99 protein-coding genes, 2 tRNA genes, 1 other RNA gene and 1 pseudogene (2 of these 103 cut by a window edge) are annotated in these 115,343 nt (G+C 52.0%); 52 read left to right on the plus strand and 51 right to left on the minus strand.

Translation table 11 applies throughout. The features are described from left to right. From REH51_RS00335 to REH51_RS00350, 4 genes are all read right to left on the minus strand, one after another. Positions 1-873, minus strand: partial view of a type VI secretion system Vgr family protein gene (locus tag REH51_RS00335; RefSeq protein WP_498936590.1) — the 5' portion only. The gene continues 1,179 nt to the left of window position 1, outside the view; the window shows 873 of its 2,052 coding nt (coding positions 1-873); the start codon lies at positions 871-873; its stop codon lies off the left edge, out of view. 192 nt (positions 874-1,065) lie between these two features. Beyond that, positions 1,066-2,193, minus strand: a complete 1,128-nt coding sequence (locus tag REH51_RS00340; RefSeq protein ID WP_009724729.1) for a DUF294 nucleotidyltransferase-like domain-containing protein — start codon at positions 2,191-2,193, stop codon at positions 1,066-1,068. 35 nt (positions 2,194-2,228) lie between these two features. Continuing rightward, complete coding sequence (locus tag REH51_RS00345; protein WP_009724728.1) at positions 2,229-2,555, minus strand: HlyU family transcriptional regulator; 327 nt, start codon at positions 2,553-2,555, stop codon at positions 2,229-2,231. 53 nt (positions 2,556-2,608) lie between these two features. After that, positions 2,609-3,829: an argininosuccinate synthase gene (locus REH51_RS00350; RefSeq protein WP_009724727.1), complete on the minus strand. Its 1,221-nt coding sequence runs from the start codon at positions 3,827-3,829 to the stop codon at positions 2,609-2,611. Positions 3,830-4,038: 209 nt separating this feature from the next. On the opposite strand from REH51_RS00350, the gene rnt reads away from it, so the two are divergent. Then, positions 4,039-4,707, plus strand: a complete 669-nt coding sequence (gene rnt, locus REH51_RS00355) for a ribonuclease T (RefSeq protein WP_009724726.1) — start codon at positions 4,039-4,041, stop codon at positions 4,705-4,707. A 198-nt stretch (positions 4,708-4,905) separates the two neighbouring features. After that, positions 4,906-6,165 (plus strand): 6-phosphofructokinase, encoded by a 1,260-nt coding sequence (locus tag REH51_RS00360; protein ID WP_009724725.1) that lies wholly within the window; start codon positions 4,906-4,908, stop codon positions 6,163-6,165. 87 nt (positions 6,166-6,252) lie between these two features. Here the strand turns inward: REH51_RS00360 and REH51_RS00365 are convergent, their stop codons facing one another. Further along, positions 6,253-7,968: a bifunctional protein-serine/threonine kinase/phosphatase gene (locus REH51_RS00365; protein ID WP_009724724.1), complete on the minus strand. Its 1,716-nt coding sequence runs from the start codon at positions 7,966-7,968 to the stop codon at positions 6,253-6,255. Positions 7,969-8,225: 257 nt separating this feature from the next. Between REH51_RS00365 and ppa the strand changes: the two genes are divergently transcribed. The 8 genes from ppa to purH all read left to right on the plus strand — a co-directional run bounded on the left by ppa (position 8,226) and on the right by purH (position 17,109). Beyond that, positions 8,226-8,756: an inorganic diphosphatase gene (gene ppa, locus REH51_RS00370; RefSeq protein ID WP_009724723.1), complete on the plus strand. Its 531-nt coding sequence runs from the start codon at positions 8,226-8,228 to the stop codon at positions 8,754-8,756. Between the two features lie 217 nt (positions 8,757-8,973). Next, positions 8,974-10,854: a protein-disulfide reductase DsbD gene (dsbD, locus tag REH51_RS00375; RefSeq protein ID WP_039869771.1), complete on the plus strand. Its 1,881-nt coding sequence runs from the start codon at positions 8,974-8,976 to the stop codon at positions 10,852-10,854. 296 nt (positions 10,855-11,150) lie between these two features. Then, complete coding sequence (accB, locus tag REH51_RS00380) at positions 11,151-11,615, plus strand: acetyl-CoA carboxylase biotin carboxyl carrier protein (RefSeq protein ID WP_498936592.1); 465 nt, start codon at positions 11,151-11,153, stop codon at positions 11,613-11,615. 30 nt (positions 11,616-11,645) lie between these two features. Then, positions 11,646-12,986, plus strand: coding sequence for an acetyl-CoA carboxylase biotin carboxylase subunit (accC, locus tag REH51_RS00385; RefSeq protein ID WP_009724720.1), 1,341 nt, complete (start codon positions 11,646-11,648; stop codon positions 12,984-12,986). 110 nt (positions 12,987-13,096) lie between these two features. Further along, positions 13,097-14,008, plus strand: coding sequence for a 50S ribosomal protein L11 methyltransferase (gene prmA / locus REH51_RS00390; protein ID WP_009724719.1), 912 nt, complete (start codon positions 13,097-13,099; stop codon positions 14,006-14,008). A gap of 99 nt (positions 14,009-14,107) precedes the next feature. After that, on the plus strand, positions 14,108-15,148 hold the full coding sequence (gene dusB, locus REH51_RS00395) for a tRNA dihydrouridine synthase DusB (protein ID WP_009724718.1): 1,041 nt from the start codon (positions 14,108-14,110) through the stop codon (positions 15,146-15,148). After that, positions 15,145-15,468 (plus strand): DNA-binding transcriptional regulator Fis, encoded by a 324-nt coding sequence (gene fis, locus REH51_RS00400; RefSeq protein WP_009724717.1) that lies wholly within the window; start codon positions 15,145-15,147, stop codon positions 15,466-15,468. Before dusB ends, fis begins: the two co-directional genes overlap by 4 nt. 60 nt (positions 15,469-15,528) lie before the next feature. Beyond that, positions 15,529-17,109, plus strand: coding sequence for a bifunctional phosphoribosylaminoimidazolecarboxamide formyltransferase/IMP cyclohydrolase (purH, locus tag REH51_RS00405; RefSeq protein WP_498936594.1), 1,581 nt, complete (start codon positions 15,529-15,531; stop codon positions 17,107-17,109). 92 nt (positions 17,110-17,201) lie between these two features. On the opposite strand, the gene REH51_RS00410 is transcribed toward purH, so the two are convergent. Next, entirely contained in the window at positions 17,202-18,659 is a 1,458-nt protein-coding gene (locus REH51_RS00410) for an NAD-dependent succinate-semialdehyde dehydrogenase (RefSeq protein ID WP_009724715.1), read from the minus strand. A 119-nt stretch (positions 18,660-18,778) separates the two neighbouring features. Next, the gene (gene folE / locus REH51_RS00415) at positions 18,779-19,330 is read right to left on the minus strand and encodes a GTP cyclohydrolase I FolE (RefSeq protein WP_009724714.1); all 552 of its coding nucleotides are present in this window, start codon (positions 19,328-19,330) and stop codon (positions 18,779-18,781) included. Positions 19,331-19,628: 298 nt separating this feature from the next. Between folE and REH51_RS00420 the strand changes: the two genes are divergently transcribed. Continuing rightward, on the plus strand, positions 19,629-20,222 hold the full coding sequence (locus tag REH51_RS00420; RefSeq protein ID WP_009724713.1) for a hypothetical protein: 594 nt from the start codon (positions 19,629-19,631) through the stop codon (positions 20,220-20,222). Between the two features lie 28 nt (positions 20,223-20,250). On the opposite strand, the gene REH51_RS00425 is transcribed toward REH51_RS00420, so the two are convergent. Beyond that, positions 20,251-21,225 (minus strand): serine/threonine protein kinase, encoded by a 975-nt coding sequence (locus REH51_RS00425; protein ID WP_498936596.1) that lies wholly within the window; start codon positions 21,223-21,225, stop codon positions 20,251-20,253. Between the two features lie 33 nt (positions 21,226-21,258). Beyond that, on the minus strand, positions 21,259-21,978 hold the full coding sequence (locus REH51_RS00430) for a ComF family protein (protein ID WP_009724711.1): 720 nt from the start codon (positions 21,976-21,978) through the stop codon (positions 21,259-21,261). 86 nt (positions 21,979-22,064) lie between these two features. Between REH51_RS00430 and REH51_RS00435 the strand changes: the two genes are divergently transcribed. The 3 genes from REH51_RS00435 to REH51_RS00445 all read left to right on the plus strand — a co-directional run bounded on the left by REH51_RS00435 (position 22,065) and on the right by REH51_RS00445 (position 24,034). Beyond that, positions 22,065-22,149 (plus strand) — tRNA-Leu (locus tag REH51_RS00435). Positions 22,150-22,306: 157 nt separating this feature from the next. Next, positions 22,307-22,936 (plus strand): hypothetical protein, encoded by a 630-nt coding sequence (locus REH51_RS00440; RefSeq protein ID WP_009724710.1) that lies wholly within the window; start codon positions 22,307-22,309, stop codon positions 22,934-22,936. A gap of 39 nt (positions 22,937-22,975) precedes the next feature. Continuing rightward, positions 22,976-24,034 (plus strand): hypothetical protein, encoded by a 1,059-nt coding sequence (locus REH51_RS00445; protein WP_498936598.1) that lies wholly within the window; start codon positions 22,976-22,978, stop codon positions 24,032-24,034. Positions 24,035-24,127: 93 nt separating this feature from the next. Here REH51_RS00445 and REH51_RS00450 read toward each other — a convergent pair whose 3' ends face one another. Next, positions 24,128-24,889, minus strand: a complete 762-nt coding sequence (locus REH51_RS00450) for an SDR family oxidoreductase (protein WP_009724708.1) — start codon at positions 24,887-24,889, stop codon at positions 24,128-24,130. Between the two features lie 213 nt (positions 24,890-25,102). Between REH51_RS00450 and REH51_RS00455 the strand changes: the two genes are divergently transcribed. The 6 genes from REH51_RS00455 to REH51_RS00480 all read left to right on the plus strand — a co-directional run bounded on the left by REH51_RS00455 (position 25,103) and on the right by REH51_RS00480 (position 34,303). Further along, positions 25,103-25,573, plus strand: coding sequence for an FxsA family protein (locus REH51_RS00455; RefSeq protein WP_009724707.1), 471 nt, complete (start codon positions 25,103-25,105; stop codon positions 25,571-25,573). A gap of 230 nt (positions 25,574-25,803) precedes the next feature. Continuing rightward, on the plus strand, positions 25,804-26,097 hold the full coding sequence (locus REH51_RS00460) for a co-chaperone GroES (protein WP_009724706.1): 294 nt from the start codon (positions 25,804-25,806) through the stop codon (positions 26,095-26,097). 58 nt (positions 26,098-26,155) lie between these two features. Beyond that, the gene (gene groL / locus REH51_RS00465) at positions 26,156-27,799 is read left to right on the plus strand and encodes a chaperonin GroEL (protein WP_009724705.1); all 1,644 of its coding nucleotides are present in this window, start codon (positions 26,156-26,158) and stop codon (positions 27,797-27,799) included. A 1,030-nt stretch (positions 27,800-28,829) separates the two neighbouring features. After that, complete coding sequence (ltrA, locus tag REH51_RS00470) at positions 28,830-30,521, plus strand: group II intron reverse transcriptase/maturase (RefSeq protein WP_050801113.1); 1,692 nt, start codon at positions 28,830-28,832, stop codon at positions 30,519-30,521. A 1,114-nt stretch (positions 30,522-31,635) separates the two neighbouring features. After that, on the plus strand, positions 31,636-33,327 hold the full coding sequence (gene ltrA, locus REH51_RS00475) for a group II intron reverse transcriptase/maturase (RefSeq protein WP_050801113.1): 1,692 nt from the start codon (positions 31,636-31,638) through the stop codon (positions 33,325-33,327). Positions 33,328-33,568: 241 nt separating this feature from the next. Next, positions 33,569-34,303, plus strand: coding sequence for an RNA methyltransferase (locus REH51_RS00480; protein WP_009724702.1), 735 nt, complete (start codon positions 33,569-33,571; stop codon positions 34,301-34,303). A gap of 89 nt (positions 34,304-34,392) precedes the next feature. On the opposite strand, the gene REH51_RS00485 is transcribed toward REH51_RS00480, so the two are convergent. The 5 genes from REH51_RS00485 to fabI all read right to left on the minus strand — a co-directional run bounded on the left by REH51_RS00485 (position 34,393) and on the right by fabI (position 39,424). After that, on the minus strand, positions 34,393-35,739 hold the full coding sequence (locus REH51_RS00485) for a Na+/H+ antiporter family protein (protein WP_009724701.1): 1,347 nt from the start codon (positions 35,737-35,739) through the stop codon (positions 34,393-34,395). A 184-nt stretch (positions 35,740-35,923) separates the two neighbouring features. Further along, the gene (locus REH51_RS00490) at positions 35,924-36,856 is read right to left on the minus strand and encodes an acetate/propionate family kinase (RefSeq protein ID WP_498937773.1); all 933 of its coding nucleotides are present in this window, start codon (positions 36,854-36,856) and stop codon (positions 35,924-35,926) included. 21 nt (positions 36,857-36,877) lie between these two features. Beyond that, positions 36,878-37,159: a hypothetical protein gene (locus REH51_RS00495; RefSeq protein ID WP_498936600.1), complete on the minus strand. Its 282-nt coding sequence runs from the start codon at positions 37,157-37,159 to the stop codon at positions 36,878-36,880. 2 nt (positions 37,160-37,161) lie between these two features. Continuing rightward, entirely contained in the window at positions 37,162-38,592 is a 1,431-nt protein-coding gene (locus REH51_RS00500; protein WP_009724699.1) for a bifunctional enoyl-CoA hydratase/phosphate acetyltransferase, read from the minus strand. A gap of 58 nt (positions 38,593-38,650) precedes the next feature. Continuing rightward, positions 38,651-39,424, minus strand: coding sequence for an enoyl-ACP reductase FabI (gene fabI, locus REH51_RS00505; RefSeq protein ID WP_009724698.1), 774 nt, complete (start codon positions 39,422-39,424; stop codon positions 38,651-38,653). Between the two features lie 347 nt (positions 39,425-39,771). Here fabI and REH51_RS00510 point away from each other — a divergent pair, with 347 nt between their 5' ends. From REH51_RS00510 to REH51_RS00530, 5 genes are all read left to right on the plus strand, one after another. Then, positions 39,772-41,166 carry a GntP family permease gene (locus REH51_RS00510; RefSeq protein WP_009724697.1) on the plus strand — a complete coding sequence of 465 codons (1,395 nt, stop codon included), beginning with the start codon at positions 39,772-39,774 and terminating at the stop codon, positions 41,164-41,166. Positions 41,167-41,238: 72 nt separating this feature from the next. Further along, complete coding sequence (locus REH51_RS00515; protein ID WP_498936602.1) at positions 41,239-42,447, plus strand: MFS transporter; 1,209 nt, start codon at positions 41,239-41,241, stop codon at positions 42,445-42,447. Next, a complete protein-coding gene (locus tag REH51_RS00520; protein ID WP_009724695.1) occupies positions 42,444-42,575 on the plus strand; it encodes a hypothetical protein in 132 nt (43 codons plus the stop codon). Before REH51_RS00515 ends, REH51_RS00520 begins: the two co-directional genes overlap by 4 nt. Positions 42,576-42,605: 30 nt before the next feature. After that, complete coding sequence (locus tag REH51_RS00525; protein WP_498936604.1) at positions 42,606-43,055, plus strand: ion channel; 450 nt, start codon at positions 42,606-42,608, stop codon at positions 43,053-43,055. Between the two features lie 29 nt (positions 43,056-43,084). Continuing rightward, the gene (locus REH51_RS00530; RefSeq protein WP_498936606.1) at positions 43,085-44,623 is read left to right on the plus strand and encodes a cation:proton antiporter domain-containing protein; all 1,539 of its coding nucleotides are present in this window, start codon (positions 43,085-43,087) and stop codon (positions 44,621-44,623) included. Here the strand turns inward: REH51_RS00530 and REH51_RS00535 are convergent. The 3 genes from REH51_RS00535 to REH51_RS00545 are packed head-to-tail and all read right to left on the minus strand — an operon-like array spanning position 44,608 to position 47,315. Then, positions 44,608-45,570 (minus strand): metal ABC transporter permease, encoded by a 963-nt coding sequence (locus REH51_RS00535; protein WP_498936608.1) that lies wholly within the window; start codon positions 45,568-45,570, stop codon positions 44,608-44,610. The genes REH51_RS00530 and REH51_RS00535 overlap by 16 nt on opposite strands. Next, complete coding sequence (locus tag REH51_RS00540; RefSeq protein ID WP_009724691.1) at positions 45,570-46,388, minus strand: metal ABC transporter ATP-binding protein; 819 nt, start codon at positions 46,386-46,388, stop codon at positions 45,570-45,572. The genes REH51_RS00535 and REH51_RS00540 overlap by 1 nt, the downstream gene beginning before the upstream one ends. Positions 46,389-46,394: 6 nt before the next feature. Further along, complete coding sequence (locus REH51_RS00545; RefSeq protein WP_498936610.1) at positions 46,395-47,315, minus strand: metal ABC transporter substrate-binding protein; 921 nt, start codon at positions 47,313-47,315, stop codon at positions 46,395-46,397. Positions 47,316-47,467: 152 nt separating this feature from the next. Between REH51_RS00545 and mntR the strand changes: the two genes are divergently transcribed. After that, complete coding sequence (gene mntR / locus REH51_RS00550) at positions 47,468-47,944, plus strand: manganese-binding transcriptional regulator MntR (RefSeq protein WP_009724689.1); 477 nt, start codon at positions 47,468-47,470, stop codon at positions 47,942-47,944. A gap of 14 nt (positions 47,945-47,958) precedes the next feature. On the opposite strand, the gene REH51_RS00555 is transcribed toward mntR, so the two are convergent. The 3 genes from REH51_RS00555 to REH51_RS00565 form a co-directional block, all read right to left on the minus strand. Continuing rightward, positions 47,959-48,675, minus strand: coding sequence for an RES family NAD+ phosphorylase (locus REH51_RS00555; RefSeq protein WP_009724688.1), 717 nt, complete (start codon positions 48,673-48,675; stop codon positions 47,959-47,961). Then, positions 48,669-49,067, minus strand: a complete 399-nt coding sequence (locus tag REH51_RS00560) for an antitoxin Xre-like helix-turn-helix domain-containing protein (protein ID WP_009724687.1) — start codon at positions 49,065-49,067, stop codon at positions 48,669-48,671. The genes REH51_RS00555 and REH51_RS00560 overlap by 7 nt, the downstream gene beginning before the upstream one ends. 161 nt (positions 49,068-49,228) lie before the next feature. Beyond that, positions 49,229-50,008: a DUF3750 domain-containing protein gene (locus REH51_RS00565; RefSeq protein ID WP_009724686.1), complete on the minus strand. Its 780-nt coding sequence runs from the start codon at positions 50,006-50,008 to the stop codon at positions 49,229-49,231. A gap of 286 nt (positions 50,009-50,294) precedes the next feature. Here REH51_RS00565 and REH51_RS00570 point away from each other — a divergent pair, with 286 nt between their 5' ends. Together REH51_RS00570 and REH51_RS00575 are read left to right on the plus strand one after the other, a co-directional pair. Continuing rightward, positions 50,295-51,758, plus strand: coding sequence for a carbohydrate porin (locus REH51_RS00570; protein ID WP_009724685.1), 1,464 nt, complete (start codon positions 50,295-50,297; stop codon positions 51,756-51,758). 210 nt (positions 51,759-51,968) lie between these two features. After that, a complete protein-coding gene (locus REH51_RS00575; RefSeq protein WP_498936612.1) occupies positions 51,969-53,009 on the plus strand; it encodes a LacI family DNA-binding transcriptional regulator in 1,041 nt (346 codons plus the stop codon). Here REH51_RS00575 and REH51_RS00580 read toward each other — a convergent pair. The 8 genes from REH51_RS00580 to araD form a co-directional block, all read right to left on the minus strand. After that, positions 52,995-53,750, minus strand: a complete 756-nt coding sequence (locus REH51_RS00580) for a TSUP family transporter (RefSeq protein WP_498936614.1) — start codon at positions 53,748-53,750, stop codon at positions 52,995-52,997. The genes REH51_RS00575 and REH51_RS00580 overlap by 15 nt on opposite strands. Continuing rightward, positions 53,750-55,771, minus strand: coding sequence for an alpha-glucosidase (locus tag REH51_RS00585; RefSeq protein ID WP_009724682.1), 2,022 nt, complete (start codon positions 55,769-55,771; stop codon positions 53,750-53,752). The genes REH51_RS00580 and REH51_RS00585 overlap by 1 nt, the downstream gene beginning before the upstream one ends. A 41-nt stretch (positions 55,772-55,812) precedes the next feature. After that, positions 55,813-56,580 (minus strand): SDR family NAD(P)-dependent oxidoreductase, encoded by a 768-nt coding sequence (locus tag REH51_RS00590; RefSeq protein ID WP_009724681.1) that lies wholly within the window; start codon positions 56,578-56,580, stop codon positions 55,813-55,815. Between the two features lie 8 nt (positions 56,581-56,588). After that, the gene (locus REH51_RS00595) at positions 56,589-58,037 is read right to left on the minus strand and encodes an NAD-dependent succinate-semialdehyde dehydrogenase (RefSeq protein WP_009724680.1); all 1,449 of its coding nucleotides are present in this window, start codon (positions 58,035-58,037) and stop codon (positions 56,589-56,591) included. A gap of 72 nt (positions 58,038-58,109) precedes the next feature. Next, complete coding sequence (locus REH51_RS00600) at positions 58,110-58,991, minus strand: SMP-30/gluconolactonase/LRE family protein (protein ID WP_009724679.1); 882 nt, start codon at positions 58,989-58,991, stop codon at positions 58,110-58,112. After that, entirely contained in the window at positions 58,984-59,874 is an 891-nt protein-coding gene (locus REH51_RS00605) for an aldose 1-epimerase (RefSeq protein ID WP_009724678.1), read from the minus strand. The genes REH51_RS00600 and REH51_RS00605 overlap by 8 nt, the downstream gene beginning before the upstream one ends. Position 59,875: 1 nt before the next feature. Beyond that, positions 59,876-60,679, minus strand: a complete 804-nt coding sequence (locus REH51_RS00610; protein WP_498936615.1) for an HpcH/HpaI aldolase family protein — start codon at positions 60,677-60,679, stop codon at positions 59,876-59,878. A 13-nt stretch (positions 60,680-60,692) separates the two neighbouring features. Then, the gene (gene araD, locus REH51_RS00615; protein ID WP_009724676.1) at positions 60,693-62,423 is read right to left on the minus strand and encodes an L-arabinonate dehydratase; all 1,731 of its coding nucleotides are present in this window, start codon (positions 62,421-62,423) and stop codon (positions 60,693-60,695) included. A 352-nt stretch (positions 62,424-62,775) separates the two neighbouring features. On the opposite strand from araD, the gene REH51_RS00620 reads away from it, so the two are divergent. The 4 genes from REH51_RS00620 (at position 62,776) to REH51_RS00635 (ending at position 66,976) form a co-directional block, all read left to right on the plus strand. Further along, the gene (locus REH51_RS00620; RefSeq protein ID WP_009724675.1) at positions 62,776-63,327 is read left to right on the plus strand and encodes a TRAP transporter small permease; all 552 of its coding nucleotides are present in this window, start codon (positions 62,776-62,778) and stop codon (positions 63,325-63,327) included. A gap of 3 nt (positions 63,328-63,330) precedes the next feature. Beyond that, positions 63,331-64,620: a TRAP transporter large permease gene (locus REH51_RS00625; protein ID WP_009724674.1), complete on the plus strand. Its 1,290-nt coding sequence runs from the start codon at positions 63,331-63,333 to the stop codon at positions 64,618-64,620. A 26-nt stretch (positions 64,621-64,646) separates the two neighbouring features. Next, complete coding sequence (locus tag REH51_RS00630) at positions 64,647-65,714, plus strand: TRAP transporter substrate-binding protein (protein ID WP_009724673.1); 1,068 nt, start codon at positions 64,647-64,649, stop codon at positions 65,712-65,714. Between the two features lie 371 nt (positions 65,715-66,085). After that, on the plus strand, positions 66,086-66,976 hold the full coding sequence (locus REH51_RS00635; protein WP_009724672.1) for a bile acid:sodium symporter family protein: 891 nt from the start codon (positions 66,086-66,088) through the stop codon (positions 66,974-66,976). A 150-nt stretch (positions 66,977-67,126) separates the two neighbouring features. On the opposite strand, the gene frdD is transcribed toward REH51_RS00635, so the two are convergent. Genes frdD through frdA form a run of 4 tightly spaced genes read right to left on the minus strand, consistent with a single transcriptional unit; the run spans position 67,127 to position 70,516 of the window. Then, a complete protein-coding gene (frdD, locus tag REH51_RS00640) occupies positions 67,127-67,540 on the minus strand; it encodes a fumarate reductase subunit FrdD (protein ID WP_009724671.1) in 414 nt (137 codons plus the stop codon). After that, a complete protein-coding gene (locus REH51_RS00645; protein ID WP_009724670.1) occupies positions 67,540-67,935 on the minus strand; it encodes a succinate dehydrogenase/fumarate reductase transmembrane subunit in 396 nt (131 codons plus the stop codon). Before REH51_RS00645 ends, frdD begins: the two co-directional genes overlap by 1 nt. 14 nt (positions 67,936-67,949) lie before the next feature. Next, the gene (locus REH51_RS00650; RefSeq protein ID WP_009724669.1) at positions 67,950-68,732 is read right to left on the minus strand and encodes a succinate dehydrogenase/fumarate reductase iron-sulfur subunit; all 783 of its coding nucleotides are present in this window, start codon (positions 68,730-68,732) and stop codon (positions 67,950-67,952) included. Further along, complete coding sequence (gene frdA / locus REH51_RS00655) at positions 68,729-70,516, minus strand: fumarate reductase (quinol) flavoprotein subunit (protein WP_498936617.1); 1,788 nt, start codon at positions 70,514-70,516, stop codon at positions 68,729-68,731. Before frdA ends, REH51_RS00650 begins: the two co-directional genes overlap by 4 nt. A gap of 389 nt (positions 70,517-70,905) precedes the next feature. Here frdA and REH51_RS00660 point away from each other — a divergent pair, with 389 nt between their 5' ends. Both REH51_RS00660 and menA read left to right on the plus strand, forming a co-directional pair. Then, the gene (locus REH51_RS00660; RefSeq protein WP_009724666.1) at positions 70,906-71,967 is read left to right on the plus strand and encodes a DASS family sodium-coupled anion symporter; all 1,062 of its coding nucleotides are present in this window, start codon (positions 70,906-70,908) and stop codon (positions 71,965-71,967) included. Between the two features lie 15 nt (positions 71,968-71,982). Further along, a complete protein-coding gene (gene menA, locus REH51_RS00665; protein ID WP_009724665.1) occupies positions 71,983-72,909 on the plus strand; it encodes a 1,4-dihydroxy-2-naphthoate octaprenyltransferase in 927 nt (308 codons plus the stop codon). 31 nt (positions 72,910-72,940) lie between these two features. Here menA and moaA read toward each other — a convergent pair whose 3' ends face one another. The 8 genes from moaA to REH51_RS00705 form a co-directional block, all read right to left on the minus strand. Further along, positions 72,941-73,930: a GTP 3',8-cyclase MoaA gene (moaA, locus tag REH51_RS00670; RefSeq protein WP_009724664.1), complete on the minus strand. Its 990-nt coding sequence runs from the start codon at positions 73,928-73,930 to the stop codon at positions 72,941-72,943. 114 nt (positions 73,931-74,044) lie between these two features. After that, on the minus strand, positions 74,045-75,307 hold the full coding sequence (locus REH51_RS00675; RefSeq protein ID WP_009724663.1) for a molybdopterin molybdotransferase MoeA: 1,263 nt from the start codon (positions 75,305-75,307) through the stop codon (positions 74,045-74,047). Continuing rightward, positions 75,304-75,882: a molybdenum cofactor biosynthesis protein B gene (moaB, locus tag REH51_RS00680; protein ID WP_009724662.1), complete on the minus strand. Its 579-nt coding sequence runs from the start codon at positions 75,880-75,882 to the stop codon at positions 75,304-75,306. Before moaB ends, REH51_RS00675 begins: the two co-directional genes overlap by 4 nt. A gap of 22 nt (positions 75,883-75,904) precedes the next feature. Beyond that, positions 75,905-76,726, minus strand: coding sequence for a peptidylprolyl isomerase (locus REH51_RS00685; protein WP_009724661.1), 822 nt, complete (start codon positions 76,724-76,726; stop codon positions 75,905-75,907). Between the two features lie 41 nt (positions 76,727-76,767). Then, positions 76,768-77,460, minus strand: coding sequence for a respiratory nitrate reductase subunit gamma (gene narI, locus REH51_RS00690; protein WP_009724660.1), 693 nt, complete (start codon positions 77,458-77,460; stop codon positions 76,768-76,770). A gap of 13 nt (positions 77,461-77,473) precedes the next feature. After that, positions 77,474-78,286: a nitrate reductase molybdenum cofactor assembly chaperone gene (gene narJ / locus REH51_RS00695; protein WP_009724659.1), complete on the minus strand. Its 813-nt coding sequence runs from the start codon at positions 78,284-78,286 to the stop codon at positions 77,474-77,476. Beyond that, positions 78,279-79,841, minus strand: coding sequence for a nitrate reductase subunit beta (narH, locus tag REH51_RS00700; RefSeq protein WP_498936619.1), 1,563 nt, complete (start codon positions 79,839-79,841; stop codon positions 78,279-78,281). The genes narJ and narH overlap by 8 nt, the downstream gene beginning before the upstream one ends. Next, complete coding sequence (locus tag REH51_RS00705; protein ID WP_498936621.1) at positions 79,838-83,650, minus strand: nitrate reductase subunit alpha; 3,813 nt, start codon at positions 83,648-83,650, stop codon at positions 79,838-79,840. Before REH51_RS00705 ends, narH begins: the two co-directional genes overlap by 4 nt. A 311-nt stretch (positions 83,651-83,961) precedes the next feature. Between REH51_RS00705 and REH51_RS00710 the strand changes: the two genes are divergently transcribed. Next, entirely contained in the window at positions 83,962-84,408 is a 447-nt protein-coding gene (locus tag REH51_RS00710) for an Rrf2 family transcriptional regulator (protein ID WP_009724656.1), read from the plus strand. Positions 84,409-84,414: 6 nt separating this feature from the next. Here REH51_RS00710 and REH51_RS00715 read toward each other — a convergent pair whose 3' ends face one another. Continuing rightward, positions 84,415-85,626 (minus strand): NnrS family protein, encoded by a 1,212-nt coding sequence (locus tag REH51_RS00715; protein WP_009724655.1) that lies wholly within the window; start codon positions 85,624-85,626, stop codon positions 84,415-84,417. Positions 85,627-85,784: 158 nt separating this feature from the next. On the opposite strand from REH51_RS00715, the gene hmpA reads away from it, so the two are divergent. Then, positions 85,785-86,957, plus strand: a complete 1,173-nt coding sequence (hmpA, locus tag REH51_RS00720; protein ID WP_009724654.1) for an NO-inducible flavohemoprotein — start codon at positions 85,785-85,787, stop codon at positions 86,955-86,957. Between the two features lie 45 nt (positions 86,958-87,002). Here hmpA and REH51_RS00725 read toward each other — a convergent pair whose 3' ends face one another. The 3 genes from REH51_RS00725 to REH51_RS00735 form a co-directional block, all read right to left on the minus strand. Next, entirely contained in the window at positions 87,003-87,389 is a 387-nt protein-coding gene (locus tag REH51_RS00725) for a SirB2 family protein (protein ID WP_009724653.1), read from the minus strand. An 11-nt stretch (positions 87,390-87,400) separates the two neighbouring features. Beyond that, positions 87,401-87,823, minus strand: coding sequence for a hypothetical protein (locus REH51_RS00730; RefSeq protein WP_009724652.1), 423 nt, complete (start codon positions 87,821-87,823; stop codon positions 87,401-87,403). A gap of 77 nt (positions 87,824-87,900) precedes the next feature. Then, the gene (locus REH51_RS00735; RefSeq protein ID WP_234667763.1) at positions 87,901-88,650 is read right to left on the minus strand and encodes a hypothetical protein; all 750 of its coding nucleotides are present in this window, start codon (positions 88,648-88,650) and stop codon (positions 87,901-87,903) included. Between REH51_RS00735 and REH51_RS00740 the strand changes: the two genes are divergently transcribed. The 5 genes from REH51_RS00740 (at position 88,649) to REH51_RS00760 (ending at position 95,147) form a co-directional block, all read left to right on the plus strand. Then, on the plus strand, positions 88,649-90,547 hold the full coding sequence (locus REH51_RS00740) for a type IV pili methyl-accepting chemotaxis transducer N-terminal domain-containing protein (protein WP_498936623.1): 1,899 nt from the start codon (positions 88,649-88,651) through the stop codon (positions 90,545-90,547). The genes REH51_RS00735 and REH51_RS00740 overlap by 2 nt on opposite strands. Then, positions 90,547-91,215, plus strand: a complete 669-nt coding sequence (gene narL / locus REH51_RS00745) for a two-component system response regulator NarL (protein WP_498936625.1) — start codon at positions 90,547-90,549, stop codon at positions 91,213-91,215. The genes REH51_RS00740 and narL overlap by 1 nt, the downstream gene beginning before the upstream one ends. Positions 91,216-91,453: 238 nt before the next feature. Continuing rightward, positions 91,454-93,046, plus strand: a complete 1,593-nt coding sequence (locus REH51_RS00750; protein WP_009724648.1) for an MFS transporter — start codon at positions 91,454-91,456, stop codon at positions 93,044-93,046. A gap of 91 nt (positions 93,047-93,137) precedes the next feature. Next, entirely contained in the window at positions 93,138-93,596 is a 459-nt protein-coding gene (locus REH51_RS00755; RefSeq protein WP_009724647.1) for a universal stress protein, read from the plus strand. A 57-nt stretch (positions 93,597-93,653) separates the two neighbouring features. Then, a complete protein-coding gene (locus tag REH51_RS00760; RefSeq protein ID WP_498936627.1) occupies positions 93,654-95,147 on the plus strand; it encodes an MFS transporter in 1,494 nt (497 codons plus the stop codon). Between the two features lie 295 nt (positions 95,148-95,442). Here REH51_RS00760 and ffs read toward each other — a convergent pair. From ffs to REH51_RS00775, 3 genes are all read right to left on the minus strand, one after another. Continuing rightward, an RNA gene (ffs, locus tag REH51_RS00765) (signal recognition particle sRNA small type) lies at positions 95,443-95,539 on the minus strand. Between the two features lie 54 nt (positions 95,540-95,593). After that, positions 95,594-95,670: transfer RNA gene (locus REH51_RS00770), tRNA-Met, on the minus strand. Between the two features lie 103 nt (positions 95,671-95,773). After that, positions 95,774-96,706 (minus strand): choline ABC transporter substrate-binding protein, encoded by a 933-nt coding sequence (locus REH51_RS00775; protein WP_498936629.1) that lies wholly within the window; start codon positions 96,704-96,706, stop codon positions 95,774-95,776. Between the two features lie 191 nt (positions 96,707-96,897). On the opposite strand from REH51_RS00775, the gene betI reads away from it, so the two are divergent. The 11 genes and pseudogenes from betI (at position 96,898) to REH51_RS00830 (ending at position 111,796) form a co-directional block, all read left to right on the plus strand. Further along, positions 96,898-97,521, plus strand: coding sequence for a transcriptional regulator BetI (gene betI / locus REH51_RS00780; protein WP_186004662.1), 624 nt, complete (start codon positions 96,898-96,900; stop codon positions 97,519-97,521). A 10-nt stretch (positions 97,522-97,531) separates the two neighbouring features. Then, positions 97,532-99,001, plus strand: coding sequence for a betaine-aldehyde dehydrogenase (betB, locus tag REH51_RS00785; RefSeq protein ID WP_009724643.1), 1,470 nt, complete (start codon positions 97,532-97,534; stop codon positions 98,999-99,001). Between the two features lie 100 nt (positions 99,002-99,101). Then, positions 99,102-100,778 (plus strand): annotated as a pseudogene (betA, locus tag REH51_RS00790) (choline dehydrogenase). A gap of 203 nt (positions 100,779-100,981) precedes the next feature. Further along, positions 100,982-103,468 carry an acyl-CoA dehydrogenase gene (locus REH51_RS00795; RefSeq protein WP_009724641.1) on the plus strand — a complete coding sequence of 829 codons (2,487 nt, stop codon included), beginning with the start codon at positions 100,982-100,984 and terminating at the stop codon, positions 103,466-103,468. A gap of 445 nt (positions 103,469-103,913) precedes the next feature. After that, positions 103,914-105,011, plus strand: coding sequence for an ABC transporter ATP-binding protein (locus REH51_RS00800; protein ID WP_498936630.1), 1,098 nt, complete (start codon positions 103,914-103,916; stop codon positions 105,009-105,011). Then, on the plus strand, positions 105,004-106,101 hold the full coding sequence (locus REH51_RS00805) for an ABC transporter ATP-binding protein (RefSeq protein ID WP_498936632.1): 1,098 nt from the start codon (positions 105,004-105,006) through the stop codon (positions 106,099-106,101). The genes REH51_RS00800 and REH51_RS00805 overlap by 8 nt, the downstream gene beginning before the upstream one ends. Beyond that, a complete protein-coding gene (locus REH51_RS00810; RefSeq protein WP_009724638.1) occupies positions 106,098-106,985 on the plus strand; it encodes a carbohydrate ABC transporter permease in 888 nt (295 codons plus the stop codon). The genes REH51_RS00805 and REH51_RS00810 overlap by 4 nt, the downstream gene beginning before the upstream one ends. A 1-nt stretch (position 106,986) precedes the next feature. Then, positions 106,987-107,883, plus strand: a complete 897-nt coding sequence (locus REH51_RS00815; RefSeq protein WP_498936634.1) for a carbohydrate ABC transporter permease — start codon at positions 106,987-106,989, stop codon at positions 107,881-107,883. A gap of 15 nt (positions 107,884-107,898) precedes the next feature. Then, the gene (locus REH51_RS00820; RefSeq protein ID WP_009724636.1) at positions 107,899-108,171 is read left to right on the plus strand and encodes a DUF2160 domain-containing protein; all 273 of its coding nucleotides are present in this window, start codon (positions 107,899-107,901) and stop codon (positions 108,169-108,171) included. 72 nt (positions 108,172-108,243) lie between these two features. Continuing rightward, positions 108,244-109,983 carry an ABC transporter substrate-binding protein gene (locus REH51_RS00825; RefSeq protein ID WP_009724635.1) on the plus strand — a complete coding sequence of 580 codons (1,740 nt, stop codon included), beginning with the start codon at positions 108,244-108,246 and terminating at the stop codon, positions 109,981-109,983. A 157-nt stretch (positions 109,984-110,140) separates the two neighbouring features. Beyond that, the gene (locus REH51_RS00830) at positions 110,141-111,796 is read left to right on the plus strand and encodes a glycerol-3-phosphate dehydrogenase/oxidase (protein ID WP_009724634.1); all 1,656 of its coding nucleotides are present in this window, start codon (positions 110,141-110,143) and stop codon (positions 111,794-111,796) included. 79 nt (positions 111,797-111,875) lie between these two features. Here the strand turns inward: REH51_RS00830 and glpK are convergent, their stop codons facing one another. From glpK to REH51_RS00845, 3 genes are all read right to left on the minus strand, one after another. Then, entirely contained in the window at positions 111,876-113,360 is a 1,485-nt protein-coding gene (gene glpK / locus REH51_RS00835) for a glycerol kinase GlpK (protein ID WP_009724633.1), read from the minus strand. 163 nt (positions 113,361-113,523) lie between these two features. Then, entirely contained in the window at positions 113,524-114,282 is a 759-nt protein-coding gene (locus REH51_RS00840; RefSeq protein ID WP_009724632.1) for a DeoR/GlpR family transcriptional regulator, read from the minus strand. A 129-nt stretch (positions 114,283-114,411) separates the two neighbouring features. Further along, a protein-coding gene (locus REH51_RS00845; protein WP_498936636.1) for an SLC13 family permease crosses the window boundary here: on the minus strand, positions 114,412-115,343 show its 3' portion. The gene runs 919 nt beyond the window's last position; only the last 932 of its 1,851 coding nucleotides appear in the window; its start codon lies off the right edge, out of view — the gene reads right to left on this strand; its stop codon occupies positions 114,412-114,414.

The raw sequence follows: 115,343 nt of genomic DNA on the forward strand, positions 1-115,343 counted from the left end.
TTCGGCGGTGGTAGCATCAGCGCGCAGCGCTTCCAGGCGGTGGCGGGTAAACAGCTTGCCGGAGGCGTCTTTTTTATAGCGCCCTGGGTAATCGAAGTGTTCGTAATCCTCCCGCTGGGCATGTGCTTCCAGGTCGCGAGCCTCATGCTGGTGACGCTGTGCATAGGCGGGGTTCTTAAAGCTGTAATCCTTGAGCGTGGCCAAGGCAGGACGCACGCGGCTGACCTGACGCAGCTTGCGCAGGTGGCGCTGGGGCGGTGTACCGCCCGCACGGCCGTGGTAGGTGCGCTCGCCGATGTTGGGCAGCATGATCGAGGCATCAGCAAACACCAAACGGTGTTGACCGCCATCCGCATTCTCAAACTCGTGAAAGTAGAAATAACCCTCTTCGGCAGCTAAGCGCTCAATAAAGGCCAGATCCGTCTCGCGGTACTGAACCAGAAACTCACGCTCGGCGGGCTCGCGGGGGGCCGCCCCGCCCATGTCGATAAGACCGCGCTCATCGGCCAGGGTGGTGATGGCATCAAACGGCGCGATGTCTTGGAAGATACGTGCGTTGTGACGCAGCGAGAGCCGCCACAGGGCGGGGCGGATCTCGACACGATAAAAGCTGCGGCGGTGACCACGGTCACCGCGATGAAACTCACTGACGATGCCATGCACGCGGCGCAGCGGCTCGCCATCCTGCCAGATCGTCAGCGTGGCATTCTGATCCAAACAATCAGAGGGCGACAGGTCATGGGTACGGCTGGCAAATTCCACCGAGAGCAAAAACGGCTCTGACAGCGCCTCGCGGTGGATAGAACGCACCACCGCCGTGTCCTTCGCTCCGGGTAGCGAGAGGGTGAATTGTAGGCCCGTTCCCTGTGCCATCGTGCCGCTCCTTGGATCATTACTGAAAAAGTCAGAATCGTCCAACGTAGCGTGTTAAGCACAAACTGCAATCGCTAAAGGTGCTTTTAAACAATCGTTTACGGTCTTGTAGGCAATGGCTTACAAGGGGTAGGAGATCTCTTACAAAGTTTTGAGAACCAAACCATGCCCGAACACTAGCAGTCCAAAGCGTTATGCCTTATTTACCTGATTAACAAACGCTTTGATCTGCTGCAAATCAAACTTCAGCAGTAATCGCTCATCATCACGAAGACGTCGCAGGTCCACCCATCCGTCTGCTGTTTGCCCGTGAGACTTATTGTGGCGCTGCTGCTCTAGAAGCAAGTGCTGCATACGGTTAAAAGCGGCTAGCAGTAAGTTCGATTGCTCCTTCGTCAACGCACTAGTGAAATGAGCGAGCGCCGCTAACCGTTCACGAGTGCCTATCTCACTTCGCTGGTACCGCACACAGAGCAACCGGGCAGCGCTAATTAACGGCATCAAACCCTGATGCTTAAGATCGACCGCTTGGTCATGAGGAGCGGCTAATGCAGGATGTGAAGCGATGCGGCCAAATCGGTCAAGCGCCACCGGCAACTCATCCAGCAACATCGCCATTTCATTCATGAATAAAGGCGCGTTCGAGAGTGTGGAGCGCACCCATTGGCCTAACGTCTGTGCAAGCTCAGCGTTCCCTGCCACAGGATAAAAATCGAGCCATATATTGGTTTGCTGTACCCGCTTAACCTGACGGTCAGCACTCCAAATTTCAAATTGCTGCTGCCATTCACTCAGACGTTTGCGCCACATTGGCCAGCGCGCCATAACATGGCCACGGCAAAGCGGAATGCCTGCCTCATCTAAACGTTGTGTAAAACGTTCGCCTAGTGCCTGAAAATAGCCATCAATTTCAACGTGTCTAGCATCAGGGTAGTCGCCAATAATTAGTGCGTTGTCCTGATCAGGACCCAATAAGCTTTCAAAGCGAGCCGCCGAACCAAGCGTCAGAACACAGTAATCGACCGGCGGTTTCCCCCATCCTTGTGCCTGCATCTCATCCAGCGCCATTGCAATCGATTGACGATAAAGCCAAGCATTGTGGTCACTGATGAGTTCACTAATACGCCAAGCAGGCAGGTCATAACGCACCAATGTCTCAACAAAAGAGAGCTGTGCAGCATAGGCGTCAGATAAGGACGGTTTAAAGAGACAGGCATTCGCGTGAAAATCGCGTAATGGTGCGGTTAGCGTTGAGGTGTCCAACGAACCGCCAAGACTAACCAAGGAGCGCCAAGGTGAAGCACGGTATACGATGCGCATACGCCGCTCCTCAACTAAACGTAATAGAAAACTTGCTAGGCTTCGCTGGCATTGCGAGGATCAGGCGTAAACATATCCTCACCCACTTCATCAATAAAGCGCTGCGCTTTAGCGACCATCATTGCATCGCAGGCGTCACGACCCGGCAGCATGTCAGAGCGCTCAAAGCGATGCTCGTGAGTAACGCCTTCGCCATCTAACTTACGAATCCAGCCACTAACTCGAAATTGTCCGCTTTGGTTATCAGGCTGAGATACAATTAAATACTCTTTATATTCAACTGGCTCGGCCGCTTTGGTGCTTCCTTCCGCGTCTCCCGCACCCGCGCCACCCAACAGGCCAGAAAATAGTTTTTTAAACATTCGGACTCCCCTGCAATAAAAGCGGCCAGACACTGGCCGGCCGCTTAGCATGCTTAGCTCTGTTGACGACCTTTACCGGCAGCAATACGAAGACGTAATGCATTCAGCTTAATAAAGCCTTCTGCGTCTTTTTGATCGTACGCGCCTGCATCATCTTCAAATGTTGCAATAGACTCATCAAACAACGACTGGTCTGACTTACGCCCCACAACCGTTGCATTGCCTTTGTAGAGTTTCATGCGAACAACGCCCGCTACGTTTTTCTGCGTTTCGTCGATCGCCGCTTGCAGCATACGGCGCTCAGGGCTCCACCAATAACCGTTATAGATCACTTCTGCGTATTTAGGCATCAGTTGATCTTTCAAGTGTGCTTCTTCACGGTCAAGGGTCAGTGACTCGATAGCGCGGTGAGCGCGGAGCATGATCGTGCCCCCAGGCGTTTCGTAACAGCCACGGGACTTCATACCGACGTAGCGGTTTTCAACAATGTCTAGGCGGCCAATACCGTTATCGCCCCCTAGCTTGTTAAGCTTTTCAAGCACTTCATGAGGCTTAAGTGCTTCACCATCGATGGCCACAATATCGCCATTTTCAAAGGTCAGCTCTACATAAGTAGGCTGCTCAGGCGCGGCTTCGGGAGAAACGCTCCAACGCCACATGTCTTCTTCTGCTTCGGCCCATGGGTCTTCCAAAATGCCGCCTTCATAAGAAATATGCAGCAGGTTGGCATCCATGGAATACGGTGATTTTTTCTTTTTATTCGAAAAATCAACGGGAATTTTGTGCTCTTCGCAGTAGGCCATCAACTTCTCACGAGAAGTGAGATCCCACAGACGCCAAGGAGCAATAACCTTCACACCCGGTTTGAGTGCGTAGCCACCCAATTCAAAACGAACCTGATCGTTACCTTTACCCGTTGCACCGTGAGAAATGGCATCTGCCCCCGTCTCATTAGCAATTTCAATCAAGCGCTTAGCAATCAACGGACGAGCGATAGAGGTGCCGAGTAAATACTCGCCTTCATAGATGGTGTTTGCTCGGAACATTGGGAAGACATAGTCGCGAACAAACTCCTCGCGAAGGTCTTCGATGTAGATCTCTTTAACACCTAGTGCTTGAGCTTTAGCGCGTGCGGGCTCGACTTCTTCACCTTGACCGATGTCGGCTGTAAAGGTCACTACCTCGCAGTTGTAGGTCTCTTGCAACCACTTAACGATAACGGATGTGTCCAGGCCGCCTGAATACGCCAGCACAACCTTTTTGACATCGGACATTCTTTGCTCCTTGTTTATGAAAAGTAGTTCACCAAACTACACCGCGCCGTGCGCAGTGCAATAACACAAACTCCGAGTATAGCGCTCTCAATGCTCAGCGAATACCGTCAACGACGCCTTAGGGGTAAAGCTGCTAGAATCATAGCCAACAAAGGGGTTGCTTTAACCGCTTATTCTGACTAATTACTCGCTTTACTAAGGAGAGCTGCATGAGCGAGGCATTTGCCCGCGAATTGATGGCCGAACGTTTTCGCAGTTATCTGCCGGTTGTCATTGATTTAGAAACGGGTGGGTTTAACTCCCAAAGTGACGCAGTACTCGAAATTGCCGCCGTGACGCTCACCATGGATCCTGACGGTAACTTATTACCCGATGCCACTTATGCGTATCACATCCATCCGTTCGAAGGCGCAAACGTTGAACAGTCTGCCCTTGATTTCACAGGCATTAATCTTGACGACCCGCTACGTCGCCAAGTGGCGCTAAGCGAATCTGAAGCGCTAGGTGAAATTTTTCGTCCTATCCGAAAATCAATCAAGGCACACGGCTGCTCACGGGCAATACTCGTTGGTCACAATGCCGCCTTTGATCATGGTTTTCTCAATGCAGCGGCGAATCGCTGTAGCGTAAAGCGGAACCCGTTTCACCCCTTTTCCAGCTTTGATACAGCAACGTTAGCGGGCTTTGTGTACGGTCAAACAGTGCTTGCCCGTGCTTGCCGCGCGGCAGGTATCGAATTTGATAACAAATCTGCCCATTCGGCCCGCTATGATACCGAACGTACAGCAGAGCTCTTTTGTGCGATGGTCAATCGCTATAAAGACTTAGGGGGATGGCGGCTAGCTCAGCAGGAGCAGGAGCTGGACGACAGCGAGTAACAAGCCTGCAAGATGCACCTGCACTTGCTTTACGCTAAACTTCGCCGCGGTAAGCCTCACTATTGCACGATCAGTTGTCACAGCGTGCCATTGGCGCACGCTTTTAAACGAACGATTATTAACACAAGCAAAGGAACGTTATTTTCCTTTGCTTGAATACTGCTTTAACCACCCGTTTTCAGGAGATGAGACGTTTCCATGGCCCAGCATAATGCCTTTTACGCCCAGTCCGGTGGCGTTACCGCCGTCATCAATGCCAGCGCCTGCGGCGTTATCGAAGCTTGCAGACAAGCGCCCGACCAGATTGGCAAGGTATATGCCGGTCATAACGGCATTATCGGCGCCTTAACGGAAGACCTCATTGATGTGACTCAAGAGAGCGATGCGTCCATTGCTGCCTTGCGCCACACGCCTGGCGGTGCATTTGGCTCCTGCCGCTATAAGTTGAAAGATATTGATACTCACCGTGCTCAATATGAACGCTTAATCGAGGTCTTCAAAGCCCACGATATTCGTTACTTCTTCTACAATGGCGGCGGTGATAGCGCAGACACCTGCCTGAAGGTGTCTCAACTGTCTGAAAAGCTTGGCTACCCGTTGACAGCGATTCATGTACCGAAAACCGTTGATAACGACCTGCCGATTACTGATAACAGCCCAGGGTTTGGCAGCGTTGCCAAGTATATTGCCACTTCTACGCTTGAAGCCTCGCTGGATATTGCATCCATGTGCGCAACATCTACTAAGGTGTTCGTCCTGGAAGTCATGGGCCGTCATGCTGGCTGGATTGCAGCGGCGGGTGGTTTAGCGGGAGAAAGTGAAGGCGAACCGCCCCATTTGATTATCTTTCCTGAAATTTCATTTGACCGTAAAGCGGTCATGGCGCGCGTTGAAGAGTGCGTTCAGAAATACGGTTACTGTGTCATCGTTGTCTCTGAAGGCGCACGCTATGAAGATGGCACCTTTCTTGCCGATGCTGGCAATACAGATGCCTTTGGTCACCGTCAATTAGGTGGCGTAGCACCAACACTTGCAGGCATGGTGAAGCAAGACCTTGGCTACAAATATCACTGGGCAGTTGCTGATTATTTACAGCGTGCCGCGCGCCACTTGGCTTCTAAGACCGACGTTGAGCAAGCCTATGCCGTGGGCCGCGAGGCAGTAACATTAGCGCTCGCGGGCAAAAATGCCATGATGCCTGCCATACGCCGTATTTCACAGGAGCCCTATCAGTGGGATGTGATCTCGGCCCCACTGTCGCAAGTGGCCAACCAAGAAAAATTCATGCCCCGGGACTTTATCAGCGAAAACGGATTTGCGATTACGCCAGCCTGCCGAGCATATCTCTCTCCGCTCATCCAGGGCGAAGATTTTCCACCGTTTGAAAATGGCCTGCCAAAGGTAGCCAAGCTGAAACTTGCAAAAGTTGAGCAAAAACTGCCTAAATTTACACTGTAAGCGTTTTAACGCGCTAAAAAACGGGGCGATGAAATCATTCATCGCCCCGTTTTTATGGCTGTATTGTATTAATTGAGCGACGTTAATCTAGCGCAATAGCCAGGAAAGTACGAGGAGCAGCAACAGAATACCCGCCACGCCCTGCCAAAAACGCCGTGATTCTTGGCGCGGTTCCTCACGGCTAGATGCACGACCCAAAGGAACTCTTAACGCATGAAGAAATTCGGAGAGCCTTCTAAAGCGCAGCGCACGCTGAGGGTCTAGGGCGCGACGTAACGCATCATCAAGTTCAGGCGATATTTCTGGATTGGTCGCGCGAGCACTTCGGTAGCTGAGTTCTTCAAGATCCGTATGGCTGCGTAGTCGGTTAGGCGTCAACTTATAGGGTAACGCGCCTGTCAGCAGCCAATAAACCGTTGATGCCAATGAATACTGGTCACTACGCCGCCCAACACTATCACCCAGCGCATACTCAGGCGCTGTATGCTCATTGAAGCCAATTTGTCGCAGTAGCTCACCCGAGTGACGATGCCCATCCACCTCGCGCATATGGCAAGCGCTGAAATCCGCTAACACGAGTTTACCGTGGGAGTCGATCAGCACATTATCAGGGGTAATCTGCTGATGAATGATATCGCGATGATGTAACGCTTGAACCGCTTTACCCAGCTGATTGGCGATATCCAGGCGCTGCACTAAGCTGGCTTGCGGATGCCTCTCTGCCCACTGCCGAAGAGTTTCACCTTCAACGTGCTGCATTAAATAGTAGAGGTAACGGCGTGGCCGTGACGACTCCATCACTTTGACAACAAAGGGTGAATTAACGCGCTCCACCACCCACTGCTGCAGTAAAAAATGTTCTAGGTAAGCATTACGCAGAGAGAGCTCTGGGCTAGGTGCTTTCATCACCATTTCACGCTCTGAATACACATCACGGACGCGATAAACTCTAGACTGCGCATTGCGTGATAATACCGACAGCACCTCAAGCCCATCAAACCGCTCTCCTGGCGTCAGCTCAGGTGGTATAGGCAGGTCACCATAAATAAGCCCTGGGTGGTCTTCAGACTCTTCCGGCAGCTCATCGATACGTAGCAGTTGGAAGCAAAATTGATCACCTCCGTATCCTCTGTCTTGCGCGCGCTGCTTTGCTTCGCTTGCCAGACACTCACAGGCAGCGTCTAGGTCACTGGCATTTTGGCGGATAAGACGAACGTAATCTGATGGCATTAAGGTGCCACGCACGCCCTGGGTAGTAAAAACGAAAAAGTCGCCCTGCTTAAGCGGCAGATGGGTATAGTCAATATCGACGCTACCATCCATGCCCAAGGCGCGCGATGGGTAGCGATAGCCGCCGACATCGGTGACATGATCGCGGGTTAGCTGTTCGAACTCAGCGCCTCGCAACCGGAAAACTAACGTATCTCCCATATGAAAAAGGTGCGCTTCGCGTTCCCGAAAGACCATCGCTGATAGCGAAGAAACGAAACTTCCTTCTTTGACATGTTGGCTTTGGCTATAGCACCAGCTGTTAAGGGCACGCAGTACGCGGGTGGCCGACGTTTTCGTGTCCCAGTGATCAGGCGTTGAATAATAGTCAGCTAAAAAACCACGAACACTTAAATCACCTGCCTGCTTGGCCATGGTGTTACGAGAAATCGAGTCACTAATAACCGCACAGCCCCCTTTTACTTTCAACAGCGGCGCATCAGGCAACCGCACCGACATTGAGCTACGGTGTAGACGCCTATTGGGGGCCACAAAGGCTTGGCCATAACTAATTAGTAACTGGGCGTGCGCCAACTCATCCTCCTAGGCTTTAGGCTCTTCATGGGAACCACACAGCGGTTATGATACACGCTGATCAAGGGAAACGATGCCCGCCAAACGTCGCGAAGGTGAAAAACGAGGCTTATTTTAAGATTCATAGCCATTGTCAGCGACACACACCTATGTCGCATTGGTAATCCACTAGCCAACTTCGTATAATTCTTCGCCATTAATGCAATGCATCAACTGCTTAGCCTTCGCACTACATAAGCCAAGCCAAGGAATAAACGATGAACTTCGATAACATCCCCGCTGGAAAGGATCTGCCCAACGATATTTACGTGGCGATTGAAATTCCCGCTAATCACGCACCAATTAAGTATGAAATCGACAAAGACATGGGCGCCCTACTGGTTGACCGCTTCATGGCAACCCCCATGTTCTATCCGGCCAACTACGGCTTCATCCCCCACACCCTGGCCGATGATGGCGACCCGCTAGATGCTTTAGTAGTTACCCCTCATCCTGTGGCTCCGGGCAGCATTATCCGCGCTCGTCCTGTTGGCATTTTGAACATGACCGACGAAGCAGGCGAAGATGCAAAATTAGTATGCGTCCCGCACCCCAAGCTGAGCACTCTGTATGATGACGTTCAAGAAGTGACGGATCTTCCTGAACTGCTACGTCAGCAAATCGCTCACTTTTTCGAGAACTATAAAGACCTCGAAAAAGGTAAGTGGGTAAAAGTAGAATCTTGGGAAGGTGTTGAAGCGGCACGCAAAGCGATTGAAAAGTCAGTCGCGGCTTACCAAAAAGCTTAACCATCAAGTTAAGCAACAAAGCCAGACCGTTTTCGACATTAAAGGCTGCCCACGTGGCAGCCTTTTTCTATTATCGGCTGCTTAATGCTGACATCTTAGCTTCGACATTAACGGAGTATGAACAAGCGCGTCACGTCACCGCAGCATCTACGCTGACACCACAAGGTAGGATATGCTATTTCAAAATCTCCCTGATACGTCTGCGTAAGGATACTTCGTGTTGTCTCTTAAGCGTTTAAGCCTGTTACTTTTACTCTGCTGGCTTCCCCTGCTGGCCCAAGCCCAGTGGTTTTCTTCTTCCAGTAATCAAAGCGATTTTTTACCTGTTCTAGAAGCCTTTCAGCCTACCGCCTGGCATGATGGCAACGCCGTTTATATTGGTATCGATATTGCTGACGATTATTATTTATACCGCCACCAGTTTAGCATTAGTAGCAAAACGGATGCAGTGTCCCTTGATGAACCACTACTTCCCCAAGGAACATTCACAACTGATGAGTTCATGGGCGATGTCTATGTTTTTCGTGACACGTTAGTTTTTGAAACTCCATTCTCTTCGTCCTACAGTGGCCCAATCGATATTGAGCTGACGTTCCAAGGCTGTGCCGACGCAGGGCTTTGCTATCCGCCAGAAACTATTTCGCTTGAAGCCTTAGAGTCATCTCCCCCCACTGCCTTTGCTGACTGGGACGGTGCAGATCAAGCACTGTCAGGCACAGAGGGCAGCGATGACCAACAAATTAGCCAAACCGTGGGCACAAATAGCAACACTGAATTTTCAGCCCCTCAAAGTGAAGATAGCCGCTTTAGCGCATTGCTAGGCAGCGCCAGTCTACCTCTAGCATTAGGATTATTTTTTATCGCTGGATTGGGCCTGACTTTCACGCCCTGCGTACTACCGATGGTACCTATTTTGTCTTCAATCATCGTAGGACAAAAGCCAACCCGGCCCCGAGCGTTTGTACTCTCGGCTAGCTACGTTTTAGGCATGGCGTCCACCTACGCGTTAGTCGGTGTGTTGATGGGACTTTTTGGTGCAGGCCTAAATCTTCAAGCCCACCTGCAATCAGCGCCGGTTCTGATTACCTTTGCTGTTCTATTTACGCTATTTGCCTTGGCCATGTTTGGGGCATTTGATTTACGAGTTTCGCCTCGGCTGGCTTCTAAAATTGACGTCTGGCAAGCACGCGCCCAGCAAAGTGGCCCAGCGGGCCTAGCCCTGGCAGGCGCTCTATCGGTATTAGTGGTTTCCCCCTGTGTTACGGCTCCACTTGCCGGTGCTCTGGTGTTTATTTCCTCAACGGGGAACGCAGCCATGGGGGGTGCCGTTTTATTTGCACTAGGCTTAGGCATGGGGGTGCCACTGCTATTAGTAGGCACCTTTGGAGCAACGCTGTTACCCCGATCAGGTGCTTGGATGAACGGCGTTAAAATTGCTTTCGGCTTGCTGTTACTCGGTGTTGCTATCTGGATGGTTGAGCGGTTAGTGCCGCCTTCAGTGGCACTTTTGCTTTGGGCAGCGCTGGCCATAGGCAGCGCTCTCGTGCTGGGCGCCTTAAACATCAATCAGCCACAAGGCTGGCCTAAAGCACGACAAACCTTAGGACTGATGTTGCTTGCATGGGGCGTTGCCCTGGTCATTGGCGCTGCTCAAGGCGGCAGCAACCCTTTGCGCCCCTTAACGGTATCAAGCGCTTCAACGAACAACGGCACGTCACAGGCAAAACTCGCTTTTCAGAAGATTGACGAACTGAGCGTGCTTGAAGCAGCACTCTCTGAAGCCACGGACGCCCAACAGCCTGCCTTTGTTAATTTCACTGCTGACTGGTGCATCTCCTGCAAGCTAATGGAGCGCGATGTTTTTCCAGACCCCAATGTGGTCGCTGTATTGAACGATTTCCACCTAATTGAGGTCGATGTCACCAACACAGATGCGCAAAGTAGAGAACTACTCAACCGGTTTAACTTATTCGGGCCGCCGAGCTTACTTTTTTTTATCCAGGGCGAAGAAGTACGAGATGCGCGCATTCAAGGCGAAATAACCGCTACAGAACTGGCACAGCACCTGGAAACATTACGGCGCTGGCAACAAGGCTGACCTGAAGCCTACAGCCATCTTGTGTCGCGAACGTCGTCAAACGGTTGTTTAAATATCGAGGAACGAGCATATTTTGGCCGCCACTAGACATGCCCGTACTTTTTCGGCAAACTTCGCAGCCATATCAGCTAAAATCCTCATTTTTTAGGACTTAGCACCGGGTAACGTTCAACATCGTGCAGCGTTCTCTTCATTTTCATACAAGGTTTACTGCGCTGTAACGGCGCTCAATGCAGCTGGAAATACGACACCGAACTGCATTGCGATTAACTTTCATCACTTTTGGGGCGACAGGTATGGATATTCGTAAAGTTAAAAAACTGATTGAGCTTCTCGAAGAATCAAACATTAGCGAAATTGAAATTCAGGAAGGCGAAGAGTCCGTCCGTATCAGCCGCCATCCAAATGGCGCAACATGGCAGCCTCAGGCGATGGCACAGTATGCTCAAATGCCCACCATGCAGCAGGCACCAGCTCAAGCCGGCGCACCGGTTGCTGAGGCAGAACCACAAGGCTTAAGTTATCAAGGTGAAGCGGTTAACTCACCGATGGTAGGCACGTTCTACCGCAGCCCGGCACCGGGTGCAAAATCGTTTGTAGAAGTTGGCGATACGGTTAAGCAAGGCGACACGGTATGCATCATTGAAGCAATGAAAATGATGAACCAAATTGAGGCCGATCGCGACGGCGTAGTCGAAGCCATCCTAGTGGAAGACGGAGAGCCGGTGGAATTTGATCAACCTATGATCGTCATCGCTTAATCTTTCAAAACAACACGGGTGGATTCTCCCATGCTGGACAAGGTACTTATCGCAAACCGCGGCGAGATTGCCCTTCGTATTCTCCGAGCTTGTAAAGAGCTAGGGATTAAAACCGTTGCGGTTCACTCCAAAGCTGATCGTGAATTAATGCATGTTCGCTTGGCCGACGAGGCGGTCTGCATTGGCCCCGCTTCCTCAGCACAGTCGTACTTGAATATTCCTGCATTAATAAGCGCCGCAGAGGTGACGGATTCAAGCGCCATTCATCCTGGCTATGGTTTCCTTTCGGAAAACGCTAATTTTGCAGAACAGGTTGAGCGCTCTGGCTTTACCTTTATTGGTCCACGTGCGGACACCATCCGTCTAATGGGTGATAAAGTTAGTGCCATTGAGGCCATGAAGATCGCTGGTGTTCCTACCGTGCCTGGCTCAGATGGCCCGTTAGGTGATGATGAAGCCACTAATCTAGCCACGGCTCGCCGCATTGGTTATCCGGTTATTATCAAAGCCGCTGCAGGTGGTGGTGGCCGCGGCATGCGGGTTGTGCACACTGAAGGTCACCTGCTTTCAGCCATTACTGTTACCCGCACCGAAGCGCACTCAGCGTTTGGCGATGGCACGGTTTACATGGAAAAATTCCTTGAGAAACCCCGCCATGTAGAAGTACAGGTACTGGCTGACGGCCAAGGCAACGCTATCCACCTTTATGATCGCGACTGTTCTTTGCAACGTCGTCACCAGAAGGTTCTGGAAGAAGCGCCAGCCCCTGGAATCGACCCGGAAGCTCGAGCAAAGGTGCTAGAAGCATGTCGCCAAGCGTGCCTCGAAATTAACTACCGTGGCGCGGGCACCTTTGAGTTTCTATACGAAGACGGTGATTTCTTCTTTATTGAAATGAATACCCGCGTGCAGGTAGAGCACCCTGTCACCGAAATGGTGACTGGCGTGGATATCGTCAAGGAACAATTGCGCATTGCCTCCGGCCTTCCACTGTCGATTCGCCAAGAAGACGTCAAGATTAGTGGCCATGCCTTTGAGTGCAGGATCAATGCGGAGGATTCGCGTACGTTTATGCCCTCTCCAGGGAAAGTCACGCTGTACCACGCACCGGGTGGACTTGGCGTACGTATGGACTCTCATCTATACACCGGCTACACCGTACCGCCTCATTACGACTCGCTTATCGGCAAGCTAATCACCTGGGGCGCTGATCGCGAGATCGCCCTGACGCGTATGCGCAATGCCCTAGACGAACTGCTGGTCGAGGGAATCAAAACCAATATTGATCTGCAAAAAGATTTGGTGAGAGATAGTTATTTCCGCCAAGGTGGCGTCAATATTCACTATCTTGAAAAGAAACTCAGTAGCTAATATTTGTAAAAGCGCTGAATAGATAGTCGATAATGCTCAACGGGGTGGCCATTGCCACCCCGTTATTGTTTTACCTTTGCGCAAATGCACGTACGCAGTGGAGATTACTGATGCCCTGGCTCCAACTCAAAGCCCACGTTGCTCCAGAACAAGCCGAACTGTTAGAAGATCTCCTATTAGAGGAAGGTGCGACAGCGATTGGCCTTCAAGATGCCCACGATGACCCCGTATTCGAACCTGAGCGAGGCACTACCCCACTTTGGCAGGACACTATCCTCACTGGCCTCTATGACGACTTAGACGGCGTTGAAGCCATGCTTGAGCGCATTCAAGCCGCTTGGTCTGAGCAAGTACCCGACGAACCCTGCCCAGCCATTGAGTATGAATTATTAGCCGATAGAGACTGGGAAAGAGAGTGGATGGATGACTTTACGCCGTTGCGAATGGGTCAACGGCTGTGGATTGTACCTAGCTGGCATCAGCCACCAGAAACAGATGCCGTCAATCTCATCCTTGACCCAGGCCTTGCATTTGGCACCGGCACCCACCCTACAACGGCTCTTTGTCTGGAATGGCTGGATAGCCTTGCGGTTAGCGGCGGATTGGAAGATAAAACCGTTTTGGATGTGGGCTGCGGCTCAGGCATTCTTGCCATTGCCGCACTAAAGCTAGGCGCAACCCACGCCGATGCTACTGATATAGACCCACAAGCACTTCAAGCAAGCCGTGATAACGCAGCGCGCAATCAGATTAGCGACGCGCAATTGTCCCTCTATTATCCCGAACAGCTAAACGAAGGCTCCTATCCAGTCGTCACGGCCAATATTTTGGCCGGGCCATTAGTGGAGTTAGCTGCAATGATTGCGGGCCATGTAGCGCCCGGCGGACAAATAGCGCTGTCTGGCATTTTAGCGAACCAAGCAAATGAGGTCTTACAGGCCTATGAAGCCCAGGGGTTGATAATGGAGGAACCCACAATTCGCGAAGGTTGGGTTCGCCTATCAGGCTATCGCGCTGCTTAATCTGGTCAATGGCCTTCACCCCATCGCCGAGTAGGCGTATCATACGCCCCCTTGAAACGCCTACTCGGCGATTTTTATCTGTATCTACAGCGCAGCATAATGACCACACAAAACTTTCAGCCACCAATGATCGGGCCTCACCAGTTACCCAACCAAGTTATCTTGGCGCCGATGGCTGGCGTTACTGATCGCCCATTTCGTCAACTCTGTAGGCGTTTGGGCGCTGGGTGGGTGGTCGGCGAAATGGTCACAGCCGACCCCTCTCTTTGGCATACCCGAAAATCTAAGCTGCGCATGGACCACCAAGGCGAGCCCAACCCACGGGTTGTGCAAATTGCCGGAGGTGATGCTGAAATGCTTGCGAATGCTGCGCGCCTCAATGCAGAACTTGGCGCTCAGGTGATTGATATTAACATGGGATGTCCAGCAAAAAAGGTCTGCAATAAGGCAGCTGGCTCTGCCCTAATGCGAGATGAAGCACTGGTGGCTGATATACTTGACGCCGTTGTTAATGCCGTTGATATTCCGGTTACTTTAAAAATTCGCACCGGCTGGTCTGCCGAGGCTAATAATGGCCTACGCATTGCTAAAATCGCGGAATCTGCAGGCATCCAAGCCTTAGCCGTACATGGACGTCATCGAGAGCAGCGCTATACTGGATGGGCTGAGTACGACACTATTGCTGAGATAAAATCGCACCTGACGATACCGGTTATCGCCAATGGAGATATCACCAGCCCTCAAAAAGCCAAAGAGGTACTGTCATATACAAGTGCTGATGCAGTCATGATTGGCCGCGGAGCGCAAGGCAACCCATGGATATTTCAGCAGATCACACACTATCTTGCTCATGGGGAACTGCTAACGCCCCCCACCCTTGATGAGCGCCGTAACGTGCTCAAAGAGCATTTACAAGCCCTGCACACGTTCTATGGCGAGACGATGGGTGTTCGCATAGCGCGCAAGCACCTAGGTTGGTACTTAAATGAAGACCCGCGCTTTAACGAAACGCAATATCATCTGCTGAAGCAGCAATTTAATGCGCTTGCCACACCAGCATCGCAATTTGATTGGATTAATGATGCCATGACGCAAGACGCTGCAGGGCGTCTGCTAGCTAAAGGAAGCCATGCTGCATGACTGAACGCGACCTGCTTTCGAACGAGCTCTCTCACCGCCTCTCAGGCACTCTGGCGGACCCAGCCACAAGCGTACCGCCTCAACCACTAAGAGAAGCGGTTGAAACAGCGATACGCCGTTACTTCGAGCATCTCGATGGCAGCCAGGCAACCGACCTCTATGCGATGGTGATGGCCGAAGTAGAAGCGCCGCTACTTAACTGTGTAATGGAACACACCGAGGGTAATCAAACCCGGGCTGCTGATGTATTAGGCTTAAACCGCGGCACATTGCGCAAAAAACTTAAGCTTTATGGATTGATTGAAGGTGACGCCCCATAAGGGGCGTTGTTGTTTGTAATTTCCGACGTTAACTCCTTGACTCTGCACACGAGCACTCTAATGGCTGATAGCACTGCTACCCCCGTCCGTCGCGCCCTTTTGAGCGTATCCGATAAAACCGGCATTGTTGAATTCGCCCGCGGTTTGAGCCAGCACGGCGTGGAACTTCTTTCGACTGGCGGAACCTTTCGACTGCTTCAGGAAAACTCGATTCCTGTCAAAGAAGTCTCTGAGCACACTGGATTTCCCGAAATCATGGATGGTCGTGTAAAAACACTGCACCCTAAAATCCATGGTGGAATCCTAGCGCGCCGCGGTCAGGATGATGCCGTGATGGCAGAGAACGACATTACCCCTATCGACATGGTGGTCGTTAATCTTTATCCGTTTGCCGCTACTGTCGCCAACCCAGACTGCACACTGGAAGACGCCATCGAAAATATCGATATCGGTGGGCCAACCATGGTGCGAGCATGCGCAAAAAATCACGCCTATACTACCATCGTGGTAAACGCTGATGACTACGCCCGAGTATTGGGGGAGCTGGCTGCTCAAAGCGGTCACGTGAGTGCTACCACCCGCTTTGATCTGGCCGTGAAAGCGTTTGAACACACCGCCGGTTACGATGGTGCCATTGCCGATTATCTTGGCCGTAAAGTCACCAGCGACAACTCAACGTTTGCTCGCACCTTTAACCTGCAGTTAGACAAAAAGCAGGACATGCGATACGGCGAGAACCCACATCAGCAAGCAGCATTCTATGTGGACCCGCTGGCAAGCGAGCCAAGTGTTGCCACTGCAAAACCCCTGCAAGGCAAACCACTCTCTTTCAATAATGTAGCTGATACAGATGCCGCATTTGAGTGCGTGAAAGCGTTTGATGAAACTGCTTGTGTCATCGTAAAACACGCCAATCCTTGCGGTGTGGCCATTGGTGCTAACGCGCTTGAGGCATATGACAAAGCCTTCGCCACCGACCCGACCAGCGCCTTTGGCGGCATTATTGCGTTTAACGTGGCGTTAGACGCCAAAACCGCTCGGGCAATCATCGACCGCCAGTTTGTCGAAGTTATTATCGCACCTGGTGTGAGTGATGAAGCAGCCGCCATCGTGGCAGAAAAGCAGAATGTTCGTCTGCTTGATGTCAGTGCACACTGGCCTGGCGAAGCACAGCCTGCGTTTGACTTTAAACGTGTTAATGGCGGGCTTTTGGTACAAGAGCGCGACCAAGGCATGGTAACCCGCGAAGAGCTGACCGTGGTGAGTGAACGCGCGCCGTCGGAACAAGAGCTTCGTGACCTGGGCTTTGCTTGGCGAGTCGCTAAATTCGTTAAGTCAAACGCGATTGTTTATGCCAAGGAAGGTCAAACCGTCGGCGTTGGCGCAGGCCAAATGAGCCGCGTTTACTCAGCGAAAATTGCCGGCATTAAAGCGGCCGATGAAGGCCTCTCGGTGCCCGGCTCGGTGATGGCGTCAGACGCCTTCTTCCCATTCCGCGACGGCATTGATGCCGCTGCAGCCGCAGGCATTACCGCCGTTATTCAGCCCGGCGGCTCAATGCGTGACCAGGAAGTGATTGATGCCGCTAACGAAGCGGGCATTGCCATGGTATTTACTGGCATGCGCCATTTCCGCCATTAATCGTCTTGCCATAAAAGCAGGCCCCCAACGGATTTTCCGATGGGGGCCTATTTGCTGATAGTACTGTTTATTAATAGTACTTGCGCCTGCGCTTAACCTAGATCAATACACAGATATTTTGTCTCAAGGTACTCTTCCAAACCCTGATGCCCACCTTCACGCCCAAGGCCGGACGCTTTTACGCCACCAAAAGGAGCGGCTGCATTCGAAATAAGGCCGGTGTTAATCCCCACCATGCCGTACTCAAGTGCATCGGCGACACGCCAAACGCGACCCAGATCTCGTGAGTAGAAATAGGAGGCTAAACCATATTCGGTATCATTGGCCATCTCGATGGCAGTTTCTTCTTCATCGAAGGGAAACACCGCCGCCAGAGGGCCAAACGTTTCTTCGCGAGCTACCTTCATTTTATCTGTTGCAAAGCTAATCAACGTGGGAGTAAAGAAGTTTCCACCCAGCGGATGCGGATGACCACCTAACAGCAGTTCAGCCCCATTATCGACTGCATCCTGCACATGTTCACTCACCTTTTTGACCGCATCACTATCAATCAACGGACCAATATTGATATTAGGCTCGGTGCCATTCCCTACGTACAACTCACTATTCATAGCAACCGCTAACTTTTCACAGAAAGCATTGATAACGCTGGATTGCACCAAAAACCGGTTAGTGCAGACACATGTTTGACCAGCATTACGAAACTTCGCAGCCATGGCCCCTTCTACAGCGGCATCAAGATCAGCATCTTCAAAAACGATAAAGGGCGCATTGCCACCCAGCTCAAGTGATATTTTTTGCACATGCTCAGCCGCCTGAGCCATAAGTTTGCGCCCAACTTCCGTAGAGCCCGTGAAGGTGATTTTGCGCACTTTAGGGGATTGAGTAAGTGCTTTGGCAATATCAGCTGCACTGCCAGGCACTACATTGAAAACCCCACGGGGAATGCCTGCTCTTTCTGCCAACATAGCGAGAGCTGTTGCAGAAAATGGCGTTTGGCTAGCAGGCTTAACGACAATCGTACAGCCCGCCGCTAACGCGGCACCGGCTTTACGCGTGATCATAGCAGCTGGGAAATTCCAGGGCGTGATAGCACCTACAACACCCACAGGCTGCTTTGTCACCACAATACGCTGATTCGATTTAGCCGCGGGAATAGTCTCGCCATAGACACGGCGCGCCTCTTCTGCAAACCAACGTAGAAAACTTGCGGCATAGACGATTTCACCTTCAGCCTCTTTTACCGGCTTGCCTTGCTCGTAGGTCATGAGCAAAGCGAGATCATGTTTGTGTTCCAGCATGAGGTCATGCCACTTGAGCAGCAGATCAGCTCGTTCTTGAGCTGTCAAAGCACGCCAAGCGGGTAACGCAGCATCAGCCGCATCAATAGCGCGCTCTGTTTCAACTTTGCCCAGTCGGGGCATATCGCCAACGGGCTCGCCCGTTGCAGGGTTTAAGACGTTAATTTGCTCACCGCTGTCGGCGGCTACCCAGCTACCATCAATATAGGCAAACGGGCAATACAGCTGTGTTTCTTTCAGCGCTTCCATGACAGACTCCTGACCAAATATTGGCCTCACGGGCTCATTGACCTGTTCATGCTAAGACGAAACCGCGTATTTAACCAAATCTTTGCAATGAAACCTGTCGAAAGCTCTCAGCCAATACATCAGCTAATTAGCGTCAAGAACTCCTGACGCGTAGCTTGGTTACTGCGAAAGCCACCCAACATCACAGAAGACGTCATGCTTGAATTTTGCTTTTCCACACCGCGCATCATCATGCAAAGATGGCGCGCCTCAATCACCACCGCAACACCTCTTGATTGAGTAACTTGCTGCACTGCCTCGGCAATTTCACGCGTCAAGTTTTCTTGAATTTGCATACGTCTAGCGTACATATCAACAATCCGGGCAAACTTCGACAACCCTAATACCTTCCCACTAGGAAGATAGGCGATATGACACTTACCAATAAATGGCAGCAGGTGGTGCTCGCACATTGAGTACATCTCAATGTCTTTCACAAGCACCATTTCGTCTGTTTGTGACTCAAATACCGCGCCATTGACAATCTCTTCGAGTGATTGTTGATAGCCAGCATTTAAGAACTGCATTGCTTTTGCAGCTCTTTTAGGCGTATCTCGCAGCCCCTCACGATCAGGATTTTCGCCAACTGCCGAAATAATGTGGCGGTAGTGTTGAGCAATATCGTCGGTCATTTGAAGCCTCATCAAAACTGTACGTGCTGCAATTATGTAAATATCTGAAATACAGGAGCGTTTAATCCACAGCAATATATTGAAATTTATCAATAGCCGGGGGTTGTGCATCAATCATGTACAAAAAATATACTCGAAACAACTTTTGCACAATAAAAAAACACGCCGCGCCGCTATTTTAGCGCACCTAACTCTGCTGTGGCAGAGTGCCGCGCACCCCCCTTTGAGACTATTTAAGCTGTGCTATCATGGATCGCACTAGTCAGCTTAATTCGTAGCGCTCATCTGAGAGTTCCTTATGTCATTCAAATCCGCACCGTTTTTCTTAACCGCCCTATTGGGAACTGCATTGGCAACACCTTTGTTAGCCGCAGAACAGACATTGACACTACCCAAGGGAGCCAGTGTCGGTGTCGAGGTCATCGAAGAGTTTGCTTTTACTGACAGCCAATCGCGTTATGAAGATATCCTGCTTCACCCCACTCAAGCTGACGGCGCATCCCATGAACTACCGGAATACTGTGTGTTAGTGGCCAATGCACAGCTCGCTAATGGGCGCATCCGTATTACTACTCAAGACGCGACCTGCATTGAGACACATGACGCTGAAAGCGCTATTTTTACAGGCTCATTTAGTGCAGGCGCTTATGCAACAGATGGTCTGTACGGGCTTGCCTGCGATGAGTCGTCTTGCACCTTAACGCCAGGTCAGGAATTTGTAGTCACGCTGGATGAAAGTATCGAAATCAACGCTCAAGATAACCCTTCAGCGGAAATTAATGCTGCTCGACGGCAAGCTGAAGGGGAAGGCGTTGCCAATCCCATCCCATCAGATCGGCCAGACCCTGATGCAAGCGCTGAAAACCCGCGTTCCGTCAATCAACCTGAGTAATTCCGGCGATTAACTATTTGTGCAATTGTCATGCTAGCCAAATAGGCTTTTCAAGCTGTAACAATTGCTGCTCGAGCTGGCGGATGTGCTGATCCCAATAGCCGCTCTCCGCCAGCCATGGAAACGCACGAGGAAAAGCTGGATCACCCCAGCGAGAGACAAGCCAAGCGGTGTATCGTATAAGACGATAAGCCCGCAACGGCTCGATTAGCGACAGCTGTTTTTGCGGAAATGTTCGCTCCTCTTCATATCCTTCAACAATTTCACTTAGCTGTGCTCGCCAGCCAGATGGGTCATCAACGGGTAATAGCATCCATATATCTTGAATGGCGGGTGCCATAAGGCAATCGTCAAAGTCCACTAAGGTAAATGATTCATCTCTTCCTAAAACATTGCCCAAATGACAATCACCATGCGTTCGAATCATTTGGTCGCTGACGATAGGATGTTTCTCAAGATGACAAAGAATTTTCTGCACAACGTTGCGATAAGCACGCTGCTGATGCTTGCTTAATCTTTTACTCCCGATAACACGAGCCTCTGCATCATGAATATCGTGCTGCCAATCTAATGTTGGGCGGTACTGAAACGCCTGTCGAGATGACACTGCATGCAACCGCCCCAACACATTACCTAATGCAAAAAGATGCGATGGATTGTCTAACTCAGGTGCTTGACCACTGCATTGAGGATAAAGCGTGAAGCGAAATTGTTGGTAGGTATGTAGTGATTTCCCATATTGATTTCGCCAGGGCGCAACAACAGGTACATCAGCAGCAGCCAATTCCTGAAGAAAATCGTGCTCCTCCTGAATAACCTCATCTGCCCAACGCCCAGGACGATAAAATTTCACTACCCAACGCTCACCGTCATCGTCGCGAAACATCAGCACTCGATTTTCATAGCTATTGAGTGCAAACGGCTCGCCAGCCGGCCAAATCCCTTCAGACTCCGCAGCAGACATCACTGTATCCGGAGAAAGCGTGCTAAACGGGTGTGACATATACCGCTCCTGTGCAATTAAGCCTGCATTCTATCAATTATGCGCCAGGGGTGTTCGAGCGACTGTCCAAATATCGACACGTTTAGCGCCCGCACGGAGCGCTTCTTCGGCAAGCGCTTGGCAGGTCGCCCCAGTAGTAACAACATCGTCAATAATCGTAAGGTGTGATGGTAGTGGACCATTAATATGAAAGGCGCCTACTAAATTTTTTGCTCGCTCCTTTCTACTTAATGTGCGCTGAGAGGGCATCTGTTGACTACATTCTGCCGTTATCAATGGCAATTTAACCCGCTTGCCTAGCTGATCAGCCAACCAGTGGGACTGATTAAAGCCACGCTGCCGAGCTCGAACAGCGTGCATGGGTACAGGCAAGAGCCCTTCTCCCAAACAGCTGGGGGCTTTAGCCATCATTAGCTCTACCAGTAACATGCCTGCACGGGGCGACGCATTAAATTTGAAATCATGCACCAGTTCACGTATCGGCCCTTCAAATAAAAGCTCCGCCGTCGCGGCGGTAAACGCAGGCGGTTGCTCCCGACAATGGCCACAAACCGATTGAACGGATGCTACGTCCCCAACATCCAAAGGCTCTTTACACTGCCAGCAAGCATTCATATTCCACGGCAGCTGTTCAAAGCACTCCTGGCACCAACCGCCACTGGTCTGCCCGGGAGAAAGACAAAACGCGCAGTAACCTGGCAGTCCTTTTTTGGCCCAAGTGCTCACATAATGTACTAACCGCGTCAGAGCCATATTTCCCCCAGACTGGTTTAATTAACAATTTTAATGACACACCGTTGACATTAATACGAATGCTGTTAATATACGCCTCGTCTTCAGCGGATGTGGTGGAATTGGTAGACACGCTAGATTTAGGTTCTAGTGCCGTAAGGTGTGGGAGTTCGAGTCTCCCCATCCGCACCAATTTAAAGGTTCTTACCTTCGAAAAATTCGGTAGCTTTACGCTAACCGAATTTTTTTGTTTTACGACTCTGCACTACCCAACTTGCTGACCTCAACCTGTTTTTGAGCTAAGTTATCAGTTATTAATGCCGCTTTGATTTGAGAAGGATCTCAACCCATGGAATGGCTTAAAGATAACGCCCAAGCAATCTCTGCGATTGCCAGCATCTGCACCCTTCTTGTCTGGGTATTTTATGCCCAACTACTTTATAACGGCTATGTCCGACAGCGCCGCCCTCGGATTATCGTCAATAGGGGCAAGGGAGTTGGCAAAGACGCGTTATGCTTAATCAGTAATATGAGTAGCGAAGCCATCTATATTCAGCATTTAGTTGCTGTGCTGCACACCAATGAGCGCTGCTATGAGCTTGATGTTGTGGAATACCAGCAGCAAAGCGGTGACGATGAAAACGAGTGTTACCGAACGCACCAAGGCCCCCTAGCGTCGGGTGATTATCTTCACATACAATCCTTTGGCGATATCGTTCAGCAACTTATTCACCACTATGGTATTGATGAGCACTCATTACGACAGCAAACGCCTCAACTTGAAATTCGCGTCATTGCTATTTATGGCTCTGAAGACATGCCTGTCGGCGCATCGCGGTACTTTAAATTAGACTTATCTGCTGGCTCACTGCACCAGCTAACCCCTTTGCAGGTCGACACAAAACGTATGACCAGCCGCCGCGAACGCAAACGTGTATTGCAATGGGCTAAAGATATTGAAATGTACAAAGCAAAATAATATGTCGCACTCGGACAACACTTTCCTAGGAACTCTTCGATGAAACCAGTGCTCGCTGTCGCTTGCCTTGGCGTATTTTATGCACTGTCGCCACACATCAATGTTGCTAATACCTTTGTTACCAATGCCCATGCTGCTGAGATCTATGCCACAGAGTCCTATACTATTGATATTGAGGAAGATAGTGACTTACCCGAGTGGGCTGAAGCGCGTGTTGAGCCATTTCGAGCACGCATCGGCAACTGGGTAGACAATACATCGAGAAACATTGACTCTTTTTTTGGCGGCGACCAATCCGCTTCTGCTGATAACAGATCCTACCTTCGGCTGGGCCAGGAAATTGATTGGATGGAAGGCGAAGGCACGAACGGCGATATTAGCGTGCGCTATCGTATTGATCTTCCCACCACAGAGGACCGCCTCCGCTTAATCATCGAAAGTGATCCAGAAGAATCACAAGGCACGCTGGCTGATCAAGGCTCTGGGCGGCTCTACAATGACCAGCGCGATCGTCGAACATCGACATTTGGTCTTGATTGGCTGGGGAGCAGAGACAAACGTGAGAATTGGAGTAATCGCTTTGGCGCCGGCGTTCGTCTACGCCTTCCTCTTGACCCCTATGTTCGCTTTACCAGCGAACGTCTGTGGGATTTTAAGGATAGCCCCTGGCAGTTGGAGTCATTTAATCGGCTATCTTGGTTTAACAACTCAGGGTATTCAGCACGCACCGAGTGGGATATTGGCCGCCCGCTTTCCGCCAATCGCCACCTGCGATTCATCACCAATGTGCAATGGCGAGAGGAAGAAGACACGCTTGAGTACAGTGAGGTAGTGCAGCTAAACCAGCGATTGAACCGCCGTAGTGCGCTTCGCTACTCGGCTATCGCCATTGGTGAAAGCCTGTCTAACCCTCGAATGACAAATTACTACTTACAGACCCGCTATCGCAGGGATATCCATAAAGGAATACTGTTTGCAGATGTCATTCCTGAACTACATTTTCAACGAGAGGTTAGCTACGACCCGCGCTGGGCAATGACATTACGGGTAGAAATGTACTTCCAACGCGAGCTCCAGCGGGATTACTTTCATTTCTAGCAATTAGCTGCATTACGCGTTGAACACATTTCAGGACACTGGCAACATCGCCAGTGTCCTATTAGTCAGAAGCGGCAGCTAGTCGTCAGTGATTTAAAGCCGCAGCCCACCGTCACACTCGATAATCCGCGCGGTAAAGTAATCATTTTCAAAAATGAAAGCGACGCTTTTCGCGATGTCATCAGGCTTACCCAACTGTTTAAGTGGCACACTAGAAGAGATTCTTTCCAGCATATCGGGGCGCATGGAAGCTGTCATTTCAGTCTCAATAAATCCTGGCGCCACGGTTCCGGTACGAATACCGTAACGGGCAAGCTCTTTACCCCAAGTAACCGTCAACGCATGCACACCGGCTTTAGCAGCAGCGTAATTACTTTGCCCCATATTTCCTGCTCGGGAAATGCTTGAAATATTGACAATAACGCCCTGGTGACCAGCCTCTACCATCTGCGTTGCTGCTTCCCGCCCGCACAGAAAAACGCCTGTTAAATTGACATCAAGCACTTTCTGCCAGGAGGATAACGACATACGTTTTTCAACCACGCCCTCTTTCGCCTTGATAAGAAGACCGTCGTCGGTAATACCTGCATTATTAATGCAACCGCCTACCGGCCCCATGCGAGCTGCAATATCAGCAAACGCCTGCTGCACTGACTGCTCATCAGCCACATTCGTCACAAATGCGTGTGCTTGAATATCTTGAGACGCTAGCGCTGACACAGCGTCATCCAATGCTTCAGCACTCATATCCAAGAGCGCTAACCGGGCACCTTGTTTACCTAAACACTCCGCCATAGCAAAGCCCAGGCCACGAGCCCCCCCGGTAATCGCGATCACTTTATTTGTCAGGTTCATCTGATTCTCCTTAGGCTGACACTGAGTACATGCGTACTGCACACTACCTGTATCGCCTCATAAAACGGCACAATTGTGCATTGCAGCATAGAAGTTATTGAGCGAAAAATCGAGCAGTAGAACGCACGTGAACGTAGCTAGCCGAGAGTTGGCTGCTTGTTTTCATGAATTCTGTCACCATATTGACGAATTACGTTTGTTATGGAGTCTGTCATGCCCATTCTTCTTTTTATATCGCTGTTTACGTTAGTTGATTTTGTATTACTGTTTTCAATCGGTAGCCGAATTGGTTTATTCACCACCCTGCTACTGGTACTGGGCACTGGATTTATTGGGCTACACCTAATTCGCAAAGAGGGTGTTTCCACTCTGGCGCGCGCGCGACAGCGCATGCAAGTAGGTGAAATCCCCTCTCAAGAACTGTTTACCGGGGCTGCGCTAATCTTCGGTGGCGCCCTGCTCTTGGCCCCAGGCTTTCTCTCTGACGCGCTAGGCATCGCCTGCCTACTGCCTAACGCTCGCCAGTTAATGTTCAAAGCCCTCACTTGGTTAGGCTTAAAAAGCGCTGCTGGCCAACAACAGCAGACCAACTACGAACAGGCAGATACATCACGCCCAGGCGGTCAAGAAGGGCCAATCGAAGGTGAATTCATTAGCCGGGATGAAACAGCAAGGCGGCGCTGAAGGCGCAACGAATAAGAATGACGCCAAACCACATTTTTTTATCGCCTGCCCCTTGAAAGGCTACGAGCAGCCCCCACTTTTGAGTCAGCACACAAGTTCGGCGGATGCATTAGCTTTCGCCATTAACATGAAGGTTACTTACCTTCACTTTTCGCGGGCAAGAAGCCCACGGAAATCTCATTTAGCTAATTGCCCTTATGGGCCTTGACGATACTCAGGAGAACGTGAGCATGAATATCCGTCCTTTGCACGATCGCGTCGTTGTTCGTCGCGTGGAAGAAGAGCAGAAAACCGCTGGCGGCATCGTGCTACCGGGCAACGCTCAGGAAAAACCCACTCGCGGTGAAGTCCTGGCAGTTGGTAATGGCCGCATTCTCGACAACGGTGACGTTCGCCCGTTGGACGTTAAAGTTGGCGACTCGGTGATTTTCAAAGACGGTTTCGGCGTTGAAAAACAGAAAATCAACGGCGAAGAAGTTCTGATCATGAGCGAAGCCGATATCTTGGCAGTCGTCGAAGGCTAAATACCGCCTCGATCATTTACTTTTCCTTTTAAATTTCAATGTTTAGGAAATAACGAACATGGCAGCTAAGCAAGTTAAGTTTTCCGATGATGCCCGCAAACGTATGGCGCGTGGCGTAGACGTTCTAGCTAACGCAGTAAAAGTTACCCTCGGCCCGAAAGGTCGTAACGTGGTACTGGACAAGTCTTTTGGCTCCCCCACCGTCACCAAAGACGGCGTATCGGTTGCCAAAGAGATTGAACTGAAAGACAAGTTCGAGAACATGGGCGCTCAGATGGTTAAGGAAGTTGCTTCCAAAACTTCTGATGCTGCAGGCGACGGCACCACGACAGCAACGGTTCTGGCCCAGGCAATTATCGCTGAAGGCCTGAAAGGCGTGACTGCTGGCATGAACCCGATGGACCTGAAGCGCGGCATCGACCAAGCAGTTAGCGCGGCAGTAAAAGAAGTTCAGGCGATGTCTGTCCCCTGCACCGACACTAAGTCTATCGCCCAGGTAGGTACTATTTCTGCCAACGGTGACAAGCGCATCGGTGAGATCATCGCTGAAGCGATGGAAAAAGTTGGTAAAGAAGGCGTCATCACTGTTGATGAAGGTCGTGGCTTCGAAGACGAGCTGGAAGTCGTTGAAGGGATGCAGTTTGATCGCGGCTACCTCTCGCCCTACTTTGTCACTAACCAAGACACCATGTCTGTCGAGCTAGAAGACCCTTACATTCTGCTCGTTGACAAGAAAATCTCCAACATCCGCGAACTACTGCCGGTGCTGGAAGCCGTTGCTAAGCAAGGCAAACCGCTCGCGATTATCGCTGAAGATATCGAAGGCGAAGCGCTAGCAACGCTGGTTGTAAATAACATGCGCGGTATCGTTAAAGTTGCTGCTGCTAAGGCACCCGGCTTCGGTGACCGTCGTAAAGCGATGCTGCAAGATATCGCTATCCTGACCAATGGCACCGTCATTTCTGAAGAAGTTGGCCTGACGCTTGAGCAAGCGAACCTGGATCACCTGGGTACCGCTAAGCGCATGACGATGTCTAAAGAGAACACCACCATCATCGATGGCGCTGGTGTAGAAAACGACATCGAAGCACGCGTTAACCAAATCCGTGCGCAAATCGAAGAAACGTCTTCGGATTACGACAAAGAGAAGTTGCAAGAGCGCGTTGCCAAACTGGCCGGCGGTGTTGCTGTTATTCGTGTCGGTGCGGCTACCGAAGTAGAAATGAAAGAGAAGAAAGCACGTGTTGAAGATGCTCTGCACTCAACCCGCGCTGCAGTAGAAGAAGGCGTTGTACCTGGCGGCGGTACTGCACTGGTTCGCGCAATGGCTAAAGTACAAGGCCTGACTGGCGACAACGAAGACCAAAACCACGGTATCAACATGGCGCTGCGCGCTATGCAGTCTCCGCTGCGCCAGATTGTTACTAACGCCGGTGAAGAAGCCGCTGTGGTTATCAATCGCGTGAAAGACGGTGAAGGCAACTTCGGCTACAACGCACAAACTGGTGAGTACGGCGACCTGTTCGAAATGGGTGTTCTGGACCCGGCTAAAGTAACCCGTACTGCACTGCAGTCCGCTGGCTCTGTTGCTGGTCTGATGATCACCACTGAGTGCATGATCGCTGACGATCCAGAAGAGCAAGACGCTGCCCCAGACATGGGTGGCATGGGCGGAATGGGTGGCATGGGCGGCATGATGTAGTGCGACGAGAGTCGTATAGGTAGCTTGCCTAGCGGTCTACAGACGAAGTGGTCACTAACTTAACGTTAGTGACCACAACCGCGCAAGAAGCATTTTTAATAAACCCGATATTCGGGCTGTCTCAGTCCGGATATCGGGTATTACCTTAGGGTAAATACCCCTTTTCCGGTATGAGTCTGCTCGTACCTTTCGCTTTGGCGATATTCGTACACGCTGAAACATTTCTATTTTTGGGAATGTGATGTAGCGGGGATATTCGTGTCTATTATTTGGCTAAGCTGCCTATCCGGTGCGAAGCCGTATTCTGGATGGTTCCATGTATCTAAACCGTATGTAGCGGTAACGATATAAGCGGAACCTGCTGTGTAACCAGCAGTAGCCTAGGGGCAGTGCGTCGCCGGTAACGGTAAGGTGCCAAGCGTCCTGACAATGTACTCCCCTCTTGGGGTTTAATGCGGCCGTGAGGTCCATTGAAGATCCCGCTAGTAGCATGCGGGTGAGAGGCTAGGCTGGATCATATGACCAACGTAAGTGAACTGCTAACAAGCACCGTCAGCCGCAAGGAGCGTAAGCTACTGACACGCTCTGACCAAAAGGTATTGGGTCGGTTATCCCTCTTACATCTGGGGATACGTTACCAACAGACCTACGGTGTACTGGCAGGGTCTAAGTGATCCGTGTCCATGATGCGGAACTCGGAAACCCCGTACTATTGCCCTACCGGGCAGGCAAGCCGTGAGGCGAGCTGTTAATGGTGCGGGTTTAGGAGGCTGGAAAAAGCGAATGCCGCCCTGTAATGGGGCGGATAAGAGGTTAAACGTTCCTCTACCGGAAACGGGGCCTACGTCCAGCTGGTCTTTAATCGCGTGATAGCGCTCTAAAGCGCTCAATCATGCTGATATTACGAAGAGATAGCCGAGCAAGTTAGCGGCCTTATCTCACCCCTGCGGGAGCACATACACTCCGCAAGGGATCAATGTATCTGTTCTCCGAAGGGCGTCTTATCGGCATTCATTCGGAGGACAGCAAGATGAGTACTGGTTTTAAACAAGTACCTGCGTTCTCCCACCCGCCTGACAGCTGGCACACCATTAACTGGTCTGCCGTCGACAGAAAGGTGAGAGGGCTACAAGTGCGGATCGCGAAGGCGACTCGGGATCAACGTTGGCGCAAGGTGAAAGCTTTGCAACGACTGCTGACCCACTCGCTGGCGGCCAGAGCATCGGCCGTCAGACGTGTTACTGAAAACCGGGGCAAGAAAACGCCCGGTGTTGATGGTGAATTGTGGAGCACTCCACAAGCCAAGTGGTTAGCGTTAGGCAGGCTAAAAAGTAAGGGCTACCGCCCTGCTCCATTACGCCGTGTCTATATTCCCAAACCGGACGGTTCACGCCGCCCACTAGGGATACCGACGATGCGGGATCGGGCCATGCAAGCACTCTATTTGCTGGCGCTCGAACCGGTATCGGAAACGGTGGCTGACCGCAACAGCTATGGTTTTCGTCCATGGCGCTCAACGGCCGATGCGATAGAGCAATGCTTTGTCAATTTGAGCCGTAAGCATTCTGCTGAATGGGTGCTGGAAGGCGATATCAAGGGGTGCTTTGACAATATCAGTCACGACTGGCTGCTGGCTAATGTCCCGATGGACAAGCAAGTGCTCAAGAAGTGGCTGAAAGCGGGATTCATGGAGTCTCACCGTCTGTATCCGACAGAGGCAGGAACGCCCCAGGGCGGGATCATCTCTCCGGTATTAGCCAACCTGGCGCTTGATGGGCTTGAAAAGGTGTTGGAATCCCATTTCGGGAAGAAAAATACCAAAGCAAGCTACAAGACCAAGGTGAACTATGTGCGTTATGCCGACGACTTCATCATTACTGGCATCTCGAAAGAGCTGTTGGAAAATGAAGTACTGCCTGTCGTTTCTGCCTTTATGGCAGAACGTGGGCTTACGTTGTCAGCCAGCAAGACCGTGGTGACGCACATCGCAGAAGGTTTTGATTTTCTCGGGCAGAACCTGCGGAAGTACAACGGCAAGCTGTTGATTAAGCCCAGCCGTAAGAACCTGCAACGACACCTAAAGAAGATCAAGGACATCGTCAGACGCAACTGCATGTCACGACAGGATGTGTTGATTCACCAACTCAACCCGGTACTGCTGGGATGGGCGAATTATCACCGTCACGTCGTGGCCAAGGAAACGTTTGGCTATGTGGACTACCGTGTTTGGAAGCTATTATGGCGTTGGAGTTGTCGACGACACAGTAATCGCCAAAAGCGCTGGGTGAAGAAGAAATATTTTCATTCGGTGAAAAGCGAGAACTGGATTTTCCAAAGTACCTTAATGCCCGGTAAGCCCGTACGGTTGCAGAGCAGCAAGGACATCCCGATTGTGCGACATACCAAGATCAGGGCGGAAGCAAACCCTTATGACCCTAGAGACGAGCAGTATTTCGAGAGCAGGCTGGAGCGCTCTTGGGAAGCGTCAACGAAAGGTCGTAAGAAACTGCAAACGCTATGGAAGCGGCAAGGTAAGCGCTGCCCAATGTGCCGTGGCTTAATCACTTGGGAAACCAAGTGGAACATTCACCACGTGGTGGAACGGCATAAGGGTGGCGGTGACGAGCTGAGTAACTTGGTGTTGTTGCACCCTAACTGTCATCGTCAGTGGCATTCGCAACAGGAGAAAAGGTCACCGGTCTCTCATCTGGGAGGCTTATAAAGGCTTGAGCCGTATGCGGGGAAACTCGCACGTACGGTTCTTAGGGGGCGGCGGTGCAGTAATGCACTGCTGCTACCCGACGTGCGACGAGAGTCGTATAGGTAGCTTGCCTAGCGGTCTACAGACGAAGTGGTCACTAACTTAACGTTAGTGACCACAACCGCGCAAGAAGCATTTTTAATAAACCCGATATTCGGGCTGTCTCAGTCCGGATATCGGGTATTACCTTAGGGTAAATACCCCTTTTCCGGTATGAGTCTGCTCGTACCTTTCGCTTTGGCGATATTCGTACACGCTGAAACATTTCTATTTTTGGGAATGTGATGTAGCGGGGATATTCGTGTCTATTATTTGGCTAAGCTGCCTATCCGGTGCGAAGCCGTATTCTGGATGGTTCCATGTATCTAAACCGTATGTAGCGGTAACGATATAAGCGGAACCTGCTGTGTAACCAGCAGTAGCCTAGGGGCAGTGCGTCGCCGGTAACGGTAAGGTGCCAAGCGTCCTGACAATGTACTCCCCCTCTTGGGGTTTAATGCGGCCGTGAGGTCCATTGAAGATCCCGCTAGTAGCATGCGGGTGAGAGGCTAGGCTGGATCATATGACCAACGTAAGTGAACTGCTAACAAGCACCGTCAGCCGCAAGGAGCGTAAGCTACTGACACGCTCTGACCAAAAGGTATTGGGTCGGTTATCCCTCTTACATCTGGGGATACGTTACCAACAGACCTACGGTGTACTGGCAGGGTCTAAGTGATCCGTGTCCATGATGCGGAACTCGGAAACCCCGTACTATTGCCCTACCGGGCAGGCAAGCCGTGAGGCGAGCTGTTAATGGTGCGGGTTTAGGAGGCTGGAAAAAGCGAATGCCGCCCTGTAATGGGGCGGATAAGAGGTTAAACGTTCCTCTACCGGAAACGGGGCCTACGTCCAGCTGGTCTTTAATCGCGTGATAGCGCTCTAAAGCGCTCAATCATGCTGATATTACGAAGAGATAGCCGAGCAAGTTAGCGGCCTTATCTCACCCCTGCGGGAGCACATACACTCCCGCAAGGGATCAATGTATCTGTTCTCCGAAGGGCGTCTTATCGGCATTCATTCGGAGGACAGCAAGATGAGTACTGGTTTTAAACAAGTACCTGCGTTCTCCCACCCGCCTGACAGCTGGCACACCATTAACTGGTCTGCCGTCGACAGAAAGGTGAGAGGGCTACAAGTGCGGATCGCGAAGGCGACTCGGGATCAACGTTGGCGCAAGGTGAAAGCTTTGCAACGACTGCTGACCCACTCGCTGGCGGCCAGAGCATCGGCCGTCAGACGTGTTACTGAAAACCGGGGCAAGAAAACGCCCGGTGTTGATGGTGAATTGTGGAGCACTCCACAAGCCAAGTGGTTAGCGTTAGGCAGGCTAAAAAGTAAGGGCTACCGCCCTGCTCCATTACGCCGTGTCTATATTCCCAAACCGGACGGTTCACGCCGCCCACTAGGGATACCGACGATGCGGGATCGGGCCATGCAAGCACTCTATTTGCTGGCGCTCGAACCGGTATCGGAAACGGTGGCTGACCGCAACAGCTATGGTTTTCGTCCATGGCGCTCAACGGCCGATGCGATAGAGCAATGCTTTGTCAATTTGAGCCGTAAGCATTCTGCTGAATGGGTGCTGGAAGGCGATATCAAGGGGTGCTTTGACAATATCAGTCACGACTGGCTGCTGGCTAATGTCCCGATGGACAAGCAAGTGCTCAAGAAGTGGCTGAAAGCGGGATTCATGGAGTCTCACCGTCTGTATCCGACAGAGGCAGGAACGCCCCAGGGCGGGATCATCTCTCCGGTATTAGCCAACCTGGCGCTTGATGGGCTTGAAAAGGTGTTGGAATCCCATTTCGGGAAGAAAAATACCAAAGCAAGCTACAAGACCAAGGTGAACTATGTGCGTTATGCCGACGACTTCATCATTACTGGCATCTCGAAAGAGCTGTTGGAAAATGAAGTACTGCCTGTCGTTTCTGCCTTTATGGCAGAACGTGGGCTTACGTTGTCAGCCAGCAAGACCGTGGTGACGCACATCGCAGAAGGTTTTGATTTTCTCGGGCAGAACCTGCGGAAGTACAACGGCAAGCTGTTGATTAAGCCCAGCCGTAAGAACCTGCAACGACACCTAAAGAAGATCAAGGACATCGTCAGACGCAACTGCATGTCACGACAGGATGTGTTGATTCACCAACTCAACCCGGTACTGCTGGGATGGGCGAATTATCACCGTCACGTCGTGGCCAAGGAAACGTTTGGCTATGTGGACTACCGTGTTTGGAAGCTATTATGGCGTTGGAGTTGTCGACGACACAGTAATCGCCAAAAGCGCTGGGTGAAGAAGAAATATTTTCATTCGGTGAAAAGCGAGAACTGGATTTTCCAAAGTACCTTAATGCCCGGTAAGCCCGTACGGTTGCAGAGCAGCAAGGACATCCCGATTGTGCGACATACCAAGATCAGGGCGGAAGCAAACCCTTATGACCCTAGAGACGAGCAGTATTTCGAGAGCAGGCTGGAGCGCTCTTGGGAAGCGTCAACGAAAGGTCGTAAGAAACTGCAAACGCTATGGAAGCGGCAAGGTAAGCGCTGCCCAATGTGCCGTGGCTTAATCACTTGGGAAACCAAGTGGAACATTCACCACGTGGTGGAACGGCATAAGGGTGGCGGTGACGAGCTGAGTAACTTGGTGTTGTTGCACCCTAACTGTCATCGTCAGTGGCATTCGCAACAGGAGAAAAGGTCACCGGTCTCTCATCTGGGAGGCTTATAAAGGCTTGAGCCGTATGCGGGGAAACTCGCACGTACGGTTCTTAGGGGGCGGCGGTGCAGTAATGCACTGCTGCTACCCGACATGCACCCCTGAGCCTATCGCTCTGACGTTTAACGTCGTTAAGAACCCCGCCATGTGCGGGGTTCTTTTATTTGGCAACTCCCCCCTTCCTGCCTCTGATGATATTTAAAAGCATGCTACCATCAGCGCCTTTATCCGGCAGCTGTAGGTCTTCATTACCGTGCTTTCCAATATCCGTATCGTACTGGTGCAAACCTTCCACCCTGGGAACATTGGTGCCACTGCTCGCGCCATGAAAACCATGGGCTTATCTGAGCTCTTATTGGTTAATCCACGCGCGTTCCCCGATGAAGAAGCAACGCGCATGGCCGCAGGCGCAACAGATGTGCTTGAAAATGCTCGCTGTGTAAGCAGCCTTGATGAGGCGGTTAGTGATTGCGTTCAAGTGGTGGGCGCCAGCGCAAGGCTCCGCAGCTTGCCACTCCCTCATTTCGATGAACCTGATGACATGGCGCAGCAGGTGATTGAGAACGCCGCACAAGCGCCGGTTGCATTAATATTCGGGCGTGAACGTTCAGGTCTCACCAACGACGAAATACGCTGCTGCACGCATCAGGTCAGCATCCCTGCCAACCCTGAATACGGTATTTTAAACCTCTCACAGGCCGTACAGATTTTAGCCTACGAAGTACACCGTGCTTGGCGAAAGCGCGATGATAACCAGTTTATGTACCAACGGCCGACTGAAGCCACACCGCCTAGCCGTGAGCAATTTGTGCACTTCCAAGAGCACCTTGGGCGGTTGATGCAGCAAAGTGGCTTTCTTACCCAGCCCCATGCCCGCACTGAAGAACAACTTCAGGCGTTGTTTTCCCGTGCTCAGCCCAACCGTAAGGAACTCTCCTTACTCCGCGGCCTACTGAGCGCTTTCGAGTCGCACCTGCCTAGGCAATAATCAGGGTTTTAGCATAAAAAAGGGCAGCTAATGGCTGCCCTTTCTAGTTTCTAAACTGATCTTTAAAAAAGCAGTCGGTGAAAAAACACTTAAAGCGACATCGCTGCCAGCCACCCAAAAGCAATCAGCGGTATATTGTAGTGCAGGAAGGTAGGCACCACGCTGTCCCACATATGATCATGCTGGCCATCAACATTTAGGCCAGAGGTTGGCCCCAGTGTGGAATCAGACGCTGGCGATCCCGCATCGCCCAGTGCAGCCGCCGTACCAACGAGTACGACAGTTGCCATGGGCGAAAAGCCAAACTGCACCGCCAGCGGTACAAAAATTGCTGCAATAATGGGAATGGTTGAAAATGATGAACCAATACCCAGGGTAATAAACAAACCCACTAGCAGCATGACAAGCGCCGCTACCCCCCGGTTATCACCAAATAGTTCAAACGCGCCTGCCACTAGCAACTCGATATCCCCGGTCGCTTTCATTACTTCTGCAAAGCCAGCCGCTGAAATCATAATGAAACCAATCAGTGCCATCATGCGCATGCCGCTGGTAAAAAGATCATCCGCTTCACGCCATTTAAAAATGCCGCCCAGCGAAAGCAAACCAATCCCCACTAGACCACCAACAATCATTGAGCCGGTATATAGCTGCAAACCCAACGCCGCCACAATAGCCACACCCGACATTACAAGCCCGAACGTATGAGGCTTTGCAGGCGTGTGCCCTTGATGTGCGTTAGTCGCCACTAGATCTTTATTGGTATATTCGCGCTGCCCGCGGTAGCTGAAAAATAGCGCTACCAGTAAGCCAATCGCCATCCCACCTACGGGAATAGCCATTGCCATGGGCACCATGCCTCGAGTAATTTCCAGCCCCAGTGACTCGCCCGCGCTATTTAAATTCGCCAGCAGAATATCATTCAAGAAGATAGCGCCAAACCCCACGGGGAGCAGCATATACGGAGCGGTTAACCCAAAGGTTAGCGCACACGCCACTGCGCGGCGATCAAGCTGGAGACGATTCATTACCACTAACAATGGTGGGATCAGCACCGGGATAAACGCAATATGCACCGGAATGGCGTTTTGCGATGAAATAGCCACCAAGAGCACTGCAACGAGCAAAAACACCTTTACCCGTGCTTGATGCGCTGCGGTAGACTCTTTCCCCAGCATAGTAATCAAGCGATTGGCCAGCATATCGGGAAGCCCCGAGCGAGATATAGCCACCGCAAAAGCCCCTAGCGTGGCATAAGCAAGCGCTACTTGCGCGCCCCCGCCAACACCATCATTAAAAGCACTGAGGGTTTCATCCAGTGATAGGCCGCCCACCAAGCCCCCAACCAGCGCACCTACAACGAGTGCAAACACCACGGATACCCGAGCAAGCGAAAGCGCCACCATGACTAGCACAGCAAGAATTACCGCGTTCATTAAAATTCCCAGTAAGGTAAGTGAGTGAGTTTACAAAAGCTGGGGATTCTATCAGATCAGTGGTTTCTCGGTAGCGGTAATGACAATAGCAATAACCGCAGCAATGGCAACATCCAACTATCATCATGGCCAGCGTCTCAAACACACAAACGCCAGACGTCAGGTGGCGGAATTAAAGCGCTGTTTAATCCGCTTTCTTGAGAAGCGCTAGGCAATCACTGGCAATCACTCGCTCTTCATCTGTTGGAATGACCCAAACGCCCACACGGCTATCCGGTAGAGAGACGCAAACGGCATCACATTTATTGGCTTTTTCATCAAGCTGCATGCCCATCCACTCACATTGCGCCACAATACGTGCACGAATCGGTGCTGCATGCTCACCAATACCGGCGGTAAATACCAATTGATCTAGCCCGCCCAATGCGCCTGCTAAGCTGGCGATTTCCCGCGCGGCGCGATAGCAGTAAAGCTCAATAGCCTCTTCTGCTTCAGGGACATCACTTGCAAGCAACTCGCGCATATCGCTACTGATCCCGGAGACACCAAGCAGTCCTGAACGCTTATATAAGAGCGTCGACACGTCCTCGACACTCATTCCTTCATGACTAATTAGGTGGAGCACCAACCCTGGGTCCAAAGCACCAGAGCGCGTGCCCATCGGCAATCCATCAAGCGCGGTAAACCCCATGGTTGAGGCTACGCTGACGCCATCGCAGATAGCACACATACTGGCACCATTACCTAAATGCGCCACCACCACCCGTGAACGGGGTGCATCGCTAGGTAAAACAGTGGGCAGCGTGCGCTGTATATAATCGTAGGAAAGGCCGTGGAAGCCGTAACGTATCAATCCCTTGGCAGTCAATTCCTGCGGCAGAGCAAACTGCCGAGCTACCCAGGGCTGATGAGCATGAAACGCAGTATCGAAACATGCGATCTGTGGCACATCTGGCAGCTGCGCCATCAGCAGTTTGATAGGTGCAAGTCCATGGGGTTGATGCAGCGGCGCTAAGCTTGAATATTTTTCTAACCTGACCACGTCATCAGCGCTTAACCTAACCGCTTCATGGTAGGTTTGGCCGCCGTGAACAACGCGATGCCCTATGGCGCCCAGCGTGCCTTTCCCCTCTCGCTGTTAAAGCCATGCCATCAACTTTGTGATGGCCTCTTCATGGTTTATTGCCGGAGTTAGCCCCAGCGCCTCTAGTGTATGCAATCCATAGCGATACGGGTGCTGCCCTGGCTCGATATGCTCCAGCGACACGCTACACTGCGACGTTTCCAAACCCGAAAAATGGCCGCTGTAGGCGAGCATTAACTCCTCCGGGGATCCACCGGCAGCGTCTTCAGCATTGATATGATACAGAGCAAATTTGACGCTGGAAGAACCACTGTTCAGCACCAGTATTTCCTGCATGGTTATGCTCCTGAAGGGCTGCTCAGTACACTGCCCCGACGCTGATATTCGGCAAGCAGTAACGCTAATGCACTGGATGCCATGCGCGTCAATGCATCATCCGCGCGGCTTGTCAGCATGATCGGTACCCTAGCGCCCACGACAACGCCCGCCCCCGTAGCATCCGCCAGATGAGTAAGCTGCTTCATCAACATATTGGCCGCTTCAAGATCTGGTGCAAGTAGAATATCGGCGCGCCCTGCCACTGGCGAAACGATGCCTTTGGTTCTGGCCGCCGCTTCTGAGACGGCATTATCGAAAGCCAGCGGACCATCTAGCGTGCCGCCGGTAATCTGGCCACGCTCAGCCATCTTACACAGGGCCGCCGCATCAATCGTGGAGGTGATTTTGGGATTGACGGTCTCGACAGCGGAGAGAATCGCCACGCGGGGATTGTCGTTACCTAATGCATGAGCCAACTCAATCGCGTTTTGAACAATATCGCGCTTTTCAGCTAGCTTAGGGTAGATATTGATAGCCGCATCCGTAATCAATAATGGCCGCGGGTAGGTTGGCACATCAAAGGCCATCACATGACTAAGACACCGCTCGGTACGCAATCCAGTGTCGCGCTTAAGCACTTCACGTAAAAGCTCATCGGTGTGCAGCGCGCCTTTCATCAACGCACCTACGCGCCCCTGACGTGCTAATGCCACCGCTTGTTCAGCAGCCGCGTGGCTGTGGGGAACATCCACCAGCTCGAATGCGCTGATATCCACCTCGGCTTTTTCAGCAGCGAGCTGTATTTTCCGTTTGGGCCCCACCAGTACGGGAATAATCAAACCTTGTGCCGCCGATTCAACCGCCCCACAAATGGCGCTTTGATCCACGGGGTGAACTACCGCGGTGGGCATTGGCTCTGGATGATCGGCAGCGGTTAGAATTTCATGTAACCTGCCACGCTCTGTTAAACGCACTTTGGGCAGCAACGTGCGGGGGCGTTGAATTTTCTTAATCGGCGCCAATACGCTAGCTTCACCTTCAATGACCGTATCACCGCGTTGATTTTCACAGCGGCAGGCGAAGATAATTCGGTGGCGCTGGTCATCTTTTTCGATAGCCCGCACGGACACCCGCAGTACATCCCCCAGCCTTACCGGTGCTTTGAACTGCAGCGACTGCTTAAGATAGACCGTACCCGGCCCAGGCAACTGCGTCCCCAGCACCGTAGATATCAGCGCTCCGCCCCACATGCCATGAGCAATCACTTCTTGAAAACGGCTGCTCTTGGCAAAGTCGCTATCGACGTGTGACGGATTAACGTCTCCTGACATCACGGCAAACAACTTGATGTCCTCCATGGTCAGGCGTTTTTCTAGGTGGGCTTCATCACCGACCGTTATTTCATCATAGGTGCGATTTTCAATCAGATCATTCGCGTCATTGACCGACATCGAGTTACTCCTTTAAAACACTTCCTTAAGCTAGGAAACTTCCTTAATCACCCATACGTTAGAAACGAAGGTGATGACCTCCATCTACGTAGTGGGTTAATCCCGTCAGTGATGCTCCAGCATCAGAGGCGAGATAAACGACTGCATTGCCGACATCCTGCACACTGGCAAGACGGCGTAGTGGTGAGCGTGTTTCGCCATCGTAGGCCAATTCATCAAACGCTTTAAGTCCAGACGCTGCCCGTGTGCGAATAGCACCCGGCGACACTGCATGAACACGGATGCCCTGCGGACCAAGCTCGGCAGCCATATAGCGCGTGGCAGATTCCAATGCGGCTTTCACGGGGCCCATTAAGTTGTAGTTATCGACTACCTTTTCGGCTCCGTAGTACGTCATGTTGAACAGAGATCCGCCCTCTTTCATCAACGGCTCCGCATGCTTGGCCATGCGGATAAAAGAGTGACAGGAGATATCCATGGCAAGCGCAAACCCCTCTTTGGAGCAGTCAACCACTCGTCCATGTAAGTCATTAAGGGGGGCATAGGCAATCGAATGAACAACAAAGTCTAGCCGGCCCCAGCGCTTGCGCGCACGAGCGAATAACGCATCCAACTGATCATCGTGTTGCACATCGCACAGCATTAGTTCCGGCTCTCCCATGTCGCCTACCAGCGGTGTCACAAACTTTTCGGCATTAGGAGAGGCGTAGGTCACTAAACACTCAGCACCGGCGTGATGCAGCGCCTGGGCACAGCCAAAAGCAATACTGTCTTGATTAGCAAGGCCTGCGACAATCCCGACCTTGCCTTGCATGGAAAAAGGATTCAGCACCACTGGCCTCCTAATAATCAGTTATGAAAAATGAGCCAACACCGACAGATTAAGAATTTCGTCGGTATAACCCACACTTACCTGCCTTAACTTAAGCATTTTTTATGTCGTTTAAGCGTCGCTAACAAACGTGGATCATTTGTGACACAAGCTTACGACTTTAGTCAAAGCGCACTTGCTGCTTTGCAACATACTACCTAGTATGCCGCCCTCAACTTATTACCGACACTGCTAATTTAACGATACATTTTTTTAGTAGCGTTTTTCAGTAATGTTGCTAACAGCGTGTATTGGCCTTTAGCCATGTTTCTAAGCACATCGTTTTTAACCATATTTTGGGAGCCTGCATGGGCATGCTAGCGATCGTTATTTCCTTAATGCTGCTGATGTTTTTCGCCTACCGCGGCATCTCCGTTTTGCTGCTTGCCCCGCTCATGGCATCACTGGCGGTATTGTTATCAGGCGATGTGGCTTTTCTGTTACCGATCTATACCGATACCTTCATGAAAGCGCTGGGGAACTACGTTATTCAGTTCTTTCCGTTATTTCTACTAGGGGCTCTGTTTGGCCAATTAATGGCCGATTCGGGAGCGGCGCAGTCAATCTCAAATGGCATCGTTAAACGGCTCGGCACCCACCACGTGGTGCTAACTGTCGTTATTGCATGTGCTGTACTGACCTATGGCGGCGTATCCCTATTTGTCGTCGCCTTCGCTATTTATCCCATCAGCCGTGAGTTATTTCGCCAGGCGAATGTGCCTAAGCGCTTAATACCCGCGTCTATTGCGCTGGGATCTTTCACGTTTACCATGACAGCACTACCCGGCACCCCCTCTATCCAAAATGCCATTCCCATTCCTTACTTTGGTACGAACAGCTTCGCAGCACCGGGATTAGGAGTTATTGCAGGACTGATTATGTTGGGACTAGGCATTTTCTACTTGCAATCACGCGTTAAAAAGGCAGCGGCGTGTGGCGAAGGCTATGGCGCACACACAGAGCGGGAAGCAGAAACAACCAATAATGCTGACATAGCGCCAACCATGGCACTGCCCATTGCGCTGATTCCACTGGTTATGGTGATCGGTCTTAACGCGCTGTTTACTTACGGCGTATTCCCTGCGATGGACCTTAGCTTTATCAGCGACGCCTTTGAAAACGTAACGCCTAGCAGACAAACAGGGCTGTGGGCGATTTTGATTGCACTGCTCAGCGCCTCTGCATGGTTAATTATTACTCGCTGGCGGCACTGGCAGGATCTAAAGGCAACGGTCAACCAAGGGTGCTTAGGCTCGCTTCTGCCCATCTTCAATACCGCCTCTGAAGTGGGTTACGGAGCGGTTATCGCGACCCTGGCAGGATTCGCCATCATTCGTGACGCCGTACTCAACGTCTCTCCAGGTAATCCACTGATATCCGAAGCCATGGCCATGAGCGTACTCGCAGGTATTACAGGGTCTTCATCGGGCGGACTTTCCATTGCTCTACAGACTCTTGGCAGCGAATATCTGGCAATGGCAGAACAGGCGGGCATCAGCCCAGAGCTCATGCATCGGGTAGCGACCCTTGCAGCAGGCGGTATGGATACGTTACCCCACTCTGGCGCAGTGATTACGCTGCTGGCTATCTGTGGGCTAACCCACCGCCAGTCTTACGCCAATGTGGCAATGGTCACTATTGTGCTGCCTATCGCAGCACTACTCAGTGTGATTTTCCTCGGCACGATGTTTGGCAGCTTCTAAATGCGCGCAACGCGTGCGATAGTTGATTAACGAGTTAAGTAATCATTAGCCTGAACAGTAACGAGACCTTAAATGGCTATCTCACGACATAGCACACTGTTTTTGATACTGCTGGCAAGCCTGGTTATTTCTACTGCCATGGGGCTTCGCCATGGCTTTGGGCTTTTCCTTGAGCCGATGAGCAGCGACTTCGGCTGGGGGCGCGGCGTGTTTGCATTCGCTCTCGCAGTTCAGAATCTTATCTGGGGCCTCTCACAACCGTTCACCGGTGCGCTGGCTGACCGTTTCGGAGCAGCTAGAATTATTGTCGTGGGGGCCGTTTTATATGTGGCTGGGCTGTGTTTTATGAGCTTTTCCACCAGCGCTCTAGGCATGACACTGAGCGCTGGACTGCTCATTGGTTTAGGCCTATCCGGCACGACATTCTCAGTGATTTTGGGCGCAGTAGGACGTGCGGTAGCCCCTGAAAAACGTAGTATGGCGATGGGCGTTGTGAGTGCTGCTGGCTCTTTTGGGCAGTTTGCAATGCTACCCGGCACACTAGGGCTGATTGAATGGCTTTGCTGGTCAGCAGCGCTACTGGCCATGGGTGCCATTGCTACGTTGATGATTCCCCTGGGGGCGATGCTAAAAGACCGTCCAAGGCCTAACGCACTGGGCGACCTAAGCTTGCGCGACGCGCTCAATGAGGCGGCCGGGCAGAAAGGTTTTTGGCTGCTGTGCCTGGGCTTTTTCGTCTGCGGCTTTCAAGTTGTGTTTATTGCGGTCCATCTGCCTGGGTACTTATTCGACAATGGGCTCGCCGTTCAGGTGGGCACTACGGTGCTGGCACTGGTTGGCTTGTTCAATATTGTGGGCACCTATACTGCGGGGTGGATGGGTGGAATTTGGTCGAAACCGCGCCTGCTTAGCTGGTTATACTTGATTCGTGGCGCGGTAATTGCCGCCTTTATCATGTTGCCACTGACAACTACCAGCGCTTATTTATTCGGTATCGCTATGGGCCTACTGTGGCTTTCAACCGTGCCGTTAACCAACGGTATTGTGGCGTCTGTGTTTGGTGTTCGCCATTTATCCATGCTGGGCGGCATTGTGTTTTTATTTCATCAGCTAGGATCATTTATGGGGGTCTGGCTTGGAGGCTACCTCTATGATCTTTCGGGTCATTACGACACTGTCTGGAAAATTGCCATTGTGCTCTCATTGGTCGCCGCTGGCCTGCACTGGTTTATTAGCGAAAAGCCATTGGCACGAAACATTGCTCCTCAGGTGATCTCATGAAGCAACTAACAGCGCTTGCACTGTTAATCGTATTAGCAACGCTACTGCTGGGTGGAGCGGCGCTAGCCTGGTGGGGCTGGCATTCGCTGGATAGCTCACTACTACTGTTTGGCAGCCGACTGTGCTGAATACTCAATAACAGCTGAGACGTTAATTACTTGATCATTCCATATCCCGAGCACGTGGCTGTCGTAATAACTACCGTTATCGTTGTTGTTCTGGCGGGGCTGCTTCACTATGAATCGTTGTGGTTAATATCACGACAAATTGAGCGTTCAAAGAAACCACATCGCCAGCGTATTCTTGGTATGGCATTTGGCGTTTTATTGACGCACATTGTTGAGATTTGGCTGTTTGGCGTAACCGGCTGGTGGTTAACTGAGCTCCTTGGCATAGGTGCATTAGAAGGTTATGAGAGCTTTAATGTTCTAGATTATATATTCTTCACTGCTGTCACCTACACCACCGTTGGCTATGGCGATATTTATGCAACGGGGCCAGTCCGGTTTTTATATGGAACTCTAGCATTAACAGGCTTTGTTCTGATTACCTGGTCGGCATCGTTCACTTTTATTGAGATGCAAAAACATTGGCGAGTGGGAAGATAACCAAGCCGTCCATCTAGTAAGGATTCAGCATGTTTGAAGTGTTAATTTTATCATTTGCTTTTATCTTTGGGATTATTGCCCGCCAGTTCAGCTTACCACCTCTGGTGGGATTTTTGGTCGCTGGCTTTGCACTCAACGCTTTTGGCCCCAGTGTGGGCCTCCCTAGTGAAGCAGGGCCGCTGCTGGAGCATCTTGCCCATTTAGGCGTTTTATTGCTGCTTTTCACTATCGGCCTAAAATTAAATATAAGGAGCCTTGCTGAGCCAGTCGTGTTAGGCAGTGCTTTCATACATCTAATCATTACTTCCTTATTTTTTACTATTAGCTTTGTCGTCTTCTTATCACTACCTATGGACAAAGCAATACTACTTGCCATCGCTCTCTCATTTTCAAGCACTGTCCTGGCCGCTAAAGTGCTTGAAGCTAAGCGAGAACTTCGGGCGCTCCACGGCCGGATCGCCATTGGCATTCTGATTATTCAGGACTTGGTCGCTATAGCTGTTCTAAGTTTCTATAGTGGTCAGTCACCTAGCCCATGGGCATTACTGGTATTTTTACTACCACTATTTAGACCTCTCCTTTATTGGTTCATGAGCGTTGCACAACATGATGAGCTGCTCGTCCTTTTTGGCGCTGTATTAGCAATTGCTGTTGGTGGTATGGGTTTTGAAGCAGTAGGTCTAAGCTCAGAAGTAGGTGCCTTAGTAATGGGGCTCTTGCTTGCAAAACACCCTCGCGCTCAAGAGCTTTCCAAAGCTTTATGGGGAGTGAAAGAAATACTACTAATCAGCTTCTTCTTACAAATAGGGATGGCTGGTTTGCCTGACACTGATGCGTTAATTTTTGCCGGTGTACTCGCCATTGTCTTACCCTTAAAAGGGCTGTTATTTTTTGCGCTCTTAATTGCATTCCGTATTCGAGCGCGCAACGCTTTTTTGGGCGGTTTAAGCCTCACCGCCTACAGTGAGTTTGGCCTAATCGTTGCTTCCGGTATTTTAGAGGAGTGGCTGGGGCCACTTGCAATCGCTGTTGCGTTGTCTTTTGTCATTGCAGCACCGCTGAACCGCTTGGCCCACGGGCTATTTGACCGCTGGGAAAACAAACTATTACGTTTTGAGCGTAATACTTACCATCCCGATGAACAGCCCGTAAACTTGGGCGGCGCTACCGTACTGGTACTGGGTATGGGGCGAACTGGAAGTGCTGCCTATGATTTTTTTAAGGAGAAGGGGCTGTCAGTTGCAGGCGTTGATTCTGATCCAACCAAAGCAGAGAACGAACGTCACGTTTCTTATGGCGATATAGAAGACGTAGGCTTCTGGCATCAACTAGATATTGCCGGACTCAAGGCAATAACATTAGCGACACCAGATCTGGAAAGTAAATTAATTGCAGCCCGAGAGCTACGTAAAGCAGGTTTTACAGGACAACTTTTTGCTGGCATAAATTTTCAAGATGAAGCCGCCCCACTACATGAAGCAGGGGTCAATCAAACTTACCTACTAATGACTGGTGCAGGCATTGGTATCGCGGAAAAAGCGTGGGAAAGCCTTCAATCTAATCCTTGAGTATTTGCACCAATCTTGCGATGTCGCCATAGGCGCATAAGTACACCATGCCTAGGTGAAAACAACAGTGCTAGAAAAAAGCAACCCGTCGCGACTAAGACAATCGTGCCACCGGAAGCTACATCTAGTGCATAGGAAAGCCAGAGCCCAATCACAGCCGAGCCAACGCCCACTGCTACAGAAATTAACAGCATTGTTTTAAAACGATCGGTTAACAGATGGGCAGTGGCTCCTGGGGTAATCAGCATCGCCACCACCAGGATGATACCAACGGTTTCCAGGTTAGCCACAATAGTCAGCGTTAGTAATAGGATCAGCCCGTAATGGATGATACCTGTATTAAAACCAAGCGCCTGTGCCTGGGTTGGATCAAATGCATAAAGCATTAACGGCCTGAAAGCGAGCCAAACGACTAATAAAGCAACAAGGCTGGCAGCCAAGGTAAGTAATAATGCCGACTGCTGAACACCCAGCACATTGCCAAACAAGATGTGCATTAAATGGGTACTGGAGGCAATTTTACTGATCAGTACAATGCCAAGCGCAAAGGCTCCGGTAAACATAATGCCCATGGCCGCATCTGACTTAATTCGAGTGTGGCGCTCGATGGCTCCTATCCCTAACGACGTCAACGCTCCCGTTACGAAAGCACCGACAAAAAAAGGCAGCCCGATCAAATAGGCGATGGCAACACCGGGAAGTACCGCATGAGAAATCGCATCACCCAACAGCGACCACCGTTTCAGCACCACGTAGCATGAGAGCATGCCGCAGATAGCGCCCACCATCATCGACGTCAACAACGCTCGCTGCATAAACGCATACTGAAACGCATCAGAAATGCTGTCTGGCAGAAGATTGACGGGCACCATAAGCGCTGCAATTAACCCACTGACTACTGCGCTGCTTAACGTATCTAACGGTTGTAACATCTCTATTGTGCCCATTACTTATGCGCCATCGCAGGAGCGCGACGCGTATAGTCGTTTGCCGACTGTTCAATGGAACTGACGGCTAGCTCGGCTAGCTTCGTATCGCTCAGCATCTCGTCAGGTGACCCTTCGCCACGAATAAAGCGGTTAATGAGTACGACATGATCAACATAACGACGTGCGCCAGGCATATCGTGGGTGACCATCACGATAGTTCTACCGGCTTCACGCTCGCGTTTTAATACATCCAGAATAAGCTGTTCGCTGGGTGGATCAACGCCCGCCAAAGGCTCATCTAGCAAAAGGATACGTGCGTCTTGAGCCAGTGCTCTAGCCAGCAAAACACGTTTCTTTTGACCGCCAGAGAGTGCTCCAATAGGCCGTTCCGCTAGCGCCAACATATCGACATCGCTCAACGCTTTCTGAACGGCTTGATGATGGTGGGCAGCCTGCCAACGCGCCGGCAACAATTGCCGCCATAAAGGATCTTGGCGCATATGGCCATACCGCGCGCTCATGACGGTGTCTCTCACTGAGATAGGAAAATCCCACTCAATCGCTTCGCGCTGAGCCATATACGCAATACTGCCCGCCTTGCGATGGCGTTCGATCGCTTCACCAAACGCTTCTACATGGCCCCGAAGCGGCTTCATACTACCCGTCAAAATATGAAACAGCGTCGACTTACCTGCGCCATTCGGCCCAACAATGGCGGTCCATTGGCCATCTGGAAACGCTAGACAAATATCTTCTAAAACAGGCTGACGCTGATAGGCTGCATAAAGCCCCTTTACTTCAATCGCAGCGATCTTACCTGAAACTGACGTGGTCATATAAACCTACTCGATTGCCAAGTAACGACGCAGTAGCTCCACGTTATGGCGTTGCATGGAAAAATAATCAGCGGCTTCACCATCAGGCTCGCTCAATGAGTCAACGTAAAGCGGCCCAGCAACGGGAAGACCTGTATCACGGGCAATACTGGTCACATGCCGATCTGAAATCGTGCTTTCCCAAAAAAGGGCTGCAGGCTGGCGCTCGTTAATCATGTCAATGACCCGCATCAGTTGCCGAGGAGAGCCTTCCGTTTCAGCATTCGTTCCCCAGATACCATCGTGTTCAAAATGGTAAGCATCCGAAAAATAGAGAAACGCCGCTTCGCTGGAGAGCAGAACTCGGCGCTCTTCAGGAATCACTTCAAGTGCCTCTTGCAGCTCAACATGCAGCTCATGGAGTTGATTCTCAAGCTGCGCGGCACGCTGCTGAATAGCGTCCGCTTTTTGCGGCAAGCTATCTTCAAGCACGTTGGCTATTGCCTGCACATAGGCGCCAGCTGCACGAGGATCCATCCATAAGTGTGGATCAACGTCGCCTTCCATTTCTCCCGTCACAATAGATTGGGTGGGATACTCCGACGCCTCAGCAACCGCCACAATCGGCACATTAGCCGGAACCGTTGCTTCCACTTGACGCATCCATTGCTCTAACTGATAGCCGTTGTAAAACACGACATCAGCATCTTCTAACGCGGCAAAGTTATCGGGCGTCAGTTCCCATTCATGCACTTCAGCATTCACAGGGGTAAGCACAGTGACGTTGGCATCATCCCCCGCCACTTTCTTGACCAAATCACCTAAGACAGAAAACGTAACCGCTACATTGATAGGCGCCTGATTCAGCTCTTGCGCCTGCGCAGAGGACATAAAGCCTGAAAGGCCCAATGAGGCGCTTACCATTACCCAGCCATACTGCTTGGTCATTATTTCTTTCTCCTGTGCTAGGATCCAATAAGTACAACTGTAGCTCAATAAAAAAGCTATGTGCAAACAGTTTAGCCTTGGCTAACAATTATCTAAAAAAATGAGCTACCATCACCAATTAACGTTTCCACTAACCTTGATAAACTTTGCCAATGAGTGAATACCAACAGCAACACTCTCCTAATGCATACGGCCAAGATGGAGATGCGCTACCTCCCGTGGAACAGCATGCACAGCAATACGAGGCGGTGCGTAATGCCCACGAAACGGAGCTGATCGAAGATTATGTCGAGTTAATCGGTGACTTATTACGCCACCGTGGAGAAGCGCGCGCAGCAGATATCGCTAACCGAATGGCCGTTAGCCAAGCCACCGTCTCTAAAATGATTCGTCGCTTAAATGAGCTCGGCCTAGTGACAAGCAAGCCCTATCGCTCGCTTTTCTTGACCGAAGAAGGGCAAAAAATGGCCGAAATTTCCCGGTCACGCCACGATGTGGTGCTGCATTTCTTGCGTGCTCTTGGGGTCGATGACAGTACAGCGCGTATTGATGCAGAAGGCATGGAACATCATGTTAGTGATAAAACGCTCACGATCATGCAGCGCTTCACTGAGCAGCAGAAATCATAATTGTCCTGCTGAATTCACTTGATTGGCAACGCTGAGAGGCGGTTCACCTGGGTTATTCGCCCGTTCCAGATCATCTCAATATGAGTGGTCTGGATAATATCCTGAACGAACTGAGGCGTCATTAACGCCCAGCAAGTGGCATCTGGTTGCCGAACGGAATGATAACGCAGACCAGCACGCTTCTCTTTACGAAGCTCTCCACCTAGCCTCCGCGCTGCTTGGTAATCGTCGGCATCATAAATGGCATGAGACGGCGGAAGAACCAACCCATCACAACATGCTTTTTCATCAAAAATACACTTAAGCCCACGGAAGATAAACCGTTCAAAATGCAGCGATGGTACGTTCTTCCAATAATTTTCCTGGTGGTGCCTCACTTCATTTATTGCCGTTGGAAATGCATCCGCAATGTAAAGCACACCAAAACTGCCGTCGCTAAAACGCGAACCATCCGGATTAACATGGGTAAAAGGCGCTGTCGCATAAGAGCACCCTCGAATACCAAAAGGAATTTCGTTGTGAGGAATAAGCCCTAAATCGCCAATCTCGTTACGCAGCCTTGGATTCGTCAGTGCCTGCAGGGCATAAAGCGCTTCAAACTCTTCAAGGCTAGCAACATCGTCAAACAGCCCAATGGGAGGAAACTTGCTATTGACTAAGCGATACCCCTCAACCTCTTGCGGCTTGCACAGCGGTAGCGAACCTTCGTTTATTCCCACCGAATCTACCACTGGGCGCCTCGTAAGCTATCGATACGCTTAAATGTTTCATAAAGTGCTGCGAAATCCCCAGTGCCAATCACCTCGAGCGGCGTGCGCCCATTAAAGTAAGGATTGTGATTTGCCATAGAGACGAACCCGTAAACATTGTCAGGGTTCTCAAACAACATTCGTAGCGCCGCATGAATATTGAGCAAATAACTAATTCGTGCCAGCTGGTCACTGTCTAGCTTGATCTCAGCCAAATCCCCCCTCCGCGCGCGGGCATAGCTGCTGTGGGAGACTCGTAGAATAGATTCGCCCTGCTCGCCTGTCGCCCTCCATTTATCCAAAATACGTACAGCGGCTTTTAAGCCAACCGCAGCGGCGGCCTTGTCCTGAATAATATTGCTGGCTGTTTGCATAAGCACTTCCCTCTCTATCCACACCCACCTATCTACACCCACCTATCTACACCCACCTATCTACAGATACTAAATCAATATATATATATCTACAAACACTGTATTTATAAACACAACTCAGGGTAAACAACTATCAGCCTTGTTCCGCAACATTCCACTTATCAGATACCTCCACCTTGGCCGTTATTCCCCATTACTTTCGCAGGCATACCGAGTCGCCCTATTCCAGGCAGCTTTATAGCAGGTCGCATAAAGTCGATGCCCGCGCTCAGTCCCAGCAGGTTAATTTCCACCCCCTCTTCAAGCGCAAACATAATACCCACAACACCACCAAGGGACAGCTGATAGCCAGAACCACTGGGTGCGGTAGTAGCTACAGCATTAAACAAATAATCTTTACCTACCGCAGTTGTCGGCAGTGCAACGTCTAAGCCATCAACTTCCCGAATCACCCAAGCAATAAAACTATTGCTGTTAGGGCCTGGCCATACCCGATAAAGATCAGCCTGGGGGTAGCGCGCAACGGCGTCAGCAATATTCGGAATCAAGCGTGCCGCCTCAGAACCGCGGTAATCAGCTAGCAGTTCAGGCGGATGCCCAAACCACGCCCTGTCAGGCGTATCTATTGACGAAACAACGGTTGGCCGACGCCAGCTCAACACCTGGTGAAGTCGATAGTCCGCAGCCCCCTCTGCTTTCGTTGCAATCCAGATGTGAACACCAAACGCCCCGCGCCAGTTATAAGCACGAGCGGCATACACCTGAACAACGGCTTCTTGTATCTGCGCAGGGTCTGGCGCCAAGCCCGCTGAAGAGCGGTCAAGAGTCGACCAGTGCCCCTCGGTATTCACTTGATTGCTCGCTAGTATCCAGACAGGTCCAGCAAGTAATAGGGCCAATAACACAACTAGCCCGAATAGCCAGCGCAACATGATTTTCATAGCATCACCCAGAACAGTACAAGGCTTGTTATAAGCGTGGTTAATGGCATATCGCAAGGCGCTATATTAACGATTTAGAGGGTGATGAGTTGAATGAAATAAATCTTAATTTCAAATATAAAAAATAATCGTAAAAGAATATTAAACATGCAGTTTATTTAATCAAATAACGCATTAATCGACTAAAGTCTACTATTAATAGATTTTCGTAGCGCTACGATATGCCAATCGTAGCGCTACGAAAATAGACAACAACAACATTTCTCATTAGCAAAGGATCGACGTTATGGCTTTCTACTTCAGAACCTTACCTATTGCAGCTGCCGTCGCGCTGGCGACTGCTCCGTTTTCAGCCCAAGCAAACGAAACGTCGATTGAAGCCAGGCTTGCAGAGCTAGAACGCCAGCTAGAAGCTACTCGTGCAGAGTTAGCGGCACAAAACACAAGCGCCCCTGTTGAAGACACTGAAACAAGAATCTCTGCTCTCGAACGACGCGCCTCAGGGCAGGAAGGGTTATCGCTGAGTGGCTACGCGCGCTCAGGACTACTTTTAAGTGATGAAGGCAAAAGCATTAGTGGTGGCCCTTATGTAACCCCAGCGGGCCCGTTAGGTGGCGCAGTGGGTCGATTAGGTAATGAGCCGGACACCTACGTCAACGCAATGTTTAACTTACGCCGTCAACATGATAACGGGGCAAACTCCCTGTTCCGAGTTGCCATTGCTGACTCTGTATCCACCAGCAACGACTGGACCTCGGAAGAATCTCAGCTCAACGTACGACAAGTGTACGTTGAGCTGGATAACTTACCGAGCTTTACAGGTGCTTTCGAAGACGCCTCTATTTGGGCAGGTAAACGTATTGACCGCGATACGTTCGATATACATTGGCTAGATACGGACGTTGTATTTTTGGCCGGCACGGGCGCCGGTATCTACGACATGAATTTCAGTGACAACTGGCGTTCTAATTTCGCGCTATATGGCCGCAGTTTCAGTGACTTCCCCGTTGGTGAACGCGACGACCCGGGTACCGGCAGTACCGATAGCCTCACACTAAGCAGTAACAATTACGTAGGTAATTGGCAGTTTATGGTTAATGCGATCTCTGCGGCGGATAACGATGACCGCTTAATAGAAAACGGGGATACCGCTGCAAATAGTGGTGCTCATGGAATGGTCGCTTACCATGGGGATTCTTTCTTCGGCTTATCAGAAGGTAACTTTAAAGTTGCCTTACTCCATGGTCAGGGACTTGGCGCCGAGGTTAAACGGATAGGTGCCAATGGCGATTTATTAGACGATGCCCAAGCGACTCGGCTTGCCCTGTATGGCACGACCTACCTCTCTCCCAACTGGCGTTTAGCGCCATCATTACTTGCTGAAGTAAGCGATGACCGTTTCGCAGAAGGCGACAACTATCGCTGGGCAACGGTGAACGCACGCTTAGCCAATGAAATCACCAGCAACTTTGAAATGCAGTATGAGCTTAGCTATCAATTTATGGATCTGGATCCAGCCGGCTATAAAGGGCGTAACGCTGTCAGCGGCAACTTTGGTAAAGCGACCATCGCTCCCACCTTCAAGCCTAATGTTGGAGGCTTTTGGCAGCGCCCTGAAATTCGCTTGTTCGCCTCCTATACCGATTGGGACAAGGAGCTGAACAACTATGACAGCGGTGATGCATTTGGTAGTGAAGGATTCACTGGTGGTCAATGGAGCTTCGGAGTGCAAGCAGAAACATGGTTTTAGATTAGCGCGATTAGATGTTTGACATCTAGCTTACTGTGCATTGTTAGACCCGCTTCCCCATGGAAACAGCCTTTCCATGGGGCTTTTTATTTCAATCTTATATTCGGAGCGCTAGGAAAATAAAGAATTATGTTATGATCAAGCGACTTAAAAAATAAGCAACATAATTTTCTGTCTAGTTATAGCATTGATCCAAGGAAGCCTTTCTCCATGTCTAACAAGCTGCGCGCTAGGCGCTCTACTCAGCGTGTCACAATGAATGACGTGGCCAAACTTGCCGACGTTTCGGCAAGCACAGTCTCTCTCTATTTACGTAAACCGGATGAGGTTTCAACCCAACTCGGTAAAAGAATCCAGAGTGCAATCGACACGCTTGGTTATGTTCCCAACCTTATGGCTGGCGCGTTAGCTGCCGCACGCACGCGGGTCATTGGTGTTGTTGTTCCTTCCATGGTTAATGCCATATTTGCCTCGACTGTTAATACCATGCAAAAAACACTGGGCGCAGAGGGATCCCAGCTGCTGTTAGGCCACAGTGACTACGAGGAAGCAGAAGAAGAAGCCGCAGTAAGAACATTTCTATCCTGGTCACCAAGCGCTATGGTCTTGACCGGCTTGACCCATAGCCGCGAAACCCGTCGTATGCTGAGCAACTCCAACGTGCCAGTCGTGGAAATGTGGGAACTAGGCTCTAACCCATTAGATACGCTCGTAGGGTTTTCTCACCATGATGTGGGATACACCCAAGCCCGTCACCTAATTGAGGCTGGCTGTCAACGTATCGCCTTCATTGGTACACGCTTAAGTGTCGATGAACGTGCAAAACAGCGCTGCAGAGGTAGCGAAAAAGCTATTCAAGACCTGATGGGTAGTCAACATGCACGTGTGATCGACTGTGGCTCAGGGCGAATGGCAGAAGCCGCCAGCCGAGCATTTGCAGACCTCATCGCCAGCCACCCAACTATCGATGGCATTGTATTTTCCAACGACATGCTGTCTTTAGGTGCTTTAGGCGAGGCTCAACGGCAAGGAATTCGAGTCCCCGATGATATTGCGATGATCGGCTTTGGCGATATGGATTTCAGCAATTGTACGCTTCCCTCGCTTTCAACGATCCGCCCGCCTCGAGAAGAAATTGGTGAAGCAGTGGCTCAAAGTGTCTTACGAAGAATGCAGGATCTCCCACAAGAGAAGCGCATAGATATCGGTTTCGAATTATTACCGCGGGGGAGTAGCTTACGCACTAAGTAATGCTGACCCACAAAGGCTCAGACCAGAAGCAAAAAGCATTAAAAAGGCGACACGACGTAAATTTGCTTCCGTCAAAGGTGGTGGATAACGCCGCCCTAGCCAAGTGAAGAGCACTACTACCGGAATGGCGACAATGGCTAATAGCAGGATACTAGCGTCTAAGCGTCCTTGAATACCGACAATCACTAAACGCTGCAAAGAGTTAATCGCAAAGATAAGCAAAAGACAGTCACGAATGACTGCCAAGCTTAGTGGCTGTCGATAAAAAAGAAATACCAGTGGTGGCCCAGAGGTAGAAAACATCCCCCCCATGAAGCCAGACAAGCCCCCAAAGAAAAGAAAGGAAGCTCGACTGGCTCTGGTTTTCCTCGGTAAAGGGTGCACGACTAACATTAGACTGCTAATAAGAATTGCCACGCCAAGTATCAGCTGCAACCAGTGCACATGATGGCCACTCAATGCATCTAGTACCCACACACCAAAGATCAGCGTGGCAAAACCGCTTAGCGAACACAGCAGTACTATCTCGCGATCTAAATTCCCCATATTTCGATAAAGCGCTAATGCACAGTTAAACAGACTGAGAATGCTGATAAGAATTGCAACGATCGCTACCGGCGCAAGGCCAGACAGCACCACACCTCCCATCAGAATCAAGCCAAAAGCGAAACCAGTGACTGTCTGAGCATAGGTGGCAAGCGCCACCCAGCCCAGTAACATCATCATATCGGGAGCTGCCATTACGCCTGCCCTGCCAGCGCAGTAAATAAGGCGAGCCAATCACTATCACTACGATAAAAAACCGGCGGTTTTCCAACGGGGGCCGGCACTGTCACACGTTGGCCTCCCGCATAGTGTTCACCACTCCAAAGGTGAACCCACTCCACCCCATGGGGCAAATATGCAGACCAATCAAGATGCCCAGCCTGATGTACCGGTGCCACCAGCACATCAGGGCCTAGCAAATACTGATCTTGAATATCGTAACACTCCAGGTCAGTCTCGAAATGCAGAAACAATGCACGCTGCACCGGTATTCCACGAGCGCTCCCTTCCGACACTAACTGTTTTAAATAAGGCGTAAGAGAAACATAGATCCGACTCATCCGGGCCAAATGAGCAGCGACCGCAGGGTCATCAAACCATTGGGTATTTTTGGTAGGGCGATTTGATTCATGAGTACGCATCACCGGTGTAAAGGCAGCCATTTCGGCCCAGCGCATATGCAGCTCAGCATTCCGCTTGTTACCGAATAAGCTGGTATACCCGCCAATGTCACTGTGGTGGAAAGCATTGCCCATTAAGCCAGACGAGAGTGCAGCACAAATAACGGTGCCTAGCCCATCATGGCGAGAGAAATCCACCGACTGATCACCTGCCCAGAGCAAGGGGCAGTGAGCTTGCACTCCACTGTAACCCGCGCGCATAAAGAACGTGGTCTCGTCGGTTAGCCCTGCCTCGGCAATAGCCTCCGCATTAATTTGAGCCCAGCGTACTGGCCAGCGATTATGCTCTTGCTTCGCCGAAACACCATTACTTAGTTTGACATCAATAGGCAGGTATTCACCAAAATCAGCCATCCAACCGCTAAGCCCTAAATCAAGCATTTCACGCTTGATAATCACGTCTTTAAACCAAGTGCATGCGGCTTCATCGGTGAAGTCCACCACGCCACAGTAAAATTCGCCAAAATCAACAAGTGCGGTATTGCCCTGCTCATTGGTCGCTAAGTATCCCGCCGCTTCCGCTTCTGGAAAAAGGCTACCATCGACGCACAAATACGGGTTCACGTATCCTAGAAAACGTACGTTTCGCTCACGTAACTCAGCGATCAAGCGTTCAAGATGCGGATAGCGCTCCGGCTGCCAACGCCAGTCCCAGAATAGCCGAGTCCCAAAACTTGTTTCCCTAACTCCGGTCCAGTCCTCACACCATAAAGCCGATACTGCCATATCATGATTCAGCGCTTCCGCCAGCATCTTTTCCGCATGGGCCTGGCCTCGTTTAAGACCTAAAATAACCCCGTTATACACCCAGTCTGGCAATGGCGGCTGGCGACCAAACGTGGCACTGATCTTTTCAACTAGCGTCAGGAAGGTGGGCGCGCTGCGTAACAGAATTGTTGCAGGCACTCCCCACACCTGCATTTCATGGAATGTGCCCTGACGGAAATCAAAGTCCGCATAGTCATACGTTTCAATATGACAGAAATAGCGCCGAGAAGAGACGAAGGTAGGCTGTGGGTAGTTAGTGTTGTAATAGTCGCCACCGGCACGATTAACCACATCAGACTGCCAGGTAACGTAGGTGGTCTTGTCTCGCCCAACTCCGGGTTCAGAGGTCCAAAGAGGAAAGTGACGTCCCCGCAAATTGAAATAGGACATCTGCTCGCCACAGCCCCATACATGCTCTTGCTCGTCAGCTGCAAGCCGCATCCAAAAACGATTAATATCGTTGGCTACGTTCTGGATATCAAGCTGTATGCCATCTTCAAGTAACCGTACATTGATCGACAGCTGGAGGTCATCATCCTTGTGACGGCGTAATTCGAGCTGCATTCCTGCTTCACGGTCAGTCACCGTCAAATGGCGCAGTGCTTCTCGGCTTTCAAGATAGTCCTGTATCTCAAAATTACCGCAGTACATCTCCATTTTTTCACGCCCATAGCCTATAAAGAAAGCCGGTGACTTTGGCGTATGTACAAGAAGATCCTCACCACCCATACTCAGGCGGAGTTGATCGCGTTGGTAGGTGACTTGCATAGGTGCATCCAGAGTGTCGGCGTCGCCTAAGCGACCGCCGTTTAATTAAGAGTAAGTCCAGCGTCAACAATGAAATTTTGGCCTGTACAACCGCGACTCTCATCAGAGCCCAAAAATAGCGCTAGCCTCGCCACATCATCTGCTCTTAGCCGAAACTTCAACGCTTGCTGATCAAGGAAGCGTTGATTAACTTCCGGAGTCAGCCACAGCCGTTCCTGACGCTCAGTTAAAATAGCACCGGGCACTAACGAATTAACCCTGATACCATGCTCACCAAGCTCTTGCGCCAAGGTACGCGTTAAACCATTGATAGCAGCTTTGGCAGCGGTGTACCCCACCATCCCTGGCCGTCCCCTCATCCAAGAGATAGAACCTAAGTTAATCACAGCGCCTTGACCTTCCGCTTTCATCGCAGGCAGTACCGCCTGAGTAGCAAAGACATGATGACGCAGATTAATGGCCTGACAGTTATCCCAATAGTCTGGGGTTAACTCTTCCAGGGTATGCCGATCATCAAGACCGGCATTGTTGATCAATACCTGAGTCGGTCCTTGGGCAACTTCAATGTCGGCAATAACTGCTTGCAACCGCGAGATATCCCGCACATCACAAAAATAAAAACGCGCTTTATCGCCCAACTCAGAGGCCAGGCTCTCTCCTGCAGTACGATCAATATCAAGAAAGGCAACGCTGGCTCCCTGAGCGATATAGGCCTTAACTAATTCAGCCCCTATCCCTGATGCACCACCGGAGATAATAACGCGCTTTCCATTAAGCGATTGATAAGTAACATCACAGTAATCGTTCATGAATTGCCTCACTCAATCGCCATATTGATATACTTGGTTTCGAGGTAATCCTCGATTCCCTGACGAGCTCCTTCCCTACCAAGACCTGACTGCTTAACACCGCCAAAAGGTGCTTCACAAGTAGAAACGTGGCCGTTGTTAATGCCCACCATGCCATAATCAAGTGCTTCAGAAAGCCGCCAGGCTCGGCCTAAATCGCGGGTGTAGCAATAAGCCGCAAGACCATATTCCGTCGCGTTCGCAAGACGAATGACTTCCGCTTCATCCTGAAAGCTAAACACGGGAGCTAATGGGCCAAAGGTTTCTTCATTGAAACAGTCCATCTCAGGCGTCGCACCGGTAATAACAGCAGGCGTAAGGAAGTTAGCCCCACGGCGCTCACCGCCTTGTAACAGGGTAGCGCCTTTCGCCACCGCATCATTAAGCTGCTCCATCACTTTGTCAGCGGCAGCGGCATCAATGAGCGGGCCAACCTGAACACCTTCTTCAGCGCCATCACCGACCTGTAGCTTGGCGACTTCTTGGGCAAGCCTAGCTGCAAAAGCATCGTGAATACCTGCTTGAACGAAAATACGGTTGGCGCAAACACAGGTTTGCCCTGCATTGCGGAATTTCGCCTGCATCACACCTTCTATGGCCTTCTCCAGATCAGCGTCGTCGAACACGATAAAAGGCGCATTACCCCCCAGCTCCATAGACACTTTCTTAACAGAATCAGCACACTGTCGAAGCAACAACTTGCCAACACCGGTGGAGCCAGTAAACGTCAACTTACGTACTTTTGGGCTCTCGGTCATCGCGCGGCCAATAGCGCGAGCGTCACCCGTCACTACATTAACAACCCCGTCTGGGATGCCAGCGCGCTGGGCCAGCAAAGCCATTGCTAATGCCGAATAGGGCGTTTGCCCAGCAGGCTTGATAACGATGGTGCAGCCTGCCGCAAGTGCAGGCCCTGCTTTACGAGCAATCATCGCCGCTGGAAAGTTCCAAGGGGTAATCGCCGCACACACGCCAACGGGCTGTTTAATGACAAGTAACCGGCGATCGCTCTGAGGGCTAGGAATAACATCACCGTAAGTGCGCCGTCCCTCCTCAGCGAACCATTCAAAAAAACTGGCGGCAAAACCGATTTCGCCACGCGCTTCTGCAAGGGGCTTACCCTGCTCTGCCGTCATCAGCGCAGCCAAGTCATCTTGGTGCTCAAGCAATAAATCGTGCCAGCGACGCAGCATTGCACCCCGCTCTTTAGCTGATCGCGCTTGCCACGCAGGCAACGCCTCTTCAGCCGCATCGATAGCGCGCAGTGTCTCTGCTTCACCGAGGTGAGGCACCCGACCCAGCACGCTCCCATCAGCGGGGTTAGTGACGTCATCAAACTGGTTATCATCAGCGCTAATCCAACTCCCACCCACAAGACAAGCATCGCGTTGTAGTGTGGCATCTTTTAACTTGAGCATTGCTGTGTCCTCTAAATAGTTATTCGTTCATTAACGTGAGTGCTTTAACGCTAGTGGCTTAACATCAGCAACTTAACCTCGGAACATAGGCTCGATTTGCCCTGCCACATCGACACGCATAGCAAACAGGTTCCCAGATTCGGGATAAGCCTCAAGCTCATCTGCAGGTCGGCCGTGACGCGCTGATGTAACGTACAGCGTTTTAAGATCGGGTCCGCCAAACGCGCACATCGTCGGGCACCTTGCGGGTACAGCATATTCAGCAACAATCTCGCCTGTTGGCGATAGCCGAGCAATGCGCCCGCCTTCGTAAAGGGCTGTCCAGTAATACCCCTCTACATCGACAGCGGCCCCATCAGGACGACCATTACCAAAGGGAAATTGATGAAAGATCTCTCTTGGCCCAATGAGTTCACCACTTTCAGGATCCAGGGGATAACGATAGATCACATGATTTGGCGTATCTGAGTGATAGGCCCAGCGTCGATCTGGGCTGAACGCCACACCGTTGGAGACTTTGATGTCACCTGCCAGGCGTTGGCAGCTCAGGTCAGCACCGACCCGAAATAACGAGGCTGCTGGGGTATCGCGGGGCTCATGGATGGTACCCGCCCAGAAACGCCCCCAAGGGTCAACCCGCCCATCGTTAAAGCGACTAATCGTCGTATCAGCAACTGGACGAGCAAGACAATAAATAAGCTCTGCTTGTTCATTTAGCAGCCATAATCCCGATCGCAGACCTGCAATAAATCCCCCACCTTCACGCCGCCCGACACAACCAATGTTTTCAGGTAACGTCCAGCGGCGATTTTCACTTGTGAGCGGGTTGAAACGATTAAGACTAGGCGCTTCAATATCAACCCAATAAAGCGCTTGCTCGTCTTCAGCCCAGAGAGGGCATTCGCCTAAAGCGGCCTGGACAGGTAGGGCAGTTCGCAAGCTAGCATCAGCCATGATCTTCCTCGAGGTTCAATTGCAAATGGCAGGAGAAACTCTCTCCCGGGGCTAGGGTCTGCATACCGTGGGCGTGGGGCTTATCACTATTTAAAGCGGCGTTGGCATGACTGACTGGTTCAAGGGCAAAAAAGTCTTGCTGTTCAGGCGTAAAGAGCACCAAGTGACTCAGTTCCTCAGAGGCCAATAGCCGCAGGCGCAACCGATACTCTGGCCAGTGAATCTGCGCATGTCGTGACCAGCCTGTATAACAGTTATCTACGCCTGGCCACTCCAGCGGCCGCAAGTGGCAAAAATGCCACTTATCAGGAGGTGTGACCTGATGCGTGGGGAGTTGCCTATCATCATTAATCCATACAGACGCGGCGGCAAACTCAAGCTGCACTTTTGGCGTACGCTGAAAATAGGGATGCCAGCCCAACCCTGCCGGCATAGGGCGGGTATCGAGATTTTCAAGACTAAGCGTCAGGCTGACACGGTTGGGGCCTAGAGAAACTTCTTGAGTGACCTTGCAGCTCCACGGCCAGTCGGTATCTGGTAAATGGTGTAAAACCAAAGTGGCCCTGTCTTGGCTCTGCTCATCTTGGCGAACCAGCTCCCAGGCCCGCTGCCAGGCAAATCCGTGCAAACTGTGAGGGTGATTACCAAAATTACGTTTCAGGCAGATGGTTTCGCCTTGCCATGAAAAAGCGGCATCGGCGATTCGGTTTGAATAAGGCGCCAATACATAACCGCCACTATGCCGTGGCCCCTCAGGCAAGCTATCGCAACCCGACACCAGAGGCCTAAGAAGGTCTTGCCCTTTCCAGCGCAAATAGGAAAAAGCACCGCCACAACCAGGCAGCAGACTCGCCTCTAAATTGCCATGGCATAACGGAACCATATCAATACACGCCGCTATCTGCTGTATCAGCAACTTGGCCCTTGAGCGCTGCCACATACTCTTTAGCACGCGACATCATCATGCTCATATCTGAACCGACAGCGACAAAGCTGAAACCTTGAGCACGATAGCTGCTTACTAACCCTGGTTCCGCGCCAACAATGCCGCAAGGAAGCCCAAGCCGCTGACTATCCGCTACCGCTGCTGAAATCGCAGATTGCACCTCAGCGTGTCGAATGTCGCCAATACGCCCCATGGCGGCCGAAAGGTCACCTGGCCCCACGAACAAACCATCAATATTCTCAACGGCCGCAATGTCGTTCATAGCCGCCAGCGCCTCGGGCGTCTCTAACTGTAGAATGACGGCTATTTCTTCATCAGCACGCTGCAGATAATCCGCTACGGTGCCATAGCGGCTGGCTCGGTGCACTGCCGCAACGCCGCGATTTCCTTTACCCGGATAGCGGGTTGAGTTAACGGCTTGCGCCGCTTCTTCAGCATTTTGTATGTAGGGAAACATCAAGCTCTGAGCACCCCTATCCAGCACGCGTTTAACCATCACGGGATCATTCCAGGGAAGCCTGACCACCAGCTCCGCAGGAGTACCTGCCACTGCCTGCATAATAGCGATCGCTTGAGGCACATCCACAGGAACATGCTCCATATCGAGCACAAGAAAATCAAACCCCGCCCAGCCAATTGCTTCAGCCACATTGGGGCTAGCAGTCATTAACCAAGTGCCTACCGGAACCTTCGCGGGATCATGAAGCCACTGCTTGAAGCGATTTTTAGGAAGCGTTGTCATATTATTGTTCTCCTTAGAAAATTTCCGGTTCGCCCTGACGCTGACCGCCTTGCAGGATATCGAAATCACAGCCCATATCGGCCTGGGTAACATGCTCCTGGAAAAGCGCGGTATAGCCACGATCAATGCGCGGACTTGGTGCTCGCCAGCACTGACGTCTAGCGTCTAACTCTGCCGCATCCACAAGCAGCTCTAGGCGGCGAGCAGCCACATCAAGCTCAATTTCATCGCCATCACGTACTAAAGCGAGAGGCCCGCCTACAGCAGACTCCGGCGCAATATGCAGCACGCAAGTACCATAGTGGGTACCGCTCATACGAGCATCGGAAAGGCGCACCATATCCCGAACACCTTGTGCAAGAAGCTTTTTAGGGATAGGCAGAGCACCCCACTCGGGCATGCCTGGCGCACCCCTTGGGCCTGCTTGCCTTAGCACCAAGATACTGTCTGCGGTGACATCCAGCTCGGGGTCGTCAATACGCGCCACCATATCGGCGTGATTCTCGAAAACAATGGCGCGACCACGGTGCTTTACCAATTTCGGGTCGGCAGAACTCGGTTTGATGACCGCCCCACGGGGGGCCAAGTTGCCACGCAAAACAGCAAGCGCAGCCCCTTCACATACAGGGTTATCTAGCGGGCGAATAACGTCGTTGTTGTAGCACTCGGCACCTTCTAAATCTTCCTTGAGCGTGCGACCACTGACGCTTTTGGTCGTTAGATCAAGATGATCAACTAGCTGAATTAGCAACGCGGGAAGGCCACCTGCATAATAGAAATCCTCCATCAGATACTGTCCTGAAGGAAAGATATTTGTCAGCACCGGAATTTCTCGTGCGACAGCGTCTAAGTCATCTAGAGTGAGCTTTACGTTGGCCCGTCGGGCAAGCGCAATCAAATGAATAGCCGCATTGGTGGAGCCACCGAGCGCCATATAGCACTTGGCACCATTGAGAAAGTTGTCTCGGGTGAGAATGTCAGAAGGCTTGAGGTCTTCCCAGATCATCTCAATAACGCGACTGCCGCAGGAGGATGCCATGCGTATATGCGCCGCATCAGATGCGGGGATACTGGAGGCTCCAGGCAGCGTCAGCCCCATGGTATCGACAATCGATGTCATGGTGGAGGCAGTACCCATGGTATTGCAGGTACCGTTTGAGCGAGTCATCCTGGATTCAAGATCCACCCAGTCATCTTGCGAAATATTGCCGCTGCGCAATTCATCCCAATATTTACGCGTATGGGTTCCAGCCCCTAAAGTTTTCCCTTTCCACTTCCCGTTAAGCATGGGACCTGCTGGGCAGAAGATGGCGGGAATATCCATGCTGATAGCCCCCATCAACAGCGCAGGAGTTGTCTTGTCACAGCCCCCCAGAAGAACCACACCATCTATGGGATGACTGCGGAGCAATTCCTCTGCTTCCATCGCTAAAAAGTTGCGATATAGCATGGTTGTCGGCTTCACCAGTACTTCACCAAGAGACAATGCAGGCAGCTCAACGGGATAACCACCTCCTGCCCAAACCGCCCTTTTCACTGCGTCAGCACGATCTCTCAAATGAGCATGACACGGGCTGAGGTCGCTCCAGGTATTAATGATGCCCACTACTGGCTTACCCATGAATTCCTCACGCCGTAAGCCCATTTGTTGTGTACGCTGCCGGTGCGCAAAACCACGCATGTCTTGCGAGTTGTACCACCGCTGGCTGCGTAGCTCTTCAATCTTGCGTTGCGTTCCATTCATCTTCATTGCCTTCCGGTCATAGAGGGCGGGCAATGTGAATACTGCCCTCAGCTATATTTTCGTAGCGCTACGAAAATATAGCTAAACCTTTTTCATATTGTCAACCAAGCATAAGAAAACAGGGTTCTAAAAATAGCGATTAGCCGATTTTCCTTGTTAATAGACGTTATTAATTACAATTTATTAAAATTAATACCTTTGTCTAACAAGATATCTTCTAGGCTGCTTGACAGCTTAACAGCGGGCAATTTAATATTTTCGCAGCGCTACGATAAACAATCCAATAATAATCGAAGGCACAAGACACATCTATAGTACTTATCTATAGAGCCGTTGCCTTTTGGAGCCGCTTATGCAGAAGCTTATAGCTCTACTAGATCGCTTTAACGGGATCTCAACTCGCTGGGCAGGCTATGCAGCCACCCTGCTGCTCGCCACTATGCTAGGCATCATGGTTACCCATGTGTTTTTTCGCTATGTACTGAACGACAGCTTTGGCTGGACCGAAGAACTAGCCCGCTACATGATGGTCTGGATGGCGTTTTTATTTTTCCCTGCTGCTCATCGCCAGGGTTTAAATGCCAGCTTAGAAATCGCAACTAACTGGTTTAAAAACTCTTCTCCATGGCGATTACTTCAGTTGCTGCTGGAGATATGCGTATTGGCAGTGCTCATATGGTGTATGAAACTAGGATTTGAACGTGTAGAGCGTGGCGCAACGAGCGTGAGCCTTTCTTTAGGCATCAGCATGTCTTACATCTATTTAGTATTGCCATTGAGCTTTGCCCTAACCAGTCTGAGTTCCTTAGAACGGGTGCTGCGTTTGAGTTACGGCCTCTTTGCTCCTAACGCCCTGCTGTATACGCAGGATCGGCCCAGCGCTGATAGCAATACAGAGGTATAACTTATGACTTTCGCGTATCTGTGGATTTTCCTCTTCCTGCTAGTTGCAGGCATGCCTATTGTCTTCCTAATGCTTTTTGCACCTGGCGTTAGCCTATTGCTGGAAGGAAGGCCTATGTTCCTTAACCTGCTATTCCAGCGGCTCTTTGCTGGGATAGACAGCTTCCCGTTAATGGCGCTTCCCTTCTTTATTTTGGCTGGTGAATTGATGACCGCCGGAGGGGTAACATCCCGAATAGTCCGCTTCGCTGAAACACTGATTGGTCACCGGCGAGCAGGACTTGGGCAAGTATCGGTCGCTTCTTCTTTAATGCTTGCTGGTGGCTCAGGTTCTGCTGTTGCGGATGCATCCGCCATGGGGTCAGTAATGATTCCCGCTATGAAACAATCGGGCTATACCAACCGGTTCTCTGCCGCGATCACTGCCGCATCGGCTGTTATCGCAAGTATCATTCCGCCTAGCGGCATTTTCATACTTTACGCTTTTATAATGAATGTATCGGTGGCCGGCATGTTCGCTGGGGGCGTTGTACCAGGCATTCTTATTGGCGTAGGTTTAATGATCACCATCGCTATCATGGCGCGTTTCAAAGAGTTTCCAGAGCCTCTTCCGAAAGCTAGCTGGGCTGAAAAATGGCAGGCGTTTGTCACCGCTTTTATGCCGCTGTTAACCCCCGTTATTTTGATCGGCGGTATTGTTGGTGGCATTTTCACTCCTACCGAAGGGGCAGCCGTTGCTGCATTTTATGCCTTAATACTTGGGCTTTTCTTTACGCGTGAAATTAGCTTCCGCGACCTACCCAAGCTATTTGGCAAAGCTGCCATTAACTCAGCGGTAATTTTGCTATTAGTCGGTGCTGCGGTTGCATTTGCTTCTTTAATCAGCCTTAAAGGAACACCACAACTCGTTAGCGATTTTATACTCTCAATTACCGATGACCCTCGACTGCTGTTTTTCCTTGTCGTCGCATTCCTATTAGCAGTCGGCACCATCATGGATGCTGGCCCTGCGATACTTATCCTTGGCCCAATCCTTGCCCCCGTCATGATAGGCATCGGTGTCGACCCAATTCATTTCGCAGTGGTAATGAGCATTTCCCTAATCATGGGGTTAATCACCCCTCCGATGGGCTTGGTGCTTTTCGTAGTGAGCAGCATTAGCAAAGAAAGCATCGAAAAGATTGCTTGGGAAATGATGCCACTATTCCTGGTGGAGATTGCCATTCTCTTCACCCTTGTCTACATCCCCGATCTTATTTTGGCTCTGCCACGGTTCTTTGGGTATGTCGCATAACCTTAACTTCCTTCCTTAGGAGAACAATGAAAATGATGAAGCAAGCTAAGACAGCTCTAACAACACTGTTCCTTGGTGCCGCACTAGGCAGCGCTAGCATCGCCCAAGCGACAGACCTTAATTTAGTATTTCTTGCCAATGAGGAAGACCAAGAATACGACGCTGCCCAGGTGTTTAAGAACTACGTTGAAAGCCGCACAGGCGGTGAAGTGAATGTCAACATCTTCGTCGGCGCTCAACTATGTGGTTCAGCCAACGAATGCTTTGAAGCCATGCAGGCCGGTATTGTTGATCTATTTACCGCCACGGCCGGAGGTGTAGCGGCTATCTATCCACCCATTCAAGGTTTAGATATCCCCTATGCATTTCCGGATGATCGCACAGCGATGACCATGCTGACTGATCCAGAGTTCACCGGCTTTCTGCGCGATGAACTACTGGAGGCCAGTAACGATTCCATTCGTCTGATGGCCATGACTCAAACAGGTGGCTGGCGGAATATCGTTAATGGCGAGCGTGAAGTCCGGACACCTGCTGATGCAGAGGGTCTACGCTTTCGCACGATTGAATCGCAAATCCAGCAGATTATGGTACGCGAGATGAACGCCTCACCTACCCCGCTACCATGGCTTGAAGTCTATACAGGCCTGCAAACTGGTGTCGTGGACGGAACGCTCAACTCCATTTCCGACATTACAAATATGAACTTTCAAGAAGTCATTAAGTACATGACGCTAGATAACCATGCCTACATGTCATCCATGTGGCTGATGGGAAATCAAAAGTTCCAATCACTAACACCTGAACAGCAGCGCGTCGTGGCTGACGGAGCTGCAATGATGTCGGTCATTCAGTTTGGCATTCAGCCTCGCAAAGAGCTTGAAGCCTATCGAATCTGGCGGGAAGCGGGTGGTGAACTATACACCCCCACCAATGAAGAAATGGAAGAGTTCCGAGCTATTGCAGAGCCAGTACGCGACTGGTACCTGGAAAACTTCGAAGAGGAAGGTGAGCGTTTCATTGAGGAGTTTGAGAACGCACGGGATAGAGCCCAACAGCGTGTCGATGCAGATCGCGAGTCAGTAATGCGTTAGTATAAATATAGCTAACAAATCATAGCAAAAGAGTAAAAAGGCGCATGAAAATGCGCCTTTTTTTACAAGCAAACTAGTCCACGCATTGAAAACATGTTGACCTTTCCCCTAGATTGGTGACATTAACTCAACCTAGAGCAGACGCTGAGTTTGCACTCATCACTGTTGAATAAACACATTGATTACTAATATAGAAAAATCGAATTAATGGTCATATCATGCTCTAGCTAGGCTGAAATCCTCGCTGGCTGGATTAGCCCTCGTATATAGGGTGTTAGGCACAATGGTGATGAGAGAGCTCAGACCAGGATCGAGATACAGACCTCCGCAGAACCGAACGCCTCGTTAAAACTGTTTTTCAAGGAATTGAAATGGCTCCCGATTGGTTGTCGCAAGTACTGCTTCCCTGGGTATTGGCCGGGGTGATGATGACAATGGGACTCAACCTTACCAAAATAGATATTGTCCAAACCTGTCGCCACCCTCGCCGTCTCGTGATCGGCACAAGCCTACAGATACTGGCACTACCGCTGCTGGCCTGGGGACTAGTGGCATTGCTTCCCCTTTCGCCGCCAGCCGCCGCCGGGTTGCTGCTGGTCTCGCTGGTGCCTGGGGGTGCCACTTCCAACATGTTCAGCTATCTCGTGCAGGGCGATCTGGCTTTGTCCGTCAGCTTGACCGCCATTGCCGCGGTGCTCGCTCCTTTCACGCTGCCGCTGGTGATGGGCTGGCACCTAGAATTTCTAACGTTGAGCAGTGCTGGGCTAAGCCTCCCCTACTGGCCTACCGTCGGAAAGCTATTGCTTGTAACCCTTGCACCTGTGCTCGCAGGTATGCTGCTGCGACAATTATTGGGGACATCCATACTGATCTGGATACTGCCCAAAATAAAAGTACTAACGGGAATGGCGATGATCGGCGTAGTGATCACGCTATGGTTAAGCCATGCGCAACGCCTTCCGTCACTGTTAAGCATCGAAACCCTGGCAGTGCTGCTACTGTGTGTCTTGAGTATGACGTTAGGCCACCAAGCCGCACGCCGCTTACGACTTCCTGATGCCAGTGTCCGCGCGATTACCGTTGAGGTCGGCGTGCAAAACGCAGGTGTAGCCATGATGGTGGCTTTCGCGCTTCTGCAGCAGCCAAATATTGGCTTAGTTCCGCTTCTATACGGGCTATTAATGAATGTGCCTGTATTTATCTGGATGTTCACCTGCCAATGGCGAGATAGCCAGCGAACAGTTGCGCGGCGATACTCATGAAACGGTGACTTAAATGGGCCTACTCAGCGCGAACAGCTGTTTTCAGCGGTCGTGCGTGTTGGTAGGAGAGAGCCTACAACATTTCGCTCCCCCCACCCTGTGCGGATGAATACTGTCCGTCATAAGAAGTTAGTCCTAGCGTCACACCGTTTAACCGAACATACCTACCACCACTAAACCTAGCGCCAAAACACTCAGTAAGGCGGCTGCACCGTACATCAGTTTTTTATTAAGTATGTCATTGCCCACGCTGATATCAAACAACCCGTGGCGCAGGCGGTGGGCGGCATGAAATAACGGCAAGCAAACCACCGCGCCAACAAACAGAAAGCCCGGCACACTAAACAGCAGATTGGACGCCCGCTCATAGCTCAGCGCCCCAGCAGGCAGCAGGCCAAGGGGCAGGCAAATGGCAATAAATAGAATGACGGCGGGCAAGATAACCGCAAAGCATACGCCGCCGGCACTGAACAGGCTCCACCAGAGTGGTTCATCAAAAGCTTGTTTATGCTGGGGTCCGTGTTCGTTTATAGCTAGTTTTTCCATAGCTGGTTTTTCCATCATTACGCCCTCCCCAATAGCCAGAAAAATAACAGTGCAACAGCCACTACACCTGCCCACTGACCAGCGACAATGGCCTTATCAGGAAGGCTATGCCCAGCGATGCGTAGCGGCATTACACGAGGAAACAGCACAAAGAAGGTCGCGGCGTGAAACAGGCTAGCGGCCAGCGCTAAAAGATTCAGCAGCAGCACAATGGGCGAGCCCATAAAGGCAATCCACCCCTGCCAGCTATCCGCCCCCTGAAGTAGGGCAACCATACCGGCCAGTAAACACAGCGTGAAAAACACCAGCGGCAGTACCGTGGCCTCGCGCAGCATATAGAGCTTAAAAAACCGGTGTTTCAGCCACCAGTTGCGTTTCAGTGGTGGCAGACGTTGCGATGATGATTTATGCATGATCTTTTCTCCCCTCACCCTTTAAACAGCGCAATTAAGGTATGTTTGGCAGCCTCGACCTTGCCCTGATTAACGGCAGCGGCGGGGTCGACATGCTTTGGGCATACCTGCGAACAGAAGCCGACAAAGGTGCAACTCCACACACCCTCGTGTCGATTAAGCTCGGTCATGCGCTGTTTTTTGCCATGGTCGCGGCTATCCAGGTTGTAACGGTGGGCGAGTGTTAGTGCCGCCGGGCCCAGGAATTCAGGGTTCAGCCCAAACTGCGGGCAGGCGGAGTAACAAAGCCCGCAGTTTATGCAGTTAGCGAACTGCTTGTAACGGGCAAGCTGCTCGGGGGTCTGCTGATAGGTTTCCGGTGCCTTCGGGTCATAGGGTTTTACCGGATTGTCATCTATCAGGTAGGGCTTAACCGCCGCTAAGTGCTCAAGGAATATTTCCATATCCACCACCAGATCCCGCTGCACGGGGAAGTGGGATAGCGGCTCGATGCGGATCTCGCCTTCATAATCGCGCAGGAAGGTTTTACAGCCGAGCTTTGGAATGCCGTTGACCATCACCCCACACGAGCCACAAATCGCCATGCGGCACGACCAGCGGTAGCTCAGGGTGCTATCAAGCTGCTCTTTAATATGATTCAGGGCATCCAGCAGCGAGGTGCTGTCATCCACCAGCATCTCGTACTGCTGCCAGTAAGCTTCAGCCGAGCTGTCTGGCAGGTAACGTTTAACGCTAATGTGCTTGATGCTGGTGTTATTAGTGCTGACACTCTTGGTAGTGATCTGCTCGGTACTCATACCTTGCCCCCCTTGCCCGCATCGCCGTAAGCCCGCTCAGCCGGTGCGGAAAACCGAACATCAACGTCCTGCCAGCGCAGCTCGGCCGGTGCTTCACCTTGGTAAAAGACTTGGCTGTGCTTGAGATAATTAACGTCGTCGCGTTTTTGCATGCCTTCATCTAAGCGTTGGTGAGCACCGCGGGATTCACGCCGTTCAAGTGCTCCTAGGCAAGAGGCTTCGGCAATATCCAGGCCGTATCCCAGTTCGATGCACTCCAGCAGCTCGGTGTTGAATATCTTGCTGGTATCGTTAACGCGAATTTTGGCATAGCGCTCGCGCAACTGACGCATGGTCTCAAGCGAATGGCGCATGCCTTCTTCGGTGCGGTAAATACCACAGCCACTCTCCATGGCTTGCACCATGGCGTGCTTAAGTTCTACCCAGGATTCGCCGCTGCCTTCACCATCACAGAGGCGCGCCAAAGTCGCTTGCTGATGCTCGGCTTGGGCTTCCAGCAGGCGCGTATCCGCCCACTCGGTTTGTGCCGCCCGCTTACTGGCTTGCTCACCCGCCAAGCGGCCAAATACCAGTAGCTCGGTCAGAGAATTGGAGCCCAGCCGGTTAGCTCCGTGCAAACCTACAGAAGCGCACTCCCCTGCAGCATAGAGCCCAGCAATAGACGTTTCGCACTGAGGATCGGTCTCAATTCCCCCCATGGTGTAGTGAACCGCCGGGCGAATGGGAATCGGTTCTTTCACAGGGTCAACATTGATATAGGATTTAGCCAGCTCGCAGATAAACGGTAGGCGCTCTAGGATGTATTTTTCACCCAAGTGGCGCAGATCAAGATAGACCACGTCGCTGTCACCAAACTTGCCAGTGCGGCCCGCCTGCTGCTCCTGCCAGAAAGCCTGTGAGAGTTTGTCCCGCGGCCCCAGTTCCATATATTTGTTTTCCGGCTTGCCCAGCGGTGTTTCCGGGCCAAGTCCATAATCCTGCAGATAGCGATAACCATCTTTATTGAGCAGAATGCCGCCTTCCCCCCGGCACGCTTCGGTAATCAAAATGCCGGAACCGGGTAAACCGGTGGGGTGGTATTGAACAAACTCCATGTCCCGCAGCGCCACACTGTGACGATAAGCCATGGCCATGCCATCGCCAGTCACAATGCCCGCGTTAGTATTGAAACGAAATAAGCGCCCCGCGCCACCGGTGGCCAGTATCACCGCTTTAGCACGCAGCAGCGTCAATTCGCCAGTGGCTAACTGCAGCGCAATCACCCCTATCACTGCACCTTCGTGAACCGCCAGATCAAGCACGAAATACTCATCAAAACGCTCAATCTCAGGGTATTTCAGCGAGGTCTGAAACAGCGTGTGCAGCATATGGAAGCCAGTTTTGTCGGCAGCAAACCAGGTGCGGGCAGTTTTCATGCCGCCAAAGCGGCGCACCTGCACCTGGCCATCGTCTTTGCGGCTCCATGGGCAGCCCCAGCGCTCCATCTGCACCAGCTCTTGATAGGCGTGATGGACAAAGTAGTCGACGACGCCCTGTTCAACTAGCCAGTCACCGCCTGACACCGTGTCGTCAAAGTGGGCCTGATGGGAGTCTTCAGCACTGGTAACCGCGGCAGCGCCCCCTTCAGCGGCCACGGTATGGGAGCGCATCGGGTAGACTTTTGACAGCAGCGCAATACGTTGAGGTGTCTTATGCTCCTTAGCGTGCTCAGCAGCGCCAATAGCCGCACGTAAGCCTGCCCCACCGCCTCCTACAATGACGATATCGAAATCTCGCTGCTGCATAACACTTCCTTCCGTTAGCCAGGCCAAAGCGCGTTAGTGGCGACACTCTGCGGCGTCGTCTTCTTTATTTGAACTTACCATACCCGTGGCGAGCTCTGTTCATTAGTCCAAAGGACTATTGATGTACATCAAGAAAAATAGAAATCGAGTTGGCGCTGCTTTTACCCTAGTGCCATACCATCTACTCTTCAAATAACTCACTGCCATCGGCAGGTGTTTTCGGCGTTGTTTTTAAAGAAAAAGTTTTTAAAGGCAAAGCTTTTAAAGACAAGGTCAATATTCCGGTGTGGCTTTACTGCCGAAATAATACTTAGAAAATAGAAGAACTTAAAAACAACTGAAGAGAAAGAGAGAGGCAGTATGAACAGCATTACTCAACCATCGCCTCGGTGGAAGCTATTCGCACCACTTATCATCGCCATCATTGTTGCGTTTCGATTCTTGCCCCTTTTACGCCCTCCAACACTGCACGCAGTGCGGGCACCATTTATCCGGTGATTCGCAACCTGCCACCACTTTACGACTCGCACCCCAATGACCCCAGCATGAAGCGTATGGGTAGCTTTTTGATGTGGACAGCGTTGGCTTCTACCTGCGTGACCAGCTCGCTGTTTCTAACAGCCATGGCCCCTAACTTGTTAGCCATCGCCCTAACCGAAAGCACAACCGGCATCCAGATCAACTGGGGGCAGTGGTTTATGGCCATTGCGCCAGTAGGCATTTTGCTACTGCTGTTAGTGCCACTACTTTGCTACTGGCTATGCGCCCCTGAGGTGAAAGCGGGCCATGAAATTTCTGACTGGGCAAGAGACGAGCTAAAGCAATTAGGCAAGCTCACTCGTAAAGAGATAGTACTGGTGGTAATGGTTGTCACGGCACTACTACTGTGGATTTTTGGCGGCGGCATTATCTCCGCATCTTTGGTTGGGCTGGTTGTGATTTGCGGCATGCTGCTGACAGGCATCGTCACCTGGGATGATATTCTCAAGAACAATGCCGCCTGGAATACCTTTGTTTGGTTTGCCACCTTGGTGGCGCTGGCAGGCGGACTTAGCCAAGTGGGGTTCGTGAATTGGTTTGGCAACGTGGTAGGCGGGCAAATAAGTCACTTTAACCCGCTGATGGCCATGGTGGCCTTGACCGTACTGTTCTACGCTCTGCACTACTTCTTTGCCAGCATTACGGCACACGTCACCGCCCTACTGCCGGTTATTTTGGCGGCGGCGTCTGGCATTCCAGGCTTGGATATGCAGATGTTTGTGCTACTACTGCTGCCCACGCTCGGCTTTATGGGTATTCTCACACCTTACGGCACAGGGCCAAGCCCGGTTTACTACGGTAGCGGCTACTTGCCCAGTGCACTCTTCTGGCGGCTAGGGGCAATCTTCGGGCTGATCTTCCTGGTGGCGTGGTTAGTCATTGGTCTGCCCTGGCTAATGCTAATCAATTGATTGGAAAATCGCACAATGGATTTACTCACTAAGCGCAATCACTGCCAAGCTTGGTTGCTAGCCGCTCGTCTGCGAACACTACCGCTAGCATGTGCCTCTATTCTGCTGGGGAGTGGTCTAGCAGCAGGTGAGAATGCTTATAAAACGTCAGTGCTAGTGTTTTCCTTACTGACAGCAATTGCCCTCCAGGTGCTCTCTAACCTTGCCAACGATTATGGTGATGCCACTTCTGGGGCCGACGATTATTCTCGCATTGGGCCGGCAAGAGCAGTCTCTTCAGGCTTAATCACTCCACGGGCCATGCGCATAGGGATGGCCCTAACGGCGACTGGTGCAGCGCTATCGGGACTGTTATTACTGCTTGCCACTTTTGGCAACCAGTGGGGACACATTGTTCTCTTCTTGCTACTAGGTGCTGCCGCTTTATTAGCAGCGGTGACCTATACCGTTGGGCTGGGCGGTAAGCCCTACGGCTACCGAGGGCTGGGCGACATTGCGGTTTTTTTGTTTTTCGGGTTGCTGGGAGTATTGGGAACCTATTACCTGCACACTCATCAACTAAGTTGGCTGCCGTTACTGCCCGCTGCCGCATGTGGACTGCTGGCCACTGCCGTGCTAAACGTCAATAACGTCCGAGATATCGACAGCGATGCGCGCACTGGCAAGATCACCTTAGCGGTGCGGCTTGGCCGCGCCAACGCTATAAAGTATCACTGGGCGCTGCTGGGAACAGCGCTGCTGCTCACTCTCATCTATCTGGTTGCAGTGCCAGTGCCGCTACTGGGGTGGAGTTGCCTGCTAGTGGCCAAACCACTGACTGATGCCGCCAAAACGTTAACCCAAAGTCGTGATGGCGAAATTCTAACCAGAATGCTGAAAAAAACGGCGATCTCAACGCTGCTTTACAGTGTGTTGTTGTCTATTGGCCTAATGCTGTTTTAAATATTGACATTGCGGTAGAGGAAACGTTGCGCTAACCGCCAGTTGCATTCATGAACCGCAAAACCTGAACCTCACCATCAGTAGTAAAGTAGTGGCGCTCTGGCTTTTTGTTCATTGCCGCCACAATGCTGGCTTTAAGCCGCTGGATATCACCTGGATAACGCCGCATTACAGCGCGTAAATCCACCGAGTGCTCATTGCCCAAGCAGAGGAGTAGCCGCCCTTCCGCCGTCACTCGAACACGATTACAAGCAGCACAAAAATTGTGGCTATGGGGAGAGATAAAGCCAATGCGTGACTGGCTGTTTGCCATACGATAATAACGGGATGGCCCTAGGGTGCTCTCGGTGGTGGGTAGGAGTTGATAATGGTTTTCTATGGTCTCGCGTACCGCATCAGTGGAAAGAAAGGTTTCACCACGGTTATGCTCGCTGATAGCGCCCAGGGGCATCTCCTCGATAAAGCTGATATCGACTTGTTCATCCCGGGCAAAGTTTACCAAGTCGATAATTTCGTCGTCATTACGCCCCTTAAGCAATACAGCGTTGAGCTTAATCGACTGAAAACCAGCGCGGCGTGCGGCACGGATACCCGCGATCACTTGGTTTAAGTCACCTGTTCGGGTTAATGCTTTAAAACGCTCGGGCTTGAGCGAGTCAAGGCTAATATTGAGCCGATGTAGCCCGCCTTGGCGCAAAGCATCGGCATGTTTGACCAGCCCTGAGCCATTGGTGGTCATAGCTAGCTCGCGCAGGCCCTCCAATTCACCGAGTTTTTGCACTAGCGTTAGCACGCCCTGGCGTACCAGCGGCTCACCACCAGTTAGACGGATTTTTTCCACGCCCAGCTCGACGAATGCCTGCGAAAGGGTGGCTATTTCCTCAAGGGTCAGCAATTGGGTTCGAGGCAGGAAGGTCATCTCCTCGGCCATGCAATATACACAGCGAAAATCACAACGATCAGTTACCGATATACGCAGGTAACGCACCTTACGGCCAAACCCATCGACCAAGACGCTCATAGTGAGGGCTCCTCTATTTGAGAACTAACCAGCTGTATGTGTGGCTTGTGATGTGAAGACATACCCTCTCCTATAAAAGCTAACGAGGTCAGTGGTCACGACTGAAAAAGTGATTCAAGCGGCGAACTGATTGATGGGGTAGTAGTGATACGCCTCCCCTTCTGCCACATCGATTTCGGGGTTAATCATTAAATAACCATCAGCTTGGCTAGCCGCACCAAGCATATGCGAGCCCTGTCCGCCCGCTAACTGCGCCACGGGACTCCCCTGTGACCAATCCAACACTACCCGTAATAGCTCGCAGCGCCCTTTGGGCCCACGCTGAGAGAAGCCCGCTGTTACTGGAAAACACTGTAGCGAAGCTAAGTGTCGACCCTGCATAGCATGAATAAACGGCAGCGCCAGCAGTTGCCAGCCCACCAGGGAGGCCACGGGATTACCCGGCAGCGCCATTAACGGCGTGCAAGTGGAAGGCTCCGCGCCTAGATAACCGAATGCAAAGGGCTTTCCGGGTTTCATCGCAACACCATGAAAATATAGCCCACCGCGCTGCTCGATCACCGGACGAACGTGATCCTCCTCGCCTACCGAAACGCCACCGGTGCATATCACCACATCTGCAATGGTTTGTGCGTGCTCAAAGGCCTGGTGCAATGACTGCGGCGAATCAGCGATGACGCCCAGGTCCAGTACATCGCACTGCGCTTGTGCGAGCAGTACGTTAAGCATGGCGCGATTGCTGTCGTATACCTGTCCCGGCGATCGCACCGTGCCTGGGGCAATCAGCTCATCGCCGGTTGAGAGCAATGCCACCCTTAGGCGCCGCTTGACGGCAACGATATTGATCCCGTGGCTTGCCAGAAGCGCAATCGACGCTGCATCAAGAAACTTACCCGCAGCGAGTAGCGGGGTTCCCATGCGGGTCTCCTCGCCTTGACGGCGAATATTAGCGCCTAGCACCAAGCTACCCTCAAGATGTATATGCCCGCGCTTATCAAGGGTTACCCGCTCTTGAGGCACCACAATATCCGCCCCTATGGGTACCGGCGCGCCGGTGAAAATACGCGCGCAGCCCCCTTCGGGTAGGAGCATGACACCTGCGCCAGCTGGCACGCGTTGAAGAATGGGCAGGCCTGCACCGCGAGGTGCCGCTTGGTAATCAGCCAGACACAGCGCGTAACCATCCATAGCGCTATTGTCCACACCTGGCATATCGAGAGGTGCAACCACCGTTTCTGCCAGCACTCGCCCCGCCGACTGTTCAAGGGAGACGTTTTCTACGGCATTAATCGGCGTGGCTGCGTCGATAACTCGTTGGCGTGCATCAAATAAATTTAACAAGCCGGGCGTGACTATTTCTGCGCAGTGACAGTTCATAAGCGCTCCGAAACATGCGACGTCGTTTCTACTTGACGTCCACTACAAGCAGGAGCAGAAGGCAACACCATTGCTACAAAGTTGCAGGGCCGAGTGCGGGAGTCCAACTGCAATGAGATGATTTTTTCCCACGCCAATTCACATGCTTTGGGCGAACCGGGCATTGCAAACAACAGTGTCTGGTTGGCAACCCCGGCCACCGCCCGAGATTGAATAGTCGACGTGCCAATCGTTTGCAGAGAGTAGTAGCGAAACAGCTCGCCATACCCCTCAATTGCTTTGTCAAAAAGAGGGACTAATGCCTCTGGTGTGGTATCGCGAGCAGTGAAGCCCGTACCGCCATTCACCAGGATCGTCTGAATTTCGTTACGCGCAATCCATTCCGAAACCACAGCACGAACCTGATAAATATCATCAGGCACGATGCGCCGCTCCACTAGGTTATGGCCGCTTTCAATAAGATGCGCGGCGAGTAAGTCACCACTGCCATCCTCATCGAATCCACGCGTATCGGAAACGGTTAACACCGCGATGCCAAGCGGAGTGAAAAGTGCATCTACGGGAACATGGGACATCAAGCATCTCCTATTAGCGTTTCTATTGCAGCAAGCTGCCGCCAGCATCGTCATCCAGCACAATCCCTTCGACGCCTATTTCGCTCTCTAACATCAGCAAATAGTGACGCAGCGCACGTCGAGTTGCCTGCTCCCGTAGGCTATGGCGCACCCGGTCGATAACCTGATCGAAAGGTAACGCCCTACCTTCTCTGCGCTCGTCAATACTCACCACATGCCAGCCATAGCGAGACGCCAAGGGGCGCTCGTGTAGACCTTCGGGCAGGTGCTGCAAAGCGCGATCCAACTCTGGAACGGTTTGCCCCGACACTAGCCAACCCAAATCACCATCCAGCTCTTTTGAAGGGCACACGGAGTGGTGTTGAGCAAATTCGGCAAACCGTTCGGGTATCTCATTAAGCTGTTCGAGTAGCTTCTCACCAAGCTGGTAGGCGTCGTCGCGACCCTGGGAGTCATCGGGTGCGGCCGCGAGCAGGATATGCCGAACGCGTAACTGCACCGGCTCACTGAAGCGCTCTCGGTGGGTGTCAAAAAAGCGCTGGCAATCTGCTTCCCCCGGTTCCGGCACCTCAAGCTCCTGTTCGAGCAAGGCAGCAATCGCCGCATCTTCCTGCGCTTCGCTAACGTCCTGTGTCGATAGTAGGCCCAGGACGCTAGCACGCTGGCGAAGCAGCTCTCGGACCACCAACGCACGGGCGGCCTGAAGCTGAGCCTCCCCCGCTGTTTCGGCGGGGTGATACTGCATCTCCAACGCAATCGTTGCTTCATCGATAGGGGTGTCGCCGACACGTACCGGAGGCGCAGCAACGCCCCCAGGTAACTGTTCGATATCAATCATCTGCATGTTATTTCTCCTCTTGCCTGGCCGAGCACAAGCCAGTTTTTTTAGCTGCGGCGGCGGACAAGCTGGTACCTACGTGTGATATAACCAAACGGCGCGCTCCACACATGCACCAAGCGGGTAAAGGGGAACAGCAGGATGATGGTCAGGCCGATAAAGATATGCAGTTTGTAGATCCACGACACTTCCTGCATGTAGTCCGCCGCACCGCCGCTGAAGAAGACAATCGACTGCGCCCAGCTGGAGAGGGTTAGCATCATTTCACCGTCCATATGGCCTAGCGAGAAGATGATGGTCACCATGCCAAGGCCCGCCTGCAAAACGATCAACCCCAGGATCAGGGTATCCATCAAGCTGGAAGATTGACGCACGCGTGGATTAAAGATGCGCCGATATAGCAGCATGGCACCGCCCACCAGGCACATGGCACCGGCAATACCGCCCACCACGATAGCCACTAGCTGTTTAGTACCGGCGTGCAGAAACGGCGCGTAAACCCAGTGCGGTGTGAGCATACCTACCAGATGGCCGAAGAAAATCACGATAATACCGATATGAAACAGGTTGCTGCCCAGGCGCATATTCTTTGAAGAGAGCATCTGGCTAGAACCGGTCTTCCAGGTGTACTGACCATGATCAAAACGGAGCAGGCTGCCAAGCAGAAACACCGTGCCAGCGAGATAGGGGTAGTAACCGTAGATCAGATGGGTTAAGTAATGCGCAATCGCGTCATACATGGTGATTCTCCTATTAACGATCGGCGGAAGGAGCGGAAGAGGCATTTAAAGACGGAGCAGGCATAATGCGTACCGGCTGGCTCTGAACGGTGTGCTTGCGCTCAGCCAAGCGGCGGCCTTCGGCAGACTGCAGCGCGCAATCCTCATCTGAGGTTGCTGAGAAACGCACCGCTTCTTCTTCCCATACAGCGTCTAATGCTTCGGGGGTGTTGTCCGGCGCTTCTTTTTTGACCTGGGGCCGATGCTCCTCAACATCTCCCTCGGCGCCGATTAATGCCAATAGTGACAACGGTACCAGCGCGTGATCCGCTCCCCGCTCCTCCAGCCGTGCCGTCAGCAACGCCAGGATATGGCGTATTTCGCCCAGCCAGCGGCCAATCTCGGCGTCGTCGCACATTGAAAGGTATTCAAGAAATACCGGTAGATGATCGGGCAGTTCACGGGCATCCAGCTCGAAACCGGCCGCGCTGTACTCGGCCATAAGATCCACCATGGCCTGGCCACGGTCACGTGATTCACCGTGTACGTGTTCGAATAACAGCAGCGACGTAGCCCGCCCCTTATCGAACATGGCGACGTACTCGGCCTGCAGCTCAAGCAGGTCGCCCTCTTGGAGACGCTGACACCACTCCATTAGTGACGACTTGAGAGCCGCCCCCAGGCGGCGCTCGGCATTGAGAATTTCGATGAGTTCGCCGCAGGCATCCTGCAGTTCCTGGGTCGGGTAATCGAGCAGGCGGGCCAGTACGCGTAGGCTACGCATACCCTGTAGCGGCTCGAACGACGGCTCTCCCGGGGTCGGCGATTGGGTAGCGGCTTCAGTCATGACGAGACTCCTCAAGTTGCGGCTGCGGGTCGAAGACCTCTACCGGTTTCACCAACACGCTGGTCTGCTTACGGCCATTAAACAGGTTGGGCTGGCTCTCACCGTGGCAACCATCACCAAAGGTAAAGCCGCATCCGCCCCGTTCCGGGAAGGCTTCGGTGGCCATTTCCCGATGGCTGGTGGGGATCACAAACCGATCCTCGTAGTTGGCAATGGCCAGGTAGCGGTACATCTCTTCTACTTGGGCGACGCTCAGCCCCACGGCATCGAGCACGTCGGCATTGGGGGCACCCTCCACGTGCTTGCCGCGCATGTAGACACGCATCGCCATTAAGCGCTTGAGTGCCAACACCACGGGCTCCTCTTCACCAGCAGTCAACAGGTTAGCTAGGTACTTCACCGGGATACGCAGTGATTCAATCTTCGGCAGGATGCCGTCAAACTCCACATGCCCCGCCTCAGCGGCGGACTGAATCGGCGACAGCGGCGGCACGTACCACACCATCGGCAGCGTGCGGTATTCCGGGTGCAGTGGCAGCGCCAACCCCCAGTCGATAGCCATCTTGTAAACCGGTGAGGCCTGGGCGGCTTTGATGACGTTATCCTGAATGCCATCCCGCTTGGCCTGGGCAATCACTTCCGGATCGTTGGGATCAAGGAAGATCTCACATTGGCGATGGTAGAGGTCACGCTCATCCGGGGAGCTTGCCACTTCCTCGATGCGATCAGCGTCATACAGCAGCACGCCGAGATAGCGAATGCGGCCCACACAGGTCTCGGAGCAGATGGTCGGCTGACCGGCCTCGATACGCGGGTAGCAGAAGATGCACTTCTCGGACTTACCGCTTTTCCAGTTGTAGTAGATCTTCTTGTAGGGGCAGGCGGAGATACACATCCCCCAGCCACGACACTTGTCCTGGTCGATTAGAACGATGCCATCCTCTTCCCGCTTGTAGATCGCACCGCTAGGGCAGGACGCCACACAGGTGGGGTTCAAACAGTGCTCGCACAGGCGTGGCAGATACATCATGAAGGTGTTTTCGAACTGGCCGTAAATATCTGCCTGCACCTTGTCGAAGTTGGCGTCTTTGCGCCGCTTGGCGAACTCGGTGCCGAGGATCTCTTCCCAGTTGGGGCCCCATTCGATCTTTTTCATGCGCTGACCGGAAATCAGCGAGCGCGGACGCGCTACCGGCTGGTGCTCACCGATCTTGGCGGTATGCAGGTGTTGGTAGTCGAAAGTGAACGGCTCATAGTAGTCATCCATCTCGGGCAAGTCGGGGTTGGCGAAAATGTTCGCCAGCACCCGCCATTTGCCACCAATACGCGGCTCAATCCGACCGTCGTTACGGCGCATCCAGCCGCCCTTCCACTTGGCCTGGTTCTCCCACTCTTTGGGATAGCCGATACCGGGCTTGGTCTCGACATTGTTGAACCAGGCGTACTCCATACCTTCGCGACTGGTCCAGACATTTTTGCAGGTCACCGAACAGGTGTGGCAACCGATACACTTATCAAGGTTGAGAACCATGCCTACCTGGGAACGAATTTTCATTTCACGGCCTCCTGAGCACTGTTCTTGAGAGCCACGTTCTCCTGAACACTGTCATTGCCTTCACCATCCAGCCAGTCAACGTGTTTCATCTTGCGCACTAACACGAACTCATCGCGGTTTGAGCCGACGGTGCCGTAGTAATTAAAACTGTAAGAGAGCTGCGCGTAGCCGCCGATCATATGGGTTGGCTTGGGGCAGACACGGGTGACCGAGTTGTGAATACCGCCCCGCGTGCCGGTGACCTCAGAGCCAGGGACGTTCACGTTGCGCTCCTGGGCGTGGTACATCATCACCATGCCCGCTTTGACCCGCTGGCTGACCACTGCCCGCGCGGCAATCGAGCCGTTGGCGTTGTAGACCTCGATCCAGTCGTTGTCCTCGATATCGATCTCAGCCGCGTCCGCCTCGGAGAGCCACACCACCGGGCCGCCTCGGTTAAGCGTCAACATCAGCAGGTTGTCCGAGTAAGTGGAGTGAATGCCCCACTTCTGGTGCGGCGTGAGGAAGTTCAGCGCCTTGCTCTTGAAGCCGTTGTCGGCGGGAAGCTGGAAGCCTTTGGCCGCCTTGGTATCGATGGGCGGGCGATAGACCAGCAGGCTTTCACCGAAAGCGCGCATCCAGGCATGATCCTGATAGAACTGCTGACGACCACTCACGGTGCGCCAAGGGATCAGCTCGTGAACGTTGGTATAACCGGCGTTATAGGAGACATGCTCATCCTCAAGGCCGGACCAGGTCGGGCTGGAGATAATCTTGCGCGGCTGAGCGACGACATCGCGGAAGCGGATTTTTTCGTCATGTTTGGGCCTTGCCAGGTGGGTATGGTCACGCCCGGTAATTTTGGAGAGTGCATCCCACGCTTTTACTGCCACGGCGCCATTAGTTTCCGGTGCCAGGGTCAGAATCATCTCGGCGGCATCGATAGCGCTGTCGATCAACGGGCGCCCTTTATGCGGGCCGTCCAGCTTGCGATGGTTGAGTTTGCCCAGCAGCTCGACTTCAGCATCGGTATTCCAAGCGATGCCCTTGCCGCCGTTACCGATACTTTCCAGCAGCGGCCCTACGGAGGTGAAGCGCTCATAGGTTTCGGGATAGTTGCGCTTGACCTCAATCAGCGATGGCATGGTCTTGCCGGGAATCGGCGCGCATTCGCCTTTCTTCCAATCCATCACCGTCGGTTGGGCCAACTCTCCTGGCGAGTCGTGCTGCATCGGCAGCGTGACCAGGTCGGTCTCTTCGCCCAGGTGGCCTACACAAACCTTGGAAAACGCCTTGGCAATGCCCTTGTAAATATCCCAGTCGCTGCGCGATTCCCAGGCCGGGTCGGTGGCGGCAGTCAAGGGGTGAATAAAGGGGTGCATGTCAGAAGTGTTAAGGTCGTCCTTCTCATACCAGGTCGCCGTAGGCAGCACGATATCCGAGTAGAGGCAGGTGGTGGACATGCGGAAATCCAGCGTCACCAGTAGGTCGAGCTTGCCTTCCGGCGCTTCGTCACGCCATACGACTTCTTCGGGCTTCTGACCGCCGAAGTCGCCCAGATCTTTACCCTGAATACCGTGGCGAGTACCCAGCAGGTACTTGAGCATGTACTCATGGCCCTTACCGGAACTACCCAGCAGGTTGGAGCGCCAGATGAACATATTGCGCGGGAAATTCTCTGGCGCGTCCGGGTCTTCTGCGGCAAAGCGCAGCTCACCGCTCTTGAGCTGCTGAACCGCATAGTCGGCAGTGGACATGCCCGCGGCTTCGGCTTTTTTCGCTAAGCGTAGCGGGTTAGTGTCCAGTTGTGGTGCTGACGGCAGCCAGCCCATGCGCTCAGCACGCACGTTAAAGTCAATCAGGCTACCGGGGTAATCCTCGGCCTTGGCCAACGGCGAAAGAATTTCTTTAATCTCGAGCTTCTCGTAGCGCCACTGGGAGGAGTGACTATAGAAGAAGGAAGTAGAATTCATATGGCGCGGCGGGCGCTGCCAGTCGAGGCCAAAGGCCAAAGGCGTCCAGCCAGTCTGCGGACGCAGTTTTTCCTGACCCACATAGTGGGCCCAGCCGCCACCGCTCTGGCCGATACAACCACACATGATCAGCATGTTAATCAGGCCGCGGTAATTCATGTCCATGTGGTACCAGTGGTTCATACCGGCACCAACGATGATCATGCTACGGCCGTTGGTTTTATGGGCGTTGTCAGCAAACTCTCGAGCAATGCGGGTGCACTGCTCTGCTGGGACACCGGTGATTTTCTCCTGCCACGCGGGGGTATAGGGGCGGATCTGATCAAACGAGGTCGCGCCATCATCTTCGCCGTCGCCGACAAAGCCACGGTCGATACCGTAGTTGGCACACATCAGATCAAAAACGGTGACCGCCAGCATGTCGCTGCCATCGGCTCTCTTCAAACGTTTGGCGGGCAGGTTGTGGAACAGCAGGTCGTCAGCAGCACCGACGCCAGCTCCTTTGACGTGCTCAAAGTGTTCGTGTTCGATACCACCAAAGTAAGGAAACGCAACGCGCGCGACGCTATCGTGGTGATTGACCAAACTTAGCAACGGCTTGATCTCGGTGCCGGCGGCGTCCAGCGATTCCAGGTTCCACTTGCCCACTTCGTCGCCAGTTTCGCCCCAGCGGAAACCGATGGAGCCGCGCGGCACCACCAACTGGTCACGGGTTTCGTCCCAGGCAACGGTTTTCCACTCGGGATTGTTTTCCTGGCCCAGGGCAGCATCAAAATCACTGGCACGCAGCTGGCGACCCGGTGCGAAGCTGCCATCTTCACGCGCTTCCAGTTCCACCAGAAACGGCATGTCGGTATAGCGGCGCACATAGTCGGTGAAATAGGCGCTGGGGTTCTCAAGATGGAACTCTTTGAGAATGACATGGCCCATGGCCATCGCCAGGGCGGCATCGGTACCCTGCTTGGCGGACAGCCACTCGTCGGTCAGTTTGGAAACTTCGGCATAATCCGGAGTGATCGAAACCGTTTTGGTGCCCTTGTAACGTACTTCGGTAAAGAAGTGGGCATCCGGGGTACGCGTCTGGGGCACGTTGGACCCCCAAGCGATAATGTAGCCGGAGTTGTACCAATCAGCGGACTCGGGAACGTCAGTCTGCTCACCCCAGGTCATTGGCGAGGCCGGCGGCAAGTCACAATACCAGTCGTAGAAGCTCATGCAGACGCCGCCAATCAGCGACAGGTAGCGGCTACCTGCGGCGTAGCTGACCATCGACATGGCAGGAATCGGCGAAAAGCCAATGATCCGGTCGGGGCCATACTGCTTAGCGGTGTAAACGTTAGAGGCAGCGACCAGCTCGTTGAGCTCATCCCAGTTACCGCGAACGAAGCCGCCCATGCCGCGGGCACGCTTGTACTGTTTGGTCTTGGCAGGGGCTTCAACAATCGACGCCCAGGCATCTACCGGATCTGGGTTAGCCTTCAGCGCTTCGCGCCATAGTGCCAGCAGCGGCTTGCGAACCAACGGATACTTGAGACGGTTGGCGCTGTACAGGTACCAGGAGTAGCTGGCACCGCGCGGGCAACCACGCGGCTCATGGTTGGGCAGGTCGGGGCGGGTACGGGGGTAATCTGTCTGCTGGGTTTCCCAGGTAACTAAGCCGTTCTTGACGTAGATCTTCCAGCTACAGGAGCCGGTGCAGTTCACCCCGTGGGTGGAACGCACCACTTTATCGTGCTGCCAGCGGGCACGATAACTATCTTCCCATTGACGGGATTCGCTACGTAGTTCGCCGTGTTCATTGGCAAAAGGTTCGCGGGACTTGCGAAAGAAATTCAGCCGATCTATGAAGTGACTCATGGTCGATCTCCAGGCTCCTCGGAAATTTGCGTACCCGCTAGGCGGGCTCCATGGAGTGGATTCTGCGTGATCGACAAGGGAATTACTGCGTGATTACCTCCATATACACCCTATCTACCCCCAAGGTGATAGAGCGGCCAACGTAAAGGAATAGACGGTTGGCGCTGTTGAAATTACACCGTGCTTGAATGCTAGCTGTAGCGGAGCGGAATATGCTCACAGGCCTTCAACTACGTTTACATTGCAACTCACTGAACATTCATACAACATGCTTTTTATAGTTGGATTACTCTCGGAGCAAAACGCACTCCATGCACCTCACCCGATTCACTGATTATTCGATACGCGTATTGATCTTTCTTGCTACCAAGGGAGAGGAGCGCTCTACCATTCACGAGATTGCCGAAACCTTTAATATCTCACGCAATCATTTGATGAAAATTGTTCAAGAGCTAAGTCAAAAGAACTACGTTACCGCCATTCGTGGCAAGAATGGCGGGTTACTGCTGACACGGGACCCCGCCACCATTGGGTTAGGGGAGCTAGTACGCGAGATGGAGCATGACATGGCGTTGGTGGAGTGCTTTCATAGCGACAATGCCTGCATCATTACGCCTGCATGTCGCCTTCAACCGATTCTTAATGATGCACTGTCAGCATTTATAGGTGTGCTGGACCACTATACGTTGGCCGACCTACTAGGCAATCAACAATCTCAACTGGCGCAGCTTATGCGCATTCCTACCGTCAGCGCTTAGCACACACTAGCCATCCTGCCCATCGACTCGCGCCTGCATCAACGGCAACGTGTAGTGCATGAGGAATATTGCATAGGCCAAGCACCAGAAGATGATGCTCAGCGTGTAAGTCCAGTGGGTGATCTGGGGAAATAACACCAAAACGGGTGAGCGCACTAAGGCGGCTATTAGCATTAAGCCCAGTGCTACACCAATACCAGGCAATGTGCGTATGGGGCGGCCCGTATGACCTAGCGAAACCCTGGCCATCATGGCTAGCATCATGGTGCCCATGCCGCCAATGGTCAGAGCGTGCACGGCAAGTTCAACGCGCATCAGCCCCATAAGTGCCAAGCCCCACATGATTAGTCCTAGCGGAATGCAGGCGTAGCTACCGTGGAGCCCCCAAAGTAAAGGTTCGCGCCAACTGTGCACCCCACCCCAGCGCGCCATGCGAACACTATTAGCCAACGCCGCTAAGAACATCATCCCCGCCATTAATGAAGCAGGCATGGCAACTCCCAGTAAGACAACCAGCTGCAGCATGACTACGCCAGCCGTGCTAGCCAGCGTCACCCCTTCGAGTAAAGGAATAGGTTCAGGCTTGGTGCGGCTCAAACGATTGGCGGTAAACATGGCAATAACACGCCCGCCAATGACTGTCATCATCAGTGTAATTAACAGCACGGCTAAGTAGGCAGCTTGGCGGATCAGGTCGGCATCACCTTGCATGACTCCTAAGTGCATCGCCAGATTAGCAATGGCAAACAGCAACAGCACAGGTACAAAGATCAAGTTGCGCCAACGCTTTGCGGTGATAACGAGACGCGCCATAACCACGGCAACTACTGGCAGAAATGCAAGTTCAACCGTCAGCAGCATCCACTCCGGCAGCCCCATGGGGAAAGCCATCAGCACCCTACCTAATAGCCATAGCACCACCAGACCCAGTAGCGGCCCTCCGTTTAAACTCGGCAATCCTGTCCAGTTACGCACAGCGGTTAGTAAAAACCCCGCTACCACCGCCGCGGCAAAGCCAAACAACATTTCATGCTGATGCCAGAACACCAGACCGCCATAAGGTCGCAGCAAAATAGTGCCGTGCCAGAAGGCCAACCACACCAAGAGGGACACCACACTAAACAGCGCGGCCAGCAGAAAGAAAGGCCTGAAAGCCAGGCGCATTAAAGGTAAATGCTCAAGCTTAGAAGCAGGTTGGGATGAGGTGGTCGTTGGCATGGCGTAATCCCGACTAATTTACTTGGAAATATGAGTGTGCGCCTAGCCATCCACAAAGACCATGACATGCATCAAAAATACATCTTATGGCTAGCTTTTGTAGACCCATATCATTAAGATGCATTTTGAATGCATCTTAATGTGGCGAGGGAAAAACAGTGCTAACTCATGAGCAAGAAACACTAATCAACGCGACCGCTCCCGTCGTGGCCGAACACCTTAATGCGATTACCCAGCGCTTCTACCCGCTGATGTTTAGCCGCTATCCAGAGGTCAAACCACTTTTTAATGAGGTACACCAGCAAAGCGGCGGCCAGCCTCGTGCTCTCGCCAACGCCGTGTTGGCCTATGTTCAATTGCGCAGCAACCCTGCTCAAGCGCGCGCAACCCTTGATGTTGTGGTCAGCAAACACGTCTCGTTAGGCATTCTTCCTGAGCAGTACCCTATTGTCGGTGAGTGTCTGCTAGCCGCCATTGGCGAAGTGCTCGGTGATGCCGTGACACCAGAAATAGCCGATGCCTGGGGCGCTCTGTATAACGAACTCGCCGCCCTTCTCATCGACCTCGAAGACCAGCGTTATCGTGAGTTTGAGCAGCGCCCGGGCGGCTGGCGGGGTACACGCCGTTTCAAGATTGCCAGCACCCAGCAGGAAAGTGCTTTAATTCGCTCTTTTATTCTTGAGCCCGAGGATGGGGAGCGCGTGGCTGACCATGAGCCAGGTCAATATATCGGCGTACGTTTGACCATTAACGGCGAACTGGTCTATCGGCATTACAGCCTTTCGGACACACCGAACGGTCGAAGCTACCGAATCTCGATCAAACGCGAAGAACAGGGCCAAGTCAGCCGCCATTTCCATGATGTCTTACAACCAGGCGACACCCTGGAACTGTTACCACCAGCGGGTGACCTTACCTTGGTTGAGGGTGACGAGCCCCTACTGCTTGCCAGTGGCGGCGTTGGTCAAACACCTCTACTCCCCATGGCACGCCATGCTTTGTCCCTTGGGCGGCAAGTCACCTATCTACACGCTGCCTTGGATGCTGAGCATCAGGCCTTCAAAGGTGAACTAGAGGCGCTGCAGAGCGAGTATCCTCAACACCTTCAGGCTGTCCGCATTCATGAACGCGGCAACGAAGCCGAGCATATTGGTCGTATCGACCGCAGCTTATTAGCTCACTACTTGCCTGGCCTCAAGGCACGCTGCTATTTCGTCGGCCCCCAAGGGTTTATGACGGCGATTAACAGCGCTTTGTCTGAACTGGGTGTCGACGAGGATCGCCGACACTTCGAGCACTTTGGTCCTTCACGCCCGCTCGGCGCAGCTTAATAATGCTCAGTTAGGGTTATCATTTCGAGATAAGAACCAAGCCTCTCAGGCCAACCAGGATAAAGGGCTGTGATGAACAGCAGCCCCCACCATATAGGCAAAGATGGCCACTGCCACTACCGCTGCCAAGGCGCGCACCGCTGGCGTGGCCCCACGTTTAATCGCAATGGTACCAATACCGATATAGGCCAGCAGCGCCAGTAACTTGGCGCCAAGCCAAGGAAGCTGCCAGGGCCAAACGGAAAGCAACACCATCAAAGTCACCCCCAGCCCCAACAGAGCCGTATCGATGAGGTGAGGCAAAACCTTGACCCAACGGGCGTTGAGTCGCTGGCTTTCCTGTGCTGACCACCAGGCGCGCACTACGAAGAGTGTGATGCTCAGCGCAGCGGCCGTCATGTGAAGGTGTTTGATGAGAAAATAGTGCTCCATGGTAACCGTCCCTAGCCAACGTTAACCGCATCGCCGTGATGATCGAAGACAAGATAGGCGGTGATATTACCCATTTGCAGCGACTCCATCATACGCTGGAGCTGCCGTTCAACCTCGGCGTCATCTTTTGGGTCATCCATGGCAGCAGTGAAAACTAGATCCCATTCGATCTCGGTACGGCGAGACTCATCGACCAACGCCGCCATACTGGTCAATTCCTCCGTCGACTTATCTACGCAAACCACAGGCACCAACACTCCTCCTTCACCCTGTTCGAAGCGACGACGCTGGTCAGCATCAGGGAAATCAGGCAGCTCTGCGCGAACGAATACAAACAGAAGACGCTGAGGCTTAGGTTGTTTACGCGCCTCCTGCAGTAAATCGGCAAACGTGGCTATAGTCATAAAACCGGTGGTCATAACAACTGTGGTCATAAAATGGGCCTTATCGCTAGTAGTTAAGAATCAGTAGACAAAAATGAAGAACGAGTAGTTGAGAGTAATAGGTGGTGTTACTCGGGTGACTCTGCGAAAAGCCACAGCAGCAGCATTACCATAAACAAAGGGATCAACAGGCTAAGTGGCGCTGCGCGCCAACCATAGGCTTGGACGACCAGGGGTACCATCCTCAGAGAGAGCCCTACGCCAACCGCTAAAGCCAGACAAAGGGCGGCACAAAGACGCGCCCAATGACTAGGCATCCAGCCTTTCGCATGGGCAATGCCAGTGGTAATCACCGCGCCTCCTAAACCTAGCCCAACGCCCGCTAGTAGAAACTCCCATGGTTGGCTTGCCATCCCAAACCCAACCAGCGCCAACGCTAGCCCCAGCAATAACCCCTGTATCAAGCGGCAGGTGTCGCCTCGCCTTGCGATACACCAAGCCGGCCATGCCAGCAGTACTCCGCTACTCAACGGTAGCAGCACATAGAGTGGTTGTTTTGCGAGCAAGGCATAAAGTGTCCAGCTAGCCACCGCTATAGCGCTGGCCAGCGGCATTAGCAGCATAGCTACCAGCAACTGATAACCATTGACTGGTTCTATTGATGTCTCCAACGTGGGAGGCGGCACAGACGATGGCATGGCGTTTCCCAGCGAAGGTATAAAGACATCGGAAGACATGCCAGAATTGTCGGTAAATACCGGGTGTAGGTCAAAAAGCATCGGAGGTAGGTCGGCTAACCACAAAGGAATAGCCCTCGTATCGAAATGCAGACAGTGCCACACTCCCTTACCTCTTTCGCGGGCTATCGGAAATGCCATGAAATTACTTCAGCGCTCCCTGGTTGCTCGCATCATTGCGTCCCTGCTTGCCATTGGCGGGATGGCACTCATCAGTATCACCCTGACCATGGCGATGTCTAACAGCAGCCGTGGCGATGCTGCCGCGATTAATGTCGCTGGCTCATTACGCATGAATGCCTATCAGATTATGGGAGCCTTGCAACGCCTGGAGTATGCTCCAGAGAAGACAAGCGAGGAGCAGCTCGAAGGACTCATTTCGCGCTTCGATCAGCGTTTGCATGGCGCAACGTTACAACAAACGATCCCCGCCGATGATCGTCATGAGCGCCGCCGCCAACTGGAAAAACTTCAGAACTACTGGCATTACACGCTTCGCCCGGCACTACAGGCTCCGTCCGCTGCCGTAGAGCTTGACCTGGATACGCTAGAAACGATGATCGTTGCGATGGTCAATGACATTGAAGTGCTAGTGACGTATCTGGAACAAAGCACCGAGGCCAAGGTGCGGCTGCTGGGCATGATGCAACTACTCTTTTTGGTATTGATCGCGATTGTGGTCTCGATCGCCCTCTACGATGTCCGCCATAATCTGGTAGTGCCGCTGCGCCAGCTGATGGTACTTGCACGCGAGGCGGCGCAGCGTAATTTCAAGCCACGCTCAGAGCTACGCGGCAGTGATGAGCTGGCTTTGCTGGGCCACACCTTTAATAAGATGTCTGCCGAGCTGGCAACCAGCTACGCCGCATTGGAAGACAAGGTGTCGCGCAAGAAACAGGAGCTTGAGCGCAGCAATCAGGCGCTGCGAGTAATGCACGATGCTAGCCGTTCGCTGTATGGCGGCGGTAATGACCTTTGCTCCAGCGCAGCACCTATGCTGCGCGAACTGGAAAAGCTGCTGGATATCGGGCCAATTCGGCTTTCCCTAAACGACCCTTTCGACCAACGGGAAATGCCGGTCTTGGAAACCCACTCACGTACCCGGCCAGAGTATTGCCGTGACCAGGATTGCCACGCTTGCCTGATCGACCCCCGCCCCTTGGAGATGGTGTCTAATAATCAGTCCCAATGCTTACTGCTACCTATCAGCGTTGGCGACACGCTGCTAGGCACACTCGAAGTGTGGTATCCCCAGGAGCGGCTCAACGACAGCACTCGTCGGCTGCTCACCATGTTAGCCGACCAACTCGCCACGGCGGTGTACCTGCAGCGACGTATCGAAGAGCAGCAGCACGTCACGCTGATCAACGAGCGAACCATCATTGCGCGCGAACTCCACGACTCGCTAGCGCAATCGCTATCTTATCTCAAGATGCAGGTCGCCCGACTCGAACGCATGCAGCAAAAAGAGGCAACCCGAGAGGCGCAGTCCGCAGTATTTGACGAGCTGCGTACCGGTTTAAACAGCGCCTATCGTCAATTGCGTGAGCTACTCACCACCTTCCGACTCAAACTTGAGGGGCCGGGGCTGCAATTTGCCTTACGCCAAACCGTCGATGAGTTTAGCCAGCGCATGGGCGTAACGGTTGATCTTAACTATGATGTGCCACCTCACCTTCTTAACCCTAATGAAGAAATTCACGTGCTACAGATCATTCGTGAAGCGCTGGCCAATACCCACAAGCACGCCCAAGCTCACTGGGCGGGGGTCACTGTGCGTTTCACCGATGCCCGCCTGTTAGTGCGTATTGAGGATAACGGCATCGGCCTGGAAGACGATAGCTCGCCGCCGATGCACTACGGTTTAGTGATTATTCGCGACCGAACCACCACCCTGAACGGGGAGTTGAGTATCACCAATCGCCCCGTAGGAGGGGCCAGTATTGAGATAGTATTCACCCCGTTGACAGCTCGCTTAATTCAGCAGCAGCCTGTTTCGGCTGGCTCCGATTCTCACATAGATACAGAGACTTCTTAATGACGCTGACCACTGCCAACGATACACCCGCCACTCTAATGATTATTGATGACCACCCGCTGCTAAGGCGTGGCGTCGCTCAGTTGCTTGAACTAGAGGACGATCTTGAACTGGTTGGTGAGACGGGCGACCCTGAAGAAGGCATTGCACTGGCCCTCAAACGTGAGCCTGACTTGGTTTTACTTGATTTAAACATGCCGGGCGTCAATGGATTAGAAGCCTTGCGCCGCCTAAGGGAAGCCAACTATAGCGGTCGTGTGGTGATGTTCACAGTTTCCGACCATGAGGATGATGTGGTCGCGGCACTCCATAACGGTGCCGACGGTTACCTGCTAAAGGACATGGAGCCTGAAGACATGGTTCGCCAGTTGCGTCAGGCTGCTTTGGGACGCATGGTCATCAGCGAAAGCCTGACCGCCCTACTCGCTGAAGCTCTGCGTAATCAGCGCAATGCGCCCACCCCCCCCGATATTCATAGTCTAACGCAGCGTGAACGTGAAATTCTGCAGCAACTTGCTGGCGGACTCTCCAACAAACTCATCGCACGCAAGCTGGATATTACCGAAGGTACGGTCAAGGTTCACGTCAAGCATCTGCTCAAAAAGCTCAACTTACGTTCACGTGTCGAAGCCGCCGTTTGGGCAGTTCAGGCAGGTATCGATCACTAGTCGATTCTGAGTGGTTACCTCCAAAGATTCACAGAGTACTTCTGCCCTGACCCGCCTTTACCACCCTCCGATTTTTTCTCTTTAAAATCAACGAATCCAGGCTTTTCAGCGACTACCTCTCAAGAGGTATGTCGCTGATTTTACTGCCATTTACACCTATTCCCCAACTTCTTCCTCAAGCGTATCTTGCTGTTTAACTGCTACATGCAGATAGGTTTGATGCCAAGGGGAAATCGCCATGAGTAAGAGAAACGCCGACATTGAGAAGTGGGATGTCGAAGACGCCCAATTCTGGGAACAGGAAGGCAAGCACATCGCCAACCGCAACCTATGGATATCCATTCCCAGCCTGCTGATGGGATTCGCTGTCTGGATGATGTGGGGAATGATTACCACCCAGATGCAGAACCTGGGGTTTTCGTTCACGGTTAACCAGCTATTTTCACTGACCGCGCTTGCCGGTCTAGCAGGTGCCACACTGCGCATCCCAGCATCATTCATGATCCGCATCGCAGGCGGGCGTAACACTATCTTCCTCACCACCGCGCTATTGATGATCCCCGCTGCCGGTACTGGTATCGCCTTGATGAACCCAAGCACGCCGTTCTGGGTATTCCAGGCGTTGGCGTTACTTTCGGGTATCGGCGGTGGTAACTTCGCTTGTTCAATGAGCAACATTTCCACTTTTTATCCCAGCAAACAGCAAGGCTACGCCCTAGGCATGAATGCAGGCCTCGGTAATTTCGGCGTCACTACCATGCAGATTGTCATCCCACTGGTAATGACCGTCGGAATTTTCGGCGCTATAGCCGGTTCACCGATGGAATTACAAAGCGCTAGCGGTACGTTGATCGGCCGGATCGAAGCAGGTACCGATACCTGGATCCAGAATGCTGGCTTTATCTGGCTTGTATTTCTGATCCCGTTAGCGTTCGCCGGTTGGTTCGGCATGAATAATCTCCGCACTATTACGCCCAACCCTGGTTCGCCGCTGGCGGCTTTCAGCAAAATATTAGGCCTCTACGGCGTCGGCTTGGTGACCGCCATTGTCGGTATGTTAGCGCTCGGCTGGCTTAATATGTGGATTGCCCTGCCGCTAACCATCGTTCTAACCCTGGTGTTATTGCGCCTGATTCCTGGCGACATCAAGCCCAATATCCAGAAGCAGTTCGCGATATTTTCCAATAAGCACACTTGGTCAATGACCATCCTCTACATTCTGACCTTCGGCTCCTTTATCGGCTTCTCTGCGGCCCTGCCGCTCTCTATCAACGTCATCTTCGGCAACATGATGGAAGCGACTGCCGATGGCACGCTGATTCGCGTGGCCAACCCAGAGGCACCCAGCGCTTTGACCTGGGCCTGGATAGGCCCCTTCGTGGGCGCTCTGATCCGCCCATTGGGCGGATGGATCTCCGACAAAGTGGGCGGCTCCATCGTTACCCAAATAATCTCTGCGATCATGGTGGTCGCCTCTATCGCCACCGGCTACGTGATGATGCAGGCCTATAACGCCACCGATCCTAATCAATTCTTTTGGCTATTCCTGCTGCTATTCATCGTGTTATTCGCCGCTAGTGGTATCGGCAACGGCTCTACCTTCCGCAGCATCGGTGTGATTTTCGACCAGCAGCAGAAAGGCCCGGTACTTGGCTGGACATCTGCCGTCGCTGCCTATGGCGCCTTTATCGCCCCGCGGGTAATGGGCGAACAAATCCAAGCTGGCACACCGGAACTTGCCATGTACGGCTTTGCGGTGTTCTACGCCATCTGCCTGGTCATCAACTGGTGGTTCTATTTACGTAAAGGTGCCTACGTTAAGAACCCATGAGCTACGTTACCCCCCCTAAAGATGGCTTGCTTCTTTACGTCCGGAGCCAAGCTCCGGTTCTTGCCCCCCTACCCCACTGTGGGAGGACACCATGAAAATCATGATCGCCTATGACGGTTCGCGAAACGCTAAGCTGGCGCTCGCCCAGGTCGTCAATATGTTCCGCTGTAACCAACCTCTGCTGGTGCTAGTCGGCGTGGTTGAAAATCCACTCGACGCTACCGATAACAACGAGGTGCTTTTTCAGCAGGAGCACGATGAGGTTAAACAACACCTTCAAGAGGGTGTGGCATTCGCCATCGGCGAGGGCTTCCAGGCCGAGCAGCTTCTCGCCGAGGGGGATGCACGCAAGATGCTGCTGCAGGCCACTCGCAAACTCTCGCCAGACCTACTGGTGATTGCCCGCCATAGCCATCAGCCGGACGGCGGCATTATCGCCAAGTCGTTGACTTATTTCGTCGATGAACTCGACTACATGACTTTCGGCAGCGTCAGCTCGTTCCTGGCCCGGCGCGCCGAGTGTCCCTTGTTGATCCTACCCAGCCCTTGAGCAGCCTCTACACCTCCTTTGGTACAGCCCACCTTTGGGACACAGGACGATACGACCATGAAAGTTTCCGCTGTATTCAAGTTTCGCAGCCCCGAAATTCGGGCCTTGCACCTGACCTGGATTGCCTTCTTTATTACCTTTTACGTGTGGTTCAACATGGCGCCGCTCGCGTCGAGCATGCTCAAGAGCGTCGACTGGCTGACCACGGATGATCTCAAGCTGTTCGCCATTTGCAACGTCGCCTTAACCATTCCCGCGCGCATCATCGTCGGCATGGCATTGGATCGGTTCGGCCCGCGACGGGTGTTCTCGGTACTCATGGTAAGTATGTCGCTACCGGCGCTGGCGTTTGCTTTCGGTAACAGCATGACGCAGTTACTAGTGGCGCGTCTGGTACTGAGTTCCATTGGCGCCAGCTTCGTGGTCGGGATTCACATGACGGCGCTGTGGTTCAAGCCCAAGGACATCGGCTTCGCTGAAGGCTTTTACGCTGGTTGGGGTAACTTCGGCTCCGCCGTCGCGGCCATGTCGCTGCCGACCATCGCCCTGAGCATGTATGGCGGCCCCGATGGCTGGGGCTGGGCAATCGCCCAGAGCGCTATTGTTATGGCCGCTTACGGTGTTTACTACTGGTTCGCGATTACCGATGGCCCGGATGCTCAGGCTCACCGTAAGCCACGCAAATCCGCTGCCATGGAAGTGAGTTCCTGGGGCGATATGATCAAGCTGATCATCTGGACGATCCCACTGGTTGGCGTACTCGCCATTCTGGTCTGGCGTATTCAGTATATGGGCTACTTATCTGTTACCGGTGCGACCATCGCTTATCTCGCCATTATCGCGATCGTCATCTATCAGATTGTCCAGATCCTGAGAGTCAACCTACCGATCCTGCGCAAGGGCGTACCGGAAGATGATAAGTACTCGTTCAACAGTGTGGCGGCGCTTAACAGCACCTATTTTGCCAACTTCGGCGCTGAACTCGCGGTGGTGTCGATGCTGCCCATGTTCTTTGAGGAGACTTGGGGACTGAATGCCGCTACGGCTGGCCTGATTGCTGCGTCATTCGCGTTCGTCAATCTGGTGGCGCGCCCCATGGGCGGCATGGTTTCCGACCGCATGGGCAACCGGCGTTTTGTAATGCTGTGCTACATGTTTGGCATTAGCGTTGGGTTCTTACTGATGGCTTTGCTCAATTCAAGTTGGCCACTGATTCTGGCCATTGCGGTGACCATCGGCACCTCGATTTTCGTGCAAGGGGCTGAGGGAGCAACCTTCGGTATCATTCCCTCCATCAAGCGCCGCATCACTGGGCAGATATCCGGTATGGCCGGTGCCTACGGTAATGTTGGCGCGGTGGGTTACCTAACCATCTTTACGTTTGTCACTCCGTCACAGTTCTTCTACATCATCGCCACGGGCGCCTTCATCAGTTGGGTTATCTGCTTGGTGTGGCTCAAGGAGCCAGAAGGCGCTTTCGATGACGAGTACTACGTCTCTTCTGTTGATAGAGACATCGAAGAACAGGCTTTACAGAATGCCAAGCACTAAACGTTAGGATCCTCTTTAGCATCACGGCACTGTTAGCGTCGACTGGAGCCGGACAGTGCCGTGATGCTAATCCCCTCGGAAAACTAGAATGCTTATGAGTAGAAAATTCCTAGGAAACCTCTGATTAACTATTAGCACGCTATGGTTTTTTTTGACGTGAGAGTTGCAAAGCTTTCAATGGAGCACGACAAAACACCCTTTTGCAGAACTACTGCAAAAACGGACGATATCAAGAGGTAATTTATGCCAACTTAAGGAGGGAGTGATAACAAAACGACATTAGAAATGGAGGCAGCCCCAAAAGCCACATCCCGGCACACGCAGCCACCGCTACCGTTGCTCCCTTCCGGGCCTGGCGGGGTTTGCAGTTTAGCGTTGCGGGAGGACCTAAGGGGCCACCATAACGGCACACTCTGTATTTTAAGGTGAGTGCGCTAGTGCTGATGTGGTGGCTAAGCCCTGATTTGAACAGGGGACCCCATCATTATGAGTGATGTGCTCTAACCAGCTGAGCTACGTAGCCTTTCCCTCATCAACGAGTGCAGATTATGCCTATCTTAACTACGAAAGGCAAGCCGAAAACGACCTGCCTTTCATTCAATAACCCTGTTACGTGAATAGAGTGCTTATAGGGCTGCTTGGACAACCGGAAGCGCTTCTTCTCCAGTCCGGGTAGTCACACCTTCGAGCCATGCTTCTAGCACCTCACCGTTTTCATTAAGGTAACTGCGTGCTGCCTCTCGCGGGTCTACCCCATCGTCCATGATCGCACTCATCAGTTGGTTTTCCATTTCCAGAGTGAACGTCATGTTCTTCAGCAGTTCACCTACATTAGGACACGCTTCAACAAACCCTGCCCGAGTATTGGTATGCACGGTTGCGCCCCCCAGGTTGGGGCCAAAATAGTCTCCTGCGTCAGATAAATAAGCCATATCAAAATTAGTATTCATTGGATGAGGTTCCCAACCTAAAAACACCATCCATTTTTCATTTGGCACCCTCGCGCGAAGCTCAGCCAGCATACCCGCCTCGCTCGAATCAACGACTTGCCAATCACCTAGACCATAGGCGTTGTCATCAATCATTTGCTCAATCAGCTCATTACCATCATTGCCGGCTTCAATGCCGTGCAAACGTTGCTCAAACTGATCAGCATGCTCTGCCAGATCATTAACAGAGGTCACGCCCGCGTCATAGACATATTGAGGCACTGCCAAGGTGTACTTGGCACCCTCAAGGTTGACCACTAAACGTTCAACTTCACCTCGTTCCACATAGGGGTCGCTGATTGAAGCCATCGAGGGCATCCAGTTCCCCAAAAAAACGTCAAAATCATTATTGCGCATACCAGCGTAAGCAATCGGTACCGAGACAGTATCGACACGTGTTTCATAGCCAAGTGCTTCTAGCACTTCGTTAGCCAATGCCGTCGTTGCTGTAATATCGGTCCAGCCCACTTCTGCAAAGCGGACGCTACTACACTCATTAGCATAGGCACCCGCCGGTAAACAGGCAGTCAGTAATAACGTGCTTAGGCTTCGTGTGTATGTCCGTTTCATGTTGATCTTCCCCATTATCGGTTTTATATGAACACGCCCTATACGTAACAGTCGTAGAGACGAGAAAACAACGCACCCTTTTATTGATTGAACGTTCAATAAAAAAATGCCATCATGTTCAGGTAATCATGCCTACTCCTGGTTTTCAAGGTCAGGAACGAATGGGCATTCAACGTCAGTAGGAGATAGCTGTGCCTAAGGTGGGAATGGAACCGATACGCCGCCAGCAGTTAATTAAGGCTACCATGGCGGCCATAGATGAAGTTGGTTTAGCCGAAGCAACCGTCATGCGAATTGCCCGTCATGCTGGCGTTTCAGCAGGCATTATCAGCCACTATTTTGGCGGTAAGGACGGCCTGCTGGAAGCGACTATGCGGCAAATTTTGACCGATCTTAGTGACGCCGTTGCAGCACGCCGGCGGGCGTTAGAAGACGACTCTCCCCGCGCCCATATCGGTGCCATCATCGAAGGTAACTTTGATCGCACCCAGGTGACCGGCCCTGCCGCTAAAACTTGGCTCGCTTTTTGGGCTAGCAGCATGCACAAGCCCGTGCTTCAGCGGCTTCAGAATGTGAACGACCGCCGTTTGTACGCCAATTTATGTCATCAGTTCCAGCGTGTTATGCCTCGCCCAGATGCTCGCAATGCCGCCCGCGGACTTGCCGCAATGATTGATGGGCTATGGCTGCGTGGTGCGCTAACGCCTGAAGGGCTCGACGCTTCTGAAGCGCGACATCTTGCGCACAACTATCTCGATCAACTGCTTATTCATCATGGATGCCAGCAACGCGCATCCGCTGCAGAAACACAGTAAGGAGACCAACATGGCCGCTCAAGATATACAGCCACTTTATATTGATGGTCGTCCGGTAGACGCCACCTCCGGCGAGACATTTACCGTTTCCAATCCCTATGACGGCAGCCTGCTTGCCACGATTGGCCAAGCAAGTCAAGCCGATGTCGACCGCGCTGTAGAAGCCGCTCAACGCGGGCAGCGTGAATGGGCTGCAATGACCGGCATGGAGCGCTCACGCATCCTGCTGCGTGCTGTTGCGCTGCTAAGAGAACGAAATGATGAGCTTGCTGAGCTAGAAACGCACAACACGGGCAAGCCTATTAGTGAAACCGCAAGCGTCGATATTGTCACCGGTGCCGATGCCTTGGAATACTACGCAGGCCTCGCCCCCGCCATTGAAGGCAACCAGATTCCGCTGCGTGATAGCTCCTTTGTTTATACCCGTCGCGAGCCACTCGGGGTAATTGGCGCCATTGGTGCCTGGAACTATCCTATCCAAATCGCCTGTTGGAAAGCCGCCCCTGCACTGGCAGCCGGTAACGCAATTGTTTTCAAGCCCAGTGAAGTAACGCCGCTAACCGCTATCAAACTAGCCGAAGTTTTCACTGAAGCAGGCCTGCCTAACGGTGTCTTCAATGTGGTTCAAGGTGATGGTCGCGTCGGCGCCATGCTGACCGAGCACGAAGGTATCGCCAAAGTATCGTTTACTGGCGAAGTGGGTACGGGCAAAAAGGTCATGTCTGCTGCCGGTGGCTCTACCCTGAAAGACGTCACCATGGAACTGGGCGGTAAATCTCCACTGATCGTGTTTGCCGACGCCGATTTAGATCGTGCTGCTGATGCCGCTATGATGGCCAATTTCTACTCCAGCGGCCAGATCTGCACTAACGGCACTCGCGTGTTTGTTGAACGCAGCGTTAAAGACGCCTTTGAGGCGAAGTTGGTTGAGCGCGTTAAGCGTATTAAAGCGGGCGACCCGATGGATCCCAGCGTTAACTTCGGCCCGCTAGTGAGCTTTGAACATCAGCAAAAAGTACTTTCCTACATTGCCCTGGGTAAAGAGCAAGGCGCGCGAGTATTGGCTGGGGGCGATGAGTGGAATACCGGTGACTGGGCGAATGGCGCTTGGGCTGCGCCCACCATCTTCACCGACTGCACTGACGACATGCGCATCGTAAAAGAAGAGATCTTTGGCCCAGTGATGTCCGTACTCGTCTTTGATGACGAAGAAGACGTTATTCGCCGCGCCAATGACACCAAATATGGCCTAGCGGCGGGTGTTTTCAGCGAAAGCTTAAACCGTGCTCACCGGGTTATTCACCAGTTGGAAGCCGGCATTTGCTGGATCAACACCTGGGGCGAGTCACCTTCTGAAATGCCGGTAGGTGGTTACAAAGAGTCGGGCATTGGCCGTGAGAACGGCGTTGAGACGCTTAATCACTATACCCAGACCAAGTCCGTACAGATCGAGATGGGGCCGTTTGAGTCGGTGTTTTAAATCGAAGTAATGGACGCCACCGGTAGGTATATCGAGGAGACACGTCTCTTTTATATCTACCGGTTCATTACCAATTCTTCGACTCTTCCAAGGTAAAACCATGTCTCAATCACGCGAATTTGATTACATCATTATCGGCGCAGGTTCAGCGGGTAACGTGCTGGCCACCCGCCTGACCGAAGACAGCGATGTCAGCGTTTTGCTGCTCGAGGCAGGCGGCCCCGATTACCGTCTCGACTTTCGTACCCAAATGCCCGCTGCACTGGCTTACCCGCTACAAGGCAAACGCTACAACTGGGCATTTGAAACCGACCCCGAGCCGTATATGGATGGCCGCCGCATGGAGTGTGGCCGAGGCAAAGGCCTGGGCGGCTCTTCACTGATCAACGGCATGTGCTATATCCGCGGCAACGCCCTGGATTACGATAACTGGGCCAAGCAATCCGGCCTGGAAGAGTGGGATTACCTCAGTTGCCTGCCCTATTTCAAAAAGTGCGAAACCCGCGATATTGGCCCTAATGATTACCACGGCGGCGACGGCCCTGTCAGCGTGACCACGCCTAAAGCTGGCAATAATCCGCTTTACCGCACGTTTATCGAAGCTGGCAAACAGGCTGGCTAACCTGAAACTGAAGATGTTAACGGTTACCAGCAAGAGGGCTTTGGCCCCATGGACCGTTTCGTCACGCCTAAGGGACGCCGCGCGTCTACCGCACGCGGCTACTTGGATACCGCCAAGCAGCGCAGCAACCTGACCATCGAAACCCACGCAGTTACCGATGTGATTGAGTTTGATGGTAAACGTGCCGTTGGCGTGCGTTACGAGCAAAAAGGTCAGCCACAAACGGCTCGCGCCCGTCGCGAAGTGCTGCTGTGTGGCGGTGCAATTGCTTCACCACAGATTCTCCAGCGTTCTGGCGTAGGCAACCCAGAATGGCTTAAAGAATTAGGCATTTCAGTGGTTCATGAGCTGCCCGGCGTGGGTGAAAATCTCCAAGACCACCTTGAGATGTATATTCAGTACGAATGCAAAGAGCCGATATCGCTGTATCCAGCGCTGAAATGGTACAACCAGCCAAAGATTGGTGCTGAGTGGCTATTTAAAGGTACCGGCGTTGGCGCCAGCAATCAGTTTGAATCCTGCGGATTTATTCGTAGTAATGATGAGGAAAAGTGGCCAAATCTGCAGTACCACTTCCTACCCATCGCGATCAGTTACAACGGTAAAAGCGCCGTGCAGGCACATGGCTTCCAGGCACACGTGGGCTCGATGCGTTCGGAAAGCCGGGGGCGAATTCGCCTGACATCGAAAGACCTACACGCGGCACCCAGCATCTTGTTTAACTACATGGCCAAAGAGAAAGATTGGCAAGAGTTCCGCGATGCGATTCGCCTAACACGCGACATCATCGCTCAGCCAGCGTTTGATAAGTACCGTGGCCGTGAAATTGCGCCTGGCCCAAGCGTACAGAGTGACGAAGAGCTCGATAACTTCGTCAAGCAGCATGCCGAGACGGCTTACCACCCTTGTGGCAGTTGCCGCATGGGCGAAGGTGAAATGGCGGTGACCGACGGTCAAGGGCGCGTGCACGGCCTTGATGGCCTGCGCGTGGTCGATGCATCACTGTTCCCGGTCATTCCCACCGGCAACCTCAACGCACCGACCATTATGCTGGCGGAAAAAATTGCTGATCGCATTCGAGGTCGCGAGCCGCTACCCCGCGCTAATGTTGATTATTATGTCGCTCAAGGCACACCCGCCAAACAGGCTTCATAAAAGCGCAACTCCTGGATACGGTTAAGAACGCTAAACGCTATGGCTAAATACCATAGCGTTTTTTTATGTCTTATTTACGCTACAGTAAAGGGTATATAGCGAACGTATAAGAGTGAAACGCTTGCACTTAGATAGGTGACTCTGACAATATTCAAACATACGTTTAAATGCGTTCATAATTAACCACCCACGGAGAAACCCCCATGCTCACCTTACTACTCATTGTGCTTGCCGTTGCAGGCTTGCTCGTGGTGATGCGCCGCGAAGCAGGTGCTACGCCAGCACTCGCCTTGCTTGGCGTACTGGGCTTAGTAGGCTTAGTGCTAGACGCGCCAATTATTGGCACACTTTTATTGCTTGCAGCGGCGGCCGTTGCGATTGCGGGCCTGCCTGCATTACGCAGCAAGTGGCTGACGCCGCGCATTTTCGCCACCTTCAAAAAGGTAGCGCCGAAAGTGTCTGATACGGAGCGCACGGCATTAGAAGCGGGCAGCGTCTCCTGGGATGGCGAGCTATTCTCTGGCAAACCTCAATGGGAATCGTTGCTTAATTTTAAAGACGAAGGCCTGAGTGAGGCAGAACAAGCGTTCTTGGATAATCAGTGTGCGAAAGCAGCTGGCATGTGTAACGCGTGGGATATCGCTCAAGAGCGCGCCGATTTACCCCAACAACTGTGGGATTATCTAAAAAAAGAAGGCTTCTTCGGCATGATTATTCCGAAGGAGTACGGTGGCCTAGGATTCTCGGCTAAAGCCCAATCCATGGTGCTGCAGAAGCTCTCAGCTAATGAGACGCTGATGGTCACCGTTGGCGTACCGAACTCACTCGGCCCAGGCGAGCTGCTGCTAAAATACGGCACTCAAGAACAGAAAGACCATTACTTACCGCGTCTCTCTGATGGCCGCGAGATTCCCTGCTTCGGCCTGACCGGCCCGCGTGCTGGCTCTGATGCCACGTCGTTACCGGATACGGGCGTCGTCTGCAAGCAAGTCATCAACGGTGAAGAAGTGCTTGGCTTACGCCTTAACTTCGAAAAACGCTGGATCACCCTGGCTCCAATCGCCACGGTGGTGGGCCTAGCCTTCCGTCTTTTCGATCCAGAAAAATTGTTAGGTGACGAAGAAGATCGCGGCATTACCCTTGCTCTCGTTCCCCGGGATACTCAGGGCATGGACATTGGCCGTCGCCACCACCCTATCGGTAGCCCCTTCATGAACGGCCCGATTAAAGGTAACGATGTATTTGTACCGCTGGATACTATTATTGGTGGCCCAGACATGATCGGCCAAGGCTGGCGCATGCTGGTCGAGTGTCTCTCGATTGGTCGCTGCATTACCTTGCCTTCTGGCGCGACCGGTACTGCCCGCTACGCGCTAGGTTGGAGCGGTGGCTTTACCCGCGTTCGTCGTCAGTTCAACGTACCCGTGGCAGAAATGGAAGGTGTTCAGGAGCCGTTAGCGCGCATGGCCTCGCTGGCTTATATCTCTGCTGCTACGGTTTACCAAACCGCCAACCTGATCGACCATGGCGAAAAACCTGCCGTACCTTCAGCAATTTTGAAGAGCCAACTGACCGAGTTCCAACGCGTGCTACTTAGCGATGCAATGGATGTTCACGGCGGTAAAGCCGTTACCCTTGGTCCACGCAACTATTTAGGCATTGGCTACAGTGCTAACCCAGTGGCAATCACTGTGGAAGGCGCCAACATAATGACTCGCAACCTAATGATCTTTGGTCAAGGTGCGATTCGCTGCCACCCCTATGTACTGGACGAGCTGGCCGCTAAAGATGCCAACGACGTTAAAGCCTTCGACAAAGCTTTCTTTGGTCACGCAGGGCTGATTTTCGGCAACGCTGCTCGTGCCTTTACGCTTGGATTTGGCCTAGGCAAAGCAAGTGTACCTTTTAGTGGCCCCGCCGCTATCTACGCTCAGGATATTGCACGCATTTCAGCAGGCTTTGGCTTGTGCGCTGATGCCGCCATGGCAAGTCTTGGCTCCACGCTGAAAAAGCGCGAAATGCTATCAGCGCGCCTAGGTGACGTGTTGTCCAACCTCTACTTGGCCTCGATGGTGCTAAAGCAGTGGCACAACGGCAATAAAGTAGAAGGTGAAGAAGCACTGTTGCATTACAGCCTGCAGTTCTTGCTTAACCGTGCAGAGCAGGCATTCGTGGAAATCTTCGACAACCTACCGAATCGCGCGCTAGGCAAGGTGTTGAAAGTCGTGGTAATGCCGACTGGCCGCCGTTGGAATAAACCACATGACGACTTGGCCCGTGATATCGCACAGCGTGTATCTACGCATAGCGCCCTGCGTAGCAAGCTACTTTCCAATACCTGGGATAAAGATGATGGCGCAGAGTCTAACCCACTCGCTCGCTACAACGCATTGCTGGTTGATTATGATCGTGCCGAAGCCCTCTACCGTACGGTGAACAAAGCCTACGCCAAAGGTGAGCTTCCGCAAACGGCACTACACCCTGAAGCACGCGTAGAAGCCGCACTGGAAAAAGGACTTATTCAAGAAGACGACGCACAGTTTATGCGTACATTTGAAGCAGAAGTGCTTGAGATGCTGACGGTTGATGATTTCGCCTATGACGCGTTTGCCAATGATAAATCGACGTTGATTAATCACAACGCAGCGCCTGTGGCTACGCCTCAGCAAGCAGAAACTAGCGTTAAATAGTCCTATTCCGCTCGAACTAGCAATCCTAACCGGCCTCTCCAGGCCGGTTTTTTTTGACATATTTTCAAAAACGAAACAAACGAACATTCGTTTATCTCGCTCAGCGGCTACGCTACCTCTCTAAACGACTCGTCTTAATACCCTTTTCTTACCGAAACAACAGACAAACAGCACTTTTGGCTGCCAGAAGCACTGACGGTGTACGCCTAAAAGCGAATACAAACAGCTACAAAAGTCGTTGCAAGTTCGCAAATGATCAACTAGCCTTTCGTTATTGAAAATAAAGTGAGTAAAAGTCCGCTTGATGGTTGGCTGACGATAAATTGCAAACAGCCAAGGCTAACATCTTGAATAAGCGGCTAACGCTTCACTTTTATCAATAGCGATCAACGCAAGACTTCTACCAATAACACTTATCAATAACAATGACGTTAGCGAGATCGGCATGTCCTTACATCTGCAAAATATCGACCATATCGTCGGTGGTGAACCCCATATTAGTGGGATAAATCTTGAGTTGGAGCCAGGTTCCTTCAATGTGCTGCTAGGAAGAACCTTAGCAGGTAAAACAACGCTCATGCGGTTAATGGCGGGTTTGGAGCAACCGACCCGTGGGCGAATCTACATGGATGGCAAGGACGTCACGGGCGTATCAGTACGCAAACGCAATGTTTCCATGGTGTATCAGCAATTCATCAATTACCCAAGCCTTAACGTTTACAACAACATAGCGTCACCACTTAAGCTGGCTAAAGCATCGAAGCAAGAAATCGATAAGCGTGTGCGCGAACCCGCCGCCATGCTGGGGATTGATCACTTGCTGGATCGCTTGCCGCTGGAGCTTTCAGGTGGACAACAGCAGCGTACCGCCATGGGCCGTGCGCTGGTTAAGGATGCGGACCTAATCCTGTTTGATGAACCGCTGGTCAACCTTGACTACAAACTGCGTGAAGCATTGCGCGATGAACTTCGCGAGCTGTTCAAGGCGCGTAACTGCATTGCCGTTTATGCCACCACTGAGCCCAACGAAGCACTAGCGCTAGGAGGCAACACCGCCGTGCTGCATGAAGGCAAGCTGTTGCAATACGGCCCCACCGAGCAGATCTATCGCGAGCCTAACGGCATCCTGAGCGCCGAGATGTTTTCAGAACCGCCAATCAATATTGTGCCGGGGCATCTTACTGCCAATGAAATCACCTTTGATCAGGATATACATTTCCCCTGCGATGTGGCGCTACGCAACCTACCTGCGGGACCATACCGGTTTGGTGTCCGTGCCTCTCACGTCAGCCTGCAGCCTAATGCAGCGGATGATCTAGAGCTTGAAGTTGAAGTTGAAGTGGCCGAAATCAGCGGCTCGGAAACTTTCCTCCACGTGCGGCACAGTTTATTTCCTTTGGTACTCCATTTGCTTGGCATTCATACGCCCAAAGTCAATCAGCGCCTAAAGGTCTACTTCCCCACCCACAAGCTGTTTGTCTTTGATCAGCAGGGTTCTATTGTTCATACGCCGGAAACACGGGGAGGAAATCAGCATGGCTGAGATCGTACTGAAGGCTCTCGCGCATACTTATAGCGCTAATCCTCAATCACCTGAAGACTACGCTATTCGCCAGATGGAACACGTTTGGCACCAAGGCGGCGCTTATGCCCTACTGGGGCCATCGGGGTGTGGCAAATCTACTCTGCTGAACATTATTTCCGGGCTGCTCGAACCTTCCGAAGGGGATGTGCTGTTTGATGGCCAGCGAGTTAACGAGCTGCCGCCTGAGGAGCGTAACATCGCTCAGGTTTTTCAGTTCCCGGTGATCTACGACACCATGACGGTGTTTGATAACCTCGCCTTTCCATTGCGTAACATCAACATTCCAGGTCACCGCATCACGCCAAAGGTAGAGGAAGTCGCGGAGATTCTGGAGTTGACCCCACTGCTCAAGCGCAAAGCCAAAGGGCTGACCGCCGATGAGAAGCAAAAGGTTTCCATGGGGCGCGGCTTGGTGCGCGATGATGTCTCGGCAATTCTATTTGACGAGCCGTTAACGGTTATCGACCCTCAGCTCAAGTGGAAATTACGCCGCAAGCTGAAGGAGATTCACCAGCGCTTCAATATCACCATGATTTACGTCACCCATGACCAGCTGGAAGCATCAACTTTCGCCGACAAAATCGCCGTGATGTATGAAGGCCAAGTGGTTCAGTTCGGCACTCCCCAAGAGCTGTTTGAAACTCCCGCGCATACCTTTGTTGGCTACTTTATCGGCAGTCCCGGCATGAACATTCTGGATGTTCACCACCACGCAGGTGAGGTCATCTTTGCTGACATACCACTCCCCATGCCGCAAACGTTTGTTGACGCCATTGCCAATACTAAAAGTTCGAATATAAAAATCGGCATTCGCCCCGAATTTGTAACTGTGCATGCCAGCAAACGTGAAGGCGCCCTGCCCGCTCGTAAGCGGCAGGGGCAGGACCTAGGCACCTACTCAATTGTTACCTTTGAGCTGGGTGGCCAGACATTTAAGGCACGCTTGCCGGAAGGTCACCCTGAATTCGGAGACGATATTTATCTCACCTTCGACCACGATCAGTTAGGGCTGTTTGTGGACGAATACCGGGTGGAGGTTACCTCATGAATAATAAAGTCTATAACAATCGCGCCTGGCTATTAGTCCTGCCAATGCTGGTACTTGTGGCGTTCTCCGCCATCATCCCCTTGATGACAGTGGTCAACTACTCTGTGCAGGACGTGCTAGGCCCCAATGCCAGCTTCTTTACCGGCACCGAGTGGTTTCGCACCATGCTCAACGACTCGGCGCTGCAAGCTGCATTTGGTCGGCAGATACTGTTTTCATTGATTATTCTGGCTATCCAGATTCCTTTGGGGATAGGGATAGCACTGATTATGCCAAAACAGGGCTGGCAGGCGTCTGCCGTTCTAATTCTGATTACCCTGCCCCTACTGATTCCTTGGAACGTCGTTGGCAGTATCTGGCAAATCTTTACCCGTGGCGATATTGGGCTAATGGGCTGGGGGCTGCGCGAGCTGGGTATTAATTACAATATTACCCGTAATGCCGGTGACGCCTGGGCAACCATTATCTTAATGGATGTATGGCACTGGACACCGCTTGTCGCAATGCTCTGCTATAGCGGGCTGCGCTCTATTCCTGAAGCCTATTACCAAGCGGCAAGGATTGACCGTGCCTCTAAATGGGCAGTGTTTCGCTATATTCAGCTGCCGAAGCTAACCAACGTTCTGGTCATCGCGGTACTACTGCGCTTCATGCACTCCTTCATGATCTACGCCGAGCCCTTTGTACTAACCGGCGGAGGACCAGGCAGCTCAACCACATTCCTGACCCAATCGCTTGCCACCATGGCCATCGGTCAGCAGGATCTGGGGCCTTCTGCCGCCTTCTCGATCATTTACTTCCTCGTCATTCTGCTAGTGAGTTGGGTGTTCTATACCACCATCATGCATCTGCAGAAAGATAAGAATTCACAGGGAGGCGTGTGAGATGTCTTACCAACTTGAAAACACCCAGCAGGGTGAAAAATACAACACTATTTTCAGTAAGGTCCCAGCCGCTGAGCGGCGCAAGCGTAACTCACGCTCTCGGCTGAGAAAGCGACTGCTGCTCGGCACTTATATCGTGCTGCTAATGCTTCCCCTTTATTGGCTGGTCAATATGTCGCTGCAGACTAACAGCGAGATCCTCGGGTCGATGACGCTGTGGCCGCAAAACCTGACCTTTGATAATTACATCGGTATCTTCACTAACCCAAGCTGGTACATGGGGTACGTCAACTCCATCATGTATGTGGTGATGAATATGATCATCACCATGTTAGTGGCACTTCCTGCCGCCTATGCCTCCAGCCGTTACAAGTTCATCGGTGATAAGCATCTGTTCTTCTGGCTGCTAACTAACCTGATGGCACCGCCAGCGGTTTTTCTGCTGCCCTACTTTCAGCTGTATTACTCTGTCGGGCTATTTGACACTCACATCGCGGTGGCCCTAGCGCACTGCCTGTTCAATATTCCGCTGGCCATTTGGATTCTGGAAGGCTTCATGAGCAGCGTGCCTAAGGAAATCGACGAAACCGCCTATATCGACGGTTACAGCTTTCCCAAGTTCTTCGTCAAAATCTTCATTCCCATGATCAGTTCTGGCATTGGCGTGGTGCTTTTCTTCCTGTTCATGTTCTCCTGGGTTGAACTGCTGCTGGCACGCACGCTGACGTCTACAGACGCTCAGCCGATCGGCATGATCATGACTAGAACCTCGACAGCATCAGGTATCGACTGGGGCACACTAGCCGCCGCCGGTATGTTGACCATTGTTCCCGGCATTCTGGTGGTTTACTTCGTACGCAACCATATCGCCAAGGGCTTTGCCCTGGGCCGCACCTGAGTAGGAGGAAACCTCATGTCCTGGATGGTATGGACTTTACCGACGGCTATTTTCTTTTCTTCCATTGCGGCCATGCTGGCGGGCATGACGATCTGGGAACTGCGCTCGCCAAGCATTGAAAGAAAGGGCTTTTTACCCATTTCGACAACCCGAGGTGACCGGCTGTTTATCAGCTTACTGTCAGCCGCCTTTATTCACCTGGGTGTCATTGGCTTCACGTCACTTTCAATTTGGATTGCACTAGCACTATCAGCAGTATGGCTGCTGGTGTTAATGCGCTGGGGTTAACCCTGGCGTTAAGTACGGCAGTATCAAGGACGCTCACGCTATCAAGGAAGAGCACAACAAAACGAGGTCAACATGCGTAATAACAAGTTCAAACTTACTACCCTCGCCGCCAGTCTCATGCTCGCATCGGGGACACTGATGGCCGACGATCACGATGCGCGGGCAATCGCGGAGCGCTTGGTCGACGAACACTTCCAAAACTCGACCTTGAGTCGTGAAGAGCAAATTGAAGAACTTCTTTGGTTTGCAAAAGCAGCTGAGCCTTTCCGCGGCATGGACATTCAAACTGTCGCAGAAGGTTTGACCACCCACGTCTATGAAAGCGAAGTGCTGGCAGAAGCATTCAGTGAGCTAACCGGTATCAATATTACTCACAATATTATCGGCGAAGGCGACGTCGTTGATACGATGCAAAACCAGATGCAGTCAGGTAACAGCATTTACGACGGTTTTGTGAATGACACTGACTCTATCGGCACGCACATTCGTTACGGCACCACCATCAACCTCACCGAGGCGATGGAAAACGAGTGGGCTGACTACACACTACCAACGCTAGACCTGGACGACTTCATTGGCTTGCAATATGGCACCGGTCCAGATGGCAGCTTATTCCAGCTACCTACTCAGCAATTCGCGAACCTTTACTGGTTCCGTTATGACTGGTTCCAGCGCGAAGACCTGCAAGACCAGTTCCGGGAAATTTACGGCTATGACCTTGGGGTTCCCACAAACTGGACGGCGTACGAAGATATTGCCGAGTTCTTTACCGAGCATGTCGGTGAAATCGACGGCACTACCGTGTATGGCCACATGGATTACGGCCGTCGTGATCCGTCGCTAGGCTGGCGCTTCCATGACTCCTGGCTCTCAATGGCAGGTATGGGTAGCCCAGGCGTGCCATCAGGTAATCCCGTGGATGACTGGGGTATTCGCGTTAACGAAGATAGCCAGCCAGTAGGCGCCAGCGTCAGCCGTGGCGGGGCAACCAACTCGCCAGCGTCCGTCTTTGCCATGCAAAAAGCCGTTGATTGGCTACGTGACTTTGCACCGGCTGAAGCACAGGGCATGACCTTTGGTGAAGCAGGCCCAGTCCCTGCTCAAGGCCACATTGCTCAGCAAATTTTCTGGTACACCGCTTTCACAGCAGACATGACCGATCCTGCCGTGGCAGTGACCGACGATGAAGGCAATCCGTTGTGGCGTATGGCTCCTTCCCCCACCGGCCCGTACTGGGAAGAAGGCATGAAAGTAGGCTATCAAGATGTGGGCGCATGGACGTTCTTTGACTCTACACCTGAGGATCGTCGTACCGCTGCTTGGCTATTTGCACAGTTCACAGTGTCCAAAACGACCTCTCTTGAAAAGCTAATGGCTGGCCTAACGCCAATTCGTGAATCTGACATTTTCTCTGAGCAGATGACCGAAATGGCACCCAAGCTTGGTGGCTTGGTTGAGTTCTACCGCAGCCCCAACGAATCCAACTGGACGCCTACAGGCACTAACGTACCCGATTATCCGCGCATGGCACCGTTGTGGTGGCAAAACCTAGCGCCGGTAATGAGTGGTGAAGTTACCCCTCAAGAGGGCTTGGATAAGCTAGCGGCAGATATGGATAACACCATGCATCGCTTAGCTCGCGCAAACGTCTTCGACAGCTACGCCCCGGTGCTAAACGAAGAGCGCGACGCGCAATATTGGCTGGATCAAGAAGGCTCTCCTAAACAGAAGCTTGATGATGAAATGCCACAAGGAACCACCGTTCCTTACGATGAAATGATGAAAGCCTGGATGGAAGCGGGTACCCGCTAATCCTTTTAGGGCGGGCTTCGGCCCGCTCTATTAATGCTCAGAAACTAGGTTTGCTGACAACAGCAAAGCTTGCCGATCTACATAGGCTTATTGCTTTGTTGTCATGTTGAGACCGCTACCTAAACACGGGGCTTTTTCTTTGTTAATTGGAACCGCTATGAAACTGCGTAACCGGAATATCGAGAAATTGCACACTGACGACTTTGATGCACTAATCATCGGTGGCGGCATTAACGGTGCAGCAACCGCAGCCGCGCTTGCAGGCAAGGGTGCTAAAGTCGCCTTAATAGACCGCGGTGATTTTGCGGGAAGCACCAGTATGCACTCCTCCAACTTAGTTTGGGGAGGCATTAAATATATGGAAAGTAAGGATTTCGCATTAGTACGCAAACTGTGTAAAAGTCGTAATCATCTGATTAAAAGTTACCCTTCTACGGTTCAGGAAATTCGCTTTCTTACCACTATCAGTAAAGGCTTCCGCCATTCACCGAAATATTTATGGGCGGGTACCTGGCTTTACTGGCTCATGGGGAACGGTTTTACCAAGCTGCCCCGCTTACTATCTCCAAAGAATATTAAGCAAGAAGAGCCGATTATTGATATCGAAGGCTCAGTAGGTGGGTTTGAATACTCAGATGCCTACTTACACGATAACGATGCCAGATTTGTATTTAATTTTGTTCGTCATTCGCTTAATTACGGGGCGATTGCAGCCAATTATGTTGAGTCTCTTGGTGCTGAACGTGAAGGACAGCACTGGGTAACGAAAGCGCGCAATGTAATGGATGGCAGCACGTTTAATATCCGTTCCAAAGTATTAATTAATGCTGCTGGCCCCTGGGTGGATCAGCACAACGCTCTCACCGGCGAAAAAACCACCCATCAGCATCTTTATTCAAAGGGCATTCACCTGATAGTTCCGCAACTGACGGAAACTAAGCGGGTACTTGCGTTTTTTGCCGACGATGGGCGACTGTTCTTTGTCATTCCCATGGGTAATCGCACTTGCATCGGCACCACTGATACGCATATGGAGCACCCAGAGGTAGATGTCACAGCTGAAGACATCGAGTTTGTATTGGAAAATATCAATAAGCGCCTAACGTTAGAAAAGCCGCTTACCCAAGACGATATTATTTCAACACGCTGCGGTGTTCGGCCGCTAGCTATCAAAGCGGATCAAGGTAGCGATCGCGATTTTCTCCAACTATCGCGTAAGCATGTGATCGATACCAATGAAGATAGCGCCCACATTAGTATTTTTGGCGGTAAATTAACCGACTGCTTGAACGTAGGTGATGAAATTGCAGAGGAAGTGGTTCGACTAGGCGTTAATCTCAGCGATATTAACTATCGCTGGTATGGTGAGCCGCCAGAACCCGTTAAACAGCAGTTCATGGACCAGGCTAAACGGATGAACCTAGATGCGATGACCGCGCCAACATCCACCGAGCCGCTCTCCTCGCGACTATGGCGTCGCTATGCAGAACAGGCCATGCAAATGCTAGAAAAAATCCGCCAGGATCCTGCAGAAGCCGATATTCTCATTGAAGGTACCGAGTATATTCGCTGTGAACTTGAGCATGCCCGAGATCACGAAATGATTACGCAGTTGGAGGACTTCCTGCGCCGAAGAGCCAAAGTCTCGCTGGTTGTTCACCATGAACAGCTGCGCCACTCTAAGGGGCTGAAAGAAGCGTGTCGCGTTCTGTTCGGAGACCAAGCGGAAGAGCGTTTTGCCACCTACTTTGCTGAAAATCGTGATACTTCACAGCCTTATACTGCACCGGCAGAACCACAGCACACTCACTGATCAACCATCTACAACATAAAAAGCCGCTATCATCGATAGCGGCTTTTGCGTGTTGAAATATCTAATAACACCCTTGTGGTTAATTGGAACGCACGCGATTCACGGCGTCTAACCAACCCTGGTATAACGCCTCCCGAGTAGATTCTTCCATTTTAGGTGTAAAGCTCTTCTCGCAGCGCCAGAGTTGCTCAATTTCTTCAAGCGTGTCATACCAACCCAAACGCAAGCCTGCCAAGTAAGCGGCTCCGAGCGCCGTCGTCTCAAGAATTGTGGGTCTATCTACCTGGACGTCGAGCATATCAGCCAAAAACTGCATCACCCAGCTGTTCTTCACCATGCCACCATCGACACGTAGGTTACCTGGCGTGGCTTCCATATCGTCGTTCATGCAGTGCTGCAGGTCGCGGGTTTGGTAACACACCGCCTGGAGGCCCGCCGCAACAATTTCGGCAATGCCGGTATCCCGAGTAAGGCCAAAAATTGCCCCGCGCGCTTTAGGATCCCAATGAGGTGCACCCAAGCCAGTAAAAGCAGGTACCAAGTAAACGCTATGTCCGCTGCGGGTTTCTTTAGCAAGCGCCTCTGTTTCTGACGCATCTGCAAACAGGTTCAACCCATCGCGTAGCCACTGCACAGTCGCCCCAGCAACGAAGATACTGCCTTCCATTGCATAGGTCGGTTTTCCATTAATTCGGTATCCAATGGTCGTTAATAGGCGATTTCGTGATACCGACGGTGTATCCCCAGTGTTAACGATCATAAAACACCCGGTGCCATAGGTGCTTTTGCCCATTCCGGGTTGAAAACACGCTTGACCCACTAGCGCGGCCTGCTGATCCCCTGCCACACCGGCAATAGGTATGGGCGCCCCTAACCAATGCGCGTCAGTGGTGCCAAAATCATCGCTGGAATCTTTTACCTCGGGCAGCATGTTGGCAGGAACGTTAAACAAAGCTAACAGCTCATCGTCCCATGTTTGATTATGGATATTAAAAATGGCTGTTCGTGATGCGTTGGTGGCATCAGTAACATGTTGCGTGCCATTGGTTAATCGCCAAATCAAGAAGGTATCGATAGTGCCAAAGAGTAGCTCACCGCGTTGGGCTCGTTCGCGGGCTCCTTCTACGTTATCGAGTATCCACGCTAGTTTGGTGGCTGAAAAATAGGGGTCTATTAAGAGGCCTGTCTTAGCTTGTACTGCCTCTGTATGCCCTTGGTCGCGGAGTGTTTGACAAAGTTCAGAGGTGCGCCGGTCTTGCCAAACAATCGCATTGTAGAGAGGCTTACCCGTCTCTCTATCCCACACCACTGTGGTTTCACGCTGGTTAGTAATGCCAATTCCATCAATCTGCTCTGGCGAAATACTCGCCTTTTCGAGCACCTCGCGACAAGTGGCGATGACAGTCTCCCAAATATTTTCGGGATCATGCTCTATCCACCCGTCTTGGGGGAAGTGCTGAGGGAATTCCTGTTGGGCAACCGCCTCTATTTGGCCCTGACGGTCAAATAAAATGGCGCGCGAGCTGGTCGTACCTTGATCGATGGCGAGAATAAAGGAGGACATATCACGTTCACTTTGTTGTAGGTTCTTTCGATTTTGTATGTTTTGTTTCGCTTTATTATCATCCAAGGCTACTCCAGCCGCCCCAAATGCTCAAGTATGAAACTGCTCTCCTTTACCGTTAGCTCAGCGACGACCATGCTGTGCCTTAGATTAGACATCATGCTTAAGCGATATGTAGCGCTACTCCGTGCTGCAATAATAGCTGCTGAATCGTTTCAGGAGGCTTTCGATCGGTGAATAGTGCATCGAGCTGGGAAATATTGCCTTGGCGCACCACCGGATTGCGATGAAATTTAGAGTAATCCGCGGCCAGATAAATTCGCCGCGAATTGGCAATAATCGCTTGGGCAACGCGAACTTCTTGGTAATCAAATTCAAGTAACGAGCCATCCTCATCAATACCGCTGATGCCGATAATCCCGTAATCCACTTTAAATTGATTGATAAAATCGATGGTGGCTTCACCGATAATACCGCCGTCGCGGGAGCGAACTTGCCCACCGGCAATAATCACTGTGAAATCTTCTTTGTGCTGAAGAATGGCTGCCACGTTCAGATTATTGGTGATAATTTCTAAGCCCTGATGTTCAAGCAACGCCTGAGCAATCATCTCGTTACTGGTACCGATATTAATAAATAGTGAGGAGTGATGAGGAATTTGCTGCGCCAAGCAGTGAGCAATCCGCTCTTTCTCCTCTAAATGCAGCGTCTTACGCGTGCTGTAAGCGGTGTTAACAGTGCTTGATTCTACGCCTACACCGCCATGGACACGACGAACCCGCCCTTCGTTTGCTAGCGTATTTAAATCACGACGAATGGTTTGTGGCGTCACTGCAAAGTGATCGGTCAGCTGCTCGATGCTCATGTAGCCATGCTGGCGTACCAGGTCGACGATGGCATCTTGGCGAAACTGTTGGTTCATAAGCCCGGCCTGTTCGTTATTTATTGGTGTATAAGTGCTGTTCTCTATGGGCTATAGAGTAGCAAATTTTCGAAATTCAATAATACGAACATTGAGCCCTCCCCATTTTCTCGCTAAGTATCTACTCCATTAGAGCGGCCAGGCCCATAAAATGGCAGGAATAGCGACCACCATCACTACTAACGAAAGTGGAAGACCGAGCTTCCAATAATCACCAAACTGATAGCCGCCCGGACCCAGCACTAGCGTGTTGGACTGGTGGCCTATCGGCGTTAGAAAGGCACATGAGGCACTGACAGCCACTATCATTAAAAAGGGATCAAGTGATACATCAAAACCACTAGCAAGACTGGCGGCAATGGGCGCCATCAACAATGCGGCAGCAGCATTATTGACCACATTAGAAAGCAACATCGAGAGAATAAATAGCCCTGCCAATGAAACAATAATGGGCCACTCAACGCCGAATCGTAGTAATGCATCAGCAATAATTTCAGCGCCACCGCTCGTTTCAAGCGCTTCTCCCACCGGCAGCATGGCCGCCAAGAGAACAATAACGGGACCATCAATGGCTTGGTAACCTTCTCTCAGCGGAAGCACACCAATCAGCAGTGATATCAACGCCGCGGTGCTCATGGCGACAGCCGCAGGAAGCAGATCAAACAGCATCGCTAGAATGGCGAGGGCAAAAATACCAATCGACAGCGCCAATTTTCGCGGTTGCCCTAAGTGAAGCTCACGGTTGGCCAACGGCAAGCACCCAAGGGTAGCTAAGCTATCAGCGATTTCGTTTTCACTGCCTTGCAACAGAAGCACATCACCGGTTTGAAAACGAATGTCCCGAAGACGCTGCTTTAAACGTCCTCCATCCCGAGCTACCGCAACTAAATGCAGCCCGAACTGCTGGTTTAACCGCAGTTGGCGAACGCTTCGATTAATCATCATCGAATCGTTACGCACTACCGCTTCTATCAACTGCAAACCCTCGGTATCGACCGGCTGGCGCTCATCCGTCTTTTCTGAGGGCTTATTTTCACTACCGGCTTCGTCATTGTGTTTAT

The organism is Halomonas bluephagenesis (assembly GCF_054790765.1).

Coding starts and splice junctions, on each gene's coding strand:
- REH51_RS00340 (WP_009724729.1), bottom strand. CDS start 2,193: ATGCGCATCGTATACCGTGCTTCACCTTGGCGCTCCTTGGTTAGTCTT.
- REH51_RS00345 (WP_009724728.1), bottom strand. CDS start 2,555: ATGTTTAAAAAACTATTTTCTGGCCTGTTGGGTGGCGCGGGTGCGGGA.
- REH51_RS00350 (WP_009724727.1), bottom strand. CDS start 3,829: ATGTCCGATGTCAAAAAGGTTGTGCTGGCGTATTCAGGCGGCCTGGAC.
- rnt (WP_009724726.1), top strand. CDS start 4,039: ATGAGCGAGGCATTTGCCCGCGAATTGATGGCCGAACGTTTTCGCAGT.
- REH51_RS00360 (WP_009724725.1), top strand. CDS start 4,906: ATGGCCCAGCATAATGCCTTTTACGCCCAGTCCGGTGGCGTTACCGCC.
- ppa (WP_009724723.1), top strand. CDS start 8,226: ATGAACTTCGATAACATCCCCGCTGGAAAGGATCTGCCCAACGATATT.
- accB (WP_498936592.1), top strand. CDS start 11,151: ATGGATATTCGTAAAGTTAAAAAACTGATTGAGCTTCTCGAAGAATCA.
- accC (WP_009724720.1), top strand. CDS start 11,646: ATGCTGGACAAGGTACTTATCGCAAACCGCGGCGAGATTGCCCTTCGT.
- prmA (WP_009724719.1), top strand. CDS start 13,097: ATGCCCTGGCTCCAACTCAAAGCCCACGTTGCTCCAGAACAAGCCGAA.
- dusB (WP_009724718.1), top strand. CDS start 14,108: ATGACCACACAAAACTTTCAGCCACCAATGATCGGGCCTCACCAGTTA.
- fis (WP_009724717.1), top strand. CDS start 15,145: ATGACTGAACGCGACCTGCTTTCGAACGAGCTCTCTCACCGCCTCTCA.
- purH (WP_498936594.1), top strand. CDS start 15,529: ATGGCTGATAGCACTGCTACCCCCGTCCGTCGCGCCCTTTTGAGCGTA.
- REH51_RS00410 (WP_009724715.1), bottom strand. CDS start 18,659: ATGGAAGCGCTGAAAGAAACACAGCTGTATTGCCCGTTTGCCTATATT.
- folE (WP_009724714.1), bottom strand. CDS start 19,330: ATGACCGACGATATTGCTCAACACTACCGCCACATTATTTCGGCAGTT.
- REH51_RS00420 (WP_009724713.1), top strand. CDS start 19,629: ATGTCATTCAAATCCGCACCGTTTTTCTTAACCGCCCTATTGGGAACT.
- REH51_RS00425 (WP_498936596.1), bottom strand. CDS start 21,225: ATGTCACACCCGTTTAGCACGCTTTCTCCGGATACAGTGATGTCTGCT.
- REH51_RS00430 (WP_009724711.1), bottom strand. CDS start 21,978: ATGGCTCTGACGCGGTTAGTACATTATGTGAGCACTTGGGCCAAAAAA.
- REH51_RS00440 (WP_009724710.1), top strand. CDS start 22,307: ATGGAATGGCTTAAAGATAACGCCCAAGCAATCTCTGCGATTGCCAGC.
- REH51_RS00445 (WP_498936598.1), top strand. CDS start 22,976: ATGAAACCAGTGCTCGCTGTCGCTTGCCTTGGCGTATTTTATGCACTG.
- REH51_RS00450 (WP_009724708.1), bottom strand. CDS start 24,889: ATGAACCTGACAAATAAAGTGATCGCGATTACCGGGGGGGCTCGTGGC.
- REH51_RS00455 (WP_009724707.1), top strand. CDS start 25,103: ATGCCCATTCTTCTTTTTATATCGCTGTTTACGTTAGTTGATTTTGTA.
- REH51_RS00460 (WP_009724706.1), top strand. CDS start 25,804: ATGAATATCCGTCCTTTGCACGATCGCGTCGTTGTTCGTCGCGTGGAA.
- groL (WP_009724705.1), top strand. CDS start 26,156: ATGGCAGCTAAGCAAGTTAAGTTTTCCGATGATGCCCGCAAACGTATG.
- ltrA (WP_050801113.1), top strand. CDS start 28,830: ATGAGTACTGGTTTTAAACAAGTACCTGCGTTCTCCCACCCGCCTGAC.
- ltrA (WP_050801113.1), top strand. CDS start 31,636: ATGAGTACTGGTTTTAAACAAGTACCTGCGTTCTCCCACCCGCCTGAC.
- REH51_RS00485 (WP_009724701.1), bottom strand. CDS start 35,739: ATGAACGCGGTAATTCTTGCTGTGCTAGTCATGGTGGCGCTTTCGCTT.
- REH51_RS00495 (WP_498936600.1), bottom strand. CDS start 37,159: ATGCAGGAAATACTGGTGCTGAACAGTGGTTCTTCCAGCGTCAAATTT.
- REH51_RS00500 (WP_009724699.1), bottom strand. CDS start 38,592: ATGTCGGTCAATGACGCGAATGATCTGATTGAAAATCGCACCTATGAT.
- REH51_RS00510 (WP_009724697.1), top strand. CDS start 39,772: ATGGGCATGCTAGCGATCGTTATTTCCTTAATGCTGCTGATGTTTTTC.
- REH51_RS00515 (WP_498936602.1), top strand. CDS start 41,239: ATGGCTATCTCACGACATAGCACACTGTTTTTGATACTGCTGGCAAGC.
- REH51_RS00520 (WP_009724695.1), top strand. CDS start 42,444: ATGAAGCAACTAACAGCGCTTGCACTGTTAATCGTATTAGCAACGCTA.
- REH51_RS00530 (WP_498936606.1), top strand. CDS start 43,085: ATGTTTGAAGTGTTAATTTTATCATTTGCTTTTATCTTTGGGATTATT.
- REH51_RS00535 (WP_498936608.1), bottom strand. CDS start 45,570: ATGGGCACAATAGAGATGTTACAACCGTTAGATACGTTAAGCAGCGCA.
- REH51_RS00540 (WP_009724691.1), bottom strand. CDS start 46,388: ATGACCACGTCAGTTTCAGGTAAGATCGCTGCGATTGAAGTAAAGGGG.
- REH51_RS00545 (WP_498936610.1), bottom strand. CDS start 47,315: ATGACCAAGCAGTATGGCTGGGTAATGGTAAGCGCCTCATTGGGCCTT.
- mntR (WP_009724689.1), top strand. CDS start 47,468: ATGAGTGAATACCAACAGCAACACTCTCCTAATGCATACGGCCAAGAT.
- REH51_RS00560 (WP_009724687.1), bottom strand. CDS start 49,067: ATGCAAACAGCCAGCAATATTATTCAGGACAAGGCCGCCGCTGCGGTT.
- REH51_RS00565 (WP_009724686.1), bottom strand. CDS start 50,008: ATGAAAATCATGTTGCGCTGGCTATTCGGGCTAGTTGTGTTATTGGCC.
- REH51_RS00570 (WP_009724685.1), top strand. CDS start 50,295: ATGGCTTTCTACTTCAGAACCTTACCTATTGCAGCTGCCGTCGCGCTG.
- REH51_RS00575 (WP_498936612.1), top strand. CDS start 51,969: ATGTCTAACAAGCTGCGCGCTAGGCGCTCTACTCAGCGTGTCACAATG.
- REH51_RS00580 (WP_498936614.1), bottom strand. CDS start 53,750: ATGGCAGCTCCCGATATGATGATGTTACTGGGCTGGGTGGCGCTTGCC.
- REH51_RS00585 (WP_009724682.1), bottom strand. CDS start 55,771: ATGCAAGTCACCTACCAACGCGATCAACTCCGCCTGAGTATGGGTGGT.
- REH51_RS00590 (WP_009724681.1), bottom strand. CDS start 56,580: ATGAACGATTACTGTGATGTTACTTATCAATCGCTTAATGGAAAGCGC.
- REH51_RS00595 (WP_009724680.1), bottom strand. CDS start 58,037: ATGCTCAAGTTAAAAGATGCCACACTACAACGCGATGCTTGTCTTGTG.
- REH51_RS00600 (WP_009724679.1), bottom strand. CDS start 58,991: ATGGCTGATGCTAGCTTGCGAACTGCCCTACCTGTCCAGGCCGCTTTA.
- REH51_RS00605 (WP_009724678.1), bottom strand. CDS start 59,874: ATGGTTCCGTTATGCCATGGCAATTTAGAGGCGAGTCTGCTGCCTGGT.
- REH51_RS00610 (WP_498936615.1), bottom strand. CDS start 60,679: ATGACAACGCTTCCTAAAAATCGCTTCAAGCAGTGGCTTCATGATCCC.
- araD (WP_009724676.1), bottom strand. CDS start 62,423: ATGAATGGAACGCAACGCAAGATTGAAGAGCTACGCAGCCAGCGGTGG.
- REH51_RS00620 (WP_009724675.1), top strand. CDS start 62,776: ATGCAGAAGCTTATAGCTCTACTAGATCGCTTTAACGGGATCTCAACT.
- REH51_RS00625 (WP_009724674.1), top strand. CDS start 63,331: ATGACTTTCGCGTATCTGTGGATTTTCCTCTTCCTGCTAGTTGCAGGC.
- REH51_RS00630 (WP_009724673.1), top strand. CDS start 64,647: ATGAAAATGATGAAGCAAGCTAAGACAGCTCTAACAACACTGTTCCTT.
- REH51_RS00635 (WP_009724672.1), top strand. CDS start 66,086: ATGGCTCCCGATTGGTTGTCGCAAGTACTGCTTCCCTGGGTATTGGCC.
- frdD (WP_009724671.1), bottom strand. CDS start 67,540: ATGATGGAAAAACCAGCTATGGAAAAACTAGCTATAAACGAACACGGA.
- REH51_RS00645 (WP_009724670.1), bottom strand. CDS start 67,935: ATGCATAAATCATCATCGCAACGTCTGCCACCACTGAAACGCAACTGG.
- REH51_RS00650 (WP_009724669.1), bottom strand. CDS start 68,732: ATGAGTACCGAGCAGATCACTACCAAGAGTGTCAGCACTAATAACACC.
- frdA (WP_498936617.1), bottom strand. CDS start 70,516: ATGCAGCAGCGAGATTTCGATATCGTCATTGTAGGAGGCGGTGGGGCA.
- menA (WP_009724665.1), top strand. CDS start 71,983: ATGGATTTACTCACTAAGCGCAATCACTGCCAAGCTTGGTTGCTAGCC.
- moaA (WP_009724664.1), bottom strand. CDS start 73,930: ATGAGCGTCTTGGTCGATGGGTTTGGCCGTAAGGTGCGTTACCTGCGT.
- REH51_RS00675 (WP_009724663.1), bottom strand. CDS start 75,307: ATGAACTGTCACTGCGCAGAAATAGTCACGCCCGGCTTGTTAAATTTA.
- moaB (WP_009724662.1), bottom strand. CDS start 75,882: ATGTCCCATGTTCCCGTAGATGCACTTTTCACTCCGCTTGGCATCGCG.
- REH51_RS00685 (WP_009724661.1), bottom strand. CDS start 76,726: ATGCAGATGATTGATATCGAACAGTTACCTGGGGGCGTTGCTGCGCCT.
- narI (WP_009724660.1), bottom strand. CDS start 77,460: ATGTATGACGCGATTGCGCATTACTTAACCCATCTGATCTACGGTTAC.
- narJ (WP_009724659.1), bottom strand. CDS start 78,286: ATGACTGAAGCCGCTACCCAATCGCCGACCCCGGGAGAGCCGTCGTTC.
- narH (WP_498936619.1), bottom strand. CDS start 79,841: ATGAAAATTCGTTCCCAGGTAGGCATGGTTCTCAACCTTGATAAGTGT.
- REH51_RS00705 (WP_498936621.1), bottom strand. CDS start 83,650: ATGAGTCACTTCATAGATCGGCTGAATTTCTTTCGCAAGTCCCGCGAA.
- REH51_RS00710 (WP_009724656.1), top strand. CDS start 83,962: ATGCACCTCACCCGATTCACTGATTATTCGATACGCGTATTGATCTTT.
- REH51_RS00715 (WP_009724655.1), bottom strand. CDS start 85,626: ATGCCAACGACCACCTCATCCCAACCTGCTTCTAAGCTTGAGCATTTA.
- REH51_RS00725 (WP_009724653.1), bottom strand. CDS start 87,389: ATGGAGCACTATTTTCTCATCAAACACCTTCACATGACGGCCGCTGCG.
- REH51_RS00730 (WP_009724652.1), bottom strand. CDS start 87,823: ATGACCACAGTTGTTATGACCACCGGTTTTATGACTATAGCCACGTTT.
- REH51_RS00740 (WP_498936623.1), top strand. CDS start 88,649: ATGAAATTACTTCAGCGCTCCCTGGTTGCTCGCATCATTGCGTCCCTG.
- REH51_RS00735 (WP_234667763.1), bottom strand. CDS start 88,650: ATGGCATTTCCGATAGCCCGCGAAAGAGGTAAGGGAGTGTGGCACTGT.
- narL (WP_498936625.1), top strand. CDS start 90,547: ATGACGCTGACCACTGCCAACGATACACCCGCCACTCTAATGATTATT.
- REH51_RS00750 (WP_009724648.1), top strand. CDS start 91,454: ATGAGTAAGAGAAACGCCGACATTGAGAAGTGGGATGTCGAAGACGCC.
- REH51_RS00755 (WP_009724647.1), top strand. CDS start 93,138: ATGAAAATCATGATCGCCTATGACGGTTCGCGAAACGCTAAGCTGGCG.
- REH51_RS00760 (WP_498936627.1), top strand. CDS start 93,654: ATGAAAGTTTCCGCTGTATTCAAGTTTCGCAGCCCCGAAATTCGGGCC.
- REH51_RS00775 (WP_498936629.1), bottom strand. CDS start 96,706: ATGAAACGGACATACACACGAAGCCTAAGCACGTTATTACTGACTGCC.
- betB (WP_009724643.1), top strand. CDS start 97,532: ATGGCCGCTCAAGATATACAGCCACTTTATATTGATGGTCGTCCGGTA.
- REH51_RS00795 (WP_009724641.1), top strand. CDS start 100,982: ATGCTCACCTTACTACTCATTGTGCTTGCCGTTGCAGGCTTGCTCGTG.
- REH51_RS00800 (WP_498936630.1), top strand. CDS start 103,914: ATGTCCTTACATCTGCAAAATATCGACCATATCGTCGGTGGTGAACCC.
- REH51_RS00805 (WP_498936632.1), top strand. CDS start 105,004: ATGGCTGAGATCGTACTGAAGGCTCTCGCGCATACTTATAGCGCTAAT.
- REH51_RS00810 (WP_009724638.1), top strand. CDS start 106,098: ATGAATAATAAAGTCTATAACAATCGCGCCTGGCTATTAGTCCTGCCA.
- REH51_RS00815 (WP_498936634.1), top strand. CDS start 106,987: ATGTCTTACCAACTTGAAAACACCCAGCAGGGTGAAAAATACAACACT.
- REH51_RS00820 (WP_009724636.1), top strand. CDS start 107,899: ATGTCCTGGATGGTATGGACTTTACCGACGGCTATTTTCTTTTCTTCC.
- REH51_RS00825 (WP_009724635.1), top strand. CDS start 108,244: ATGCGTAATAACAAGTTCAAACTTACTACCCTCGCCGCCAGTCTCATG.
- REH51_RS00830 (WP_009724634.1), top strand. CDS start 110,141: ATGAAACTGCGTAACCGGAATATCGAGAAATTGCACACTGACGACTTT.
- glpK (WP_009724633.1), bottom strand. CDS start 113,360: ATGTCCTCCTTTATTCTCGCCATCGATCAAGGTACGACCAGCTCGCGC.
- REH51_RS00840 (WP_009724632.1), bottom strand. CDS start 114,282: ATGAACCAACAGTTTCGCCAAGATGCCATCGTCGACCTGGTACGCCAG.